We start from the raw sequence: 115343 nt of genomic DNA on the forward strand, positions 1-115343 counted from the left end.
TTGCACTTCGACCGTATGCATCCTATATGTGGCTTATCCATAACAACTAAATTCATAATGTCAGGAGCGAAGAGCTATGGCCCTTGATCGCAAAAACGTGGAGCGCATTGTCGAGGCAGTCGGTGGAAAAGACAATATCGAAGCCGCTACGCATTGCGTAACCCGTTTAAGATTTGCCCTTGTGGACGACAGCAAGGTGGATTCCCAAGCCCTAGATGAGAACGATTTGGTGAAAGGGCAATTCTCGTCCCAGGGACAGTTTCAGGTCGTGATCGGACCGGGTCTTGTCGACCAGGTTTACAATGAAATGATGGACATCACCGGCGGAGCAAGAGTATCGAAGGATGAAGTGAAGAACATTGCGAGTAAGAAGCAAAATCCGCTGCAGCGAGCGATCAAGACGCTTGCGGACATTTTTATTCCCATCCTGCCGGCGATTGTCATGGCAGGTTTGCTGCTTGGCATTAACAATCTGCTTACAGGACCGGGTATTTTCTATGAAGGTCAATCGTTGATACAGGTCCATCCCGAATGGGCGGACGTAGCCTCGATCATCAATCTGATTGCAAGCACCGCCTTTACTTTCCTGCCTGTCCTGATCGGCTGGTCGGCGGTACGTCAGTTCGGGGGCAATCCGCTGCTAGGAATCGTACTGGGTCTGATTCTGGTAAACCCGGATCTGCTCAGCGCCTACCAGTATGCGGATGCCAAGCTTGAAGGCACGGTTCCGGTTTGGAACCTGTTCGGCTTTGAAGTGGAGAAAATCGGATATCAAGGCCAAGTGCTGCCGGTTCTTGTCTCGGCTTATATTTTGGCCAAAATCGAGAAGTTCCTGAACAAACGCGTCCACGATTCCATCAAGCTGCTTGTCGTGGCACCCGTTGCCCTGTTGGTGACCGGGTTCCTCGCGTTCGTTCTGGTGGGGCCGATCACGTTTGCCATCGGCAACGTCCTCACCTCAGGCCTTGTCAGCATTTTTGATTCCTTTGCCGCTCTGGGCGGCCTGATCTATGGCGGACTGTATGCACTCCTTGTTATTACGGGAATGCATCATACCTTCCTTGCGGTGGACATTCAGCTCATCGGCAGCGAAGGCGGAACGTTCTTGTGGCCGATGCTGGCATTGTCTAATATTGCTCAAGGTGCCGCAGCGCTGGCCATGATGTTTATCATGAAGGAACAGAAAGCGAAAGGACTTGCCGTTACATCTTCCATCTCCGCCTTCTTGGGGGTAACGGAGCCCGCCATCTTCGGGGTCAACGTTCGTCATAAATATCCGTTTATTTTCGGTATGATCGGATCCGGGATTGCCGGCGTGCTGCTGGCGGTGAACAACGTTCTGGCTTCATCGATCGGCGTGGGCGGGATTCCGGGATTCCTGTCCATCTTCCCTAACCAGTGGGGCGTCTTTTTCATCGGCATGGCGATTGTACTGGTCATTCCGTTCACGGGGACATTGCTTTTCGGGCGTTACCAGTTGTCCAAGCAGTCTCGATATGCAACGGAAGGGAATGCTGCTGGTATAGATGGAAGAGCCGAAACTGTTAAAACGGAATCGAACGGCAGTCTTCAATCCGAGTCGTTCGCGTCGACGGAAACGGCAAACAGTCTAACCATGGAAGCGGCGCAACAAGGCGCAGTAGAGGTCATGGCACCGATCAAAGGGAAAGTGGTTCCGCTGTCAGAGGTACCGGACCCTGCCTTCGCCGAGAAACAAATGGGCCAGGGCATTGCCATCATCCCGTCCGAAGGTAAAGTGTATGCTCCGTTTGACGGCCAAGTCGCCCATCTCATCAAGAAGAGCAAACATGCGATTATTTTGACGGATACGAACGGAATTCAGATCCTGATTCACGTCGGAATCAACACCGTTTCGTTAAAAGGCGAAGGATTCACGGCACATGTGGAAACGGGTGCGAAGATAAGGAAAGGGCAGTTGCTGCTTGAATTCGATATCGATCGTATTCAACAAGCCGGATTGCCGGTCATTACGCCGGTCATTATTCCGGATGGGCAAGATCACATTCAGAACGTCACGGAGTTTGAAGGCGAGGCGCTTCCTGGCGAAACGCGAGTGCTTCAGGTGACTCTCGGTAATGGAAGCTGATAGGTTCCTATGTAACATGTATTGGCTGCTGGAAAATGGTACAATAACTGATGGTGATAAAGGATGACGAACAACATTTATTGGACGCTGTATAAAGACTATGCCGACCAAATCGAAACCGGCGCTTTGCAGCCTGGCAGCAAGCTGCCCTCGGAGAACGAGCTTGCGGCAACCTATCAGATTACACGGGAAACGGTCCGCAAGGGACTGAATTTACTCGCCCAAAACGGCTATATTCATAAGGTTAAGGGCAAAGGTTCGTTTGTGCTGGATACCGGAAGAATGAATTTCCCGGTTACGGGGCTTGTCAGTTATAAGGAAATGGCGGAGCGGATTGGCCGGAAGAGCCGTACGATTGTGTATGAAACGGAATGCGTTCCGGCCGGGGACGCCATCGCGAAGGAGCTGCAAACCCGTCCGGACCGGCTTGTGTGGAAAGTGATCCGATCCAGGGAAATTGAAGGGGAGCGCATCATCCTCGATGTGGATTATTTGCTTGCCGACATCGTTACGGGTTTAACGAGAGAAATTACGGGCGATTCCATCTATCAATACTTGGAGCAGGAGCTCCATCTAAAGATCAGTTACTCGAAAAAAATCATCTCCGTGGAACGAGCTACGACGATGGACCAGTCCTATATGGATCTTGGAAGCGATACCCATGTCGTCGTGGTCCGAGGTTACGTCCACTTGGAAGATACCACGCTTTTTCAGTACACGGAATCAAGACATCGATTGGATAAATTTCAGTTTGTGGATTTTGCAAGAAGGGAATCCAATCATGATTTTGGAGACAAATAGAAGTGAAGTTAGCCGCGAGCTTATCGCGGCTTTTTTTATTGGCTTCCCATGTCGCTCATTCGCAAAGGGCCGTGCAGATCAGCAGCGTAATAGATGGAACAAAGAGGAAAACTCCCGGTTGATGTTGAAGCTGTAATAGTGGCAAAGATTCAAGCAATCCAGATAAAGGAGCTGATGGATCATGGATTTGGGACTCCATGGAAAGGTCGCGTTAATTACCGGGGGGAGCAGGGGGATTGGCCTTGAAACCGCCGTTACGTTTGCGTTGGAAGGGGCTAAAGTTGCCATATGTGCAAGAGATGAGGAGCAGTTAAGGGCTGCTGCGGATCATATCAGGCATCTATCGAAATCCGAAGCGTTAACCATCGCAGCGGATGTTACGAAACCTGAGGATTGCATACGAGCCATAACCGAAACCGTCAGTCGCTACGGACGGCTCGATATCCTGGTGAACAATGCCGGAACCGCCGCAGCGAAGCCGTTTGAGCAGATCGACGACGAGTCATGGGCATCCGATCTGGATCTCAAGCTGTTTGGCGCGATTCGGTTTTCGCGTGCGGCCGTCCCTCATCTGCGGAATTCCGGTGGCGGTGCGATTGTTAATGTCACGACATCCTGGGCCAAAACGCCGCCGGCTTCATCCATGCCCAGCAGCGTCAGCCGCGCGGCAGGACAAGCCATGACTAAAGCGATGAGTCACGATTTGGCGAAAGACCATATCCGGGTAAACACCGTATGTATCGGAATGATCCGCAGCGCACAGCTTGAAGAGCGATGGAAACGGGAAGAACCTGGACTCACATGGGAACAGTACGCACAGGACACGCGCCACAGGATTCCGCTCGGACGTATTGGAAACACGGAAGAAGCGGCAAAAGTTATCGTATTTATGGCATCCGATGCTGCCTCCTATATAACTGGAACTTCTATTAATATTGATGGGGGTTCAGCTCCGGCCTTGTAAGCCGTTAGCAATTAAAAACACGGGAGGTCTTGGATATGAAGCATGAAGTTGTGATTGGAATTGATGGAGGCGGCTCGCAGACGCGCGTCATGGTCAGCGATTTGAATGGAAATGTTCTCTCCTATGCCGTTGGCGGAGCCTCCTCGATCCATAAAGACAGCCATGCGCACGAGAATGTTCAGCAAACCATACGATCGTCACTTGCCATGGCGAGCTGCGGCGTAGATCAAGTCAAGTGTCTATATGCGGGAATAGCGGGTTATGAGTCGGATCAAGACATGGAGTGGGTAACTCGTTTAACCGCTATAGAAGGACTCGATTGTCCGAAATGGTACGTGAACGATTCTCTTGTCGCACATGCAGGTGCATTCATGGGGAATCCAGGAATCGTTGTTGTGTCGGGAACGGGGTCCATGATTCTGGGAATAACCGAACAAGAGATTCCTATCAGAAATGTGGATTTCCATCATTATGCCGCCAGCGCTGCGAGATTTCTGTCTTATGATGCTGTGTATCAAATGTTGGCCGGGAATATCCATCCCTCCGATGAATCGTTGGTCCGCGAAATCCAATCCTTTTGGGGAGTCGAAAATATGGATCAACTTCGAATGTTGGCATCTTCGGGCTTTATAAAAGATCGACAAGAGCGAGACAAGAAGTTCGGGGAGATGGCTCCTCTTATCACAACTGCAGCTGAAGTCGGAAGCCGATTAGCTCGGAGCGTGTGTGATGAAGCCATGAAGCAAATCATGGTAGGCGTTGAGATTCTAGGTTCATTCTTTGAGTCGGATCATGTATCGGTAACCGGGATCGGGAGTGTCGTAAACTGCGCTTATATGAAATCAAAACTAATGAGCAGCTTGCAATCGGGCATAAACAAACATTATGAATACCGGAGCCCCCAATTATCGGCCGCTGCCGGCGCTGTGCTTATGGCACTTCGGAGTTTGGGGTTGCAGGTTGATTCCCATAGGGTTGAATCCATGCGCAGGCACCCCAATGCTACATGGTAGAGTATCTTTGAATTACTAAAAGTATTTGATCTCTGATCAAATACTTTTTTTATTTCTCACTTGAATACAGGGTGTGATCTAAATTGATTAATTAAACCCATGTTCACCAAATGAATTCACTAGAATCATGATGCTTGGTTGTTAGTTTTTAGTTCATTGGTTGTTATATATTATGGAATTAATCTAAAAAAACCCTAAACATAACATAGTAAAAATAGAAAATATTTCTTGTCTAACCTAAAAAAATGATGTAAAGTAACATATCAAACAAGCTATATTTGGTTTTGTGTCAGAAATTTTGACATATTAATTGACCGCAGATCAATTAATATGTTGATTTCAGTCGAAAGGTTAGAGGCTGTGGTTAGATAAGTCGAATCGACTGGAACAACTCACTCAAAGTTTCATAGGATTGTCTTCTGTATTAGGTGCTTCCGCGCATGTCTTATCTATCGGAGGGCTGCAAAATCTATCTTTTTACAGAAAAGAGGCTGTGATATGAGTCAACCCATTTTGCAGATTCAAGATTTGCACACACACTTTTTTACAGACCGAGGTGAAATTCCCGCTGTCGATGGTGTGAGCCTTTATGTTAGAACTGGAGAAGTGCTTGGCGTCGTTGGTGAATCTGGCTGTGGCAAAAGCGTGACATCGCTTTCGGTTTTGAAACTGATTCCACAGCCTCCAGGCAAAATTACCGGTGGTTCGATCTTATTCAAGGGACAGGATATCGTCCCGTTAAAAGAACGCGAGTTGCGTCAGATTCGGGGAAATGCGATCTCCATGATTTTTCAGGAGCCGATGACGTCGCTAAATCCGCTATTTACCGTGGGCCAGCAAATCGGGGAAACGGTCCGCCTGCACCGGGGGGTTAGTAAGAAAAACGCGAGGGTACATACCGTGGAAATGCTGAGAAAGGTTGGCATCGCTAGTCCAGAGTCCATCATTGATGAGTACCCCCATCAGTTGTCGGGAGGAATGCGTCAGCGGGTCATGATCGCGATGGCGATTTCCTGTAATCCGGAACTGCTTATCGCCGATGAACCGACGACCGCATTGGATGTAACGATCCAGGCTCAGATCCTCGATCTGATCCGATGCTTGAATGAGGAGTATAAAACAGCGGTCATGTTGATCACGCATGATCTTGGCGTCGTCGCAGAAATGTGTCATCGCGTTACAGTCATGTACGCTGGGAAGGTTGTAGAGGAAGGCAGTGTGCACGATATATTCAAAAAACCGCTTCATCCCTATACCCGGGGCCTTATCAAGTCGGTTCCGCGAATGAAAGAGCAGCGCAGACGGCTGTTCTCCATACCAGGCAATGTGCCGATATTGAATACCCGGATGAATGGCTGCCGCTTTGCCGAGCGATGCTCGGATGTCATGCCGCTGTGTCTCGAACAGCTTCCTGAACTGAAAGAATACGAAGCGGCACACAGCTGCCGATGTTGGCTGCATGAAACTCCGAAGGAGGAAGTCATATGAGTGAAACATTGCTGCAGGTGGAGCATCTGAAAAAGTACTATTCCTTGGGAAAGCGGTGGTTCGGAAAATCCGAGCAGCAAGTGATCAAAGCAGTCGATGACGTTTCCTTTTCCGTGCTGAAAGGAGAGACGTTTGGTTTGGTGGGGGAGAGCGGATGCGGTAAATCGACAGCAGGCCGTTCGATCCTGCGGCTGATCGAACCGACGGCCGGCAGGGTCCAGTTTAATGGACAGGATCTTACTTCATTATCTCCCAAAGAGCTTCGCTTACAGCGCAAAGATATGCAAATCGTCTTTCAGGACCCATTTTCTTCCCTGAACCCACGGCATACCGTCCAGCGGATATTGGAGGAACCGCTCATCGTGCATGGAGTAGGGAACGCAAAAGAACGGAGTAACCTTATCAGTCGCTTGATCGAAGTCGTCGGTTTGTCGCACAGCCATCTCCAGCGTTACCCGCACCAATTCTCGGGCGGTCAGCGGCAGCGGATCGGCATCGCCAGGGCCTTGTCGCTGCAGCCGAAGCTGATCGTTGCGGATGAACCCGTGTCGGCACTCGATGTGTCCATTCAGTCGCAGGTTATCAATTTGCTGCAGGATCTGCAGGAGGAGTTTGGACTTACCTATATTTTTATCGCACATGATCTAAGCGTGGTGAAGCATATTTGCGATCGTATCGCCGTTATGTATCTTGGCCGAATCGTGGAGATTTCCGAGAAGAACAGGCTTTACGAAACACCGCAGCACCCATATACGAAAGCGCTTTTTTCTGCAGTCCCTGAGCCTGACCCCGATATCAAAACCGAGAGGATTATTTTGCAGGGTGAAGTGCCGAGTCCGGCAAACGCGCCGGTCGGCTGCGCTTTTCACACCCGTTGTCCGATGGTGATGGATATTTGCCAAACGTTGCGCCCCGAGCTTACGGAAACGGAGCCTGGCCATCTGACGGCCTGCCATTTGTTCACAGGATCGGATGCTACCGGAAGAACCGTATAATTCGACCGACTGGTACCCATTAACTTACAATTGTTGCAGCACTTTTCTTCTTTCTGGTTTATAGCCGGGACAAGTCGTCCGGGTCTTATATAAACAAAGATACTTTTGTAATAAGAAGGGAGCCACAATATGAGAGTGAAAAGTTGGAGCAGTGTCGTTTTGGCATTGATGTTGTGCGGAGTTGTTATCCTTGCCGGATGCAGCGGAAGTAAGGGCAGCAGCAATAACGGTGCAACAGGAACGGATACGGGGGGAAAAACAGAAACGGCAAACCCGCCACAGTCCACACAGGATACATTAATTGTCGGGCGGGGTGGCGATTCCGCATCCCTGGATCCCGCAATCGTTACAGACGGCGAATCTCTTAAAATCACGCATCAGGTGTTTGACTCTTTGCTGGAATATAAGGAAGGAACGACCGAAGTTCAAGGTTCACTAGCCGAGAGCTGGACGGTTTCCGAAGACGGCCTGAAGTACACCTTCAAGCTTCGTCAAGGCGTGAAATTCCATGACGGAACCGATTTTAACGCCGATGCCGTCGTCTTTAACTTTACCCGCTGGTCGGATCCAAAAAGCGAGTATAAATTTGAGGGTGACTCTTTCGACTACTACGACTCCATGTTCGGCCCCGACGGAAAACGCATCATCAAAGAAGCGAAAGCAGTCGATACGAATACCGTTGAATTTACGCTGACTCAACCGCAAGCACCGTTTCTGCAAAATCTGGCGATGACCTCCTTTGGCATAGCCAGCCCTGCGGCCATTCAAGAGAAGAAGGAGAACTTCAAAAACGAACCGGTTGGCACCGGACCTTTTGTCTTTAAGGAATGGAAGCGCAACGATTCAATTACTCTGGAGAAAAATCCAAGCTATTGGAGAGAAGGGCTTCCAAAATTAAACAGAGTGATTGTACGCTCTATTCCCGACAACTCTGCACGCTTCAATGCGCTGCAAAGCGGGGAAATCGATCTGATGGAAGATTTGAGCCCGGATGACTTGGCTACGCTCGAAGGTAATCCGAATCTGCAAAAAATCGAACGCCCTTCTAATAATGTAGGTTATATCGGCTTCAATCTTAAGCAAAAACCCTTTGATGACGTGAAAGTAAGGCAGGCATTAAGCCATGCCGTCAACAAACAGGCGATTATTGAGGCCTTCTTCGCTGGTCAAGCCATCCCGGCTGTAAATCCATTGCCGCCTTCCCTGTGGGGGTATAACGACAGCATTCAGGATTATGAATACGATTTAGAAAAGGCGAAGCAGTTACTGGCCGAAGCGGGGTACCCGAACGGTTTGCCCGATGAGTACACGTTCTATGCCATGCCGGTTCCCCGTCCGTACATGCCGGATGGCAAAAAGGTAGCCGAGGTCATTCAAGCCGATTTCGAGAAAATTGGGGTAAAGGTCAAGATCGAATCTCCAGAATGGGCTACTTATCTGGACGATGCAAAAGCCGGGGAGAAAGACGACATCTTTATGCTCGGCTGGACGGGCGATAACGGCGACCCGGATAACTTTCTGTACACGCTGCTTGATAAAGACGCCATTCCGTCTAACAACTACAGCTATTATGCCAATGATAAGCTGCACGAGATTTTGATTGCCGCTCAAAAAGAAACCGAACAGTCCAAACGAGAAGAGCTGTATAAACAAGCACAAGACATCATAAAAGTCGATGCTCCGTGGGTTCCGCTTGTGCATACGACACCTCTCCTGGCGGCCAAAGCAAATGTGAAGGGATACGTACCGGCACCAACCGGCACAGAGTATTACTATAACGTCTACTTTGAATAACGGGTTGTACCACATTGTCTTTGGCAGGTGAATTATTTTGAAATCCTATATTTTTAAGCGATTATTCATCATGGTTCCTGTTTTGATCGGTATGACGATGATTGTATTTTCCATTATTCATGCAATCCCTGGTGACCCGGCGGAAACCATTCTGGGACAAAAGGCGACGGAACAGTCCAAGGAAGCTCTCCGTGAACAATTGGGACTTCATAATCCGTGGTACCAGCAATATTTCACGTACATCGGAGATTTGCTCCAAGGTGATCTTGGACAATCCATCCGTACCAAAGTGCCGATTGCCGAGGAAATCACCCCTTACTTGGCAGCGACTGCCGAGTTGACGTTTGCCGCTATGGCGTTTGCCATCATTTTCGGCGTTAATGCTGGAATTATAAGCGCCTGGAAACAAAACTCATGGTTTGATTACATTAGTATGCTGGTTGCGCTCATCGGAGTATCTATGCCCATCTTTTGGCTTGGGTTAATGGAACAGTGGATTTTCTCACTCGAGCTGCAATGGTTGCCTTCGATCGGTCGGATGAATCAACGGGATCCGGTTGAAGCCGTTACGAATTTATATTTGCTTGATAGCATTCTCGCCGGACGATTCGATCAATTGTGGACGGTGATCAAACACCTGATCCTGCCAAGCGTGGCGTTGGGTACGATTCCAATGGCGGTCATCGCCAGAATGACGCGTTCGAGCATGCTGGAGGTCATGAATTCCGATTATGTCCGCACGGCAAAAGCCAAAGGGCTGTCCCAATTTTTTGTCGTCTACAAGCATGCACTTAAAAATGCGTTTATTCCGGTGCTTACCGTCATCGGTTTACAAACCGGGGCGCTGTTGGGAGGAGCTGTATTGACGGAGACGATTTTTGCCTGGCCAGGCGTAGGACGGTACATTTATGAAGCGATCAGTTCACGCGATTACCCGGTGATTCAATCCGGCATTCTGATCATCGCTTTTATATTCGTTTTCATTAATTTGATTGTGGATTTGCTGTATGCAGCAGTGGATCCGCGCATTCGCTACCGGTAAGGAGGGGTGACCATGCCACAGATTACGGCGCACACTAGCGACAGCCCTGCCGTCTCCATCGAGAAGGTTTCCGAACCTTGGAAGGATGCGTGGGGAGCTTTCCGCAAGAATAAAATGGCGATGCTCGGACTGTTCATGATTGTAGCCTTCATTGTTATTGCACTGGTTGCGCCGCTTATTGCACCCTATGATTATAAAGCCCAAGAGCTGACCGATCGGTTAAAGCCCCCATCTGTGGAGCATTGGTTCGGGACAGATGATCTGGGGCGTGACATACTCAGCCGGGTGCTGCACGGAGCTCGTATTTCATTGTGGGTCGGTACTTTTTCCGTGATTGGCTCCATCATCCTGGGAACGTTTTTTGGGTTGCTCGCGGGTTTTTACGGGAAATGGATGGATATGTTGATCTCGCGTATTTTCGATATTTTGTTGGCGTTTCCGAGTATCCTGCTGGCAATTGCTATTGTAGCCTTACTGGGGCCCTCGCTGCAAAATGCGCTATTCGCGATCGCGATAGTCAACATACCGACCTATGGCCGATTGGTTCGGGCCAAGGTGCTTAGCTTGAAGAACGAGGAATACATCACTGCTGCGCAGGCGATTGGGATGAAGAACCGTGGTATATTATTGCATCACATACTGCCAAACAGTCTGACTCCGATTATCGTGCAAGGCACGCTGGGCATCGCAACAGCCATCATCGAAGCCGCAGCACTCGGGTTTCTGGGGATGGGCGCCCAGCCCCCCGCTCCGGAATGGGGGAAGATGCTATCCGATTCGCGGCAGTTTATAGCGACGGCCCCGTGGACGGTCGTATTTCCCGGTGTCTCGATCATGCTGACGGTACTCGCCTTTAACCTGATGGGAGACGGACTGCGCGATGCATTGGATCCGCGAATGAAAAGTTAATATACTATAAGTGGGCTGCTGGGAGACCCCCGGCAGCTTACTATGTCAATACATCTATACAGGAACGTTAAACATTCCGGCTTGTCGCATAGACCAGTACATGTTCGGGAAGTGACGGCTGGTTTCTCCAGCATGGAAATTCCAGTCGCTTGATACTACTTCTTTATTAAACTGCAGAGTAAATTCTCTGCGGTTCTTTGCAATTCAGATTAATGTCGTAATTTTATATATGATTTGTCGCATAGTTGGACTAAAAAAAAGAGTAAGATGTGATACCTTATATGTGGATGTCATGGCAGCTAAGTTCATATCCAGAGACCCAAGAGATGTTGTGGCAGAATTACATACATATAAGCCCGCCTGCTCTTTATGGCGTTATGGATAGGCAGGACTTTATATTTGAAGTTATAAAAAATTAATGAAAAGTGATGGTGATGATTTATGTCTAAAGTGTATCGTATTGGAATTATCGGCTGTGGCGGAATCGCAAACGGGAAGCATCTGCCGAGCTTAAGCAGATTAAACAACGTGGAGCTCGTGGCATTCTGCGATATCGTCCTAGAAAAGGCAGAAGCCGCGGCTAGCAAGTACGGTATTGAGGAAGCTAAAGTGTACGGCGACTATAAGGAGTTGCTGCAGGATCAAAGCATCGATATCATTCATGTTCTGACGCCTAATGACTCACATGCCGAGATTTCCATTGCTTCGCTTGAAGCAGGTAAACATGTTATGTGTGAAAAACCGATGGCAAAAACGGCTGCGGATGCCAAGCGGATGATGGAAACCGCGAAACGCACCGGCAAGAAATTGACAATCGGATACAATAACCGTTTCCGCGAAGACAGTCTTTACCTGAAACAAGTATGCGAAGCCGGTGAACTCGGAAATATTTATTTTGCCAAAGCTCATGCCGTACGAAGAAGAGCTGTTCCGACTTGGGGCGTATTTTTGGATGAGGAAAAACAAGGCGGTGGTCCGCTTATTGATATTGGTACGCATGCTCTCGATTTGACCCTCTGGATGATGGATAATTACAAACCGAAGATTGTTCTCGGTACCACATACCATGAGTTGTCCCGCAAGGAGAACGCGGCAAACGCTTGGGGACCATGGGATCCGGAAAAATTCACTGTCGAAGATTCCGCTTTCGGCATGATTGTGATGGAGAATGGCGCGACCATTATGCTGGAATCCAGCTGGGCGCTCAATACGCTGGATATCGATGAAGCCAAATGTACGCTGAGTGGTTCGGAAGGTGGAGCCGATATGAAGAACGGTCTTCGCATCAACGGCGAGAAGTTCAGTCGTCTGTACACCAACGAAATCGAATTGAATTCCGGCGGAGTGGCGTTCTATGACGGGAAGCAGGAGCAGGCTCCGGATGTTGAGATGAGAAGATGGATCGAAGCGATTGATCAGGATAAGGATCCTGTCGTAACCCCAGAACAAGCTTATGTTGTGTCTCGGATTTTGGAAGCTCTATACGAATCTGCCAAACTCGGCAAAGCCGTTTACTTGGACTAAGTTTATATCCATATGATAATTCATAATGCAAAAAAGCCCTGATGATCAGGGCTTTTTTTTATTTTCGGTACATGCTTAATCTAGCAAAATATGTGATGGGGAGGAATGGATATAGATTAATGGGGAATAATAAGCTCATTACATAATGAAGGCGGGTTGATGAAATGATATTTATTTATAATGATTACGGTGGAACGCACACGACCTCACTGGCAGCAGCGTATCATCTCAATAAATTACCTACGAATCGGCAGCTTACAACCGAGGAAATTCTGGCCGTTGACTATTTCAATAAACTAAATAGGTCCGACATGGGCAAACTCGTTCTCCACGGACTGGATGAGAATGGAAATCCGGTGTACACCATTGGACGGGGCTCATCCAAGATAGTCATTCCAGCTTTAAAAAATTTAAGCCTCATTCTTCAAGACAAATATCAGAACACGGAGCCTATTGTGTTTTCCAACACTTCGCCTACCGTTCCATTGGTCATGACGATCGGGGGATTTTTGTCCAGAGGATTAAAATTGGGTTTTCTCGGCGATCCGTTATTAGTCGCAGGTGCAAAGAAATGCTGCGGTATTATCCGTGAACTTGTTCTGCATACCAAACAAACCGCAGCCGCGAGGTCCGGTACGGAGTCCGTAATCGTGATTGAGAACAAAAATTATTCCTCATAGTTATTCGAAGTCTAAAATCCATATGAGAAGATAATCCCAAATTTCACAGGTTTATCTTCTTTTTTTGATGAGCCAAATAGGCCTCAGCGTTTTCTGGTATAAAGAGATGAAGTGTATGATGAAATAGCGCGACGAAGAAAAGGATGATATCCAGTCCAGTCTGTTAGTTTACAGCTGGTTTTCTTCGGTAATAATGTGGGAATAGCATCTGTGAGAGGAAGGATATTCCCATGCGGTATCGAAGAAGAAGCGGCCATTCCATCAAAAATAGAACCAAAGATACCCTACCAGCTAATACTTCGACAACAGATCCCGATGCTTTAAGTCCGGATATAAAAAGTAGTCTAATCCATATCAGAGCAGCCCTCGGAAACAGTACTGATATCGTGATCAGGGAAATTCCGCTGGATGAAGAGGAGAAACACTATATCGCTATCCTCTATACGGACGGCTTGGCCGACCAAAAGATCATTTCGGAATCCATCATGATGGTCGTAGCTGACACTGCTAAATCCCTGGTGAGGGAAGATACGGAACATCCGAAGCCTTTCGATGGGCAAAAGATATTAGAAAACATTTCCTTTATCAATAATGAGATTCAGTCCATTTATGATTATAAAAAGTTGTTCCATTCCTTATTGTCGGGGGACACCATTTTTCTGGTAGATGGATTGGACCGAGGCATCGCAGCAGGTACACGTGGATGGAAGGACCGCGGGGTCATGGAAACGTCGGCGGAAAATGTCGTCCGCGGTCCGCGCGAATCCTTTACGGAGTCGCTTCGAACGAACACGGCTTTGATTCGTCGAAAGATCAAGGATCCTCATCTGTGGATGGAAACGAAGCAGATCGGCCGAATTACGCAAACAGACGTCGCCATGATGTACATCGATGGCATTGCCAACGAGAAGATCGTCGGGGAAGTCCGAACCCGGCTTGAACGAATCGATGTGGACAGCATTTTGGAGAGCGGATATATCGAGGAATTGGTGCAGGATAAGACCTTGACTCCATTTCCAACGATTTATAATACCGAACGTCCCGATGTGGTCGCGGCCGAGCTGCTTGAAGGCAAAATCGCTATTATCGTAGATGGCACCCCATTTGTTCTGATCGTTCCGGCCCTATTTGTGTCTTTCTTGCATGCTGCGGAAGATTACTATCAGCGCGCGGATATCAGTTCATTCCTGCGGATGCTGCGCTACCTGAGCATATTCATTTCGTTGCTTGGGCCTTCCCTCTATGTAGCCATAACCACGTTTCATCACGAAATGCTGCCGACCCAGCTCCTGTTCGGACTGGCTGGACAACGTGAGCAAATTCCGTTTCCCGCCTTCGTCGAGGCCGTCCTCATGGAGGTCACCTTCGAGATTCTGCGGGAAGCAGGCGTGCGGCTTCCCAAAAATATCGGATCCGCTATTTCCATCGTAGGAACGTTGGTCATAGGGCAAGCCGCCGTCGAAGCAGGGATCATCTCTCCCGCCATGGTCATCGTGGTTGCGATAACGGCCATTTCCAGCTTTGTCGTTCCATCTTTCAATATGTCCATTGCTTTTCGGATGCTTCGATTTCCGTTAATGGCGCTTGCCGGATCATTCGGCCTGTTCGGCATCCTTGTCGGGATTATCGCTCTTATTCTGCATTTGTGCAGCCTCCGCTCGTTCGGAATCCCGTATATGTCGCCTTTCGCGCCGTTAATTCCGGAAGGGCAAAAAGATACGATATTGCGGCTGCCACAATGGATGCTGATGAACCGCCCCCGACTGATCAATCAGAAAAACGAAAAGCGCAGAACAAGCACACCTCCCCAAAAATCGCGGGAATAGATGAATGCAGACCAGCGGGAAAGCGAGTGAACATTGGATGAAACGGATATTGGCGTTGCTTCTCTTACATATCGTCATCACTCTTCTTCTGAGCGGTTGCTGGAACCGCAGAGAATTGAACGAATTGGCCATAGCGGTAGCCGCAGGGGTTGATTGGGTGGACGGCCGCTACCGTTTATCGGTCCAAGTCGCTATTCCCGGGCAGATAACCGCCAAAAGAAGCGGGAGTCCCCAAGCGCCTGCTACACTGTTTACGGCTGAAGGCGATACCATATTTGAGGCGGCCAGGAGAATAACTCAGATTAGCCCGAGAAAAATTTATTTTTCCCACTTACGGATGTTTCTGGTGGATGAGGCGATGGCAAGGGAAGGGATAGCCAAAGTTCTGGACCTTCTGTCCAGGGATCACGAATTCAGACCCGATTTCTATCTGGTTATTACCAAAGGAGCAACGGCGGAGGAAACCTTGAAAATCATGACGCCCATGGAAACAATTCCTGCCAATAAACTTTACGATTCCCTGCAAATCTCGGAGAAGGTTTGGTCACCCAGTATGGCTGTGACACTGGATCAATTGATAAGTGATATTACCAGCAGCGGAAAACACCCCGTGCTTACAGGACTGGTGATAACAGGGAATCGGGATCTTGGGAAAATGAAGAAAAACGTAGAAAATATTGATACACCGAGTCAATTGAAATATTCGGGACTTGCCGTTTTCAAATTTGACAAACTGATTGGCTGGTTAAACGAGAAGGATAGCAGAGGTTATCGACTCATAAGGGGGCAAGTGAAAAGCTCTGTAGCTTTTGTTCCCTGCCGGAATGACGGAAAGGTTATCTTGGAGACGCTGAGGACCGATGCCAAGATGAAGGGGAAAATCATCGAATCCCGTCCTTCAATGGATATCCGGATTAATTTGGAGGGAAATATTGGTGCAGTGGAGTGCAGCGGTTTGGATCTGTCTCAACCTGCGACCGTGAGGGATCTCGAAGTCGAAATGGAAGAAAAAATAACCCAAAGCTTGGAGTCCGTTATCCATAAAGTGCAGACTGAGTTTAAAGTCGACATATTCGGCTTCGGGGAGGCTTTTCACCGTTCGCATCCGAAGGCATGGAAAGAAATGAAGGACGCGTGGAACGACCGATATTTTCCGAACCTCAAGACCCATATTCAAGTGGATTACAAAATCCGGAGAACCGGAACAACCAGTGATTCTTTTCTAAATGATCTAAAGGAATGAGGCGAATTGATGCTGAATATCGCGATTATTGCAATATCAGCCACCATCTTAACCTGGCTGGAGCTGCCGAGGATGCTCCGGGAAAAAGAAATTAGGGAAATCTGGGGGTTTACGGCATTCATGATCATTGGCATTGGAATTAGCGTGGCCCAAACGGTCATGAACGATATTCCAACTCCTCTGGTCATGATAACGATCGTATTCAAGCCGTTCAGTGATTGGCTCTCTGTCATCGGTTTGACCCAATAAGAAAAGGAGCAGGAACGATGCCCGTAGTCAAAATTTCATTGCGCCAGGTTAGCATTTTAACTGCCATGTATACGATAGGAAGCGCGATTCTTATCGTTCCTTCGGGTACGACTAACATTGCTAAGCAAGATGCTTGGATAGCCGCTTTGGTTGGGATCGGTCTCGGATTCATCATCTTGGCGGTGCAGCTGCAATTGTCCAAAAAGTATCCGGAAACAAATTTGATGCAATTGTCCGAGAAACTTTTAGGAAAATGGATAGGCAAAACGGTAAACTTTCTGTTTTTAATTACATTGCTCCTAAGTGGTCCCGCTTCGGTGTTACACGAAATTAGCGACTTCATGACCATCCAAATGCTGCCCGAAACCCCGGTTCAGGCGATCATTTTCCTCTACGGGGCCCTTGTTGTCTTGGGGGTGCGTTTGGGGCTCGAAGTGCTGGCCAGATCAGCGGAGATGCTGTTTCCATGGTTTCTTCTTCTGTTTCTGTCCATGAGCATTTTATTATTGTCGGAGATTAAATGGGAGAATGCACTTCCCGTTTTCGAATCGGGGGCCCACCCTATCCTCCAGGCCGCAATCTCTTTTGTTAGTACTGCTTTTCTGCCGCACATCGTGTTGATGATCATCTATCCGGGGGCTGTTAACCGACCGGCAGAGGCTTACAAGGCCGTATATATCGGAAGCCTATTCGGTGCGGGGGTGCTTTTTACGATTATTGGATTAGCGATATTGGTCTTGGGTCCGGACATTACGGCACGAAATCTGTATCCCAGTTATATGCTGGCCAAAAAAATCAATATCGGCAATTTTCTTCAACGTATTGAAGCAGTCATGGCGGTGATGTGGTTTATCACTTTATTTTTCCGTATCTCCTTGTACTTTTACGCCATTGCGATCGGCGTCAGCCAGATATTTAATATCAAAAATTATCAGCCGCTGGTCGTGCCACTGGGCTGGATACTTGCCGCGGTTTCCGTCTTCATATATCCCAATGTTCCATACAAGTTGGAATGGGACGCAAAGACTTGGATTCCGTATACGATTACCATCGGGTTTATATTGCCATTGGTGTTGTTCGGGATGCACGGACTCCGTAAATTGCGGTCCAAAAAAACAAAAAAGTCCTCGAAATCCGGCTGAACGGTTGGAGGACAAAGTGGGTTGTTTGATAATCCAATGTAACGGCTATTGTCCTTTATGCCAATCTTCAGGCTTATCACCGATCAAGCCCAACAAAAACATTTGAGAATAAGCGTAACCTTTATAGGTCTTGGATAAACACGAGGGAATCGTAAGATTCAGATCCATATAGGTTGTTAAGATTAATTGTGTGAACTCCTTCTGGTTCGTCAAGGAATGCTCCTGCAATTGTTTCGCGAATTCCTTGCTGACATGTTCTCTTCCTCCAAATGCTTGCTGTAATTGGTAACCAGCCAAGTATAACTCAGCAGCTGTATCTTCATCTCTTCCTCGATGCTCAGCTACATAATTGCCGATCCAATCGCGAACAAGAGAAGAAGGGTCTGTGTTATTGTCCTTCGCAATCTCTTGAAAGCTCTCCTTGAGGTCTTTGGATAGACGGACGTGCAGATTTGTATCCATTGGCTTAAAGCCTCCTTAACGTAATGAATTCATTGTACTCAATATGTGTACACAATGTCAACACGATAATGGATCACGCGAAAACAACGCAAAACTCCGGTGATAACCGATTCGCCTGTGCGGTACTACGGCATTAGAACACTTAAACCTAGGGCTTTATGGGTCGCTCGCTCTGACGTTTCAACGTTCTCCACTTGGATGGAGGAACGCCCATCCATTGTTTGAAATGACGGTTGAAGCTGGATAGCGTGGCATAGCCAACCTCTTCCGAGATAGACAGTATGCTGCTGCCAGTATGGCACAGCAATGCAGACGCCATTTGCAATCGCACGTTGTTTAAGTAATCGAGCGGAGCCATTCCCATGCACGCGCGGAACGTACGACGAAAATGTGTGACGCTAAGGCTGCAAGCTGCCGCCAATTCATGAATTTGTATCGGTTCCATGTAATGTTGCGAGATATACTCAAGTGCTTTGGATATTTTGTTCATGGAGGATCGATCGGCAGCTTCAGCAACAGGCTCATGGTCAGCCATCTGGACATCGATCATTCTGGTGATGAGCGTCATTATGGTCCAGACATAGCCCTTGACGGCCGATTCGTACCCTCGCTGTTGCAACCCCAGTTCTTTCATGAGATATTCCGTTATTAACGTGATGTCAGGAGCATCGTTGGGACTGATGATATTGGTGAATCGTGAATATCCCGTTGGGGAAGGGGCATTCCACGATTGGGAAGAAGAAATCTTGCCAAGTAGCGCAATCGGATCCAAAAAGCAGAAATGCCAGCGGCTTACCTGCCCTTTTAGGCTTTGGGCGAGATGAAGCTGCCCCGGAAAAACAATGCTTACATCACCTTTTGAGTAAGGCATTATCTTTTGCTCTACGAAAAACACCCCCGAACCTTCGCAGCAGTATCCGATTTCAAGACAATTGTGGAAATGCAGATACGTAATATCGGCATCGTTCTGGTCGTAGTTCTCTATCCAATCAACAGGAAATGCCGGGGGAAGCAGATACGGCTGAGAGATGACATCGTATGAAGATGGTCGTTTCTGCATAGTTTTCAGTCCTTTTTTAGCAGAATTGTTATGTTTCTTATTATAAACTAGTGCTGAAATCGATTACACCAGGAAGTGGGAGGAGAATGTGAAATGGCGTATCCTGTGGAACCGAAATTGGCAAAGTTAGCCGAAAAGATTATGGAGTATGGGCGATTAGCCCATGAATACGGAGCAGACGGCGTTTCCGATGTCTGGCTGGACATTGAAAGGGCAATGCATGCAGCCGCTCGGAAATTGCAAGATCTGCCTGTAGACGAGAAACTGGCTTCTCAGGAGCCGGATGATCTGCGGGGGATTCAGTCGCTTCGGCCTAACGGGCCTCAAAGAATGTGGAATACGTTCAATAAGTCCGTGTATAAAGATAAGCTGGAGGGTGCCATGCTGGCTCGATTCGCCGGATGTACGCTGGGAGCTCCGGTCGAACTATGGGAAGTGGATGAAATGGAGAGTTGGGCCAAATACATTGGGGATCCATTTCCACCGCGGAACTATTGGACCAAAATTAAGAATCCGAATCATAGGCGATATGGGAAGAGCACTTTCTATGAATATACGCTTGAAGGCATGAATGGCGTTCCGGTCGACGATGATATTACGTATACGATCCTGGGGCTGCTCATTGCTGAGGAGCATGGGATTCATTTTACGACAGAGGACGTAGGGAAGAGCTGGGTGAAATATTTACCGCTTGCATGCACAGCCGAAGAAGTTGCACTTCGTAACTTGAGGGCAGGCAAGACGGCGATGGAAGCAGCGGACTTGGACAATCCGTACTGTCAATGGATTGGTGCAGATATTCGATCCGACGCGTGGGCCTATATAGCACCGGGGTTTCCGTCAAAAGCTGCGGAATACGCGTATCGTGACGCTTACTTGAGCCATCGAAGAAACGGAATCTATGGTGAAATGTTTTTTAGTGCGGCACAAGCCGCCGCTTTCAGTGTCGATCACCCTGTGGACGCCCTTCGCATCGGGTTGACTGAAATTCCTAGAGATTGCAGCCTATCTAAGGATATCGAATGGGCACTCTCCATAGGTGGAGATATCCGAAATTACGCAGAAGCGCGAGAAGCCGTGAACAAGCGTTTTCAAGGCATGTCCAGTGTTCATACGAACAACAACGCATGCTTGACCGTATTCGGATTAATGATCGGAGGGACGGATGTGTCTAAGGTCATTTCCGAGACAGTTGCGATGGGGCTGGACAATGATTGCACGGCCGCTACCGCAGGCAGCATCGTCGGAGCGATCGTTGGCAAGGAGGGCGTGCCTGTCCATTGGCATGCGCCATTTCATGATACGGTAACGACTTATATGATCGGTGCGGAGAAGTTCAAGATCAGCGATCTGGTCGAGCGATTTACCGCCGTAGCGGAGCAGACATATATCGGTTCTAAGCTAGATATATAAACGGGGAGCATGGACCGACCTGAAATTGCAGAGTGGCTCAGATGTATGCCAAGCACTTCGATTCGAAGAAAAGAACATAGGGCGACCAGCGCTTGAACATGTACGCTGGCCGCCTTTATTTCAATGGGGATAAGGTGTTTCGAATTCAACGCCGCACGGACCGCCATTCGGATTGATGTCGAGATTAATCTCCGTACCGTCTTCCTGGAACAGCGGCCGATAGAATGCACCAATCTTGGTAGCCGATGCGTTGGCGTAGTGGCAGATGAAGGCGCGGCGGAACCAGTTGGATTTGTTGCGGTAGGAGCCGTGGATCAGGTTGCCGTTAAAGAACAGCACATCGCCTTTGTCCATGATCGCGGGGAGGACCTGTCTATCCTTGGGCGGCTTCACGAAATGGGTAGTAAACGACTCGTTCGAATCGGCTTCTTCCGGGCACACCAGGGCATAATCACTTGTTTTTGGAACGACGAGCAAACCACCGTTCTGTTCATCAGCCGCGTCGATTGCGGCCCATGCCGCGATACAGTTGCCAGGCTCGACCTGCAGGTAGAAGTTGTCCTGGTGCAGCGCTTGACCACGGGAACCCGGGGGTTTGTAATAGAACATGCTTTGAGCCGCAAGCGCCGGTTCGCCATACAAATCAGCCAGCACCTCCATGACAGGCTTGTGCAGCATGTATTTCTTCGCAATTGCATTAAAGCGGTGCGGATGCATCACACGCGGATAACGCTTCAGCGGTTCGGCAGTTTCATCATCCAACACCGGTTCAAAGTGGCCGGGAACGGTCGTTTGGCTGATCTCCTCAAACGTCGTTTCGATTTCCGACAGCTCTTCTTGGCGGAAGAGCCCTTTTACAATTAAATACCCCTCCGTTTCGAACTTGTGCAGCTGCTCTGCCGTCAATACTTTTAACTTCTCTCGCATAAGAATTCCTCCCGTAAGATTATTGTTTTTTCCTGTTGACAATAGAATAAGGTCTGCTTAACTTGAGAGGAAGTATGATATCTGCTTATAATTACCGGGATTCTGCTAATCGAGGTACAGAGGAGGAGAGGTTTATGCGAACGCCGGACGGACGGCAAGGCATATCCTTAGAAAGTACCGGAACCATATTCGGCGACCATTTCGATCAAGACGATGCTTATCGGCTGCGTCGTCCTCACGGGATGCAGGACTGGCTGCTTGTCTACACGCTGCATGGAGAGGGCTATTTCAGGACGCCTGCCGGGGAGAAACGCTGTGGGCCCGGGCAGCTCGGTCTGCTGCGCGCCAACATCGCTCATGAGTATGGGACAGTCCAAGGGAAGCGCTGGAACTTCCTATGGATTCATTATCCCGGGCTTCCGGAAAACAGGATGCTGCGTCATGAGGAGTTTCTGGTCGAAACGCTGCCCGATGAACGTGTCCGAGGGCGTGTCGAGTTAGCGTTTCGGAATGTGCTGCAAGATTCGCTGGACCGGTTAGACCTATGGGAGGCACTGTGCGAGAACGCGCTGCGCGAGATTTTACTTCTGCTTGCACAGCGCACGAACAAAAGACTTGATCCAAGGGTCGAACAAACCCTCGGCCTGTTGTCCCGTTCGTTAAAAGAAGATATTCGAATTGACGCCATATCGCGAGAGATCGGGATATCGGGGTCAAGGCTTGCCCACTTGTTTAAGCAAGAAACGGGGTACACCATCGTGGAGCATCTGAATCAAATGAGGGTTCGCCATGCCGCCTTATTGATGATCCACTCCGGCCGTACGGCGAACGAAGCCGCGCAGGATGTCGGGTTTAACAGTTACAATCATTTTGCCGATCAGTTTCGCAAACAGTACGGGGTTTCACCGAGGCAGTACCGCCAGGCGTGTAAGCTTACATGAATGCTGCCAGGCTTTAAAGTATAATGCATGAATCATTCTAAGAGAAGAAGCTGCCTGCAAGGGTGCCGTGTAGAATGGCTCTGTACAACTTCCCTAATGAGATGTTAACTTATAAGGATGTCCCTCATATAGAAAGAAGGTATTAAGTTGGCACGATCCTTATATATTGCACTCATCCTCCTAAGTCTCATATGGGGAGGTTCGTTCTTTTTCATTAAAAATCTGCTGCACGATTTCGGCCCTTGTGGGATCGCCTTCCTGCGGTCGACCTTTGGATTTCTCTTCATTACGATTGTCATGCTCATCATGCGAAAGCCGTTTGCCCTGCGTGAAATTCGTTGGCTGCCGACCGTCGTGATTGCGATGATTAATATGGCACTGCCATGGACCTTAATCGGGTTTAGCGAAACCAGGCTGGCCAGCAGCATGGCTTCGGTATTAAATGCAACAACGCCGATATGGACCATGCTCGTTGGTTTAGTGTTCTTCGGCTCCGTGTTTAGGCGGATTCAATGGATGGGCATGGGGGTCGCGCTTGTCGGTCTGATCATTCTGCTCGGCATTCGCCCCGGATCATTTATTACTGTCGATTTCATTGGCTTCGCAGCGATGATAGGTGCTACCTTGTGTTATGCCGTGGGTTCACAGTTATCCAAGCGTTTACTGGGCGGACTGACGATGTATCAGCTAACGTTCGGAACACTGCTTGGGGCGATGGTAGGGAGCGGTATTATTGCTTTTACTACGGAAAAGATTGATCTTTCGAAGATCGTAGAGCCAGCCAATATAGGTTCTCTTGTTGGCCTTGGCATCTTTGGTTCTGGCGTGGCGTATATTCTGTTCAATTATATGGTTTTAAAAGGGAGCCCGGAGTTTGCCACATCCGTCACCTATCTCGTTCCTGCGACGGCGATGATCTGGGGATATACGCTGCTGGATGAACCGATTGGATGGAGCCTAATTATCGGCTTGATTCTCATTTTATCGGGGGTATTTATCACAAATCATGGCGGACGAACATCAAAAGAGAGTTTGGCTGCTGTACCTAAGTAGCATTCATTAGTAACAAGAAGGACTGCTGAGAGGCAGTCTTTTATTTTTTTATCCCCTTGCTGTACTTTATATGAAGCAATCAAGTTATTCAGGAATTTCGCTATGCACGCAAATTGAGGAAATTCATAAAGTGCTTCCAAAAGAGGGAATGATGCCGCGAGTGATACGAATCTTTATTTACGCCGGGCCGCTTAAATTGCGGTTTTTTTGTCGTTAACCCGCTGCGTTTTGTTATTTTCCTATTGGTTTTAAAGCTTGAAAATACGATGAAGACTTTGTGATTATTCTACTTCTTTTGCAAAATCCACTTTGGCCTATAGCAGGACAAATGTAAGGAAGCGTGATAAATATCGATTGACACCATCTTGGTATTTGCCTAATATACGGGCCAGACGACCCCCATCCATGTTATATATTCTACTTACAAGGGGCTTATCAATCCATCGGTAAAGGAGGTTCGTATACAAAGACAGTGACTAAACGCTCGCATGCGATGCGATCTGCCTGCATGTGGAACGATCCTTCGGGAAACAACGATTGAATCTAAGGAGGTTATTTATGAGAATTAGAAAGGGTGGCAAGTACCAAGTCTTGATGCTTGCAATTTGTTTTATATTGGCATGCTCGGGAGGCGGTGGTGTCGCAGCTGCTTCCGGAGAGAGCAGGCTGGCTCAAAAAACGTATGGGACACCGGAAGAAATTCTAGTCCCTAACAACTATACGGTGGCCGTGTTCAACGGTACCACCGGCAAGGAAGAAGGCCGCAACGTGCTTTACGCGACCAGTAAAGGGAAGCCGGGGCATCTTAACGTCATTGATCTGGAGGATTATAAACTGCTGCGAAGCATTCCGATCGGACCTTCCGAAAGCTCGTGGGCACACACCACGGCACCGGACGGAACATTGTTCCTTGCGGCTGACGGCGGCGGAGCAAGGCTGTGGAGTTACTCTCCGGTTACTCATGTCCCTGTGCAGGTTGCACAGTTCGACGGACAGTCGGTCCCGAACAGCATCACCACGGATGAACAGGGCCGTGTGTATGTCGGAACCTATCCCGGCGGCAAAGTGTACCAGTACGACCCGGCTACAAAGCAGACAAAAGATTATGGCCGCGTCATCGGCTTGCTTGATCAGGAATATGTGCGCTCCATTGCTTACCAGGGCGGCAATATATATGCCGGTACCGCACATAAGCAGATCGTACGCGTGAATTTAACGACAGGTGAGAAAACGAATATCGCGGCTTCCTTGCCGGTTAAAGAAGACACCGTGTATGACTTGAGCACGATTGATAACCGTTATTTGTTTGCCAGATATACGGACGGAAGCGGCATTCCTGGAGAGGCGTTTATCTACGATACGCAGACGGAAAGCTGGCTGGATGTCGTGCTGGAGAACGTAACGGGACTGCACGCAACGGACTCGCTTGACGGAAAACTGTATTATATGTCCGACAAGAAGCTGAAAACGTTTGATCTTGCCACGCATGAGGTCGAGTTGACCGGCATGGAGTACAACAGCGGATTTCGGGGAGTAGATTGGGTGGAATTTCCGAACAATCCGGAATACCCGGGCGAAAATCTGGTTACCGTTCGATATGACGGCGGTGTTACGATCATGAACATCGAAACCAAACAGGTACACCTGATGCCGCCGGTCATTCCGGGTCTGCCCGGCGTTGTCAACCGGTTGAAGAGCGTATCCGATACGGAGTTGATCACCACCGGCTCACAGGCCCGTTCTTCGCTCGTTGATCTTACGGATAAAACGGCAACGCCGTTCAGCATCGGTCAGGCCGATAGCGTTCATGCCGTAGGAAATAAGGTCTATATGGGCGTGTATCCGGAGGGCGGACTCTACGAGTTCGATCTATCGACGGAGCCTGGAATGAACAATCCGAAGAGATTGGCCGTGCTGGGCAACGATCAGGAGAGGCTGGTGGATATCTCCAGTTCTAAAGGCAAATTGTACATTTCGACTATATCGGGTTACGGTACTTTGGGCGGCTCACTGACCGTTTATGATACCGCTACCGGGGAAATAAACGTTCATCGCAACGTCGTCCAGAATCAGAGCGTGCTTAGCACGACGGTTCATGACGGCAAGGTATTCGGCTCCACGACGATACGGGGCGGACTGGGCTCCGAGCCGACCGAGGCGGAAGCGAAGATTTTTGTATGGGATGAGGAAAAACAGCAAAAAATCACCGAGTTCCCGCTCAGGGTTCCGGGATTGGATAAACCGGTATTCATCGGTGATCTTTCCGCCGGTCCGGACGGTTTGATCTGGGGGGCATCCTATGAATACATTTTCGCAATTGATCCTGATAACTATGAAGTCGTGAAAAGCAAAAAAGTGTATCCAAGCTTAAACTTCAGCCAATGGGCGCATCACCCGCTGCGCTGGTCGGAGGATGGGCTGCTCTATGTGCTGTTTAACAACAAACTGACGGTCATTGACCCAGAAACGCTGGAGCATCGGACATTGGCCGACACCTCAAGATTTGATTTACATGCGGATGGGAACCTGTATTTCACGGATATGCAGACCAATACGATCCTGTATCGGATGGAAGTTGACGGAGAGGTTGTTGAAGAACCGCCGCATACGGCAGTACCTGTTAACAATCCGGGCTTCGAAGAGGAATTAAAGGGATGGAGTCCGTTATTCGCTCCCGGTAACGGTTACCGCTATGATCTCAGCACAGAACGCAGTTTCACAGGAACGCACAGCCTGAAGATTACGGACACGCTGAGAACGGCATCCGTTGCCGTTCAGAGTGATCCGATTCCCGTTGTCCCGGGAGAGGAATATACGGCGGGCATGAATCTTTATATTGAATCCGGCCAGCCGGGATTTATGTTCCGATTCTTTGATAGCAATAACGCGACCATCTCCACCTTGGAAACCCATTTGGATGAATCGCGATTGGCCCAGTGGCAGAAAGTGACGCTCAGAGGCAAAGCTCCAGCCAATGCTGCATACGCTAAACTGATTGCGGTAACCTCCAGATACAATGTGGCAACCGCATATTATGACGATTTCTTTGTTACGGTAAAAGACAGTGCGCCACCAGTCTCAACGGTAAGTCAATCGCCTTCTCCCAACGAGAACGGCTGGGTGAATTCTGATGTGTCGTTGTCTATCTCTGCGGACCGTGCCTATTCTATCGAATATTACGCGGAAGGGGCACAGCCGATAGAAAAGACCACAGTAAAAGGGAATACGGCTCAGCTTGAAATCACGAAGGAGGGCGTAACGACCGTCACCTATTCCGCTACCAACTTCTCAGGCGTACTTGAGGTTCCCGGGACACTGAAGGTGCAAATCGACAAGACAGCTCCAGTCGTTGAATTCACCGGTGAGCGTACGTACACGGTAACCGACTCCGTATACGTTTCGTGCAGCGCCGACGATAGCTTGTCCGGGTTAGCTGAGAATCCATGCCTTCGTCCACTGATTGAACGTCCTGCCTATTTCTTCGAGCCGGGATCCCATGATATTTCCGTAACGGCAATCGATCTGGCGGGAAATAAAACGGAAGCGGTCTTTAGTTTTGAGGTGTCCGTGACTTATGATAGCCTGTCCGTGCTTGCAGAGCATTTTGCCTCAAGTCATCCGGGACTCGCACAATCTCTGTCAAGTAAACTCCTCAATGCCAAAGAGGCCGAGAATAGAGGTAACGCCTCTGCTAAGGCAGGCATGCTGAACGCCTTTTCCAATGAAGTCAGCGCACAATCCGGCAAAATATTGACGGGTGAACAAGCAGAATTGCTTGTCAAACTGGCAGGTTATCTGTAAGCAGGCGAAAGCGTTAGTCAAAAACACGATACTTTGCTTTTATATCGTCGTCTATATTTTGAAACAGCCGCGTGAATCTCGCGGCTGTTTTTGTTTTTCGCAAAGACAAGATCCTCATCGCGAGTGGAATGACTATTTCATAAAGAAAATGATGTACCGTCGAAATTTGTCATAACAAATGTACCGTTTATACATCTAAAGTAGCAATTTTTCGATGTCATATTGACTGGGAAATAAAACCTAACTAAAATGTGTTATAACAAATAAGTGAATACATTAAAAAATGTTAATACAAGTAGTTGAGAAGGAGGTGGTGCGTTGCCAAAGCAAGCAGATATTAGTCGCCTAACATAGCTAATATTTGCTTACGCAATTTGATCGAGAAAAAGGAGGTCATGACAAAGCATGGACGCCCGGTTAAACTCGGCATCCCCACAGCCCGCTCCAAAGTCCAACAAATGGACGCATATTAAAAGGCAGCTTAAGCGAAATATCGGGCTGTACATCATTATCTCGCCGGCGGTGCTATATTTTTTGATCTGGCATTATTGGCCGATGTACGGCGTTCAGATCGCGTTCAAAGATTTTATGCCTGGCCTTGGCATTTGGAACAGTCCATGGGTCGGATTTGAGCACTTCGAGCGGCTTTTTGACGCTTATTATTTTTGGACGATTCTGAAGAATACCATCGGGATCAGTTTATACGGACTGCTGGTTGGCATTCCCGCTCCAATCTTGCTTGCGCTTTTGTTCAACGAGATTCGAAATCGTAAATTCCGCTCATTCGCCCAAAGCATCTCCTACGCCCCGCACTTCATTTCGGTTGTGGTCGCGGTCGGTATTTTGTTCTTCTTCATCTCGCCAACGAATGGCGTTTTCAACTCCATCCTTGTTTCCCTGGGGAGAGAACCGGTCGATTATCTGGCAGAGCCATCGAAATTCTGGCACCTGTACGTCTGGTCGGGCGTATGGCAAGGAGTTGGCTGGTCTTCACTTATCTATAGCGCTGCCATCTCGGGCATCTCGCCTGACCTGTACGAGGCGGCTTATATGGACGGGGCCAGCAAATTTCGGCGAATTTGGCATATTACGATTCCCGGTATCGTTCCAACCATCGTGATCCTGTCCATTCTGAGTGCTGGCGGCATCATGAGTGTCGGTTTTGAGAAAATACTGTTGATGCAAAACCCGATGAACCTGGAAACATCCGAGGTGATCTCCACTTACATGTACAAGAGCGGGCTGCTTAACACCCAGTACAGCTTTTCCGCGGCCGTGGGCCTATTCAACAATGTGATCAACTTTATTATCCTGATCATCGTCAATGCGGTTGCACGCAAGGCGGGGGAGACCAGCTTATGGTAAAGGCTCGTCCGTGCAGGGTTAAGGAGGGAACGTAAGAAGTGCTGCTGAACATCAAACGAACGCCTAGAGAAAAGCTGGCCGATATCATCCTTTTAGTGCTGTCCGTCCTCGTGATCATCGCCATTTTGTACCCGCTTCTCTTTGTCTTGTTTGCTTCATTTTCCGATCCGCGCCAAATATGGGACAAGCCTCTGCTGCTGTTCCCGGCTGGCTTCAACCTGGACAGTTATGCCAAAGTGTTCGAGAACAGCGAGATCTGGAGAGGGTATGCCAATACGCTCCTGTACGCATTCATCGGGACGGCGATCAATATTATGATGACGGTATTTGGCGCTTATCCGCTCTCCAGAAAGCGCTTTTACGGCAAGGGACTGTTTACGCTGCTGTTTGCCTTTACAATGTTTTTCGGCGGTGGGCTGATCCCTCTTTATTTGGTAAACAAGGAGCTTGGTTTGCTGAATACGATGTGGGCCTTGGTACTGCCTGGTGCGATCAGCGCCTACAACATGATTATTATGCGAACCTACTTCCAGACCCGGATTCCGGTGGAGCTCGAAGAGAGCGCCTACGTTGATGGCTGCAATGATTTTCATATGCTGTACCGAATTGTCCTGCCTTTGTCCATGCCGATCATTGCCGTCATGATCCTGTTTTACGGTGTCGGCCACTGGAACTCTTATTTTGACGCTATGATTTATTTGACGGATCGGAATAAATTTCCGCTGCAGCTGATTTTAAGGGAAATACTGGTTCAGAACGACTTCAAGGAAATGGCCGGAATTTCGGTCGGTGCCGAATATGCGGATCAGATGATGGTCAAGGAAGGCCTGAAATATGCGATCGTCGTATTATCCGCACTGCCGCTGCTCCTGTTGTATCCGCTGCTGTCGCGTTTCTTTGAGAAAGGCATCATGGTGGGAGCTATCAAAGGGTAAAGCCGATATGGGAGCGGACATTACCGCTTGGAACTCATAATCATGGAAAGAGGGGATATGGATATGAGAAAAGGAATGAATCTTCTGCTTGCCTTAACGATGACATTCTCGCTTACGCTTTCCGCCTGCAGCGGTTCGGGGGGAAAGGCGGAGCCGGAACCAGCCGGAACGGACGGAGATCCCGGCAGTATCAAGTTAAGGATCGTCAAGCGCGGGTATACCGATGTGCATCCTCCGGCCGATCAATTATGGATGTGGCAAAAATACGAAGAAATGTCCGGCATTCAAGTCGAATTTGAAGAGTTGGCGGGCTCCGCCGTGACCGAAAGGAAAAATGTCATGCTCGGCTCCAACGACCTGCCAGATGCATTCTATCGCATTGCTTTCGGCACCGACGAGCTGATGAAATACGGCAAACAGGGCTTGTTTGTTCCGCTCGAGGACCTGATTGAACAGCATGCGCCGAATTTGAATAAACTCTTAAAGGACAACCCGGATATTAAGGGAGCTATAACGATGTCGGACGGACATATTTATGCCCTGCCTTACGTCGATTTCTCTAAAGCGTTCAATTCCGTTCGCCTGTATATCCACAAGGGTTGGCTCGATGAAGCGGGGCTTGATGTTCCGAAGACGACCGAAGAGTTTCGCCAGGCGCTGAAAAAGGTGCGGGAGAAGGACAGCTCGCGTTTGGGCTGGGTGCTCGAGTCTTCCTATTGGACCTTCCTGGAGAGCTTCCTGGCTGGCAGCTTCGGTATGGGAGAAGGCGGTGCTAAGGCATTCGGTCAATATCTATATAAAGACGCGGACGGACAGGTCAAGACGACGTTTAATGATCCGAAGTACAGAGAGCTGCTCCGCTACATGAGCGATCTGTATAAGGACGGGTCGCTGGCCCAGCAAAATTTCACGACAGGCTACGATTATGCGAAGTGGTCTACGGACGGTTCCAACAATCTGATCGGTTCGTTTGTATGGGAAGGTCCGGGATATATCGGGAAGGATGCAGCTGAAAACTATGTGGGCATTCATGCCCTGGAAGGGCCGAACGGGGACAAGGTCGCAGGGGTGTTGGGGCCGCCGGCTAAAGGAATCTTCGGTTTCGTGATAACTAACAAAAACAAATACCCGGTTGAAACCATCAAGTGGATCGATTACTTCTATGGGGAGGAAGGGATTAACTTTGCCACCTTTGGACTTGAGGGCGAAACCTACGACTTGGTCGACGGCAAACCGAAATACAAGGACGAGATTTTAAACTACAAGGGCGGTGTACAGCTGGGCGCTTTCCAGTATGTCGATAACGTGTATGGTGCTTATTATCCATATGTTGAGCCTGACGACGATTTGCGGATGGCGGCGCGCGGGACGACGGTGGCTGACGAAATCAAAGCGGATCCTGCAGAGCTTGATGAGCTTGCGCCCAAAGAGCTTTGGCCGGATTTTGTTCCCACGGATGACGAAGCCAATCAAACCAGCGCGATCCTGACCGACATTAATAAGTATATCGAGGAGATGCGGGTGAAATTCGTTACGGGGAAAGCGAACCTGGACACCGACTGGGATAACTACGTAAAGACCCTGGACAAAATGGGCGCCCAGCGCTATCTGGAAATCAAAAAAGCGCAGTATGAACGTTATTCAAATGTAAAGTAATCGAAATGGTGCAAAGAACGGATGAAAGGAGCGGTTTACATGCCAATGATGCAAACGCTATAATTTTAGTACGACAAGATTAACACTGGAAAATAGATAAAGATGGGATGAGAACCAAGTTGACCAAAGACAATAAACCTCCGCTGTACCGCGTGATTATGGACGAGCTGAAATCGCAAATCTCTTCGGGCCACTATCCTCCTGAAGCCCAGCTTCCCACGGAGGCCGAGCTGAGCTCCACCTTCGGCGTGAGCCGTATTACAACAAGAAGAGCACTCGAGGAGCTGGAGCGGGACGGGTTTATCTACCGCATCAAGGGAAGCGGCAGCTTTGTCAAACCCCGGCAACGTGGACAGGAGCAGCGGTCGGTTGGAACGGAAAAAATGATATCGCTTATCCTGCCTTCCGAAGACGACCGCGGTACGATGGGATATATTCGCGGAGCTTCGGACTGGCTCAACGCGAACGGATATTATTTGAGCATTCACCAAAGTGATTATGATTCCCAGAAAGAACGGGATTTGCTGGAAATGCTGACCCGAAAGGGCATCGCGGCCATCATATTGTATCCGCGGAACGATCAGACGAACTACGACATTCTGCATCGACTATGCCTTGAAGATTATCCGATCGTAACCATCGATAAATATTTTGACAGTCTGCCGCTAGGGGCGGTGGTTTCCGACAATTTCAATGGGTCCTATCAAGCCGTATCAAGATTGATTGAGCTCGGTCATCGAAAGATTGCGTTTCTAACAGCGGTCAGCATTGAATCGACCTCTTCGGTGCGTAACCGTTATTTCGGATACTGCCAAGCGCTGAAGGACCATGGGCTTCCCGTCGATAGCCGTTATATCAGGCTGAATATGAAGGATTATCGGGAGAAGGTTGGCTTTGAGCGATTTTATAATGAACTGCTGGACTCTTACCGTGCGGAAGAGGTAACGGCTGTTCAGACGGAGAATGATCTGATCGCGGCCAACTTGCTGAACCGCTGTTTGGAACGAGGGATCCGCATTCCGGAGGATATTTCGATCATAGGCTTTGATAATAACCCTGTCACAGAGCATGTCATGATCCCGCTGACCACCGTTGAGCAGAATTTTTACGAGATTGGACGCCAAGCAGCAGAACATGTTGTAAACAGGTTGGAGAGAGGGAAACAGACACCGGACCGGACACTGATCCCCGTCAAGCTGGTGGAGCGTGATACGACCGCTCCTGCTCCAAAAGGGAAAGTTATTGAGTAGATATGATATGTAGGCATGTTATGAAGGCTGATTGCCATGCAGGACTTCTTACCTGCGGCAATCAGCCTTTTTATAGGTATGTAAAAGTTGAGTATAAAAGTTCTCTACTTACTTAAACACTCCGTAAGGATGGTACATTGTTTAGAGGAAGGATTTCGATAAGCGATGTCCATTAGAAGGTTGAGTCGTTTATCCCTCCGGACACGTAAACATGACACCAAGCGAACCAAGACCTGAAGGGAGGTGAATTACATGTGTACGATTCATATGCTGGTCGGGATACCCGGCAGCGGAAAAAGCTATCATGCCAAACAATTATGTAAAAGCCAGCGGGCCGTCATCGTTGCGACGGACTCGATCCGTGAAAGATTGTTCGGCAGCGAATCCAAACAGAAAAATACGTATCTGGTATTTGACGAAGCTTTCGCCGAGATCGAACAGGCGCTTGCGTTCGGACGAAATGTCGTTTTTGATGCCACCAATGTCAGCCGGGAGCGGAGACAGAAGTTCCTGAAGCGATTTGGCGATAGATCAGTGGAGTGCCATATCTGCACAACCCCATATGAAGTGGCTCTGGAACGAGTCAAGGGACGAAAACGCCGGCTCGATGAGAAGGTCATGACGAAATTTGCCAAAAATCTTGAATTCCCTGTAAGGGGTGAAGGATTCAGTGAACTGCATCTCGTTCATGAGCAGGGCGAAACTCAGCTTACAAGAGAAGAACTGGAAGCGCTGCTAACACGTAAACCGGGTCATGATGAGTTATTTGGCTATTTGTCCCAATCCCCCTATTTCAACGTGATGCTGGGATATGATCAGGAGAATCCGCATCATTCCAAAACGTTGTCGGAGCACACGTTTGCCGTGCTGGAATATATCAATGCTTTCTATGAAGGCGAGTATTTGCTTGCTATGCAATTAGCAGCGCTGCTCCATGACGCAGGTAAGCCGTTTTGCAAAGTATGGAAGCAAGCAAGAGGTTATTATTCCTATTATGGGCATGAGCATGTATCGGCAAGCATAACCTGCCATACATTGAAGGACCTCGGATATGATGATGCATTTATTCAGCACGTCGTTCAACTTGTAAGCTTTCATATGGAAATTTTGCATGGAGGGGATGCCGGGGCATCCAAGATCTATCATTTGTTAGGCGAAGATATGCTGGCCGAGCTATATTTCTTCGCAGAAGCCGACACTTTCGGCAAATAAGGAGGTGAACAACGATGAAAATAAAATATCCCAAAACGATGCATTTGCCCTGGTCCAGAGGTTATACGGATGACGATAAGATTTTACGGAGTACTGATCATTTTACGGGGCAGGAAGTTGTCATTACCGAGAAAATGGACGGGGAAAACACCACGATGTACCCCAATTTCATCCATGCCAGATCTCTGGACAGCAAGGATCATCCTTCGCGTCATTATGTGAAGACGCTGCATGGTGGCATCCAGTTTTTGATTCCGGAAGGATATCGTCTCTGCGGGGAAAACGTATACGCCAAGCATTCACTTTCGTATTCGGCGCTGCCTGCCTATTACATGCTGTTTTCGGTGTGGAATGAGTATAATGTTTGCCTGTCATGGGACGAGACGGAGGCTTGGGCGGAACGTCTGGGACTTATAACGGTTCCTGTCTTGTACCGGGGAATCTGGGACGAGGCTGCTGCCAAAGCTTGTTATACGAAGCAGTCAAACTGCGGAGGGGAGCAGGAAGGTTATGTGGTTCGGCTGGCTTCCTCATTCGCTTATGGCGATTTTAAGCGCAGCGTTGCCAAGTTTGTACGCAAGAATCACGTACAAACCGATGAGCATTGGCTAAGCAAACCGATCGAATCGAATCGTTTGGCTTCTGGGGAATAAACAGTAAGAATGAATAATTTACCGATGATTTCTAGAAAACGAGGTGTTGATCATGTAATTCTAAGTTGCTATTTATATGAGATGATGTGAATACTTAGACACGAGCTGCCGCTGAAATCGGGGCTTTTTTTATTGCTTTTGTACATACTGGTTACCACATTTTGTTAGTTCAAGTATAATGAACCTATACATAAGGATGAAAAACAGAACCATCTTGATTCCAAGATAGGAGATATGAGATGAATAAGAAAAGGATGTTTCGAGTTTCTGCTCCGTCAGGGGGCAGATTGATGATTTCGATGTTGATTTTAATCGCTATTCTTCTTGGCAACATAATAAGAGGCCATGAAGAAAAGGACATCTTTTATTATGTATGGATTGTATGGTTGGTTCTTTGCTCCGCCGTATTCGTCATCACCGTATATAGAACCTACGTGAAGAAGCCAAGTGTGATGGAAATGCATCAAGACGGAATTGTTATAAACGGTACAGAAATAAACGCTGAAGCTGTAGCATGTTTATTGATCAACGATAACAAGAAGCGGGTAATCGGGATCAAGCCAAAAGGGCGTAAATTAGTCCCCTTAAAGTTATGTTTTACGTTCGCTGAGGAGCAGGCGGAAGGGATCAGGCAGCTGGAAACATGGGCACAAGAACGTCATGTGAAGATATCAAAGGGATTTTTTATGAGATGGTTGTAGAGTAACGTAGAATGAGTATTTAGTTTATTGCCCTAAATTGAAGGAGGATGATAATGGAGGGGTTATACTCATTTATTATCCTTGTTATTTGTGTTGGTCAATGGGTCCTAAGCAAGATCATCGATGTTGGGGAGGAAGAAATGCGTGACACCCCAGTGTATAAATGGTATCTTCTGGGCTCATGGGCTTTATTAATTCCGATACTCATCCTTGTATGGACCATGGATAGGAGCAGACCCTATCCCATATGGCCATTCTTATTCACCGTAATCTTCTGCTTTCGCGGGTATATGGAGTGGAAATATATACGCGAAACCAGGCGTCATCAAGTCTCAATCCTATTGGCAGCAGCTTCTCTTTCGTTCACAGGTCTAATGATATTAATTCTTTTTTTTAAATATTAAATCAAGAAAGCAATCAAGAAGAAATGTCCGAAGATGGGTCGTCTATAATGTAATCAGGTGTTTAGACATGGATTTTATTATAGGGAGAGGCAATCAATCATGAATAGTATGTTCAATCAATTGGATATGACCCAAATATTAAACCGAATCGACACATTAAACTCTCAATCACAACCGTTATGGGGAAAAATGGATGTTGCCAAAATGCTGGCTCACTGCTCTGCGTTCCAAGACATAGCCATGGGCATCACAAACCCGCCAAGAGGCTGGTTAGGTAGGTTGGTAGGGAATTTCGCGAAGCCCGTTTTTTATAATGACAAACCGTTACCCCGCAATATGTCTACCATTCCGGATATTATGATTGTGGATGCAAGAGAATTTGAAATGGAAAGAGCACGATTGAAAGAAAAAATCATAGCGTTCCAAAAGAACGGACCTGAGAGATGTACCACGAAGCCCCATTCATTCTTCGGTAAACTGACCCCGGAGCAATGGGGAAAAGGGTTATACAAGCATCTGGACCATCATCTAAAACAGTTTGGCGTTTAAGTCTCAAGAAACCGCAGACTCGCGGTATCTTTAATTCCTTAGGGTTCTATTCATGTCCTACAGCTTTATATGAAGGCATGCGACTTAAGATGGTATATACTATCTAATTGAGGTGAGTGGAGTGTATTCATACAAAGAGATCAGCTTACAGAGAGATGGGAACCGTAATTCCGTAACACATAAAGACGAAACTTATTCGAGCGGACAAGTTGCTGCATTGTTGGGGTCTACTGTAAAAACGGTCCGTTACTATGATAAGATCGGGTTGCTTAAGCCCTCAAATTACACCGAGGGAGGGCACCGGCTGTATGCGAAGGATGATATTTGGCGTTTACAACTCATTACAACGCTGCGCTTTCTAGATTTCGAAATTGATGAGATACGCAGGCTCATAGCTGGCGAAATCGAAATTGCTTCAGCCTTGGATTGGCAGATTGAGTCCTTGGAGGCGCAAGTTAGCACTCTGACGAGTATGATCTCGATTTTGCGTCAAGCGAAGACACACGACGAGGATTCGTTAGATTATATTCAAGACTTGGTCAAGACACGGACAACCAATAGTGAGAAGCGGAATCAATTTATGATGGATAAATTGGAGGATTCCAAATTTCTGGATGGAGTCCCTCAGGAATGGAGAAGATCATTTCTCTATTTCTTTAATAAATGTATTGTTAATCAAGTCAAAATAACGGCTAAACAAGCGTTTGTCTGGGATGAATTACAGGCGTTAATTAACGATCCCCAGTTTATTCCGGACCTGGTCCAAGATGAATTTCTTTTTTTCAACATGGTCAACCAGCCAAGATGGGGTGCCTCCGTATGGCCCAAGAAGATTGAGGATATCCAAAACCGGCTGAATACAGCCTTGGAGCGCAACCTTCCAGCTGGTAGTCCTTTCGTGCAATCCATCGTCGAGAATGCGGCCATGCTGTATGCAAACGCCGAACAGTCGATGAACCAAGAGGATGTTTTCCGTTACTTTGCGGAATATGCGAAGAGCCCTAGAACTGAACGTATTAAACGGTTCAATACATTGTGCGCAATTTTAAGCCCGGAATACCGCTTGTTCTCAAAAGGGAACAACTTACTGCTTCAAGGCATCGAATGGAGGCTCGGACATATGTGACCACGCATTACTGAAAAAATAACCGGGGCGATAACGCCCCGGCTAAGAAGTTAAATGCATCCTTGGAATTCAGTCTGCGCCTTTCTGCAGTGAAAACGAAGAATGCTCTCCAATATTTTGTTCCATTAATTTAAACGGCTGCTGCTTTAAATAATGGTTAAAGAAATCTAGACTGAATTCGTTAATCAGGCGATGTGCATTTCGCACATCAACACCTTCCATCCATGCTAGCACAGGTGAAAGCAAGTACGTATCAGAGAAGCCCATGTGCTTCATATTTTTTATCTTCAGCCAATAGTTCTCACCCGATGCCACGGAATTGTATCGTGATAACACTTCATCAAAGAACTTGTCCAGCTCCTCTCTTGTTGTTCCTTGGGAAGCGATATTCTCATCGCTCATATTGGCAGTTCCTGCTAGTGTGTCGTCAGCGCTCATCATCAGGAACGGTCCATTCACTCCATCCTCTGGAAGCCGTTGTTCTCCGAATAATCCACCGTCCATGTTGATGGCAGCTTTCAGTCTGGGATCCTTCAACAGGGTTTGAACGGCAGTCGCCCCACCATAGGAGTGACCAAACATGCCCATGTTGTCCGTATCCATACGGCCTGTAAACCGATGATCCGGATCATTCACCGCGATCTTCTCAACCTGATCGATTACAAACATCGTATCTTCCACCCAGACCTTATTTAATTGATCTAAGTATTCGTACCCGCTATCCTCCAGAGGAGAAAAATTTACAACACGACCATCAGGGAATACGGAAGTGGTGCTATAGTACGTGTGATCAATGCCGATTACGATATATCCATGACTGGCCAACTCTTCAATCTGAAAGGTGTTTTGGTTCTTAACTCCATTGAATCCATGCGAGAATAGGAGAACCGGGTAGGTAGTTTCCTTATTCGATAGTTCTGCACCTTTGATCGCATGCGTTTTAATCAGTCCAAGGTTTTTAAACAACTGCTTAGGCATATTGAGCGCTTGGCTGTATCCATCTTCGAAAATATCGGGGTGTGAGACATATGGCGCTTGTTTGCCTTTCGCCGAAGGATTGGCCGGGTACCAGATTTGTACCATTAACTCACGTTTATCGTCAGGTGTCGGCGTATTTGCTTCCTCACGCAGCTCATCTTTCCAATCATAAGTCACCGTTCCTATTTTATAGGGCCCCGTCGGCTTTTCAAACTTAAATACTGGGAGCAGGAGAGGCAGTGTCACCGCAATAGTAGAATACAGCACGGCCAGTGCAGCAATCAACGTGGTTTTAAATGGGAAGGCCTTCTTTTTGACTTTCTTTGATTTGGGAATGTACCTTAAGGCCAACACCATGATCGGGATAAACGTCATTGCATAGGCGGGGATCATTTGCCAACGCATTCCTTCGATAAGAATGTGCGCTAGCAGGAGTACGGCAGATATACCGAAACCAAAGATCAGATGTCGCTGCGGCTTGTTCCGAGCAAAGATCAACCAACCTAGCATAATCAGATTAAAGATGACAAACCACATTTCCAAAGTTCTCATAACAATGAAACCTCCTCAATTTCTGTTCTTGCTGTTTTTACAATGTAAGTATAAAACCTCCCCTAAGGGTACATTCAACAACAAAAAAATGAGCGTATGTATACGGTGCATTTAAGGAGTAAGAAGGAGGTAGGTTTTGTTAATACTTTGATATGATTGAACTAGAAAGCAGTGGGGGGTTCGTGTTTTCGGTTTTAGCTAACCGCTGATACTGAAAGAGAAATGAGATATGCAGTTATGATGCGTAAAAAAACCGTAGAGCCAGCACACAACGAAGTGGTTGGCTCTACGGGGGTGGAAGGTGTTGCTGCAGATTATGTATTTTCGTTATAACCAATCCTCGTATTTCTCCATCGTAAATTCGCCTTCCAGCTCCAACCGGGTATCCGGTTTACTGCCGTCATAATAGTCGACGTCCATCGTTGATCCGGTCCAATATACGTAAAATACGCCATTTCCTCTATACTCAATGCGTCCCCGGTTATCATTTACCTCCTGGTGCTCAAAATAATACAGTCTTGCATCCAGGCTTCTGGAGTTCTCGTTATAACCATGGGCTATCGCAAATTGCAGCGGTGCAAACTCATCTAGTTTTAACGTATCTAGATAAATCGTAAGCTCCGCGTCCGGATTGTTCAGTAATTCATCCGAATCCGGTAAACACTGGAGCGGCTCGGGATCCGTCTCCGTCTCAAACCAGAGCATGATTTGCGGCCGTTCATTGACTTGGGTTCGGGTGGCATAGGCTTTGGATTCGACCAAAGCGTGTTTTTCGGTTCCGTTATAACGGATTAAAGTTAAAGTCCCTGTCATGTGAATCTCCTTATCTATTTTTCCTTAAGCACATTGAACCCTTGCACCTACCGGTTTCATGCCTTGTATCGTTACGGTCTAATTGGCCGTCCAGACATCTTTACTGAAGCGATAAATATTCCAGCAGGGCATCCATTTGCTCGCTTCCCAAAAGATCAGTCAGTGATGGCATCACATGGGCGAGAAAATCCGGTTTTGTCTCATAAGTTTCTTCGTCGCTGGTTTCACCCTGGAAAAGCAGAGCTCCTTCAATGAGAATGGACAGCGCGTGAAAGCAATCCGCAAGCGAATTCGCGACCAGTTTAGGCTCGCCACCTTCGAATGCGGCGTATACGGGTGAACCACTGGCTTGGACGTCAACGATCAGGGGATCATCATTCACATTGGCAATCACGACGTGATGAGCTGGCCAAATGCTCGATTCTACGGTTTCACTCTCGTCGCTAATCCAGCGATAGCCCATTTGCTGCCGGACCAGATGCTCAGGAGACACAAAGTAGATGACAGCCGATTCTCCGATCTCAACCGCCGCGTTCTTCATTTTATGGGTTCCTTCGGCCTTAGCGTCAACCATCTCATAATGGCTGTATAGATAACTAAGCTCAGGAGACAGTGTTATGCGCTCATCTACAGTCGGCAGTTGAACTTCGGACCGCTGTCGTATTTCATGATCGGTGAAGAGCCCGAAATCTCGATTATATAAATCCTGTTGTTCTATGAATCTAGTTAAAGCCGCTTCCAGTTCCAGCATTTATTTCATCCCTTCCAGCATATTAACCGAATTATAACATGCCAAGTCACCGTGGTTAAGCATGGGGAATTCAAACTCAGGAATGAGATATGGTAGAGTATCCCTTATGGAGAGAATCTATGAAACGACTGAAGATGATATAACGGATGCTTAGGATGGTGTGTTATGAATTGGAACTATTCGGAAAGCGATGAAGCCTATGAGGCCATAGAGCGATATTGGAATCGTCTGTTTGTTAAAATACTGGGCGTTCATGACGCTGATGATTGGATTACGCCTTACTATTAACACCAGTTTGCGGATGGTACCCCGATGAGGGACGCTAATCCAATATTTTCGGCGTGCGGATGAACGATTTGACAATACAAGGTACACCCGAACTTCAAAGCGGTGATGGATTGGCTTGGCATAACGGTTCCCGTAGGAAATATCTATGAGCGGTAACATTGGTCCGAGAGATCATTCCTTATGATCCGCCTCTAAGGCCCATTTCGCTCGATAAGCGGCAGGGGGAATACCTTTGAACTTGGTGAACAGCCTTGTGAAGTAATGAACGGATGAGAACCCGGTTCGCTCTGCAATCACCTTGATGGGATCACGGGTATGCTGGAGCATTAACTCGGCCGCCCGGATGCGTTCGGTGCGAACCATGGAGGAAAAGGATTCATGAATGCTTTCCGCAAACAATCGGGATAAGTGCCGTTCGGACACATTCAGGTAAGCCGCCAGTTCGGGTAGTGACACAGGCCTGCTGAGGTTGTCTCTTATGTACAATTTGGCCTTTTGAATGAGTTGTAACGCGGATGAAAAGAGAGGCGCGCTTTCGAAGCTGCCGGAAGCCCCGAGCAGGACAGGTAAGGACTGGAGGAGTACATGTGCTAGCTTGGGCAAGAGCGATGCAGGCAGCGATGCCTCGGGTTCTGAGCGCATCAGCATGGATTTCCATATTTGGATGGCAGGCGAATCGCCCGCATGCTCGGTCCAAACGGCACATCGATGAAGAGCCTCTACGTATTTCACTGTTACTTCTTGGGCAAACGGTCTCTCCATCGCTTCAAACGCGACGAATAACAGATTCAGACTGTTTACGTCTTTGATCTGATGTAACCGACCTGGGCGCGTACAGAAGGCGACCCCATCATATAAGGGATAAGTCTGATCTCCGTCCATATATACACCGGTTCCACCGTCCACATAACAAATCTCATAGAATGAATGGCGGTGTAAGGAATTGGCCGTCAAATGCCGGACACTCCCCCAGTAATAGACGAGGAATGAGAGGCTTTCACCTTCAAGCCGTCCAGCATAACGATTAAGACGTTCCTCGCTTTTGCTCCATTGATACAAGGCATTAGCAGCTCCTTTGGCGTGATATTGCAAAACGTCGTCATCTTCGTGCAAATACGATTTCGCTTGCCCTTACTATAATGAACTCAGATAAACCATAACATATCGAGAGGGTGCATGGTGATGATGGACGAGAAGGAAATGCAATTTTACAAAGACAATGGGTACCTGCTGGTTCGAGGCGTTTATAATCAACAGGAAGTAGAGGATATGAGAGCGGCGGTTGATGGGATCATCCAAAGGGCGGCACGAGCCAAATCGGATCAAAACCATGCCTGGCAAGGTGACTTCCTGCCGCCTGAGCAGCTTAAGAAGCTGGTTCTGAAAGGCTTTCACGATGTGCACTACCATGATGCCGCGTTCATGAGAGCCGCAATCCATCCCCGAATGACAGAAGTGTTGAACGGAATCATCGGTCCGAACGTGCAACTGCATCACTCGAAAATGCTGGTGAAGCCTCCTGCTAACGGGGCCGCTTTTCCCATGCATCAAGATTATCCATATTTCCCTCATCGCGATCACACCATGTTAGCCGCCAGCGTTCATCTGGACGATGCCGATATGGAGAACGGCTGCCTATGCGTTGTGCCAGGATCCCATAAACAGGGCGTTTTGCCGCATATCGGCGCTTATTATTTGAACCACAAGGAGTATCCCTTATCCTCGGGAACCCCGTGCCCGGCGAAGGCGGGCGATGTGCTTTTCTTTAATTACCTGACCATTCATGGCTCGGACGTGAACCGGAGCGACCGTACGCGGAGAAACATCCTGTTCCAATATCGTGACGCTGCGGATGTGCCTACCGCGGATGTTCATTTCGATTGGGGAATGGGCTTAATGGTAAGCGGAACGAATCCGGATTTCAACAACGTGAAACCAAAATATGAAATTATCCGTTCGAAATGATCACGCAGTCGGATCCCTATGCTGAATTATAAGCCTGACTAAGCCCCTCAGCGGGGCTTTTTTCTATGCCTGGAACTTGTGCCTTGTCATGTTCACACCTAGCAATGTAAAAATAATTCGTTGTAATGTCGGCTGGCCCCCCTATACTAGATGATAATAGATCGGTTGATACCATATGGGGGGAAAGCATGAAACTTCAAGCTCCGGGCAAAGCATCGAAATGGTTTGTGTACCAGAAAATCGTCATTGTTTTTATTCTATTATTACTTCCTCTCATCTCGATGAATATTTGGTTGAATTATAAGGGGATGTCCGTTACGAAGGAGTCCCTCTTGAACTCCGCTACGGCTGGCGCATCCTTCTATTCCAAGCAGCTCGATAAAGAGATGTATTTTATTCGGAACTTGCAGCTGCAGCTGCTGAATGACAAGGATCTGCAGAAGCTGAGCTTTCGGGGCAGTATGCTTGAGGACTATGGCGAGGTGGAGCTGATTGATCAGGTCAGGGATCGGCTAGCAACCCTCATGGTTTCCAGCGAGTACATCGTGAACGCCGGGGTTTACGTGAAGGATGTCGGGAAAACGATCTCGACCACAACGGGCGTGACCAATACGCCGAATAAGGAAATGGCACTGATCTCCTCCATGATGACGGTTATGCCCAAGCCTTCTTTTTATAGAAGCGGCGACCGGATTTTTCTGATTGAAACTGAAAACAACGGCGGCATTTGGTCCTACATCGAAATTTCCCGATCCAAGCTGCTGGGGGCTTTAAGCGAAATCGCCAAGCTGTATCCGGAATCCGAAGTATTACTCGGGAGTAAAGAAGTGGGGACCATATTAACGACAGCTCTGCGGGCCGATGAGTCATCCGAGATTTTGAGCCATATTCTGGACAATCCCAGCCCGGAGCAAAGTGTGCCGGGGACGGGGGAGCTGAATGGTGTAGACTATTTTATCATCGAGAATGAAGTTAGCGCGCTGGATCTGTCCTTGGTCATGTATGTGAACCAGAATGAAATCACGCGGCCTTTAAGCCAATTCATTACATGGTTTTATACGTTGTTTATTCTGGCGGTGATCGTCATGGTGCTTTATTCGTTCTCGGTCAATCTGATGATCCACAGGCCACTGTCCAAGCTTGTTAAAGCCTTTCATATGATCGAAACCGATAATTTGAACATCATGATCGAGTCCAGAAGCAAAGATGAGTTTCATTATGTATTTAACGGGTTCAACAGGATGACGCATAAGCTCAAACATTCGATTGAGGAAAACTATGAGCAAAAAATAGCACTCCAGCACTCGCAGCTGAAGCAGCTGCAGTCTCAGATCAATCCGCATTTTCTATATAACAGCTTTTTCAATATTTATATGATGTGCAAGGTTGGAGACTCGGATAGCGCGGCGGAGCTCTCGCAAAAGCTGGGAAGCTACTATCAATACATCACGAGAAGCGGCTCCGACGAGGTGCCTTTCTATAAGGAATACAAGCATGCACTGGATTACTGCGACATTCAAGGTATCCGCTTCTCGAACCGGATTGCATATGAGCATAAGGAAATTTCGGACATCCCGCCGTCCATAACCGTTCCGAGACTCATCATACAGCCTATCGTGGAGAATGCGTTTGAGCACGCGTTCGAAGACGGTATGGAGGAGGGGAAATTATATATCAGCAGCGATTACCGGGAAGGCAAATTGCGTGTCACGGTGGAGGATAACGGGAAGCTGCTAACGAATGAGAGGCTGCAGTGTTTGCAGGACAGGCTGGCTATGGATTCGAAGCATATTGAAAAAACAGGATTGATCAACGTGAACAACCGGCTTCAGCTTAAATATGGGCTTGGAAGCGGATTATTCATCTCACGCAGCGCCTATGGCGGCTTAAAGGTGGATCTGATCATTATCATCGATGGGATAGAGGAGGCATCATCATGTACAGACTGTTGATCGTGGACGACGAACCTGTCATCGTTAACGGCTTGGTTCAGCTTTTTCAGGAGCAAACGCAATTGGAACTGGATGTATGCAAAGCTTATTCCGCCAAGGAAGCGCTGGAGATTGCCAGGAGAGTGAAGCTGGACATCCTGGTCAGCGATATACGAATGCCCCAAAAGAACGGGCTACAGCTTATTGATGAAATTACATACTATTGGCCGCATTGCCGAATCATTTTCCTGACCGGTTATAGTGAATTTGATTATGTGCATGAAGCACTGCGCAAAAACGTGGATAACTACATCCTGAAGACCGAAGGAATCGATCCGATTTTCCAAGCTGTCCAAGTGGCTTCTTCTAAACTTGATGAGGAAAACCGTCGCAGAATCCAGGCGGAAAAGGCAAAGGTGCATTTTCAAATCGCCGAACCTCTGCTGAAACGGGAGCTGATACGAAAGGTATTGAATGGAGAAGCCGCCCGTTCTCTGCTGTCCGAGTCCCGTTATGAAGAAGTGGAGTTCTGCATCGATGTAGACCAGCCGGCATTCTTTATCTTGGGAAGAATCGACGGTGCGTCGGAGACGAAAACAAAGGATGTGGCGCAAGCTGTTCAGATGACGTTTATCAACGATTTGCCCAATTCATTTGCATGTGAGCATGCTATTCTGGATGATGCCTTACAGGTATGGCTGCTGCAGCCGGACGTGGAGCTTCGGGATCGTTTTCGTGGTGATGCGCAGGAAAATGAGCTTCATTGGCATGGGGTTATGTCTTATATGAGAGGCATCCTGGAGCTGGTTCAGAATGAATGCGAAGAACTGCTCGGCGTTTATGTTTCTTTCGGGATCTCGGGCAATCTGCATGATAAGTGGTATACCTCGGGGCAGCAGCTTGATATTTTACGATCCATGCTGCAGAGCAGGGCTGCGCTTGGTCAAAATATGGTTATTGTGAACATCGAAAAGGCTAAAGAGTTTGAGGAAACGAACCAAGATTATGACCGCTTCAAGCAGGATGACATGAAATTCGACGTGATCGACCGGATCCATAAATATATCATGGAGCATTTATCCGGGGATGTCTCCTTGACCGCCATTGCGGAGGAGGTCCATTTTAACCCCTCCTATCTTTCGCGCTACTACAAGCAGCTGACAGGACACAACCTGCTGGAGTATATCCAGGCGAAGAAGCTGGAGGGGGCGCTCCATCTGATGTTGCATACGAATATGAAATTGCAGGAGATTGCCACTCGGCTCGGATTCGAATCTCCTTCGTATTTCACTACATTTTTCAAGAAAAAGATGGGGGTATCCCCTCAGGAATACCGAAATACCCAATAAGTAAAAAAAGTAAAAGCGATGTAAAAAACTTAAAATTGATAGCGCTTTCGGGCGGAATCTATAATGAGACGTAAGCAGCACAGATATGAAGATTACGCCAGATAAAGGGGGACGCAATCATGAGATGGATCAAGCTAGCGAAGATGATGTTGATTAGCACGATGACGCTTTCGGTAATGGCTGCATGCTCGAATCAGGTAAAAGAATCTGAAGGGACGCCGGCCAATTCCTCTACGGAGGATGCAAAAACCAATACCGCACCACCCGAACCTCTCGGCAAATATCCTGAAACGGTGACGGTCACGCAAGTGCTCGGCTACAATCCGCCGGAGGACCCGCGGACGCCTCAAGGGATTACACCTGAACAGAATGCTTACTTTAAAGATCTCAAAGACATGCTGAACATTGAGATTCAGTACAAATGGACGGTGCCTTCGAGCCAGTTCGAACAGAAGTTTTCGTTAGCCATGGCTTCGGCGGATCTGCCGGATATTATGGAACTGGACCAGAAGAACTTCGAGAAGTTGAAGAAACAGGGGATGCTAGCCGATCTTACCCAGGCTTACAACGACTATGCTTCACCGGCACTGAAAAAATACATGGAGTCTGACGGCGGCTTTGCGATGAAGACGTTTACGTCGGAAGGAAAACTGCTCGCGATTCCCGGATTTGAGGATCCTTTCCTGTCTACCCAGCTGCTCTGGATCCGCAAAGACTGGCTCGACAACCTGAATTTGCAGCCGCCGCAAACCATGGATGAGCTGGAACAGGTTGCAAGGGCCTTCGTGCAGCAGGATCCGGACCAAAACGGTAAAAATGACACATACGGTATCGCGATGCAGAAGAATCTGTTCTTCTGGGGATTTGACCTTAGAGGTTTCTTCAATGGATTTGGCGCATATCCGTCCATCGGAGACAACCAGTCGGCCTGGATTAAGGATGACAGCGGCAAGCTTGTACCTGGACTCATTCAGCCGGAAGTAAAGACCGCGCTGGGCAAGCTGCAGTCCTGGTACAAGGAGGGGATTCTGGATAAGGAATTTGCCTTGAAGGACGAGAACAAGTCCGTTGAAGATATTACCGCGGGCAAGGTCGGCATTTCCTACGGCGAATGGTGGTATCCGAACTGGCCATTGAATCTCAATGTCGATAAAGATCCAAAGGCAGAATGGATTGCCCTTCAAATTCCTGGGCTGGATGGACCCGGGAAATCCATGGTACCTAAGATTCGCAGCAACAAACTCGTGGTCGTGAACAAAAAAATGAAGAATCCGGAAGCCGCGATTAAGATGATCAACTTCTACATCGAGGTGGGCAACAAAAAGTACATGGATCAGAATAAAGCGGAAAAAGGATATGTATACAATTGGTTCAACCCACGGATTTATAATCCGGCCCAAATTGACACGATCTATACGGAAGTTAACAAAGCGCTTGACGCGAACCAACCGGAAATTACGCTGGATGACGAGAACTACAAAAATGTGGCGGATGTCTTCAAAGCAACGAAGGATTACCTTGCAGGCAATACCGCAGATGCCTCGAAAGGCGTAAATTGGGGCCAATATTTCAGTCGGGCTGCAAAAGACGGCGGCTGGGGAACGACGCGGCAAATTAAAGAGAGTCAGGCTTATGTGAATAATGAATACTATGGCCTTCCCACGGCAACTCAAGTGGAGAAGGGATCCCAGCTCGATAAACTGATGCAGGAAACCTTCACCAAGATCGTCATGGGGGCTTCGCTGGATGAATTCGATAAATTCGTTCAGAGCTGGAAGTCGCTTGGCGGCGATCAGATTACGCAAGAGGTCAACGATTGGTACGACCAGCAGAGTGCCAAATAATCTTTGAATGATAGAACGGGAGGATGAGCCTTGATGAAGTCGGCAGAATCCTCCCGTTTTAAATGGACGGGGAGGTTCATCTGTGAGAACGCTAAAAAAAGAATATCTGCTGCATTTGATGTTGCTGCCTGGTGTTATCGTCACGTTGATTTATGCTTATGGGCCTATGGCTGGCCTAGTGATGGCTTTTCAACAGTTTGAGCCGCTGGCCGGGTTCTTCCACTCGGATTTCGTTGGCTTTGATAATTTCCGGTATGTATTTGAACTACCTGATTTCAAGCAAGTACTGTGGAACACCATTGTCATTTCCGTATTTAAAATGATTTTGTTTTTAATTGTCCCTCTGATTCTGGCACTGCTTCTCAACGAAGTCACCCGAAGATGGTTCTCGCGTTTTATCCAATCCGCTATCTTCCTGCCATTCTTTCTGTCCTGGACGGTGCTTGGCGGCGTCATCATCGAATTATTCTCTTTGAATGGTCCGGTGAACGGCTTGCTGGGCGCATTGGATATGGAACCGATCATGTTTATGCTGGATAACCACTGGTTCCGTGGGATCATCATCGGTTCAGATGTATGGAAAGGGATGGGCTATAACATGATTGTTATGCTCGCAGCCATAACAGGAATCCATGCAACGCTGTATGAAGCTGCAGAAGTAGACGGAGCGGGAAGATGGAAACAGATGATTCACATTACGCTCCCGGGCATGGCACCGATTCTCATCCTGCTGGGTGTATTAAGTCTTGGCGGCATTCTCAACGCCGGTTTCGAACAGATTCTGATTATGTACAACCCGACGGTTTATGAGGGGGCGGATATTATCGATACCTTCGTCTATAGGCTCGGAATGTTCAGTCAGCAATTCGGACCTGCCGCCGCGGTCGGCTTCTTTAAATCCGTCATCTCTCTGGCTCTCGTGGCTGTGACGTACTATGCGGCTTATAAATATAACAATTATCGGATCTTTTAGGCTGGAGTGGAGGTAGGAAAATGCACAAACCAACGATCAGCAGAAGGCTGTTTGTAATCGTGAATACGCTGGTTCTATCCGCAATCACCTTGCTCGGTATCATTCCGTTCATTCATTTGCTCTCGATTTCGTTAAGCTCGAATACAGCAGCGATGGCGGGGGAAGTAAGGCTCTGGCCGGTCGGCTTTAACCTGGATGCTTACCGATACTTGGGCGAAAAGGTCGAGTTTTTTCGATCGTTCCGGGTTTCGCTAACGCGGGTGGTGTTAGGAACGGCAGTGAATATGTTTTTGGTATTTATCACTGCGTATCCCTTATCGAAATCAAATCATCAATTTAAGTTCCGAACACCGTATGTGTGGTTTTTTGCCATTACGATGTTTTTCGGCGGGGGCTTGATTCCCACTTACATGATCGTGAAGAATACCGGCTTGATTGACTCCGTATGGGCTCTGATTCTGCCTGGAGCACTCAATGTATGGAACATGGTCCTGATGTTGAACTTCTTCAGAACGATTCCGAAGGAGCTGGAGGAGGCGGCAACGATTGACGGCGCCGGACACTGGCGAATATTATGGCGTATCTACCTGCCGGTTTCGCTGCCGTCCATTGCAACGATCGGCCTGTTTACCATCGTGGGACACTGGAATGCTTGGTTCGACGGCATTCTATACTTGAATTCGCCGGATAAATATCCGCTGCAAACCTATTTGTCTACACTCATCATGTCAATCAACTCCCAAATGACTTCGATATCGATCGAGCAGATCAAGGCGATGGAGAATTTGAGTGAGAAAACGCTCCGGACTGCCCAAATATTCATGGGCGCGCTGCCGATCATGGTCGTGTATCCGTTCCTGCAGAAGTACTTTGTCAAAGGGATGACGGTCGGAAGCGTCAAAGAATAAGTGCTTACAAAAAAAGGAGAAGAGTCGGATGAATAAGGTTAAGGTTGCCCTTATCGGAGCAGGACTGCGAGGCATCAATTATATGGAATATGCCCTGATGCACCCTCATGAGCTTGAGGTGGTTGCCGTCGCGGAACCGAATCAGCAGAGGAGGGAACAGTTTAAAGCTAGGCATGGTCTTGAAGATGCAGCGTGTTTCGAGCATTGGAATGATTTCTTTGCAGGGCCCAAACTCGCGGACGCGGTACTGATATGCACCCAGGATAAGCAGCACTTCGAGCCGACGATGCGGGCGCTTGAAGCCGGTTACCATGTGCTGCTGGAGAAGCCGATGTCACCGGATCCCGAAGAGTGCATCAAGATGGGTGAGATGGCTTCGCAGGCCGGACTGGTGTTTTCGATCTGTCACGTGCTGCGGTATACGTCGTTTTTCACAACTTTAAAGGAACTGCTGGAGCGTGAGACCATTGGCCAATTGATGTCCATCCAGCATAACGAGAACGTGGGCTATTGGCATCAGGCACACAGCTTTGTGCGGGGGAATTGGCGTCGTAAGGAAGATTCCAGTCCGATGATTCTCGCCAAGTCCTGTCATGATCTCGACATTTTGCTTTGGCTTGCCGATTCCGATTGCCTTCGGGTATCCTCTTTCGGCTCGTTAAGCCATTTTACGGCTGAACAAGCACCGGAAGGCGCACCTAAACGCTGTTTGGACGGATGCCCGGTCTCGGATCAGTGCCTCTATTATGCGCCTGATCTATATTTGACAGAGGATATGAATTGGCCAACGTCGGCGATCAGTGATGATATGAGTTATGAAGCCCGTTATAAGGCATTGCTGGAGGGGCCATATGGCCGCTGCGTATATCATTGCGATAATGATGTTGTGGACCACCAGGTCGTCAATTTGGAATTTGCCAATAACGTAACGGTTGCGTTTACGATGAGTGCGTTTACGCGAGATGTCAGCCGCACGATCAAGCTGATGGGAACCCGCGGGGAAATCCGCGGAGCCATGGAGAAGAATGAAATTGAGATCATTCACTTTGGCAGCGGCAAGATCGAGCGAATATCTTTTGCGGATAGGGGCGGGCATGTCGGGCACGGAGGCGGTGATATGGGCCTGATCAAGGATTTTCTGAGGCTGGTGCAGACAGGGGGAAACCATCAAGGACTTACTTCGGCTAGTCGTTCCGTTCAAAGTCATCTCATGGCGTTTGCCGCTGAGCAGTCGAGAGTGGATGGAAAGGTCATCTCGATAAAGGAATTTGAGCAGCAGTTCAGCGCGCAAGTAAAAACGATGCCCGGAAAATAATGTGTAGATCGCAAGCCTGATTGCTGTTGCAATCGGGCTTGTTTTGTATTCTAAGGCACAACGCCAAGTGGCTGTCTATGGTAAAATAAACCTAGCGCTTGATAATGGAACAAATAGATCGGCAGGAATTTGAATCATGAAGGAGCACTCCGTAAAGGACACAACGCGAGCCGCTTCCGAAATGTAGCTGAATTTCTTGAAAGCTTGCTTTAACCGATAGGAGTTGACGATTATAAAATATCTAAAAGATGTTCAGGAGCCGGGGATGGGAACCTGGTACTTTGAAATTGATAACAATGGCACGGCTTATAGGCAGATCGTGGTTAATGAGAACGGCAGCTGCATTACATCCAACCGGAAGCACGATTCCTATCATTTCATGCTGGCAGAGCACCCTCTTGATCCGGAGGAACCCTATTATACAGAAATCAGTCAAGCGGAATTCGAGGAGCTTTGGATGGAACAACTGGAGGCTGATATGGAGGTATGGCATCGGACTCAACGTTTATTTCCAGTCGGCGCTAAAGTGGAAGGATTCATCGAGGCCTTTTTTCCGCAAGGCACATTAATTAACTTGTTGGAACCGGGGGCCGTAGGCTTGACGGACACGTCCGCTCTGAAATCGCGCGCCCCTGCTGAATGGATGTACCCTCGTTATTGGGTCATTGCCGAGGTATCCGGTTACGATGAAGTAAACCAATGGGTCCTTCTTGCCGATGCAGAAATTCCGGGAAGTCAGTTTAATGAAGGTGAACTTGGCGAGTAGGAAGGAGTATAGGATGATCGAAAGGAGTGTTTGAATGATGTGCAGCAGCGCTTGGACTGCAGGTGAGCTTGTTGTTAATGGAGAACGGGCCATTCACCCCGGTTTAACCGAAGATCTATTATGTGCATCCAAACTTTATACCCTGTATTTTCACTCTGCCCGCTCCATGGGGAATGGCTGGGGAATATCACATCCTATCAGGATCCGCGTTCAGGATCAACGGCCATCGCGTTTTCTTTTATGTGATGTGATAATAATAGTTAGCCCAGGAAACCACGTTCGTCGTGGTTTTTTTTGCGACTACGGACATGCGGATTAAGCCTTCGGTGTGAATTGGATATAATTTGCTAAGTTCGGGTTATCCTAATCTCAAAAGTAAGTCTTAGGACGAATTCAAAATACCCAGGAAAGGGTAATCATGTATAATTCCAAGACGATACAGGAGGTTAGCATGAAACATACAAACGGTATGTCCGATGTTGCGATTCTCGGGATGGGGACGGCATTGCCGGAACATTCGGTGGCACAGTCGGATATCGCGGAATTAATTGCCTCTACGCTGCAGGATAAACCTGATCTGGCCCGCTTTGCTCGAAGAGTATTTAGATCCTGCGGTGTCGAAACTCGTTATACCTGCGAACCCAACTACCTTGGTCCATTGGAAGAGTGCCGCTATTTGCCTTCTCATGACGAGTCAGACATCCCTACAACCGAGGAACGAATGGATACATACAAACGGGAGGGCCTCCCGCTTGGCATAGAAGCAGCCGAGCAGGCCTTGAAGGATGCAGGTATGTCGCCGGATCGAATCACGCATCTCATTACGGTCAGCTGCACGGGTCAATACCAGCCCGGTATGGATGTACTGTTGATCCGTCATTTGGGGCTTTCTCGACGGGTTAATCGCCTGCCATTGATATTCCAGGGATGTGCTGCCGGCCTTAAAGCGATTCAAATGGCGCGGGATGTTGTCATAGGGGCGCCGGGGTCGCAAGTATTGATAGTGTGCGTGGAGCTTTGCACTCTTCATTTTCAACCGGTAAAGGAGAGGGAGGCACTGTTTGCAGCCTCGTTTTTCGGTGATGGAGCCTCATCTTGTGTCATCGGTCATCCGGCAACGGATCATCGGCATTATTTGGAGCTTGGCTCGGGTTATTCGGTCCTGCTGCCGGATTCCACGGAGGATATGACATGGGAGGTAGGCAACACAGGCTTTGATCTTTTTTTATCCCCGCGTATTCCCAAGCTTCTCGGTATTCACCTGGAGGAAGAACTGCGTGTTCTGCTGAAGGGCGATAAGCTGCCGGAATTGTGGGCCATCCATCCTGGCGGACGGGGCATCGTGGATTCGGTGCAGGAAGTCATGGGCCTGACCGATGAACAAACCAAATACAGCCGGGACATCTTAAGAACGGCAGGGAATCTCTCCTCCGTGACCATTTTGTTTGTGCTGAGTGCGATGCGCAAGAAGATGCAAGAGATGAATAAAGCTTCCACGGAAGGGGTAGCCATGGCCTTCGGGCCGGGCCTGACAGCGGAGCTTATGCGCTTTACCTATGTGAAGGCTTATGCGTCATCGGTTAAGGAGCAGGACCATGTCCTTCTTTAGAACCCTGTCCATCCGGGCGGAGGAAGATGAGCTTATGGATGACTTCTCCATGGGAGGAGAAGAGCTGAGCGAAGCGCTAAAGCATTTAAGGCGGCTGAATCGGATCTTTGCTGCACCGGGACCTACCCTGGACGGCGTGGAGAAGCTTTGGAAATCGATTGGCAGCCCGAGGACCCTTAGCATCATGGACGTAGGGGCCGGTTCAGGCGATGTAAACCAGAAGCTGCTGCAATGGTCGAATCAAAGAGGCATCCAGCTGAATATTACCTTGGTCGATATGACGGAAGAAGCATGCGATGAGGCTAGACGACTGTTTCGAAACGAGCCGAGGGTTCAAGTTCGACGTGCCGATGTTAAAGAGTTACCCGATGCATCGGCAGATATTGTGACTGGTTCCCAGTTCATCCATCATTTCCAGGGCGATCAGCTGGTGGACATGGTGACGCATATGCTGCGAACCTCTATTCACGGGGTCGTCATCAATGATATCCATCGGCATCCGGTCCCCTACACGGCAGTTTGGATTACAACGCGCATCATTTCCCGCAATCGTTATATTCGCCATGATGGTCCGTTATCGGTTGCTAAGGGATTTAAAGGGAAGGATTGGAGGGAGTTGAAACAGCAGCTCAATCACGACACCATGACCTATAAATGGAAGTCGTTATTCCGTTATTCCGTTGTTATCCCGAAACATGGGACTCCCTAGTCCTCTACTTGTTAACAAGCCAATGTTCTTCAGGCAAGCTATAAGGCAGGTGGTCATATATGTCAAAGCAAGCGGATGTTATTGTTATCGGAGCGGGTGTAGCCGGTACCAGCTGTGCACTACAGCTTGCAAAGCAAGGGTATCGTACGATATTGTTGGATCGGCAATCATTTCCGCGCCACAAAACCTGCGGTGAATTCATGTCTCCGGAGACCAAAGAGATGCTGGATTATTTGGGGGTCCATCTATTGGGCGAAGAGATTGAGCCTAGTTCCATGGATCATGCCAAAATCGTGATGTCACACGGCGGTGAAATTACCGCTCCGTTACCGGGACAGGCCACAGGCATCAGCCGCTATGAGCTGGATCGCCTCCTACATGAGAATGCACTGGCCGCGGGAGCGGAAGTTGTCACGGGAACAACCGTGACCGATATTCAGAAGCTCGGTGATCATCGGTATGAAGTCGATGTAAGGCAAGGGAAAGAGCGCGTTCGATATGAGGCAAGGGCCGTCATTGGTGCATACGGTACGAAAAGCCCGCGCGGCGTTTCCCCTGCCGAGGAGTATCGGGATGATACCGTATATGTTGGTGTGAAATCGCATTTTAGCGGCATTACGATACCTTCCCGGGTTGAGCTGTACTTTTGCGAGGGGGGGTATGTCGGAATCTCGCCGATTGAAAATGGGACGGTTAATGTGGCTGCGTTGCTGACCTTGAATTCAGTGCAGGGCAGCGGCAAATCGGTGCCTGAAATTCTCCGAGCCGCTTCACGCACGAACAAAAGGTTGGCCGAACGAATGGCTGAAGGGGAGCCTGTTTTGGGAACCCAGGTATCGATTGCCCCTCTTCGTTTATCCCATACACCGCATCCATGGTCGGAATATCCTCACATCGGCGATGCCATGCTGATGCTCCCACCGCTGTGCGGTGACGGGATGTCGGTTGCTCTTCGGTCCTCGCTGATATGCGCTCGTTGGACCGACTCCTATTTAAAGGGAGAAATAAACTTCGAACATTGGCGAAATCAGTATACACTTGAAGCCAATCGTACGTTTACGGAGCTTCTCAGAAGAGCGAGGAGAATTCAGAACCTGGCTTTCGCCAAAACCAATCGCTTCTATCCAGGCATCGCCCGGATGATTCCAGGATTGGCTTCCTATATCGTAAAAGCTACCCGGTTATCCGTTTCGGGTATAGGTTCTAGATAAAAGCCGCAGGATTGCGGCTTTTTTGTATTTGTTATTTTACGGATTTGCGTTGACTTTGTATAGATTATAATTTATTGTGTTTGTTAATGAATAGACATATTTAAATAACGTTTATTATTTCGATGAATGGAGGGGCGTAATGCAGGATCGACAGTATTCACCTGATCCGACCGGAGTCATTCGAAGTACTCTTGATTTCCAGTTCCAAATCGCTTGGCAGTTGCTCGACTTGCATCTCACGGGGCTTCAAGATGAGGAGTTTCATTGGCGACCTGCTTCGAAGGGACTCCACGTTTACCGTGAATCTGGAATCTGGCTAGCGGAATGGCCGGAATCCGAGGATTACGAGATTGGCCCGCCGAATATATCTTGGCTGACATGGCATATCACATACTGGTGGTCTATGGTACTGAATCATTCGTTCGGCAGCGGGGCATTGGCCCGTGAAGACATCCATTCTATGGGTAACATCCAAGAGACTAGACATAGAATAAATGAATTGAGCAGCGAGTGGAAACGTGAAATGTCGGCTTTGACGGACGAAGCGTTCCTTTCTACGGAACGAACGTTATGGCCTTTCGCGGATAAGCCTTTTCATGAATTGGCAGCCTGGCTAAATCTGGAACTGATGAAAAATGCGGCTGAGATCGGTTACTGCCGTTTCCTTTATGCCGTTCACAAGAAATAATACATTTATCCATGGACAATACGTCGCTTAATGATATCCGGATGAGTGCCTTTCATAACGATGAAAAATGAAGGGCTGCTAAGTTGCTTGGTGCAACGTGGCAGCCCTTATATGTAGATTAATTAAGAATGAGCCACTTCGTTCTCAATGACGATGCGATTTAGCTTCACATTTACTGGCGCCGCTATCGTATCGCCCACAGGGCATTTACTCTCCAGAAATTCAACAAACTGCTCAACCTTCTCGGGGGACGAAGGGGTCTTGATGTAGAACGTGTACCGAATATCGGAGTATCCAGGGCGTACGTCAGAGCGATTAAAGAATCCATCCAGGTCAAGGTCGCCTTCTACATCAACTCTGAAATCTTCAAGGATCACATCGAATTTTGGAGCATAAACACGGGCCACTATCGATTGGCATGCCCCCAGGGAGGCCAGCAGAGCTTCAACGGGGTTCATTCCGGTATCCGTACCTCCAAGGCTTTTCGGCTCATCGATGACTAACTCGAACTGCCTTACATTAGTAACAACTTTTACCCCTTCTTGCAAATGGGCCGTTGCTTTGAACGTTTGAACACTTGGCATATAGCACATCTCCCTTTTTCTGGACAGCCCATACGGCGTGGGTGCTCTGTCTCTATATTATAAACTATACTATTTTACTAGGTTTAGTGTGAATTATAATTCTATTTAGCATGATCTGTCAATAGAACATGAATAGAACGATATGACGGGCGTTTGTTATTCCCATGCGAGGACCTGGAGGAAGGCAAAAAAAGAGAGTATGTTCTCATATCGAAAACACACTCTCTAGATCGGTAGCCTATTATTATTCGGAAGCCTTATTTTGTTGTTTCAGCAAATCGCGAATTTCAGTCAACAACAGTTCTTCCTTCGATGGAGCCGGTGGTTCTTCAGCTTTAGTATCTTCTTTGCGTTTGAAGCGGTTCAGTGTACGGATGAACATGAAGATCGAGAAGGAGACGATCAGGAAGTCCACGACCGTTTGAAGAAATACTCCATACGTCAGGGTTGCATCCCCGATCGTCGCCTTTAGCCCTGATAGATCCACTCCACCAAGCATCAATCCAATCACCGGCATAATGATATCGCTCACCAAGGAGGATACGATTTTGCCGAAAGCAGCACCAATGATAACCCCAATGGCTAAATCGAGCACATTACCCTTAAGCGCAAAGGTTTTAAACTCTTTTAATAAATTCATAATAAGTCACCTGCTTTTCAATCCAAAATGTAGGTGGCATTTCATCTACCACTCGAAATATCCTATCAGCAACTAGTGAATTGCGCAAGATCGTTAAGTTGTATCTTTTTTACGGAAACGTAGGCGAGCCGCCGCTTGCCCTATACAGGTTGACCAATAGGTGGCATTCATGTTAAGTTTATAATATTCGCACAATAACGGGATCGAATGAAGGAGGGATAAAGCGATGACTGAATTAGATGTTGTAGATGTTCATGTGAACCTGTCGATACTAGGAAGCATTAGACAAGGTTCACACCATAACCAGTCAGATACCGGAACTTTATCCTTCTATACTTATATGCAGGCAAGTTTAGCGATAGCTTGATCGTCGCTTGTTTCTTTATGGTATAGTTGGCAAAGATAAGCGTAGAAAGCACCGGGTTCTGGTGTTTTTGCGCTTTTTTTCGTTCTGAAATTTTACCGTAGAGGAATGATGAGAATGTCATTAATCCAAGTTTCAAACCTTTCGTTTGCTTATGAGAGCAGTTTTGATCCGATATTCGAACAAGTGAGCTTTCAAATCGATACCGATTGGAAATTGGGATTTACCGGAAGAAACGGCAGGGGGAAAACCACGTTTCTCAATCTGCTGCTAGGCAAGTATGAATACAGCGGGAATATCTCGGCCTCCGTGAGCTTCGAATATTTCCCTTACCATGTCGAGAACAAGGAGTATCTCACTCTGGACATCATCGAGGAGATCTATCCGGAGTATGTTCATTGGCAAATCGTGCGCGAACTTAACTTGTTAAAGGTTTCGGAAGATGTCCTGTACCGGCCTTTTGTCTCATTATCAAGCGGAGAACAGACCAAAGTGATGCTGGCTGCGTTGTTTATCAAGGAAAATCGCTTCCTCTTGATTGACGAACCGACCAATCACCTGGATATGCATGCGAGAAAATTAGTCAGCGACTACCTCAGCAAGAAAAGCGGATTTATTCTGGTGTCGCACGATCGATCATTCTTGGATCATTGCGTAGACCACATCCTGTCCATCAATAAAACCAATATCGAGATCCAAAAAGGCAATTTTTCCGCATGGTGGGAAAATAAAAAGAGACAGGATCAATTTGAGCTTGCGAGTGACGAGAAGCTGAGGAAAGATATTAAACGTTTAACCGATTCTGCAAGAAGGACGGGGAATTGGTCGGATCAGGTGGAGAAATCGAAGAACGGCACCAGAAATTCAGGCTCCAAAGTAGATAAAGGCTATATTGGCCACAAGGCAGCTAAGATGATGAAGCGCTCCAAAAACCTAGAGCAGCGACAGCAGTCCGCCATAGAGGAAAAATCGAAGCTCCTTAAAAATATCGAGAGCTCCGAGAATTTGCAGATGTTCCAACTGGATTATCACAAAAAACAACTGGTCCAGCTGGAGGATGTCTCCATTTCATACGACTCCAAGACGGTGTGTGAAAACTTGAGTTTTACGATTGAAAAAGGGGACCGAGTTGCCCTCTCGGGCAAAAACGGTTCTGGAAAATCCAGTATCCTTAAGCTGATATGCGGAGAAGAGATGCAATACACAGGCCAGTTCAACAGGGATAGCCAGCTTAAGATATCCTATGTATCTCAGGACACGTCCTACCTGCAAGGCAGCTTGACGGATTATGCCATAAGCAGCGGGATTGATGAAAGCCTGTTTAAATCCATATTGCGAAAGCTCGATTTCTCCAGACTTCAGTTTGAAAAGGATATTTCGACTTATAGCGGGGGACAGAAGAAGAAGGTGCTGATCGCTAAAAGCCTTAGTGAGCATGCTCATTTGTATGTGTGGGATGAACCGCTTAATTTTATCGATGTGATCTCTCGCATGCAGATCGAAGAGTTATTGCTCGAGTATGCACCGACGCTTCTGTTCGTGGAGCATGATCGTGCATTTTGCGAGAATGTGGCAACGAAGTTCGTTGAACTTGATGGCCATCAAGAAACATAAGAAACAATAAGATCATTATCCCAAAGAAGGAATGGGAGTATCAATTAGCTAGAATATGTTCCTTAATAGGAAATTACAAAAAAAGCTGTCCGCTAATTAGTTAGCGGCAGCTTTTTTACATTTCGTTGTGATATCAACTAAGACGTTTATACAGTAAACCTAACCCTTCCAGCAGCCGGTCAAAACGGCGTGGCGATTCCATCCTCCAAAAGAGCTGAAGTGCCTTCAACCTTCCGCATATGCTCAAGTTCCATAAATCCGATGAAGCGGTTGCTCAATAATCGGGTTACATCCGAAATCGAGCTCGATATCATCCAATCAAGCGGAAAAGAAAAGCGTCTCAGCTGACGCTCCCGCAAATTGATCGATGGCCCGCACCAGCTGCCCAAGCTAATGATAAGTGGCGTATAGTAAAAAAATAAACCGTAATTTAATATAAATTCGCAATTGATAAGAAATATAAGTGCATCTGGCATGTTAAGATCTGAAGAGAAAAGACAATCATAGAAACAAGCTGGTTTTAACAGTTAATTAGGCGAAGGAGTGTAACAATCGATGATTAGTAAAGTTGGTCAAATTATGGTGTATGTGAATAATCAGGATCAAGCCGTGAAGTTTTGGACTGAAATGGTAGGATTTCAAGTCATAGCTGAAGAGAATAACGGTGAAATGAGATGGATTGAAATTGCTCCAACGCAGGAAGCCGAAACAAGCATCATTCTGCATGACAAGGAGCTCGTAGCCAAAATGTCGCCTGGGATGAATTTGGGCACACCTTCTTTAATGTTTTTCACGGAAAATTTCGATGCGTTGCACAGCCATTTAACAAGCCATAATATCACCGTCGGCGAAGTGGTGAATTTGCCTTCCGGCAGAGTGTTCAACTTTGCGGATTATGAAGAAAACTATTTTGCTGTCATGGAAAAATAATAATTGGTCCATCAGATTAACCATAGCTCGGATGGATGTGAAGTCGCCTATTTGGCGGCTTTTTTGTATATTCTTTGGTATAACGCTTAGATGGTGGGCGTTATACTTTTTTCCTGCATTAGCTATAATGGATACAGTGATTGAAGGAAAGGGATGTCATGCATGAAGAAAGTGATCGTCATTGGATCGGGAATACTGGGGGCATCGACTGCTTATCAGTTAGCAAAAATGGGAGCGGAAGTTCTTATTATAGACCGCAAAGATAAAGGACAGGCTACGGATGCCGCGGCAGGCATTATCTGCCCCTGGCTATCGCAAAGGCGGAATCAAGCGTGGTACCAATTAGCCAAGGCGGGCGCGCGTTTTTATCCTGAGTTAGTGAAAGAACTCATCAGCGAAGGCGAGACAGAAACAGGCTACGCCCAAGTCGGCGCTCTTAGCATTCATGAGGATTTGGATAAAATCCGCAAGATGGAGGAACGGGCTCATATTCGGAAAACAGATGCTCCGGAAATCGGTGAGATTACCCGGCTGAATGAGGAAGAAACCCATGAGCATTTTCCTTTGCTCGGTGAAGGCTATCATTCCGTTCATATTAGCGGTGCCGCACGTATTGACGGTCGTGCGCTGCGCGATGCGCTGATCCGGTCTGCACAGAGGAACGGGGCCCGGCTTATAAACGGGGATGCCGCATTGGTATATCAAACAAATCGTGTAACCGGAGCAGCTGTCGGAGCTGATAGCTTCGAGGCTGATGAAGTCATTGTTTGTGCCGGTGCATGGGCTAATCAACTGCTCCAGCCATTAGGCATTGACTTTCAGGTTCGTTTTCAAAAAGCGCAAATCATGCATGTGCAGGCGGCTGACCAGCAAGATACAGGTGCCTGGCCGGTCGTCATGCCGCCTTCGGATCAATATTTGCTCTCTTTTGATAACCAGAAGATTGTGATCGGAGCGACTCACGAAAATGAAGTCAAGGGCTACGATACGAGAGTAACACCCGGCGGTATGCAGGAAATCCTGAATAAAGGATTGGCCTTAGCGCCTGGTTTGGCTGACAGCACATTTGAGGAAGTACGAGTCGGGTTTCGTCCGTTCACACCCGGATTTCTCCCGGTTATAGGTGCTGTCCCTGGCTGGGAAGGCCTTATTACGGCAAACGGGCTGGGCGCGTCCGGACTAACGATGGGGCCATTTATCGGAAGCCAACTTGCAAAGATGGCGCTTGGAATGCCGCTGGATATCGACATTTATCAATATGATGTTCGTACAGCGATCGAAGAGAGTTGAGGCAAGGCGGTTAATCTGATCGGAGCACGCATTTCGCGGGGGGGGGGGGATCTCCTGTTAAGTGGATCATGTGAACATATGTGGACGGAGTGAAAAGCCCAATTGAATATTGGATATATTGAAAGCCGCGAAATTCGCGGCTTTTTGTTGTTGAGGAGATTGTAGTCAAAGCCTGTTATACGGTAGATAATTCTGTGAACATTTACTGAAAATTTTCCTCGGCAAAGAAAATCAATGACTCAATACATTGCTTTTGTCGGAGGGTGATATTTTATTTGGTTTTATAGTCCTAAAGGACCTACGGCTGATATGCTGGAGATACATATCGTGATAGGGTATAGGCTAGGATAAGACAGCCATGTTAAGTAGAAACTAACGATACAGCCGTCAATCCTCCTTTTTTATGTTGAAATGACCGTATTACGATATTGGTCAGTGAGTACTGCATAGGGATTCACCAGTCCCAACAAAGGGACGCATTCTAAAGAAACAATGGATCATGGAGGGAGATCGAATGTCAGATACGAAGCAAGTACCTCAACCTAAAACTTACGGACCGCTGGGCAATCTGCCTCTGCTGGATTCCGCAGCTCCGGTCCAATCGCTTGTGAAGGTCGCCTCGGAACTCGGGCCGATATTTCAATTTCAGTATCCGGGCGGACGCAGGGAGCTGTATGTCTCCGGCCACGAATATGTCAAGGACGCGTGTGACGAGAAGCGTTTTGACAAACGTATCTGGGCGCCGCTTCAGAATGTCCGTACTTTTGCAGGTGACGGATTGTTTACGAGCGCTACACATGAGCCCAACTGGAAAAAAGCACATAACATCCTGCTCTCCAGCTTTAGCCAGCGTGCGATGCAAGGCTACCATACGAAAATGGTCGATATCGCTATGCAGCTTATCCAGAAATGGGCTCGGCTCAACCCCGACGAAACCGTGGACGTTCCTGCCGACATGACGCGCCTGACGCTGGATACCATCGGCCTGTGCGGATTTAATTACCGGTTTAACAGCTTCTACCGGGAAGACAATCATCCGTTTATCGACAGCATGGTGCGGGCTCTCGATGAAGGCATGAACCAGCTGCACCGTCTGGGCATACAAGACATGTTTATGATTAAAAAGAAGCGGCAGTTTCAGGAAGATGTTCAGGACATGTTCTCGCTCGTTGATGAGCTTATTCAAGATCGCAAAAAGTATGGCGGCGAAGAAGGGGACTTGCTTGCGCATATGCTGGAAGGTGTCGATCCGGATACAGGCGAGCGCCTGGATTCGGAGAATATCCGATATCAGATGATTACGTTTCTTATCGCGGGGCATGAGACGACAAGCGGATTGCTATCCTTTGCCATTTATTTTTTGCTGAAAAATCCGGATACATTGCAAAAAGCGGTAAGCGAGGTAGACCGCGTTCTGAAAGATCCCGTGCCGACTTACAATCAGGTTCGGGAGCTCAAATACGTCCGCATGGTTCTCAGCGAGTCGCTGCGCTTATGGCCAACGGCACCTGCTTTTTCGTTATATGCCAAGGAAGATACGGAGATCGGAGGAACCTATCCGATCAAGAAGGGGGATAGCGTAACGGTCCTGATTCCGGGACTGCATCGAGACTCCCGCGTGTGGGGAGACGACGTGGAGACGTTCAGACCGGAGCGTTTCGAAGATCCCAGCAAGGTGCCGCATGACGCTTACAAACCGTTTGGCAACGGACAACGCGCATGTATCGGGCAGCAGTTTGCGCTGCAGGAGGCAACCTTGGTGCTTGGTTTGGTGCTCAAATATTTTAAATTGATCGAAAACCAGTCGTATGAGTTGAAGGTTAAGGAAACCCTCACTTTGAAGCCAGAAGGGTTTCATATTCAAGTTCGAAGCCGTCAAGAGGGGGCCGCACTCTTGGTTCCGGGAGCAGGTAAGGCGGTGTCACCCGAGTTGGAGAAGCGGGAATTCGCCAAGTCGCCAGATAAAACGGCGACCAATGCCCATCATACACCGCTGCTCGCTTTATACGGGTCTAACTTGGGCACGGCAGAGGGAATTGCCCGAGAGGTGGCGGATGCTGCGAAGCACCAAGGGTTCGACAGCCAGGTAGGTACGTTGGACGATTATGCCGGAAGGCTTCCGAAGGAAGGTGCCGTCATCATTGTAACCGCCTCGTACAACGGTCAGCCGCCTTCCAATGCAAAAGTATTTACGGAATGGCTGGAGAATGCCGATGAATCAGAAATCCAGGGTGTGCGATATGCCGTATTCGGCTGCGGGGATCACAACTGGGCAAGCACCTATCAGCGGATTCCTCGTTTGATAGACGAACAGCTTGCTGTCAAAGGGGCTCAGCGATTGCTCACGCGCGGCGAGAGTGATGCCAGCGGCGACTTTGAGCGTGAAGTTGATGAATGGACAGAGCATTTATGGCCGGATCTGATGCAATCGCTAGGTCTACCTCTGATGTCCGTCAATGAGCTGAAGCGCAGTACCTTGTCTGTCCAGTTCGTGCAGGGAGCGGCCGCCGTGCCTCTGGCAGAAACCTACCAGGCTGTAACCGGGCGCGTTGCTCACACCCGCAATCTGCAGCATGCGGACAGCGGAAGGATCACGCAGCATATCGAAATCTCGCTGCCGGCCGGAACGAATTATCGTGAAGGAGATCATCTGGGAGTGCTTCCGGTCAATCCGAAGATGCTGGTTCAGCGAGTTCTCCGAAGATTCAAACTGGACGCGGGGGCACACCTTATCTTGTCTGCTGAAGGAAGAAGCGGTGCGCATTTGCCGACAGGCATTCCTGTCCGTCTGGACGACCTGCTGTCCCGCAGCGTGGAGCTGCAGGAGCCGGCCACAAGAGCGCAGATTCGGGAGATGGCCGCTAGTACGGTATGTCCGCCGCATGTGAAAGAGCTTCAAGAGCTGCTTTCGGAAGATACCTATCAGGCTGAAGTGCGGGCCAAACGGATCACCATGCTCGATCTGCTGGAGCGGTATGAAGCCTGCGAGCTGTCGTTTGAACGGTTTCTTGAGCTCCTGCCTCCATTGAAGCCGAGATATTATTCGATTTCCAGCTCTCCGAAGGTTAGCCGGAATACGGCAAGCATTACGGTCAGTGTCGTTCGGGGGCAAGCGTGGAGCGGCCAAGGGGAATACAGGGGCGTGGCTTCCAACTATTTGGAACAATTGGAGACGGGGGCGGAGGTTCTGATGTTCATTCGTTCGCCAGAGTCGGGCTTTGCGCTGCCGGAGGATCCGGCAACGCCAATCATCATGATCGGACCGGGCACGGGTGTGGCTCCGTTCAGGGGATTCATCCAGGCAAGACAAGCGCTTCGAGAGGCGGGGCAGAAGCTGGGTGCTGCGCATCTGTACTTCGGCTGTCGGAATCCGGAGCAAGACTATCTTTACCGCGAGGAGTTTGAGCAGGCAGAGAGAGAAGGTCTGGTCACCCTGCATACGGCTTTTTCGAGGGTAGACGGTGTGGAGAAATGCTATGTCCAGCATTTAATGACACAAGACGGAGCGTTATTGCTGTCACTGCTAGAGGCAGGAGCGCAAATGTACATTTGCGGCGACGGCTCACGGATGGCGCCGGAGGTGGAACAAACGCTGACCCGTTCCTATCAGGACCGACATGGCGTGAATGCAGAAGAAGCTGCCGCCTGGCTATCCGGGCTGGAAGCGTCGGGACAATACGTAAAAGACGTTTGGGCCGGATAATCACCATGACAGCGGGATTCGTCGTTCTATACATCTCCTTGCGATCCAGTACTGTTTTTATGTTAAGATGATCAGTACATGATAAATGGAACAGATTAGAAGGAGAGTGTGACTTATGCGCGAAACTGATACCTGTGTTCCGACTGGCGTGAAACCCCAAGACACCGGCTTTGGTTATACGTTATCCTTGATCGGCGGTAAATATAAAATGATCATCTTGTATTGGCTGTCTGAAAATAAGGTTATGCGGCATAATGAGCTGAAGCGAAGCATTGGTTCCATATCCTTTAAGACGCTAAGCGTCATGTTAAAGGAGCTGGAGGCAGATGAGCTAATCGTTCGCACGGAATATCCCCAGGTCCCTCCCAAAGTCGAATACACCTTGTCGGAACGCGGACTCTCACTCATTCCTGTGTTACATATGATGTGCGAGTGGGGAGAGCAAAACAGTCCGCCGGCGCTGGAAGCTGTGCAGCTGGAAGCATGAGGTTTTGTTATATTCAAAGGGGGTGTCCCAAAAGATCTTAGATCTTGCGGGAGGCCCCCTTCTTGCTGTTAGAAGACGCTCCATGTACGAATCATTCCTACCATCGCTGTTGCCCCCACATTTCTTGGAATGGTTCTGAGCAAGGACGAAATGTGGGGGCAAAGGCGAGCGCTGACGCTTGTCCAGAATCGATTCGTCCTCTCCGCTACGCCGTGCAGATTGCTTACTTTTAGACGCAAAGAACCCGTTCTTTGGTAAAATGGAGGTGCTACCCAAACCATTTACAAAAGGAACGGTTTCTTACGGAAGCGGCTCTATCGAGCGAAAGCTGCGAAGGTTGTCCGCTTAAAAAAACATGTGCGAAAGCCCAGGGAGACCGGGAAATCACCGTAAGCCTCAAGTATCTTCGTTACAAGCAGCAAGCAAGGGAGAAACTTCGAAGCGAGGAGGGTCATGCGTTGTCGGTTCAGCGAATGGTCGAACCGGAAAGTGTGTTTGGGCAGATCAAAAACAACCGAGGATTCCGGCGATTTCTGCTTCGGGGCTTGCATAAAGTGAGCCTGGAGGTCGGGTGGCTTTCGCTTGCCTGTAATTTGCTCAAGAAGGCGGCCAATGATCATAACAGAAGCCATAGCGGTGTGGGAATAACATCCTGAGCACTACCATGGCTTTATTTGACACACTTTCTGTTTATGAGAGCCGTACGTCAAGCAACTAAATCTACTTTTGGGACGGCGCCTTTTTTTAACGGCTTAATTCAGTTAACATATCACAGGTTATCTATGAACTTTAAGTAATCCTGTGCACTTGTTTCCAATGCGCTATGAGGAAGCGATGGGTCCATGTCAGGCGCGTTCTCGCCAGGAGCAGCTTCTTGTCCGTAAAACGCAAAGAATGAACGATAATCTGCATCGCAATAGAGGAAGGTCGTTTCAAAAGGAGTTAGTATCTGTGCAAGCGTGTAGCGATACCTTCCGTCTTCCCGATAATCTTCTTTTTTAATTCCGGCGGATACAGCTAAAGCCACTTTGCGATTCTTTAATTTATCGCCTCCTTTTGATCCATAAGCCCAACCATAAGCCAAAACATCGTCAAGCCATTTCTTGAGGAGAGGGGGACAATTAAACCAATAGATAGGAAACTGCAAAACAAGATGGCTATGCGATTCAATGAGCTGTTGTTCTTTTTGCACATCAATTTTTCCGTCTGGGTAAACTTTATGCAATTCGTGTACGGTATACTTTTCCGGGTATTGTCGGAGTTCTTCTACCCACCGCTTATTTATGACGGATGTTTCCAGGTTTGGGTGTGTAACGATAACAAGTGTTTTCAATGATGTGTCCTCCTTGAGAATGATTGATTTCCTTGAGTATAAAGCGCGGACTGAAATTATGTAAGTATGCACTTTTAGTACAGGTACTTACCAAAAGGTGAGTGTTAAATCACTGAAAATTATATGAATCGGACATTACATGCCCAAAAGTACATCCTGCGAATGCCCATATGTACGATTTCAAACCACTGCACGGACGTTATAATGACAGTTATTCTTGCTAATAGAGGAAGGTGATTACGTTTGGCAGCATTTTTGTATAAACTTGGAATTTTAGCTGCTCGAAACAGAAAGAAGGTCTTGTTCGGAAGTTTAGCGGTTCTCATCATCGCCGTTTCAGTTGGTCTCGGTATGGGAGTTCATTTAAACGGTGAAATGACCATTCCTGGCACAAAATCCGAGGAAGCGATGAAAGTATTGAAAGAAGAATTTTCACAAGGAGAAGGTACTGAAGGCGGGACGATTCAAGTGATTTTCAAGGCTCCTGACGGTCAAACGCTGGAATCGGAATCAACGCAAAAAATGATCGCCAAGACGCTTAAGTCCATATCTAAAGACTCTGAGATTGCATCGATCGTCAGCCCATACGAGGCAGGTACAATCAGTTATAAAAAAGAGATTGGATATGCGGTAATCACGTACAAATCAGAGGCCTTGCAAGTCACGGATGCATCTAAAGAGCTCGTGTTGGAAAGTGTAGAGAACGCGCGTAAAGAGGGCTTACAGGCTGAAATCGGAGGAAGTGTCGAACTCTCCGAACTTGAAATAGGAGGAATCTCCGAGATCATTGGCATTATTGCCGCTTTTATGATCCTGGCCATTACATTCACATCTTTGCTCGCAGCCGGGTTGCCTATACTAACAGCCGTAATCGGACTTGGAATAGGCGTCATGTCCGTCATTATTGCTTCTAACTTTATCGAAATGGCGTCGTTCTCATTAATACTTGCCATCATGCTTGGATTAGCCGTCGGAATTGATTATGGCTTATTCATTATTTCGAGATACAGACAAAATCTTGTGGAAGGTAAAGGTGTTGAGGAGTCCATTGCGCATGCAAATGCTACCGCCGGCAGCGCTGTTATTTTTGCCGGATTGACAGTGATTATAGCACTTGCCGGATTATCCGTAACGGGAATTCCGTTCATCACGGTAATGGGCGTAGCGGGAGCATTCACGGTACTTGTGGCCGTAGTTATTTCCGTCCTCGTCGTTCCTGCGCTTCTTGGATTTGCGGGTGAACGGATTCGTCCGAAGTCGAAAACGGCTTCCTTTCAGGATCCCCCTAAAGTCATTGAACAATCGAATCGCTGGGGACGAATGATAACGAAGTATCCATTACCTATAGCACTTGCAGGCATTTTGCTGTTAGCAGCCATAAGTCTGCCTGCACTGCATTTGCAAACGGGCCTTCCGGATAAAGGCTCTAAATCGATCGAAACAACGGAACGGCGCGGTTATGATTTGATGGCGGAAGGGTTTGGGCCTGGTATGAACGGACCGCTCGCTATTATTCTTAAAGCAGAGTCAACAGACGATGCGCAAGCGACATTTGCTAAGGTAGGTAAGGAACTAAGCGAGCTGCCGAATGTGACAATGGCAGTTCCGCCGGTCACGAACACAACGGGCAATGTTGCTATGGTAACGATCATCCCTGGAACCGATCCGAAAAGTGACAAAACAACCGAATTGGTTCATTCGATCCGTGAAAAGGCGGCCGAAATTAAGCAACAGGATCAAGTTGAGGTTATGGTTACGGGTACAACGGCTGTGAATATCGATATATCTGAGAAATTAAATGAGGCTTTGCCCAGATTTGCAGCTCTGATTGTGGGACTGGCTTTGATTCTACTTATGATGGTATTCCGGTCCGTCTTAGTTCCGATCAAAGCCGTGCTAGGTTATCTTCTTACGCTTACGGCAACACTCGGATTCGTCGTTTTTGTCGTTCAGGACGGTAACCTGGCCAAGTTTTTTGATATTCCTGCAGCCGGTCCTGTATTAAACTTCTTGCCCATTCTGACTGCAGGCATACTATTCGGCTTGGCCATGGATTATGAAGTGTTTCTGGTCAGTCGCATGCGCGAAGAATTTAACCATTCGGGAAATGCGAAAAATGCCGTACTGTCCGGCCTTAAAAATAGTGGCGGCGTTGTAACGGCCGCTGGTCTCATCATGATTGCCGTGTTCGCAAGTTTTATCTTCGTCGAAGATGTCATGATTAAATCAATGGGTTTGGCATTAGCTTTCGGCATATTGTTCGATGCATTTATCGTAAGGCTGACAATCGTGCCAGCGGTCATGACCCTAATGGGCCGCTCGGCATGGTATCTGCCGAAATGGCTTGGACGCATATTACCAAATATCGATGTTGAAGGCGAGTCCATGGAGAAAGAAACGAAGAGCAAAAAAGAAATTGCCTAGTGAGCTCAAAATTAAAATCTGTATTACATTATTGCCCGATCGTACATAAGGGTCTCTGCCCTTAAGTACGATTTTTTCATGTTTACTAAGAGGTATAATAGAAAATACAATTGAAAATTGTAATTGTTGTTATAATAGGGGGAACGAAAGGGGAGAACTCATGGAAACGGGAAACGAGTTCAAGCGGTGGTCGCAAAAAAATCGAGATAACGACTTACCCGATGCCATGTTTAATGCCAGAGTCCCGAGCATGACATGGATTTTTTTCGTTTATTTCATATCCATGATTGTACAGGTTCTGCACGAGCCGTCGATTATTTCTTTGACCTTCTTTTCGGGATTGATGCTGCTACACGCCTCATTAATTTGGCACTTCTCATCTCTAACTGAAAAATATCCTTGGATCTATTTCATGATTCAAGGTCTCATAATTCTGGGATGTTCGCTTATCATGGATCAGGCAACTTTTATGCTATTGCTCGGGATGTATCCCGTGTTGACTGGCCAAAGCGTCGGGGTCTACTTTCAAAGAATCAAAATGCTCATGCTGTCCGTTTTCTACTATGTGTTATTCCTATCGACTTTCTTCATTATGGGACAATTTGAATTGTTGATTTTAATGTCGATTTTGTACGTAATGATGACCGTCATTTTCGTTTCTTTTGCTGATTTATTTTTAAAGCAAGCTCATGCTCGGAAACGCACCCAAACTTTTCTTGAAGATCTAGAGCGTGCACATCGCAAGGTTGAGGAATTGACATTGGCTAACGAACGTCAAAGAATGGCCAGGGATTTGCATGATACGCTGGCACAAGGTCTGGCTGGTATCATCATGCAGCTGGATGCGGTTGACGCACATTTGACGAAAGGCAATTCTAAAAGGGCTCAAGAAATCGTCCAGCATTCCATGATTCATGCAAAGAAAACGTTATCGGGAGCAAGATTGGCCATTGATAATCTTCGTTCAAAAACGTTCGCGACGGTCGATTTCTCAGATGCTATTCGCGACGAAATAGAGAGGTTCCAGAATGCGACCGGCATTCAAGTATTTCTTGATATGAGCATAAATGGGAGCATCCCCAAGTTGATGATGGAGCATGGACTTTATATTATAGGCGAATGTTTAACCAACGTAGCCCGTCATGCTGAAGCCAGTCGTGTCTGGGTGTACATCCGCATAGAGGCCGAGATTATGAATCTTGAAATAAAAGATGATGGGAAAGGCATGACTTCGAATCAAAAGGGCTCCATGTCTGGGCATTACGGACTAATCGGTATAAAGGAGCGAGTTCGCATCTTGGGAGGATCGTTTATTATAACCAACAACATCCCTCGGGGAACATTAATTAAAATTGATACATCTGATGAGAAGGGAGAGAGCCCTGATGGCATATAACGTGCTTATCGCCGATGATCATCTTGTGGTAAGGGAAGGGCTAAAATTCATAATTGAGACGAATGATGATTTTCATGTCCTCGGAGAAGCGGAAAACGGTGAGGATGTCCTGAGATTATTGGAGTCGCTAACCCCGGACATCATTCTTATGGACTTAAATATGCCTAAAATGAGCGGATTAGAGACCATGGAGGAATTAAATAAAAGGAACATCAACATCCCTGTCGTTATATTGACAACATATAATGAAGATGAACTGATGATAAGCGGACTGGAATTGGGGGCCAAAGGATATCTCTTGAAAGATACCGGCAGAGATCATTTATTCCGCACGATAGAATCGGCGGTTCGCGGCGACACGCTGCTGCAGCCTGAAATTATGGCAAGAGTATTCGCTGCAAGGAACAAACGAGAAGAGGCACTTGATTCGTCTTCAGATCAAACGGTGCTCTCCGAGAAAGAGCGAATCGTTCTACGGGCCATTGCGCTCGGTTATCGAAGCAAAGAAATAGCCGGCGATATGGGAATATCCGAGCGTACAGTCAAAGCTCATTTGACGAACATTTATAACAAACTTGGAGTGAATTCCAGATCCCAAGCAGTCGCTGTCGCGGTCGAACGGGGTATCGTCCAGTTATAGGATTATGGCGGACCTCATGAAAATAAATAAGGCACAATGCATTTGATTGTTATTGTGCCTTATTTATTTTCATACGAGCCGTCCTTGTTCAAACCCCGTTGTTTTGCATTTTCTGTACGTAAGCCAAAAAACATCATGGATAAACGAAAGGCAAAGCCTCCACCGATTCCAAGAGTGATGATCCACAAAACAATAAGGTTCGAACTTCCGCAAAGCAATCCAAGAGTTCTCATGATTGTAAGCCCATAAACAAGGTTACTTGCTACACTAATGCAGATTGCCATAAATTCACCTTACGGTTGATAGAGGGTTGAAATATATGCTATGGGAGGTGTTAGGGGACTTATGATTAGCCCCCGTATTTCGATACTAACATAATTGCATATTATGATATATAATAATTTGCACTGACTGCATTAGAACGATCTCCCGCGGGTACATAAACTCTAGATCACTCTCTGGATAATAGCTAAATGTATGTAAGGTCTATATTAGGAGATATTATCTGTATCATATGATTTTCATAAAAGGAGTCCTTGTTTAATGGTAGATTTTTTTATGAATTTTAATCCCATTATCCAAGCATTACTAGCCACCCTGTTTACTTGGGGAATGACGGCGTTAGGGGCGGCTGTTGTTTTTTTTACAAAAACATTGAACCAGCGCCTGCTGGATAGTATGTTGGGTTTTGCTGGGGGTGTCATGATTGCGGCCAGTTACTGGTCCTTATTGGCTCCAGCCATCGAGATGTCGGAAGGCAATCCGATCGGGAACTGGTTTCCGGCTGCCTTCGGATTTTTATTAGGCGGAATCTTTATATGGGGAATCGATAAGGTATTACCCCATCTACATCCCAATTCTCCGATTGGAGGAGCGGAAGGATATAATCCAAAAGTCAGAAAACGGAGTACTCTACTGGTACTCGCAATTACCCTTCACAACATTCCGGAAGGGTTAGCGGTCGGGATCGCATTTGGCGCACTTGCTAATGGAGGGACTGAAGCATCACTGGTAGGCGCTCTGACGCTGGCTCTGGGAATCGGCATTCAAAACTTCCCGGAGGGCGTTGCAGTTTCCATGCCCCTACGAGGCGACGGAATGTCTCAGCGAAAGAGCTTTTTCTATGGACAGTTCTCGGGTATGGTGGAACCGGTTGCCGCGGTAATCGGCGCAGTAGCCGTCGCCTTTATAGAACCCATGCTGCCTTATGCATTGAGTTTTGCGGCCGGTGCTATGATTTTCGTTGTAGCCGAAGAGGTCATTCCAAGCTCGCAAGAAAAAGGTAACAAGGATTTAGCGTCCATGAGTTTAATGTTCGGTTTCGTATTGATGATGATTCTTGATGTGGCGTTGGGGTAGAGACGAGAACAGCCAGCCGGGTACGGACTGGCTGTTTTTGCGTTCCAATCCGCAGGTGAGCGATACTGGACTTAGGTCGAGGTTCCCATCTCATTCGCGGGACCAATCCTCAAGTCTCTAAATGGATGCTATACTGAATAAGACTTCAGGATTCGGCAGAAGAGAGACAAAAAGGGACGACGGAAGGAATGGGAACACGTTATGCAAAAGAAAACAGGTATATTGATCGTAGTGGCCGGCGTACTGCTGCTGCTTTTTACGATGAACCCGATGAACATTTTTTCGGATGTTCAATTCGGATTTTCCTTTGACACCAAGAAAATTAATGAAGAGAAAATAGTGGCCGCTGATGATTTTCGGGATTTGACCCTACAGACTGGGAGCACTGACATTGAAGTCACTAAGGGAAATTCAGACGAGATTAAGGTTCGACTGAACGGAAAGGTAAGCTCGAAAAATGCAGACCAAGTGAAATTGAAGGTCGAGCCAAACGGCGATACGCTGGTGATCGGGGTCGATGTTCCTGACGGTATTCAGTTTGGCATACGTATACTGGATATCGATTTATCGGTGGAGCTTCCGGAAAAGCAATGGGCAGCTGCAAACATTGAAAGTGGAAGCGGCAATCTCGAGATCGGTAGTATGCATGGAGATGAGGTCACGATCAAGGCAAGCAGCGGAAATGTTAATGTTCAGGATGTGAAGGCAGGCTCGCTGACGGTGCATACGGGCAGTGGTAATCTCAAGGCTAAAGAGATTGAAGCCGAGTCGTTAGCGTTAGAGTCAGGATCTGGAAATATATCGGCGGAACGCTATCATGCCACAACGCTGAACTTCAAAAATGGAAGCGGCTACGTTGAACTGAAGGACGGGGAGTCGGCCGTCCAAGGAAAGGCGGGCTCAGGAAACATACGCCTGGAGTCGGAGAGGTTAATCTATGATACCGACCTGCAAGCTGGAAGCGGGAACGTGACCATCGATCTGGTTCAAGAACCTTCCTCTCTGGAAGTTGATTATCAAGGAAAGTCCGGTAATGGGAAAATACAGTGGGACGGAATACGATATGAGGTAAAAGACGAAGGCAGGCTGATGGGAACGTTCGGCAGCGGCGACGCAGTGCTGAAGGTTCGCACAGGCTCTGGAAACTTCAAGCTGGAATAAATCAGATCACAATAGATTTAATGAAATGACGAGAAGGGGCCGTCCCAAAAGATCTTAGATCTTGCGGGAGGCCCCCTTCTTGCTGTTAGAAGACGCTCCATGTACGAATCGTTCCTCCCATCGCTGTTGCCCCCGCATTTCTTTGGAATGGTTCTGAGCAAGAAACCGTTCCTTGGTAAATCATGTTCATGTTCATGTGGATTGCCGGGAGACAATGTCCGGATTTCCAAACCATCAATCGCTTTCGTTCCGAGGGTATGAAAGACGTACTGGAGAAAAAGAAGGCGGCCAATGGTCAATACAGAAGCCATAGCGGTGTGGGAATAACATCCTGAGAACCGCCATGGCTTTATTTGACACATTTTTGTTTATGAGAGCTGTACGTCAAGCAACTAAATCTACTTTGGGGACGGCCCCTTCTTCATTAAAAACCAAAAGCCTGTTGAATCAGTCTGGCATAAGTGGCGGCAGCTTCCTTACGCAGAAGTTTATCGGACGGCCGGTAATCCACGGCCCCGTTTGCGTCTTTTGTCACCTCGGGTCCATGCATCCCGGTTCCGACCATGAACTGTACGGCTTCATCTGCCCAGGCAGCCGGTTTTGAGCTGAGTTTAGCCGGAACCGCCTTGGCGCCAAGCGCGTTGTGTGCCACACGCCATATTATAGCAGCAGCCTCTTGGCGCGTGATTGGCTGATCGGGTTCAAAGTTCTGGGTCGGCGTGCCGGTGACGCCCCCCATGTCCGCGACATTCTGCACATAACCAGCGAGTGGGTGCCCTTGCATATCCTTAAATGAATTCGTGCCTTCGCTAGGCTTCATCCCGGCCAGTCGGCTGATCGCACTGACAAACTCTGCCCGCGTGATCGGTTCATTCGGTCGGAAGCTGGATTGCTCATTCTCGTCAAAAGCCTTGAGGGACTGAACAAAGTAGATATCCTTGGCATAAGGACTCCCTTCCGGGACGTCGTTGTAAGCAGCAGGCTCCTCGAGCTTCTCGGACATGCTGTCTATCGCCGTGTAATACATATACGCCACATTGCCGTTATCATCTTCCTTGAAGGCGGCCGGCGTACCGTTCTCATCCACGAATCGCAGCGGACCCACCGGCGTGAGTTTATGTTCGCCCAATGCATCCAAGACCAATAACTCACCTTGGCCAGCCTTCACCTGTGTGGCGATAATCGGTGTTCTTAAGCTCCTGAATATGCCCTCGAATTTCTTGAGCTGCTCCTGATTGAGCAGGAAGTCATTCTCCTGAACCTGTTTCTTCGGATAAAAATGATCCATGAATGCGGTGAAAAATTCGGCTCGGATCGATGTGCTCGCGTCACTGTTAACAACAATCATGGCTCCGACATTCTGGTCGGGAAGGAGCCAAAGCCAGGAATGATAGCCATCCAAATCGCCACCTTTGCCAATCAGGGTTTGGCCGTTGTGGCTGCTGTGCATAAACGACTCGAAACCGTATGACATCAACGGAAGGCCGGCTGCATCATAATGCGTCTGATGCATCAAGCGCATCGTTTCTTCCTTCAGGATGCGGGAAGATCCAAACTGGCCTTTGTTTAGGTGGGCGGTAATGAAATTGGCCATATCGGTACCGCTGGCAAACATGCCGCCTTCCGGCGCGATAGTAGGTATGTTCGGATATGGCTTATACGGATGACGTTCGGCATTGTAGCCTGTGGCAAGGTTCGCGATGATTTCATCATCCATCCGAAATGCAGTGTGTTCCATTTTTAGCGGGGTGAAAATATGCTTTTTTACATAATCCTCAAACGGTTCCCCTGATACCCGCTCGACAATGTAGCCCTGCATGGAGGAGGCCAGATTATCATACCGGTAAACCTCCCCGGGCGTTCGAACCACAGCTGGCGCATTGAACCGGATAAAGTCGGCGAGCGGAACCTCGCCCTTCTGAACGATATGCGGCGGAACCGAGGAGCTGTCCGTATAGTCAAAGCCTGTCGTATGGGTCAATAAATGCTCAACGGTGACGGGCGTCCCGGTGTTGTTGGTGATTTTAACATCTGGCATATAATCGGTTATGTCTTGCTTCAGGTCGATTTTTCCCTCCTCTACCAGTTGCATGATCGCCGTCGCGGTTATCGATTTGGATATCGAGGCCATGCGGAACAAGGTTCGATCAGGATCAATCTTTTTCTTGGATTCAAGGTCGGCATAGCCGTAGCCCGTATTCAGCAGCACCTTGTCGTCTTTTACAATCACAACAAGCGCACCAGCCAGCATGTCCGAAACATGAGGCTTGGCAAAATAGGCATCGGTGAACGCCTTGACTTCTTTGGAGCTCAGTATCGGTGTTCCCGCATGCTGTGTTGCGATTGTACCTGAGGCGGGTTTTGCCGTATCGGCAAAGATATCGGCAGGGAAAGCCAGCAGGCTAGCGGACAGCACGGAGGCTGCCAGTACACGAATGGTTCTAGATTTGCTTTGTTTATTTGGCTTCATGGGTTCCTCTCCTTGTCAATCATATTATATTTCCACTTAATGGTAGTCGATGGAGGTAGAAGGAAGAACGGTCCGCAGAATGAGTTTCAGCTGGCTCTTTGGAAGGAGCCGGGCCTCGACTTTGGTCTAGGGAGATTGAATATCTGAGAAGAAATCACATTGTTTTATACTTTTAATTAAATTTAAGTATAATTATTGTAGTTATATCAGACATAAAGCTATCATTATATATACTTCTTATTTCATAATGGTATAGACATATATATGACAGGGGATGAGGAGACTGAATCTATACATCAAGGAGAGCGGAAACAAGCAAGCAGCAAGGATGATCGTATTTTTACATGGCGGTGGTGTGAGCGGCTGGATGTGGAACAAGCAGCTTACCTATTTTGAAGACAGCTTCTGCCTGATTCCTGACTTGCCCGGACATGGGCGCAGCCCCGGCAAACCGCCTTTTTCCATAAGCCGCACCGCGGAGCAGCTTAACGAGATGATTTCAACTAAAGCTGACGGACGAGAGATTGTTGTTTTCGGCTTTTCACTAGGGGCGCAAATTCTCGTGGAGATGATATGTCAACGACCCCACCTTATTGATTATGCCATTGTAAACAGCGCATTGCTTAGGCCGATGCCGGCAGCGCTTAAGCTGATTGAACCTTCTGTTCGATTAAGCTTCCCGTTAACAAGATACAGATGGTTTTCCAGATGGCAGGCAAGCGCGCTGTACGTGAATGAGGTTGATTTTGAACAGTATTACACGGAAACTCTGCGTATGAAGCGGGAGCTATTGGTTTCGGTGCTGAAGGAGAATATGTCCTATTCAATCTCTCCAAGGATTCAAGAATCAACAACGAAGCTATTGGTGACGGTTGGGGAGAAGGAGAGAGGCAGTGTTAAGAAATCGGCTGAGGATCTCGTGCAGCTGAGCGAAAGCTCTGAAGGGATCATCTTTCCCGGTGTTGGGCACGGCATACCGCTTGCCGATCCGGCGCTGTTTAATCGGGTAGTGGAACATTGGCTTAACACCGGTACAATTCCGGAAGTTACTCCTCATTTATAGTGGGACTGGCAGACCCAACCCCTCCTCATAATTTGCTGTAGACTTTGCCCTTAGGGCAAGGTGTATAGTGATCTTGAACCAAGATCCGAAACCAGAAAAGAGGTGCACCTTTGCTGTCGATCGGAGAATTCTCCAAAATATGCGAAGTATCTACAAAGACGCTTCGATATTACGATGAAATTGGGTTAATTCATCCGGATCAGATCAATCCGGAAAACGGTTATCGCTATTATTCCATCAGTCAATTAAAGACAATGCTCTATATCAACCGTTTGAAGTCCTATCATTTTTCGCTTGAAGAAATCAAAGAGATTCTGGAAGGTGAAGCGGATCAATCCGAAGAGAAGCTTCGCCTCGCCCTTAATCGCAAACGTCGGGAAATTCATGAGAAGTTAAACGCATATGAATATACCCTAAAGCAAATGAACCAGGATATCTTGAATTTGGAGCAGGGTATACACCTGATGTCATACCTGGATGATATTGAAGTACAGCTTGTTGAAACGGAGTCTATGAATATCCTTTACATGCGTCAGATGATGAGCAGTAATGACTATGCTGTAGGATACGGCAGGTATTACAGCAGGTTATATGAAAAGATTGCTAGGGAGAAACTCACCTTGGTTGGAACGCCCATGACGATATATCACAGCCCGGAATTTAATCCTGCAGGCAATGACACAGAGTTTGCCCTCCCGATCAAGGAGGCTGTAAAGGGAACGAGAGATTTGTGCGGGGGCCTTTGTGCGAGGTCTGTTTTAAAGGGGGCTTATTCTAATTTGACATCGGTATATGCCAAGCTAAGGGAATGGGTAGAGAATGAAGGATATGCATTGACTCAATCTCCCTATGAAGTATATGTAACCGACCCGTATCAAGCCTTGACTGCCGAGGAAATGGTTACCGAGGTGTATTTTCCCGTGGCGAAGAAATAAGGATGTACATATACCATATGGCTTGAATAACGAATTCTGCGAGGTATTTATAATGAAAAGAAACTACTGGCCGACAACAGCATGGCATACCCTAGCCCCGGCGACCATGGGAATGGACGCTGACAAGCTATCTGGGCTGGATTCATTGATCAAAACCGAATATCCCGAAATGAATGGTATTGTCATGGTTAGAAATGGAGCTATCGTGTATGAAAAATATGATCATGGATATGGTCCGGAGGATAGGCACCACGTTGCATCGGTTACGAAAAGTATCATTTCCGCACTTATAGGCATTGCTATAGATGCAGGTTATATTCAACATGTAGATCAGAAGGTGCTGGATTTTTTTCCTGAATATGAACAAGAGACTGCCCATCGACCAAAACAAGAAATTACGATACGCCATCTTCTCACGATGACCGCTCCTTATCCATTTGAGGACTGGCACGAACCCTTGGACAAACTATGCATGCAATCAGATTGGGTACATTATACGCTGGATATGCTGGGCATCGGTGGAAGCCTGGGAGCATTTAAGTATTCTACTGCAGGGGTGCATCTCCTTTCAGCGATCATAACTCGGAGCACGGGAACAAGCGCCCGCGCGTTTGCTAACGAACACTTGTTTAAGCCAATCGGCATGAACGAAATTCCGGATTATGACATGTGCTCATTCGGATTTGATGATTTATTCGGAAAAGACGTCAGGGGATGGGTCAAAGACCCGGCCGGTAACTCTACTGGAGGGTGGGGGCTTACGTTAAGTCCTCGAGATATGGCTCGTTTTGGCTTTCTTTATCTGAACTGCGGCACATGGGACAATCAACCGATTATATCGGGGGCATGGATTGACCAATCAACGGCAATGAATTCTAACCATTATGGATATCTGTGGTGGCTGCGGGACGAGGATGGGGTATCTGCATTCTCGGCAGTAGGCGATGGCGGCAATATCATTTGCTGCATTCCCCAAAAAGACTTGGTTGTCGCCATTGCATCGGCATTTACCTTCAATCCTCGGGATCGATGGACACTAATTAAAGAACACATCATCCCTGCGATCATCGACTAAATATAATCTTACAAATTGATGATGTTAAAAGAACAAGAATATCTACGCGTATGAAGGGGCTGTCCTAAAAGATCTTAGATCTTGCGGAAGGCCCCCTTCTTGCTGTTAGAAGACGCTCCATGTACGAATCGTTCCTACCATCGCTGTCGCTTGTCCGGAATCGATTCGTCCTCTCCGCTACGGGGCTTTTATGATTACTGCACATTGCTTTCAGGCAAAAACCGCGATAGATGACTCTTCTTAACCATTCTGATGTTACGTGTATTTTCATACAATGTATGGACAAGCGAAAGCAGAAATAAGCAGAGAGTGGGGAGGAACCGTTGTGAAGCTGCATCAAATCCATGTGACGGGCATGACTTGCACAGCTTGTGCAGCCCGGATCGAAAAAGTTCTTCGGAAAGTGGAAGGCGTTCAATCTGCCCGTGTCAGCCTCGCCTTATCTCAAGCCACGATTCATTATGAACCGACGCAGATTGGATTAGACACGATCTTGGAGAAAATCGAAAAGCTTGGCTATGGAGCGATCGACAGGCTGTCGCATCCGCAGGCAGGGATCGAGGCGGAGACGGGGGCTTATCGCATTCGGTTCATCATCGCCGCTTGTTTATCGGTCCCACTCCTATGGGCGATGATGGCCCATGTTGCCGATTGGCCTGCACAATGGACGCCGGATTTGCTGATGGAACCTGTATTTCAATGGGCGCTCGCTACGTTGCTTCAGTTTGGCGTCGGATTTCCTTTCTATTACGGAGCTTACCAGGCTATGATCCATCGTACAGCAAACATGGATACCCTTGTTGCGTTAAGCACCTCGGTGGCTTATTTCTACAGCCACTATGTCATGTTTGAATCCAGGCACAGTCTAGCGCATCCAACGCTTTATTTTGATACGATTGCGATGGTGATGACAGCGGTACTCCTGGGCAAGTGGCTTGAGACCATGGCCAAGGGTAGAGCGTTGAAACAACTTAGTGCATTATATGAGCTTCAGGTTAAACGGGTTCGAGTCGTCCGCAGTCATGGGGAAGAATGGATTTCTGCGGATCAAGTGCAGATCGGGGACCGGATCCGAGTGAACCATGGAGAATGGATTTCCATTGACGGCTTTGTTCAGTCGGGATCGGCGGATGCCGATGAATCTATGCTGACAGGTGAAAGCACAGCGGTGGCCAAGGGCATGAGGGATCGAGTTTACGCCGGAACGCGTTGTCTGGTCGGACGTTTGGACATCGTGGTTGATAAGAATCATGGCGAAACCCGTCTATCTCAAATGATTGGGCTTATCGAGTCTGCACAACAGGGGAAACCGGCCATTCAGTTAGCCGTTGACCGTATAGCAGGGATATTTGTTCCCGTGATGATCGGTTGTGCTGCACTTACTTATGCGGGATGGCTCTGGATTTCCCAGGCTCCCGATGCATCCGAAACGGCGATGCGCCACGCGCTGTCTGTTTTACTGATCGCCTGTCCCTGTGCGCTTGGTTTGGCTACGCCGGTATCCATCCTGATCGCAACCGGATCGTCTGCCCAAAGAGGCGTTCTATTCAAAGACGGCCGGTCTCTAGAGGGTTTGCGTAGAACCGATGTTGTATTGTTGGATAAGACAGGCACGTTGACGGAAGGAAGACCTCAACTCACAGCGATTCACACTGCGAACGGCAGCAACGCTGCCTACGCGCTATCCATGTCGGCAGCGCTGGCTTCTCGGTCCGCTCACCCTTTAGCACAAGCCATCGTACGAGCCGCCCAAGACAAACATTCTCCACTTTTGGAAGCACAAAAATTCCAAGAGCGGGTTGGGAAAGGGATGGAAGGCTATGTCAAAGGAGAGCACATATGCGTGGGAAATCGGAAATGGCTGCTGGAGCAGGGCATACAACTGGAAATTCCACCAGATCAACCTGGCTATACAAGGCTTTATGTCGCCGTGAACGGGAAGTGCATCGGATCGCTTGTATTGATTGACAAGCTAAGAAAAGATGCCCGGAAGATTGTACAGGAGTTAAAGCGAAGAGCCGATGTGTGGATGGTAACCGGAGATGAGGAACAGGCCGCCGTGGCGGTGGCGGCCGCGGCAGGGATCGATCAGATGCGTGCAGGCATGCTTCCTGAAGACAAGCTGGCATTCATTCGCGAGCTTCAACATCAAGGACGTTCCGTTGCCATGATTGGCGATGGGATAAACGATGCAGCTGCGCTGGCTGTGGCAGATGTCGGCATGGCGATGGGCGGGGGAGCGGATGCGGCTAAACAGGCCGGCGACATCGTGCTGATCGGAAACAAGCTTTTCAACATAATCGATGCGTATACATGGAGCCGCCAAACGATGCGGAATGTTCATCAGAATTTGCTATTTGCTCTGCTGTATAACGCCATTACCGTGCCATTGGCTGCATGTGGTTATTTGGATCCACGCATCGCTTGCATCGGCATGGCGGCAAGCTCCGTGCTTGTTGTTGCGAATGCGCTTAGATTGCAGCTTAAGGTGCAGAGATTAGATAAGAACCGCATAACCGTGAATGGTTGAATGAATAAGCCGTGACGCTATGGTCACATTCATGGCGAAACCTTATGATTCTCACAGCCTTCCCGTTCTGCTAGAATATCTCATGTAAGGGAAATGAGAGCGGTTGCGAGAAAGGATAGCCAAACCATGCTTACGGGAGGTCAGTATTAATGAATAATCCGATTAATGCGAGGTTACTGCCTGCGCCAGTGAACGGCGGGTATTGTGATGAAGATTATTTTATCTGGTGCGGGTCATGTGTTAAAGGGGAGGACGGTCGTTATCATCTGTTCGCTTCTCGGTGGAGGAAGGAGCTTGGATTCGGTGTCCACTGGCTATTCAATTGTGAGATCGTAAGGGCAGCCAGCCCGGTGCCGGAAGGTCCTTACCGATTTGAGGAAGTTGTGCTCGGTCGTCGAGATCGCGGCTATTTTGATGGGATGAACCAGCACAATCCTCATATTCAATACTGGAACGGTACGTATTACCTCTATTATATGGGAACAACGTACGGGGGGCCGATACCTGGGCCGGGAGACGTCGTTTCCTCTGAGCGAGGCACGGAGGTCTGGAATAACAAGAGAATTGGGCTGGCGACATCCCGATCGGTATTCGGCCCTTGGGAAAGGTCGGACGAACCCCTTCTGCTTCCCCGCCTGGGACAGTGGGACGGCACCGTCACAACCAATCCAGCCGTTGCAATTCTGGCAGATGGCCGTACCTATATGATCTATAAATCGCGGGAATATAGCGGGTCCACACTTCAGTTGGGCGTAGCGGTAGCGGAATGTCCATCCGGTCCTTTCAAGCGGTTATCCGATCATCCGATATTGAATTTCTCGGATCCGGATAAACATGTGGAGGATCCGTTTCTCTGGCATGACGGCGAACGATTCCACCTCCTGATCAAGGATGATTCCAAGAACGGGTCTGAGGGCTTGACGGGAGAATGGGGAGCTGGCGTATATGCTACGAGTACGGATTGTCTGGACTGGAAGATTCATCCCGAGCCCAAGGCGTATTCCCGGACAGTAGCATGGGATGACGGCACGGTTAAAGAAATGTGCAACCTCGAGCGTCCCTACCTTTTATTTGAAGACGGAGTCCCAACCCATTTATTTGCAGCAACCGGTACGGGTACACGTGCTTGGGATTTCACGCACACCTGGAATATGGTCATTCCATTGGCTAGATAAAACGTGAGAGGGTTTGGATTCATTGGCAGGGAGGGAATGATCCTATGAATGAAGCATTAATGGAAAGATTACAGAAATTCCTGTTAAGGCAGGATCGGGCCTCACTTGTAGGAAGTCCGGCAACCCAAGAGGAAATCGCACATCAGACAAGAAAAGTGTTCATCTGCTGTCACGATACAGGCGAGGCCAAATTATTGGCAGATTCCTTTGAGGCGCTGATCGAGGATAATTTTTATGAATGGTAAGTCATTCTTAAGTTGATGACTGCTGAAAGCGGTCAACGATGGATCAGCAGGTTCGATCGGAAAGAATACGAGGGGAAAAATCTCCCTATATTAGAATAGAAATCATTACCTTATGGCTAGGACGAAGGGAGTTCTCGTTATGTATGAACGATTGGCACAGAAACTGGAAAGCACGACTGCCTTGAAATGGTATCCCGGACGCGGCGTGAAAGAGGAATGGATCGTTGAGGCCGAAGCGGAGCTGGGATTCAGTCTGCCGCCCTCCTATCGCTGGTGGCTCAAGAACTACGGCAGTGCCACGCTGAGCGGTACGGGGATTCTCATGCTTGCTCCCCCGGACGTGAGGGAGTACGCCGATACAGATATTCTATACATACATCGCCTGAATCAGGCTGATGAGGAGTGGCGGGAGCAGTATCCGAACAGGCTGGATCTGTTCGTCCCTGACGAGGATGAGCTGTATTATTTCGATACCTCCACCAAGGATGAGCAGGGGGAGTTCGCTGTCATGCGCTATGATCTCATGAACGATCTGATCGAGGAGTACGCTCCGACATTTGCAGAATTTCTGGAACAATTGATCGACAAACGCAGTGCAGTATATTGATGGGTGACATAAAAACTTGAGTTTTAGTTGTTCAGCTATGATACATTATGAGTCGGGAAGACATCCCCGGGATGTCTTCTTTATTTTTCTTCCTGCTTTTTCACACTACGAATGGAACCGTCAAAATGAGACCAGCCGCAGTCCAGGGACTGCGGCTATTTCCATAGGCAGAGTTGTTTGCCATCGCCCCTATGCAGCAAGCAGGATATCTACGCCAACTCCAGCACAACCATTTGGTGATTATCCAAATAAGGAACCGTATAGCTGATTTCGCCTTGGTTACGAATCTGATACGGAAGATCCTCCATCGAAGGGGCCAGATAGACCCGCTTGATCGAAGCGGCAGATGGGAGACGCAAGTCGACGGATATATTCTGAAACGGAACGATGTCCTCGATGACCTCCACGCGACCCTTCAGGACAGGAGAAGCATACAGGAGGTGATTAATATAGCGCTTCTCTACCTGCTGATACTGCAGCGTCGCGATGCCCCGTGCAGGCAAATCGCAGCGCAGGGAAGGCTGTGGCAGGAGCCGGGCGAGCGCGTGCAATACCATCTCTTTCAGAATGAGGTGGCCGTTATCTGCATAGTCGCCGAACACATTCCAAGCGATGTAGATTCCGCCTGTGCTTTCAATCATACCCGGGCCGACGTCTTCTCCGGCGCTTGGCGTGTGCTGATGCGAGCAGAACGTGAACACGTCCCGGTTAAAGTATGGATTCTCCCGGCTGCCAAGCGCTCGGCCGCCGTTCAATTCCACCTGCTGTCCCTCGCCATACATGACAAACGAAGCAGGCTGAAGGGAGCCTGGAGTAAAGTCCGGACGGAAATACGACGGACGGTAAGGGCTGGCGCCTCTCCAGTTCAGTCCAAGATCAAGCGCAAATGCGCTGCCGGCTGGATCCAAACCCGAGCGACCCGTGGCCAGAACCTTGCCGCCGCTTGCGGTAAATGTGCGGATTGCTTCTCCCAATGCCTGCCATACCGGCACATCGTCCGGCAATATCAGCACCTTGTAACGACCGAAATCCGCATCGGCATCCACGATGTCGTATAAGTAATGTCCTTCGGTCAGGATGCGTACCGCTCCGGCATCCGCCAGATTGTTCCGGTCTTCCGATTGCCGTGCTTCCGGGCAAGCCGACCAAGCGGCTTCCAGTGACAGGACTGCAATGTCCGCCACGGACGTCGTTTGGCCGCACCATGGCTCCTTTGCTTGCACCTCCGCGTAGGCGGTGCCGATCAAGGCGTAGGTCGCTTCATCCATCAGGCCTGATGGGTGAAGCTGGTCGCCGATCGAGCACTTGGCGCCGTGCGCGAGGCTGAGCGCCGTTTCGAACCGCAGCGCGTTCGGATGCTTATACCCGCCGAATTCGCCCCAAGAGGTGTGGAATTTGCCCGTCATACCAAGAAAATCCATGCCCAGCGTCTGCGCGTAGCGCGCCGACAGCGGAAAGTGATCGTAACCCCAGCCCCCGGTTGGCAGGGACTCCAGTTCCAAATGGCTGTTGACATGGGCGAGGTCGCGGCGGCCGCGACGTTGATGCCCGCTGTTATGAAAGACCGGCAGACCGGGCTTGATCTCGTCCACCGTTTCCCGTACGCGGCGGGCATAGTTCAGGTAGGTCGCCTCGCCCAAGGCGGCAATGGCCGCTGCATCCCGAGGATCTTGGCCGGCTGATCGCAGCGCTGCCACGCAATGCTGGCAATGACATTTTCGGATTCCGACGATATCAAGGAAAATGCCGTCCGTATCATAGCGGGAAACAACCTCGCGGATTTGAGCCAGCAAGAGGTCCAGGTAAGGCGTGTTGAAGCAAAACTCATGGTACCCGGGCGTCATGAAATCTTTGGCCCATCGCGTACGATCTTCCGCATCTCGGATCAGCCATTCGGGATGGCGACGCGCCAGCTTTTCGTCAAGGCCGGCGGACAGGTACACAGGCGTTTTGACGCCGATTTCGTGGGCGGCTGCAATCATTTCACCTAGCAGATCGAACGAAAGATGCGGGTGCGTTTCATTGGCTTTGCTCGGGTGGTAAGCCCAGCCGTGATGACATTTAGAGAAAACGGTAATGGAATCGACATGCCCGGCTCGCAGCATGTTCTGAAACTGGTTTTTTGAAAACTGGCTTCCGATGCCCGGGATGGCCTCGGATGTATGAAAGTCGAGATGAACCTGACGAAATCGCATGTGTGAACAGCCTCCTTTGCCGCCTGATGAGAACGGTTTCTTTTGTTGAATGTACCTCTTTTATACGCGGGTAACCAGTGATATTATAGACTTTGATTAGCACAAAATGGACTTACGAAAAGGAGAGAACCGCCGTGCTGTGCTTAGAATTTGCCATTCCGCCGCTACCGCAATTCGTAACGGCCGGACATGCCGTCTGGAAGCCGGGAGACCGGCATTTCGCCCGCACCTTCGGCGTCTACGACCTGCTGCTGGTAACTAGGGGAACCCTTTATATGACGGAAGAACAGACCGAATATGAGGTCTGTGCCGGAAAGCTGCTCGTGCTGGAAGCGGGACTTCGGCATTTCGGGCATCGTGCCTGCTTGGAGCATACGGAGATTTATTGGGTGCATTTCGTCCATGGGCATCCTGCAGTGCACATTCGGCGGGAGGATATTCCCTGGTCGAACCTGCTGTCCAAGGGCACGGTCGAAGACGTTGAGCCATCCTCGCAGCAGCGCATGTACTTGCCGAAGTTCGCATCCGTCGAGGTGCAAACCGTGGAGCCGATGCTGCGCGGATTGAACGATACCCACAACATACTGAACGGGGAGAATGCGCTCCAGCTTCATCTTTTGCTGACCGAGCTGTTTGCCGCGCTGCAGGCAGACTGCGCACGGATGACCGAACCGGAGCCTTCCATCCGACTGGCACAAGCCGCCGCCGCTTATTTGAACGAACACTGGAGGGAGCCGTTTGAACGGGCAGCATTGGAGGAAAAGCTGCATTTCCAGGCGAGTTATATCGCCAGATGTATGAAGAAGCATATCGGCAAAACGCCGCTGCAGTACGTACTTCATCTGCGCCTGGAGGAAGCCAAAAAACTCCTCGGCGGTACGGTGCTTGGCATTTCCGAGATCGCTGAAAGGGTGGGAATCCGCGATTCGAACTACATGACACGCTTGTTTGCCGCCAAGCTTGGCATGACGCCCGGCGCGTATCGGCAGATGCTGCGGCAGAAGAAGGAAGGCGAAGGGGGCGAGTCCCCTGGGCAGCCCTGACAAGCAACACCGTCGCCCAGACATACGGCGACTGCGTATCGAGTGCAACGGTAACATTTCGAAAATGCTGATTGACAATGAAAAACCCGCCGGATTATAGTAAAGCCACCTAACCTTGCAGGAGAGTGGTCCCATGAAGTTGCTGCAAACCCTCCGCTCTCGCAAATATTTGCAGCGGATAATCCTTAGCTTCATGCTTGTTGTCGCAATGCTGGCCTTCGCCTCTCTCTTTCTGAACGCCGCCGCCCGTGACAAAGTATTGAGCCTCCAACACGAAGCCGATCGCAAGCTGCTCACCCAAATCAATTACAATATCGAGAACATGAACGGGATCGTGAAGGATTTGGCGGTATCGTTGTACAATGACGAAGAGCTGATCGCGTTGAAGTCAGGGGCGGATTATAAGCAGAGCATTCTGAAAATCGAACGTCTGAACCGGACGGTTGCCGCTTCGCCGTACCTGCACGCCGCCGTTTTTTACAACGGCAAACAGGACCGTTTTTTCTCGTCGCTGAGCCATGATATGGATACGCGCGTCCTTTACGGCGCACTGGAAGATTACATGGACGCTCGTGCCGACCTGCCGAAGCTGCAGCTCATTCCGCTCGATCTTGACGGTGAGAATGAAGGCATCGACGTGTTCGCATTTTTCGTATATGATGGGCCGAGTCTCGGTTCCGTCAATCGAAACGCGCTCATCTTAACAGTGAAGCCGGGGTGGATGCTGGATAATGTGAAAGCGCTTAATCGAGTCGCCGAACGGGAAAACGACGTCTTGTTCGTTACGGACGGCGACGGTCAAGTGCTGATGGCAGGCGATCGCAAGCTGCCGCCCGGGCTGGACATCAAGAGAGATTTACTCGGAAGGATGGGCTCAGCAAACCATGCACCGGACTCCTTCATCCATCAACAAGGCGATAAGAAATATAAGGTCACTTACTTGAGCAAAGGCTTAAACGACTGGCAGATCATCAGCCTTCAAGACTATGACGACGTACTGGGCAGTGTCCGCCAGATGCGATGGACGGAAATGGCCGTGACACTATCCGTTGCGACGCTGGCTTTGCTGTTGTCCGTACTGATCTCGCTCCGGCTGTATAAACCGGTAGGCCGCCTGCTTACGCTGGTGCCCTACGATGGAGGCAGGGATGCCAAAGCCAAGGATGAGCTGTCCCTGATCACGGAGAATGTAACGGAAATGATCGGCAAGCTCCGAGGATTGGAACAGGAGCGTGCCACGCAATGGAATATCGCCAAGTTGTATCATCTGCGGAGCCTGATCAGCACAAGCGACAGCATGGACGAAGATGCGTTTAAGCGGATGAAGGAGCAGTACGGGATCGATATCACGCATCCATCGCCGCTGCGACTTACGCTTGTGCAGCTCGACGACTTGCAAAGCCAGGTCCTGCAGCCGGTTTCCCGGGCGGGAGAGCTTTATTCCTTCGCCATCGCGAATATCGGCCAGGAACTGCTGCGGCATGGCGGCTCCTGCGAAGCAGCAGATATGAAGAGCGGTCATCTCGTTTTTGTTGCTGCAGGCGATTCCGGATACCTTGAATCCTTGGACGAACGCTTCGGCGAACTTCAGCAAACCATTTTTCGCTTTTATCGAATCACCTTTACCGTAACGCTAAGCGAGACGTTCGAGGATTATCGCCAGCTTACGAAACATTACAATCTGGCGCTTCGGCATTCCAACTATCGCATGATATTCGGTAAGGGCGCCGTGATCCGGCCGGAGATGATCCGTAGGAATGAGCGGAACGAATCGCTTACCATTCCGAAGGAACTGGAACGCCGGCTGACGGAGGGATTAAAGGGCGGCAATCCGGAAGAGACGGAGCAAGCTATTCGGAGCTGGAGGGAGCTGCTTGGCGAGTTTAGCTTTGACGGCATGTTCTCGGCACTGCTGCATCTGACCATGACACTGAGCCATACGCTCGGTGAAATGAATAATAACAACTTGAACATGGTGTCGGTCAATCTGCAGGCGATCAACCGCCGCATTCTCGAAAAAGAGACGCTGGACGAGATCGAGTGCGTGCTCCTGGATGTCGTGCGGGAGGTGTTCGAGCAGCGCAGGAGCGGACGCGAGGATAAAAACCGGCTGCTTGCGGACACCGTCAAGGAAATGATCGACAAGCATTATGCGGATCCGGACCTCAACGTACAGAAGATCGCCGATATGCTGAAGATGAGCTCCGTCTATTTGGGGCAAGTGTTCAAAGCGCAGGAAGGAACGACGGTAGTCGACCAGATCAACGCGACTCGGCTTGCCCGTGCCCAGCAGTATCTTGAGCAGCAGCAATTGACCGTGGCTGAAATCATGGAGAAGGTGGGCTTCGGCAATGAAAGCTACTTCTATCGGCTGTTCAAGCGCAGGTACGGAACAACCCCGAAAGAGTACCGCCTGAAGTGTGCCATCGAGCGCAGTACTTAAATCGCACAGGTTCCATCAGTCCCGCAGGCGAGTTTTGCCGTTTGCGGGTCTTTGTCATGCCGTGCTTCGGCAATGATATCCATTCGGATACGAGCGAACCGGCAGATTCGATACAAGTGTTTATGCTAACGAGCCCCTATCGATTTTTGGGATTCACGCGTAGCTGAAGAGTATCCGTCTCCTGCACTTTGGGTATCGCATTTGTGGCGGGAGAACGGTATTCCCTTAACGCAGGCAAAGCCCTGAAATTCTCCCAGTGCAGCAATATTGCTTCTATACAGCCGGCTGTACAGCATTCCGAAATCCTTACAGCCCGCCCGTACAGCAATCCTGAAATTGTACAGTAACGCAGAGCCCCGAGTTTGAGCTATCGTTAATCATGCAAAGCCTGGGATGCAGGCGAGGAGTGCATAAGAAAAGGAAGGGGCTTTCGCTATGTTGAAGAAGGTAACACTATCGGGTTCTATTGACGCAGACCCGGCTAACCTTTCGGGACCCGAATTGGGACCGAATCCTGGACCTGCCGGCGCACGCCAAAAAAAATCGGCGCTTCGCAGAGAGCTTCGCCATTTTCGTAACAACCGGGAGCTGTTTCTGCTATCGCTGCCCGGAATTCTGTACAAGCTGATTTTTGCCTATATCCCGTTAGTGGGATTGATCATTGCCTTCAAGCATTACCGCTACGATCTTGGTATATTCGGCAGCGAATGGGTTGGACTGGAAAACTTCCGTTACTTGTTCTCGACCGATACGGCTTGGCGGATCACGCGCAATACGGTGCTGTACAATGCCGCTTACATTGTAGTTACCACCGCTGCAGCGCTGCTGCTGGCCATTCTGATGAACGAACTCAGGGCGAAATGGAGCAAATTTTATCAGACTGCGCTGTTCTTGCCCCATTTTTTATCCTGGGTGCTGGTCGGATACGTCGCCTATGCCTTCCTGAACCATTCCGACGGGTTCATCAACCGCACCTTACAGATGTTCGGGATGGAGCCGGTCAGTTGGTACCAGACGGCCGAGGCATGGCCAGCCATCCTCATTCTTGTTCATTTATGGAAGGCGGTCGGATTCAATACGCTCATCTATTTTGCTGGCATTTTCGGCATTAACAGCGAGTATTACGAGGCAGCGCGGATCGACGGAGCGACAAAATGGCAGATGGCGATGAAAATTACGGTTCCGCTACTGGCTCCGCTGGTCATCATTCTGCTGATTTTGTCCATCGGCAACATGTTCCGCGGCGATTTCGGACTGCATTATTTCATTCCGAACAACTCCGGCTTCCTGTACGGATCCACGGATATTATCGATACGTACGTGTATCGCGCACTCCGCGAGATCGGCAATGTCAGCATGTCGGCCGCTACAGGCTTCTATCAGTCGGTTGTCGGTTTCGTGCTGGTGCTGGCGGCGAACGGGGTCGTTCGCAAAATCAATCCAGAGCATTCCCTGTGGTAAGAAGGAGGATATCCGATGCCGAAGAAGTTCGAACTATCCAAAATGTTAATCCATCTGCTGTTCATCCTGCTATCGCTCGCTATCGTCCTGCCTTTTCTGCTCGTTGTCGCGGTCTCGCTGACGGACGAAGCGTCGCTTACCGACAAAGGCTATCAGTTTTTTCCCGAAACGTTCAGCCTAGAAGCTTATCGCTATCTTCTCGACGCACCCGACATTTTGCTGCGGGCATACGGGGTCACGATCACGGTGACCGTCATTGGAGCACTGGCAGGACTTCTGCTCACCGCGATGACCGCATACGTCATTTCGAGGCCGGATTACCGCTACAACAGGGTAACGACGTTTTACGTATTTTTCACGATGCTGTTCAGCGGCGGGCTCGTCCCTTCCTATATCCTCATCACCCAATACCTGCATTTAAAGGACAGCTTGCTTGCCCTAATCCTGCCGGTTCTGCTCTCGCCGTTCAACATTATGGTCATGAAGGGATTCATGTCCAAAATTCCGCTTGAAATCGTGGAATCCGCCAAAATCGACGGGGCAAGGGAGCTGCGCATCTTTTTCCGGATTATATTGCCGCTATCCACGCCTGCCTTGGCCACGTTGGGTTTGCTTATCTCGTTCACGTACTGGAACGAATGGTTCAACGCCATGCTGTATATCGACGATCCCAACAAGGTGCCGCTGCAGCTGCTGCTGGTGCGGACGCTTGGCAGCATCGAGTTCATTACCTCCAATTCGGAATTTTCACAGCAGCTGGGCATCGATTTATCCAGTTTTCCGAACAACTCGGCAAGAATGGCGATCGCGGTGCTGGCCGGCGGGCCGATGCTGATCATCTTCCCGTTCTTCCAGCGGTTTTTCGTGAAAGGGCTTACGGTTGGCTCCCTTAAGGGTTAACATACAACAACCAATAAACATTCAGGAGGTCATGTTATGAAAAAAAGACTGCTAGGACTTTTGGCGATCGTCTTGATCGCGATGTCCACTCTTGCCGGCTGCGGGGGCAGCGGCGGGAACGCCGAAACGGGAAGCGGTACGACCGGCACGCAAGGGTCGACGCCGGAGGCGGGCGGCGCAAGCGGGCTTGAGCCCGCTGAGCTGACTTGGTATTATCCGCTGCTGCAGCTACAGCCGGACCAGAAGAAGGTCGAAGAGGAGATCAACAAAATCGTGAAGGAGAAGCTGAACGCCACCGTCAAGCTGATGCCGGTCGCAATCGGGGATTACGTGCAGAAGATGAACACCGTACTGGCGGCAGGCGAGAAATTCGACATTCTCTGGACCGGTTACATGCTGAAACCGGAAGAGCTTGTACGGAAAGGGGCCATTCAACCGCTGAACGGGCTCTTGGATGAGTACGCCCCGCAGCTGAAGGCGGACGTCCCTCAGGTGATGTGGGATGGTCTCTCGGTGGACGGGGAAATTTACGGCATTCCGAACCAGCAAATCAACGGGTCGAGATATGGCTTTATCGTGCAGAAGCGGTTTGCCGACAAATACGGCCTGGATCCTTCCACGATCAAAACGATAGCGGATATCGAGCCTTTCCTTGAGCAAATCAAGCAGAACGAGCCGGGCATCATCCCGATCGGGCTGTTCGGCGGCTCGTTTGTCAACCCGCAGGCGCATGACGATCAATATTGGGTCGTTCCGGGACTTGACGATCATTTCTACATCAAGACCGATGACCCGTCCTATACGCTCCATCGCTATCCCGAAGAGGAACTGGACAATTTCCGCCTGGCCAGCAAATGGTATAAGGCAGGGTACATCCATAAGGACGCAGCTACGGAAAAAATGACCGACTATCAATCCAAAGGCCAGATTGCGGTCGAGTTCGACGTCACGCTGAAGCCGGGTGTGGAAGCGGAAGTGAAGCCGAAGAACGGTGGCAACGATGTAGTTATCATTCCGCTCAGCGATTGGTTCTCCAACGGCTATTCGGCAACAACCAACCAGTCGATCAGCCGAACTTCCTCGAATCCGGAACGGGCCCTGATGCTGCTCAATCTGATCAACACCGACAAGGAGCTCTACAATTTGTTAATCAACGGTTTAGAGGGAGTGCATTACGAGAAACTGAGCGGCGATTATATCAAAGCGATGCCGGATTCCAGGTATCGTCCGAACATGGATTGGGTGTTCGGCAGCGTATTCAATTCCAACCTAAAGGAAGGGCAACCGGAAAATATCTGGGAGGAAACGAAAAAAATCAACACGAGCTCCGAAATCAATCCGGTCGGCGCATTCAAGTTCAATTCCGAGCCAGTCAGCACGGAAATCGCCAACCTGAACGCCGTATGGGGCGAGTACAAACGCGGACTCGTGACCGGAACGCTTGATTTTGAGGAAACCTGGCCGGTTCTTTACGGCAAGCTGAAGGAGGCGGGCGAAGATAAATACGTCGAGGAGGTGACGCGTCAGTTCGAGCAATTTCTAAAAGAGAAGGGCTTAAAATAATCGGCCCGTAGGCTTGTAGACGGATGGAGACGAAACGGGAGAAACCTGCTGCCTTGGTGGGCTTTGACGATACTGTGCACTGCGTAGGCAAAGCTGACCGGATTCCACGCTGGAGGAAGGGGAGCGATTTATGAAGAAGCTTGTGCTTGCGGCGCTGGCGGCAAGCCTGTTGTTCGCGCTGTATCCATTTCTGCCGGCCGCCGAGACGGCGTCGGCTTATGGAAATCCGCACGGGACGGCTTATTACGTGGCCTTAGACGGAAATGACTCGAACAAAGGGACGATCAACAAACCGTTTCGAACGTTGGAAAAAGCGCGTGACGCCATTCGGGCGTTGAAAGCGAAGAAGGGACTGCCTCGGGGCGGCGTCACGGTCTATCTTCGGGAAGGCCGGTATGAGCGGGCAACCAGCTTCGAGTTGGGTTTGCAGGATTCGGGGGAAGCGGGTAAGCCGGTCACCTATACGGCCTATCCAGGTGAAACGGTTATCTTGTCCGGTTCTAAGAAGTTGGAGAAATCCGCATTCGTTCCGGTAACCGATTCTGCCGTACTGAACCGCATTATCAGCGAAGAGGCACGAAACGAAGTGCTGGTAGCCGATCTGGCTGCCCTCGGCATTACCGATTACGGCGAGATGAGCCGGCATGGTTATTATCTGGCCAACGATTTGAGCAAGGTACCGCCGATGGAGTTGTACGTGGGCGGGGAAGGCATGACGCTGGCCCGCTGGCCGAACGAGGGAACCGTTCAAATGGACGAAATCCTCGATCCGGGACCGACGCGGAAAGATCCGAACGGGGAGGTTCATACGAGAGGCGGGACCTTTACCTACACGTATGACAGACCGCAATACTGGACGCAGGCGGACGACATCTGGCTGGATGGCATTTTCGGCTACAGCTGGGAATGGTCCTACAACAAGATCGCTTCCATCGACACCCAGGCCAAGAGCATTACGCTCCGGTATGGAGAAATGAGCGGCATTTTCAAGAACTGGTACCCAGATTTCCATTTCGCTCAAAACCTGCTGGAGGAGATCGATATGCCCGGCGAGTATTACATCGACCGCCAGGCCGGAAAGCTCTATTTTCTGCCGAATGCCGAATTCATGACCGCGAATCCATCCATCGAAGTGACGATGCTGAAGACGCCGATGATCAATGCACTGGACGCATCTTATAACGAATTCTCGGAGCTGATCCTGGAGAACGGGCGCGATTCGGCGGTCGTCTTTATGGGCGGCAGCCATATGCGTGTCCTAAATAGCGAAATCCGCAATTTCACCAATAGCGGCGTGCTGGTCAACACTCAGAGCCGCTTCCATTACAACGATTTTACCGGAGTTCTGGGAACGGACCATAAGATCGAATTTACCCACATCCACCATATCGGGGGTACCGCCGTCACGCTTACCGGAGGCGACAAGACGACGCTCGCGCCGGGCAACAATGCGGTGGAGAACTCGCACATTCATGATTTTGCTTATTATCATAAGGCCTACAATCCCGGCGTTCTCTTGTCCGGGGTGGGTAACCGCATGTCGCATAACGAACTGCACGATGCTCCCCATCCCGGCGTGCTGATCTTCGGCAATGATCATCTTGTAGAGTACAACGACATTTATGACGTTTGCAAAACCTTCTCGGATCTCGGCGCCATCTATATGAATGCAGGCGAAACGCCCCAGCAGCGCGGCACCGTCATCCGCCGCAATTACTTCCACAACATCGGAGAAAGCAAACCCGGCGTTGAAGGGGTCTATCCTGATAATTTCACGATGGGGCTTCAGATCGATGAGAATATCTTCTATCGTATGGGGAATTCAGCAATCAAAAACAACGGGGGCGCGCATATTGTGGCCCGCAACAATATCTACGTGGACAGCAAGATTCCATATGACTACGCGGATTTGTTTCTAGGCGATGAGCCGGACGATCAAGTTCCGCTGAATTACATGCCGAAGTGGGAGGCGCTGTTCGAGGCCAACAACGACTTCGTCGGCACGCCGTACCTGGCCAAATATCCGGAGCTGGCGAACTTTTTCACGGAAAATCGTTATTATCCGGATACGAATACGTTTCACGGCAACGTTGTCTACAATCCGACGCTTCCACGCAGCACGACAACGAACGAGCAGGGGGCGTACGACAAATTCAATCTTGTCCAATACGCCGATAACTGGGTAACCGACGAGGATCCCGGGTTCGTCGATTTGGCAGGAGGCGATCTGTCGCTGCGTCCGGATGCTGAAGTATTTCAGGCCATCCCCGGCTTCCCTGATATCCCATTTCACGAGATCGGCATTAACGGGAAAGCAGGTACCACGAGCAGCCCGGACAGCTACCCGGTGCAAAGCGTTGTGGTCTACGACAACGAAATCACGGTGGATCGGTGGAAAACGGTAAAGCTGCGCACGGCGGTCCTCCCATGGAACGCGGATAATCCGAAGCTGGTCTTCACGTCGGCCGATCCCGGCATCGCCACGGTTGACAATTACGGTATCGTCACGGGTCAGGAGGTGGGCAAGACGGTCATCACGGTGGTGTCAGCGGAGAATCCTCAGCTCACGGCAATGGTGGACGTCACAGTCGAAGCCGGAGACGGGGTCATGGATTTCACCGATTTCGAGTCAGGTGCAAACGGCTGGCCGCAGGATGCGAACCGCAGCATCGCAAAAGAAGGCGACAACCGCTGGTATAAAATACTGAACGGCGCTACCGCCCTCAGCGAGAAATCCTTCACCGAATATGAACTGAGCTTCAAACTGAAGACGCCCGAGACGATCGGTGAAAACGCTACGCTGTATGTGTTCGATCGCCAGGCGGGAAGCGGCTCGACCCGCGTCGGTTACAGAACCCGTCCGGACGGGTCCTCCTCCTGGCTGCTGTATAACGCAGCCTGGACCGTGCTGCATGAAGAGAAGCTCCCCGGCCACGACCTGCAGCCAAACACGGAATACGAGATCAAGGTGCTGGTCAAAGGCGGCGATATCAGTGTATACGTGGACGGCCAATTCCGTCTCAAGGCATCCGATCCGGGCCATAACGCGTCAGGCAAGGTCGGATTCTACGTCAACAACGTCAGCCATATGCTGTTTGACGACATCCGGTTCAAGGCACTGAGCACGGAGCTGGCCGGCATCATACCGTCCGAGCGCGAAATACGGCTTGCCGCCGGCGAGCAGCATCAGCTGCAGGTGACGTTCGATCCCACGGATACCCCGGATACCGGCGTTACTTGGCAATCCGCCGATCCGGCCGTAGCGGAGGTGAGCGACAAGGGGGTCGTCAGTGCCGTTTATGAAGGAGAGACGACCGTCACAGCCGTGTCCGTGGTCAACCCGCTCATCAAAGCGGATGTCGCCGTGACCGTTTCGAACATCATGCACGAGACCGACTTCGAATCGGGCAGCAACGGCTGGCCGGTAGACCCGAACCGCAGCATCGCGGCCGATCCGGACGGTAATCGCCGCTACAAAATTTTGAACGGGGCAACAGGCCTGCTGGACCGGGTCTTCGAATCGTATGAGCTGGAGTTCACGCTGAAGACCCCGGCCGTCATGCCGGACGACGGTACAATGTACGTCTTTGATCGTCAGGATGCAAGCGGCTCTACCCGAATCGGCTATCGGACCCGCGTGGATGGGACATCCGCCTGGATACTCTACGACACGGCCTGGCAGAAGATCGCCGAGTCCGTCTTGCCGAATCGAGACCTGCAGCCGGAAACGGAATATGCAGTCAAGATTAGCGTAAAGGACGGGGACGTCTCCATTTATGTGGACGGCGAGCCGAAGCTTGCCGGCACCGATCCGAATCACCGGCCATCCGGCAAAGTCGGCTTTTACGTGAGTGGATTCGACTACATGCTGTTTGACAACATCCGTTTCACGGTGGTGCCTTAAGGAAATGAGGCGCTTCCTCCCGGTAATGGAGGGAGCGTCTTTTACGATCGGCAAATAAAACGGATACGGATTTTGATCTCCAGGAGCATCAAAATTCATGATGGGAGGTTCATCATGCAGCGATGTCTATTTAGGGGCGAAGGAATCGAGGAAGATGCCCTTACACTGTTACGGGGCGAAAGTGTTTCACAAGAGATCCACGCGGCGATGGAACGGGAACGCGTGGCCCGATTAAGCTTGTTTACAGACGGAAGCCGGTTGTTTCTTTATTATGAATGTCTCGGGGAGAAGGTGCTTCCGAAAAGTTTGCTGCCCCGAGCTGAGGCATGGCTGGCCGTTTGGCCGGGAGGAGATCCGGGACGCAGATGGGCGTCGATGGCCGACGTTTTTCATTATCAAGCGCCCGTTTCGGAGCAGCATTGGGTACGGACGAATGATCACAGTGTGCCGTATGGAAGGATTGCCCGGCTAAAGCCCGAAGAGGTCTCAAGCTACGTGTACTATCATTACCAGTACCAGGAAGAACGGCCGGGCGATGGAGATAAATTCGGCATCATCGGCATGCATGAGAATCTGCTCTTTTTTTACTCAGAGCTCCCTGCCACACTTGAGCCAGCCCCTTATGAAGGAAAGTTGAAAACAACGCTCCGTCCGGACGATTGGGCAGCGGTGATGGAGCCGCATTTCATGAAGTGGGAGGGTGCGCCAGACAGTCAGGAGATTTGGCGAGAGCTGAAGCTTGTCCTGGAGGCACGTTCTTTCATCGAAAGGCAGGGAACAAACCATGCGTAATCGATTATGCCTGAACGGGGACTGGGATTTCATGCCGCTGTATGGTCAGCCTCAGTGCCGCCGGCTTCCGGATGAAATCGTCTACGAGCCGCAGCAAATCCAAGTCCCTTCCAGCTGGAGATCGTCCTACGAGCAGGCCAACGGCAAATCGTTCGGCGAAATTCGCGAGCATGGGTATGCCCCGATGGATCTCTACGGCTATCCGAAAGAATGGGACGGCGCGGAAGCGGGCGTGTTGCATAGAAGTTTTCATATTCCCGAAACCATGTCCGGGGAGCGGATTGTGCTGCGGATGGACGGCATCATGCAAAAGGCCGTCATTTTTCTTGATGGGGAAGAAGTCGCCGTATGGGAAGACGGCTACCTGCCGCTGCGTCTCGATATCACGCCTTGGGCCGAGCATGGGCATGAGCATCATCTCCATGTCGTATGCGGCAGCTTCGACAAAGTAACGTTGGCAAACGGCATGGAGAAGGTGACCGGGCTGATGGGCTCCTGGTTCGGAAATGTTGCCCGGGGAATATGGCAGGACGTTTACCTGGAAAGCTATCCGGTCCTGTCTATAGAGGATGTAACCATCCGCACATCCGTTCGGAGAGGGCGGCTTGAACTGGACGTCACCGCTGGGGCGGCGGAAATAGGAGGGGATCACGGTCCCCTTCACGTCAGGTTGAGCGTGCGAGAGATTGGCGTGCTAAGGCAAGGGGAAGAAAAGTCAGATACGAGGGAAAATGCAGATTCGATAAGCAGTAGCAACAACCGGTATGCGGCTAATGAAAAGAAGTCATTGCGAAGCCAAAGGCTTGGAATCGAAACGGAGGGATTTTCTGCGGAGAAAGGGGAAGGCGGCGGGCTGCGATTCGGAGATGGAGGGCGGTCCGTGCCTGTCCTACAGGCAGAGCAGACGGCACAGCGCATCGATCCGGTGGATGCGATGAAGATTAGACTGTGCGAAAACATACCCGGCGAGACGGTCTACCGTGCTTCCTTTAATTTAGAGTGGAGCGATGCCATCCTATGGGATCCCGATACGCCGTATTTGTATATGGCGGAGCTTGAGCTTGTAGAAGGTGAGCAGGTGCTAGACCGTCACGAGGAAGTGTTTGGTTTCCGTGAATTTTGGTGCGAAGGTCCGCAATTCATGCTGAATGGCATCCCGATCCGTTTGCGCGGCGATTCGTGGCATTTTCAAGGCGGACTGCAGCAGACGGAAGCGTACATCCGGAACTGGTACCGGATGTGCCGCTCCGTCGGAATCAACAGCATCCGGCTGCATGCTGAGCCTTACCCGGAGGATTATGTCCGAATCGCCAACGAACAGGGCATGCTGATCATCGACGAAACAGCGATATACGGATCGGGCAAATCCATGCTCGCCGACCATCCCGATTACTTGGACAACTGCCGCAAGCATGTACAGCGGCTTGTTAAGCGTGACAAGAATCATCCTTCCGTCATCATGTGGAGCCTGCAGAACGAAATGCGCTGGGTGGACGGCCGGAACGGCTATAAGGTGCATATTCCCGGCCTTATGGAGGCGATCCGGGAACTGGACGCCACTCGTCCGATCGTCGCCGAAGGAGACAACCGACTGGTGTCCAAAGCCCATACGGAGGTGGAAAGCCGCCATTACAATATTGACGGCACCATCGGTCAATGGGACCGTTCGGTCCCATTGACCTTCGGTGAACACGGTGGCTGGTGGTACATATGCCCTCAAAACGCCAGCATGTATGCGGGGCTGCAGGCATATCGCAGTACGGACGAAAGCACGGCCGGGCTGGCGCAGAAGGAACGCCTATTCGTAGAGTATGCGCGGCGGCAAGGCGTCTCGGGCATAGCTACGTTCAATTTCGCTCATTATTTCATGAGGTCGATGCCGGAGAACGACGTCGCTGTCCCACCGTCCGAACCAGGCCTGCCCGGGGTGAAGCCCAAGGTGATACCGGCCTATTCGCTTACGATCAATAACGGCCTGCTGCCGGAACATCCGATGTACGTCCCTAATCCGGCATTTGCCATCATGGCGGAGGCGTTTAAGCCGGTCACGATGTTTGCGGCCGAATACAACCGCTGTTTCTACGACGACGCAACCATCACCCGCAGCTTTGACGTCTTCAACGACACGTTGTCCGCACAGGATGTTCGGATTGAGTGCGTGATTAGGCAAGGGGAAACGATCGTTCATGAACGCAGTTTCATATTCCGGCAGGAGCCGGCCGAGCAGAAAACCATTGCGATGTCGTGGACTCCGATCCACGTTGAGACTGAAGGAATGATAGTGCTGACGGCAGTGCTGTTCCATGGCGATCGGATTATGCATGAGCTTCGGAAGGAATACCGGCTTGTGTCGGGAAGCCTCCTTCGCCATCCGGTTGAAGTTGGGCGCCCGACAGCTTACTGGGGATCTGAAACAGATTACTTCAAGATCCGAAATCTTGTTCCCGACTGCAAGCGGGTAGCCCGGGATGGGCTTGCTCTGCTGTCATGCGATCATTTGCTTATCATCGGCAGTAAGGCAGAGGACCCGGATGGCGGGTTGGAGGCGGAGTTAAAAGGCTTCGTCGCACGCGGCGGTCGCCTGCTGATGCTGGAGCAGCGCGGGTTGTCGCTAGGCGGCCGGCTGAGGCTGTCGCGGAGACCGTTTCTTCGGGCCCATGCCGGCGATTACCAACATCCGGTGCTTAAGGGTTTAAGCGACTCGGATCTAATGTTCTGGCACGAGGAGCTTCCCGAAGAGGGCCCGCTGCCTATCATTTACGCCGCATTCGAAAAGCCGCTCCAAGGCGATTTCACCCTGCTGCTGGAGTGCAGCGCCGGCGATTTCGGCGACGGTGGGGATTTATGGTCGCCGCTCTTGGAGTACCGGAGCGGGAGCGGCATGTTTGTGGCCAATCAGTTGGAGCTGATGGCTAATCTTGGGCGCGTTCCGCAAGCCTGCCTGCTGCTGCGCAACCTGCTGGCTTACACCGGTCGCAACGAAATCGCTGATGGTGCGACTGTGCGGCCGGTGGGGGCGCTGGTCCGTCCCGGCGGGGAAGCGGCTGCGTTCCTCGACCGGCTGTGCCTGCGCTACACGGTGCTGGATGCAGCTGCGCTGATAAATGAGGCTGCGACCCATGACGAAAATGGACGGGGCGATCTTCCCGCATTCTTCGCGCAATCATTCGGCCTGCTCGTAGCAGAAGCAAGCCTGCTTGCGGCTCATGGCTCAGCCGAGGCCGTCCGGCGCTATGCCGAAGCAGGCGGACATGTGCTTGTCCTGCCGGCGGACAGCAGTCAGCATGGCAATCTTGCCCGCCTGTTGGACCGTCCTGTGCGAGTGGATGCTCATGAGGCGTACCATCTAACGGCGGATTACAGCAACGAGGTTGTACGCGGCTTCAGCCCGGTCGAGCTGTTCGGCTATGACAAAGTATTTCTGTCCCCCCGGGACACCTCAAACCGTTTGCTTGCCGCCTTCCGACTTGAGGTTGCGGGAACGGACGCCTTGTGCGTTAGCGTGGAGGGAACCGCTTGGAAAGATTATTTCGTCAATGGTTACACATCCGAATACAGCCGTCTCGCACTGGTCGAACTGAACCGCAGGAAAGCCCGCTCTTCCGGAGCGTTTCTGGTCCAAGCGAGGACGGGGGCAGGCTTCATCCTGTGCTCCCAGCTTCTGCTAGACCCCAACAATGAGAAAGCACTGAGACTCTATACCCGTTTGCTCGCCAATCTGGGTGCCGTCTTTGATGACGGCTTGCTGAAGAGCGAGAAAGACGACGGGGCGTGGGCCGTGAAAGCGGTTATGGTACTGCCTTGCCCGTCTCATGTCGATTACGAGGCGATGAAGACATACTATACCGATCCCGAATTTTCGTTGAACAATTTGGGTGAAGGCCTATACGGCTGGATGCAGAAAAAAGAGCAGCAACCCAAGGATGGAATGATGCGGATTGCCTGCACCGGATATGATCCATGGTTTATGAGCTGTTTTGTGCAGGTACCTGGAGGAGGAGCTAAGCCAGTCCGCAAGGGACGTTTGCGAGTTCATGCTAATGTGCCGTATGCCATTTACCTGAACGGTGAGCATGTGCGTGAACCGGAGCGCGAGCTTGTCTTGAAGGGCGGACTCAACCGGCTGATCGCGATCGTTCGCGGAACCGGCGGGGATATTGCCTTCGGCATGACCTTTCTGCACGAGGACGGGACGTACATGAAGGATCTGGAATACCGCATGACCCTGGATGAAGTCGAACCGAAATAGTCGAACGTATAGACGGTAGCGATATCGGTATGGAGCCAGATCAGATGAAACAAAATGGATATGGGGAGGACATTATGGACTGGAACGCTGTCATCGAACGAACCTTACACACAACGAAAGCGAATATCGCCCGGTTTGAACATCGGTTTCCGCATGTCGGAAACGGGGACGGCAAGTATCAGCTGGTGAATCATACGGATTGGACGGAGGGATTTTGGCCTGGCATTCTGTGGCTGAGTTACGAGTACGGCAAGGATCCCTGCTTTCGTGAGGCAGCTATCCGATCTGTGCGTTCGTTTCAAGAGAGATTAGCGCAAAACCAAAAGCTGGAGCATCATGATATCGGCTTTTTGTATTCATTATCCGCTTTGGCGGAATGGTTCGTGGAACGTGACGAGACTGCCAAGAACATGGCGCTGCAAGCCGCAGATGCGCTCATGAGAAGATGGAGGCCCTCGCTTCAGCTTATCCAGGCATGGGGTCCTGAACGTGATCCCCAAAACGGCGGCAGGATCATCATCGACTGCCTGATGAATCTGCCCTTGTTATGCTGGGCCACCGAACAGACCGGAAATGCTGCATATGCCGATGCCGCGCGTATACACGCTGACAAGAGCTTAAAATTCCTGGTGCGTGGAGACGGCTCTTCCTACCATACTTTTTATTTTGACCCGAAATCAGGCGATTCCGTGCGAGGCGGGACGCACCAAGGATACAGGGATGGGTCTACGTGGTCGCGGGGGCAGGCTTGGGGCATTTACGGATTCGCGCTGGCTTACCGTTATTTCCAAGAGCCGCAATATTTGGACGCTGCCATTCGAATGGCGCGTTATTACATCGACCACCTTCCGAACGATCATGTCGCCTATTGGGATTTTGACGTCCTGCCATCAGCGCTTACACCGAGGGACAGCTCCGCCTCTGCCATTGCGGTATGCGGGATGCTGGAAATCACGGATTTGCTGCCAGATGATGATCCCCGTACGGAACTTTTCCTAAATGCCGTTCGGCGTTCGATGGTTTCGATGGTTAATGGTTATTTTACGGACGGTAATCCGGATGAAGAAGGTTTTCTGCGGCATGGTTCGTATTTTGTCAGGGGAGGGATCGCGCCGGACGATTTTGTTATATGGGGGGATTATTTCTTTCTCGAAGCGCTCATCCGATTAAACAACGGGCGTCCCGGTTATTGGTATGTAAGCGAAAGATAGCTGGACTTAAAAAAATGAGAACCCCTGTGCTTTTAGGTAAAGCACAGGGGTTCTCGATACGGCTTGGGCCCTTGCGTGTGAAGGGCTTTTTTGCTTGTAGAATATGAACTTTAGTAGGCTATTATGATCGATGAACGCGGATTGGAAGCTGCGTCAACATTTGTCCTGCTGCAGACGGACTCAGGTTATCCTCCAGTTTAAAATCGGCCATCGGCTCAATTCGCGGGAAGTAATCCATAAATCTACTTATCGCAATGTTTGCTTCAAGTCGTGCCAGTGGGGCTCCCAGGCAGAAGTGTGCGCCGTTACCAAAAGTTAAATGCTTTTTGTTATTGGCTCGGTGGATGTTCAAAGTGAAGGGATCCTCGAATACCTCCTCATCCATATTGGCAGCGCTCATCCATGCGACGACGACGTCGCCCTGCTTCAAATCCACGCCGAGTATATTGTTATCCTGTTTTACGGTCCGGTCCATTTTGGCAATGTTAAACCGATAGCGGAGCATTTCCTCTATGGCATTGGGAAGAAGCTCGCGATCGTCCCGAATTTCGCCATAAATTTGGTTGTTATCATATAAGAAGGAATAGAACGTATTGGCTAGCAGATGCGTCGTCGTTTCAATACCCGCACCGAGGATGAACATCGTCGTTCTGACAATCTCGTCATCCGATAATCGATCTCCATCCACCTCGGCTTGAATGAGGTCGGAGATGATATCGTCAGATAGATTTGCTCTTTTTTGCACGATATGAGGGTAGAGATAGTTGTAATATTCCTTGGCTGCATGACGTTTCAGTTCCTGTATATCTTCCGAATGGTCTTTGGGCAAGGGGAGGAATAAATGGTTGACCCATTCCTTAAACAACAAGCGGTCTTCCGAAGGGACGCCGAGCAGATCGGCTATGACGATGGTAGGCAGCGCACTCGCGTAATTTTGAACGATATCAATGACATCGGCGTCTCCCAATTCGTTCAAAAGCTGGTCCGCAATCTCCTGAATGCGCGGTTCCCAGAGTTTTAAACTGCGAGGGGTAAAAGCGGCGGAAATCAATGCTCGACTTTTTTGGTGCTCCGGCGGGTCGGATTGAAGGTTGATTTTACTCATCTTCTGCCCTTCGGCATTGTCGGCACCAACGCTAATTGTCGTTCGGGTTCTTGCACTAGAGAAATATTCATGATCCTTGAGAACCCTCTTTACGTCATTGTAACGGAAGACGTTCCATGTATGGGTTGCCTGGTTATAAACGATGGGCTCATGCTGCAATTTGTGCTTGTACCAATCATAAGGATTGAATTCTTCAGTCGGTGAATGGAATTGCGTGATTTCCTCTAAAGAGATAATATCATGATTCATTACATTCCCTCCAATGCTAGTGTAATATACCATATGTTAATTTAACATAATGCCACAGCTGGTCATAGTTTCCAATGACCCATGTCCAAAGTTCCGTTTATATTCTGCCTTGTCGGATTTTAGTAGAACATATACTCTAGAGGTGTGCTGCTTCGATGCAGCGATTTTGCCAAATCCGTTAACGAAAGGCCTGAGCCATCATGTATCTTGAACTTCTCATTCTGATCCAAATCGAAAAATCCCCGAAACACGGTTATGAAATAAAAAAAGAAATACAAAAGGATCTCGGTTATTTAATGGACGTCAATCACAATATGTTATACCCGACATTGCGAAAGTTTACGGATGAGGGGTTTGTACGCAAACATCGAAATGAGCAGGAAGGCAGACCGAATCAGTATATATATGAAATTACAGAAGCAGGCAGGGGGAAAATCGCAAAACTCATTAATGAATTCACCGAAAAAGATGCAAAACATCAAATCGAATTCATGGTAAGAGTGTCCCTGTTCGAGCGTATTTCTCAGGAGGACCGGATTCGAATATTACATAGGAGAAAGAAGGACTTGGAAGAGCTGCTGTCCGATATCGAGAGAAGACTGGATGAAAGTGGAGACGAGTTATTCCGGGACGAGGTTCTGCAGTATTCGATCTCCCAGGTTAATGGAGAATTGACGTGGATTGATAAATTGATGCATAGCGTAACCTGATGGTGAATACAGCATCCACCAGTTCTTTGATGAACTTGGCATCAAGCATGACGATTGCTATAGCGCAAGTAAAGAAGCCGTGATCTTGCGGCTTCTTTACTTTTTTGTACCTTGCGGAATATAGATGAGGGGATGAGTGTTCGGCTCACAGGTTCGAAAATTAAGCAAAAGATTCTCCGTTAATCTTGACGTACTCCATTATCGTATTATCTCGGTTTTTTTATTGGTTTTGGGATTGAAGTCATAACCACCCGCTTTTTTATTTAGCTTTGACGGTTTCATGCTTATTCAAAATAAAATGCGATCTCCAAATCGTCCGTATAATCTGGACAAAAGAATCCACAATATGAAGGGCGTATAATAACTTTAGGAGGTACATGAATGCAATTCGAACAATCACAAAATCATCAAAACATGGAAACAGGCATGATTCCACCGCAATTGAACCATGGCGGTCATGAAATGTTTGATGTCCACGAAGTATTGGCAGGGGCAATCAACACCATGAACACGTATACCATACTGAGCGGGCATGTACAGGATCCGGAACTTCGGGATATCCTGCAGCGTCAGAAGCAATTTATGGCTGATGAGTATAACATCACCTTAGAATGCTTTAAATCAGGACAAGATCCGTCAAAGCCGACGCAAAGCTATAAAATGAAGCAGGGCAATGACTTTATTTACGGAATGAAACCAGGCCAACCGAAAAAACCGATGCAGTCCACAGCCGAGATCAACGATGAAACCATCGCACTCAGCATGTTGAACGCAGTGAAATCGGGTGCTACGATGAAAACCAATGCTGCCATGGAATCTACAAATCCGGTCGTGCGCCGCGTGCTTGCCGATTCCCTTCCCAACTGTATTGAAATGGCTTATGAGATTTCGCTATATCAAAATAAGCATGGCTACTACCAAGTACCGCAGCTGCCTCAGCAAGATATGCAGTACATGCAGAATAGTTACGGCACTGCCCCGATGCAGTCGCAAATGCCTGGCAAAATGGCCCCTCACTAATAACCAAAGCGCTTTGTCCGTATGGGCATGGCGCTTTTTTTAATTCTTCCTTAAGGGAAGAGTAATACATAAACCTCTACACACTGGATATCAATGCATAAGAAGTCGCGATTCTTGCGGCTTTTTTTTGTGGAGGATCTTCTCACTATGTTAACAACTTTAAATAGTTTATAATGATTAGATAATAGTAGATATTTTAATCTATCAATATTTATAATAGACTATAATAATATGGTGATAATTGACACAGAAAAGGTGTGTTTTCAGGGGACGCCTTGCTTTTTAATGACCTTTTTAGCAGGGACGCCTACTCTTTTTTCAAATATATGGGATAAGGAAGGTTTATAATGAGCAACATGGAGAAAAAAACAGATGTAATCTTAATTGGTGCCGGCGTCATGAGCGCAACATTGGGAGCCTTACTGAAAGAGTTAGTACCTGAATGGGAGATCAAAGTGTTTGAGAAACTCGCAAGCGCGGGGGAAGAAAGCTCCAATGAATGGAATAACGCGGGGACCGGCCACTCCGCATTGTGCGAGCTTAACTATACATCCGAAAAACCTGACGGATCTATCGACATCAGCAAAGCGATCAATATTAACGAACAGTTTCAGGTTTCAAGACAGTTCTGGTCTTATCTGGTAAACAGCAATCTGATTCGCAATCCGCAGGACTTTATCATGCCTATTCCTCATATGAGTTTAGTGCAAGGCGAAAAAGACGTGGCTTTTTTGAAAAAACGTTTTGAAGCGCTGTCAAACAACCCGCTTTTTCAAGGGATGGAATATTCCGAGGATCCGGATCAGCTGAAGGGATGGATTCCGCTTATTATGGAAGGGCGTACAGCGAATGAGCCGTTTGCGGCAACCAAAATCGACTCCGGGACGGACATAAACTTTGGCGCTTTAACGCGCATGCTGTTTGACTACTTGAAGAGCAAAGGCACCGAGATTAACTACAAGCATAGCGTCAAGGGTATTAAACGTACACAAGATGGTTCGTGGAAAGTGAAAGTGCATGATATCCAGCACGGTAAAACCGAATATCATACGGCCAAGTTCGTCTTTATCGGCGGAGGAGGCGGAAGTCTGCATTTGTTGCAAAAAACCGGTATTCCTGAGTCAAAACATATCGGAGGATTCCCGGTAAGCGGACTATTCATGGTGTGTAAGAATCCGGAAGTGGTAGCGCAGCATCATGCCAAAGTATATGGAAAAGCTAAGGTTGGCGCCCCACCGATGTCGGTTCCCCACTTGGACACAAGATATATTGACAACCAAAAAGCATTGCTCTTTGGTCCGTTTGCCGGCTTCTCGCCTAAGTTCTTAAAAACAGGATCGAATTTTGATTTGATAAGTTCCGTCAAACCGAATAATCTTGTTACCATGCTTGCCGCTGGAGTAAAAGAGATGGCATTGACCAAATACTTGATCCAGCAAGTGATGCTTTCGAATGAAAAACGCATGGAAGAATTACGCGAGTTTATTCCTAACGCCAAAAGCGAGGATTGGGAAATCGTCGTGGCGGGCCAACGCGTACAGGTGATTAAGGATACGCCTAAAGGGAAGGGAACGCTTCAATTTGGTACGGAAGTGGTTAGTGCCGCAGATGGCTCGGTCGCTGCCCTGCTCGGTGCTTCCCCAGGCGCTTCGACAGCCGTTCACGTTATGCTTGAAGTATTAGAGAAATGCTTCCCGCAACAGATGAAAGAGTGGGAGCCGAAAATAAAAGAAATGATTCCTTCTTACGGCATATCCCTTGCGAACAACCCAGCCCTATTCGAGGAAATTCAAGAATCAACTGCGCAAGCGCTAGGTTTAAGCTTAAAAGAACTCGTGTATAGCTAATACTAGACAGGTAAAAGCGGCAATTAAAAGACACATCGCGCTGTTACTGGATAATGCACTAATAAGGATAATTCCATATACGTATCGGCCAAATGGCCAAAGATCTAAGCGGTTCATTCATTGAACCGCTTTTTTATGTTATTTAACTGCCAGGACATCACAGATAACAATATTTCGGATAATATTGAAAGTTTGCAGGATATTATGAATTGGCTAAGCCTCTTATAATAAAGTAAAGAAATTGATAACACTTACATAACGATCATAGGAGGCTTATCCATGAAAATTACCCGGCATCCGGAAAATCCGATCGTAGTGCCTGGACTCTACGACTGGAGAAAGGTGACGGTATTCAATCCGGCGGTCATTATCGATAACGGAAAATTCTATATGATTGAACGGACGGCAGGCTCCCTGACTCCCTGTAAAAACTACCTGGGTCTCCTGGAGAGCACGGACGGTGTGCATTTCGCCCATGTGTTGGACGAGCCCGTCGTAACGCCGGACCAGCTGGGATTCCCCTACGGCAGCATTCAGGACCCGCGGATCGTCAAGATCGACGACACCTTTTATTTGAACTATGCTTTGCGCCCATGCGCCATGAACTATTACCCGACGGGAGCCGGCATCCCTGAACGCTCGATTCCCGAGTATCCGGACGGCTGGGGAGATGAGGAAGGCCACTGGCTGACGCGCTCCGGGATATTGACCTCCAAGGATCTCATTCACTGGGAATACCTATGCGATACGACACCGCTTGATATCAATGACCGCGACAACATTCTGTTTCCGGAGAAAATCAACGGCAAGTATGTGCTGCTTCGCAGACCGGAAGAATATGTAGGGGAGGAATATGGAACCGAAAAAGCAGCCATGTGGATCAGCTACTCCGACGACTTGGTGCATTGGGACGAGCCCAAGCTGCTGGCAAAAGCCGAGAACAACGACTGGGAGTACAAAAAAATCGGCGGCTCGACGCCTCCGGTACGAACAGACAAGGGATGGCTGGTGCTTTACCACGGCGTAGACCAAGATACGGTGTATCGCGTAGGGGCCTTGCTGCTGGATCTGGAAAATCCGGAAAAAATCATCGCCAGAACCCGCCGGTTCATTATGGAGCCGGAGACGTACTATGAGAAGTTCGGCTATCAGATTCCGAACGTCGTTTTCCCGACAGGGAATGTAGTCAAGGACGGGTTTCTCTATATTTATTATGGCGTGACGGATACGGCGATCGCGCTCGCAACGGTTCCTTTGGATGAGTTGTTAGATTATATTTTGAACGAACCGTAATAACTCATGCGTCAAGGCGTGGCAGATTTCTTGGTTTCTCTGTCACGCTTTCTATAGAACCTAACATGTAAGCGATACCATTAATTCGGAAATTTGTAAAGTTTATGTCAACAATATTGACGCTTATCAACAGGATTGTGCATTATATAAATTCCACCTATTCAAAATGACTTGAAAAAATTAGATGAAATCGTTTTTTTAATGGATATTGGGATCTGCAGCCCGATTGTATAATCATTATATCTTATATTGTCAAATATAAGAACATTATATGTAACATATAAAGAGAGGGGTATAACAAATGAAAACGTCTAAGAAGCTTAGAACGATGCTGCTGACCGGAACAGCTGCGCTGCTGCTCATGTCAACCGTCGCCTGCGGCTCCGGAGAGAAAGATGCTGCAGAACCGGAAAAGGTTACCTTGAACATCATGCATCCATGGACATCACCGAACGTGGATAACGAGGTGTACAAAGAGCGGATCGCTGAGTTCGAAAAACAGCATCCCGACATCATCATCAAACAGGACGGGGTAGCGGCAACCGAATATAAAACGAAGCTGCGCACGCTGGCTGCTGCCAACAACCTGTCGGATATCAATGTAGTATGGCCTGGTGCCGATCTGGCTCCTCTGGTTGCCGGGGATTTGCTGATGCCGCTGGATGACCTGATGGACAACTGGAAGGATATTTTGCCGGAGGACGCATTGGCCGGGTTTAACCAGAACGACAGTCAATTCGCCGTGCCGACCAAACAAACCTTCGTGGACATTATTTATTACAATAAAGAGATGTTCGCTGGGGTCGGTTATGACCAATTTCCGGCTACCTACGACGAATTCATTGATGCGGTGAAAAAGCTGAAGGAAGCCGGCATTACGCCGATCTCCTTGGGCAACAAAGAGAAATGGCCGCTTCAATCTTCCTTCTTGTCGATTATCGGGGACCGTTACGCAGGCAGTGACTTCTTGCAGAAAATTCTGAACAAGGAAGCCAAGTTTACCGACCCCGAATACGTGAAAGCGATTGCGGTCATCGATGAACTCGCCAAGCTGGGAGCATTCAATACGGATGCGAACAACATGGATTCCGTGCAAGGGCAGGACTACTTCATTCAAGGCAAGGCAGCCATGCATATCTCTTCTTCTACCGTTGACGGAAGAATCCGCATCAACAACGAGGAAGGGGACAAATTCGGCATTGCGCTCTTTCCGAGCGTCCCTGGAGGCTCAGGCGATCCGGTGAAAAGCGCGGGCGTCGTTCAGTACGGCATCGCCATTAAAAAAGGATTGAGCGATGAAAAGAAAGCGGCTGCCGAGGAATTCATTAAGTTTTTTGTCAATGAGGACCTGTATAAAGATCTGATCAGTAAAGGCGTTGTCGTACCGGCCAACGTTGAAATTCCTGAAGATGCGAGTCCGTATCTCAAGGAAATGCTGGAATTGACCAATAAAGGTACGGCACCGGTGTTCGACAGTGTCATTCCGACGCAAGTTACCGACGTCATGCAGAACGGATTGCAGGCTCTGACGATTGGCAGAGGTACGCCGGAGGAGCTCGCCCAAGAGGTGCAGGAAGCTTTCGACAGCATGAAGTAAGTGCGACGGATTTCCCTAAGTCAAGATCATGATGGCACAAAGAAAAACCCGGCAGCGGGTTTTTCTTATTAAAGGCAGAAAGAAAGGAGTTACGCCAATGCATACGCTTAAGCATACGAAATGGGCTATTTTCTTGGGCTTGGCGCCAGCACTCATTATATATATATGCATTGCCATATTTCCCATCGGCTTATCGGTCTATTATTCCTTGATGAACTGGGATGGGATCACCCCTATGCGTTTTATCGGGCTGGACAATTTTGTGGATATATTCAAGGACGATATATTTTGGCTGTCCGTTAAAAACAACATCATTATCATGTTTACGGGGATAGCGGGTCAGATTCCGCTTGGCCTGCTGCTGGCCTTGCTGCTGAATCGGGGACTCAAGGGCTCCAGTTTCTTCCGGACCATCGGATTCCTGCCCGTGGTCATCTCATCGGTAATGGTATCCCTCATCTGGGGCATGGTGTACAACACGGAATACGGGATGCTGAATAACCTGCTCGGCGTTTTGGGTCTTGAAAGCTGGCAGCAAAATTGGCTGGGCGATCCGTTCTGGTCCATGATTTCCATCAGCATCGCTTATATATGGCAAAACTGCGGATTATATATGATCATTCTATTAGCTGCACTTCAGAATATCCCCGATGAAGTCAATGAGGCGGCTGCCCTGGACGGGGCAACCGGACTAAGCCGGATCATGCGGATTACCATCCCGATGATCCGAGGAACATTGCTCGTCTCCGTTGTCTACAGCATCAGCAATTCGTTCCGCGTGTTCGATCTGATCCAGATCATGACGGGCGGAGGACCGGCACATGCGACGGAGGTTATGACCGTTTATATGTATAACAACTCATTTATGAATATGAGATTCGGCTACGGCAGTGCGGTATCCGTATTGATTCTGCTGTTTAGCCTTATCGTCATCACGATCGTAAATCGATTGGCGAGAGAAAAGGAATAGAAGGGAGAGGGAGGAGATGTACAGACAAACGAAATGGTTCCATTTATCGGCATACACTTTTTTGGGCATATTCGCTATTATTAATATAATCCCTTTCTTTTGGATGATCGTAGATTCGTTCAAAACCGAGCAGGAATATGCGGCGAACCCGTTCTCCATACCGACCGAGCTGCAATTCTCCAACTACGCGAAAGCGTGGGAAGTGGCGAATATGGATACCTACTTCCTTAACAGCATCATCGTAACGGTTGTATCGTTGGTCGTGACGGTCCTTCTCGGATCGCTTGCGGCATACTTTTTAGCCCGGTTCAATTTTAAGCTGCGCGGTGCGACTTACGCGATATTTCTGCTGGGCATGGTCGTTCCGATCCATGCGACCTTGATTCCGATCTTCTTGATCATGCGGAATCTGCATTTGCTGGATACCCATTTATCGCTGATTCTTCCTTACACGGCCTTCCATTTGTCGTTGACGATCTTTATTCTGGAAGGCTTCATGAGAGGATTCCCGAAGGATCTTGAAGAGTCGGGCGTTATGGACGGCGCGGGCGTATTTAAAATTTTCTGGTCGATCATTTTGCCGATCACGCGTCCAGCCATTTCAACCGTCGTGATTTTGAACTTTATCTATAATTGGAACGAGTATTTGTTTGCACTCGTCTTGATCAGTTCATCGTCGCTAAAAACATTGCCGCTTGGGCTCGCCAACTTTGTCGGCATCGAGACGGCTAGTCTGACGCTGCAAATGGCGGCACTGACGATCGCGCTTATTCCGATCATTATTTTTTACTTGCTGCTGCAAAAGCAATTGGTTAACGGCATGACGGCAGGCGCAGTAAAAGGTTAATCCGGTTTCTGTTCAACATCATGAAGACATCGAAAGAGGGAATGGACATGCGCAGCAGCTTTGGCTGGATCGGGAATTATGGTCTGAAACAGAAGGCTCTGGTCATTTTCCTCTTTTTTGTCATTCTGCCTACGCTTGGGGTCGGCGTCCTGGCCCAAGACAAGCTGAACGAAGTGCTGCGCAGCCAATTTATTCAATCAAGCCAGCGCAGCCTGGAGATCGTAACGAACCAGTTGGAAGAGCAAACGACCATGATTGAGGACATTGCCGATTATTTGATCCTGAGCAATGACATGCGCCAATACCTGCGCCTTGATCCACCGCCAGAGAGCGGGAGGGCTGAGCAGTTGAAGCAAAATCTCGAAGGATTTCTGACGTTTCAGTTAATGTCCAAAAACTATATCAAATCGATGTCGATCACCGGATTTAACGGCAATTCCATTGAGATGGGCGAGCCGATTCACGGCAACGAAGAGTCATGGAACCGGCTTGCGGACGAGCATAAAGGCGGGATCGTGTGGAGCAGCGGCTATCCTTCAACCAGCGGCTGGTATGGAGAAGTAAACCTCGTCTCATTGTTCCGGGTGCTGAATTCCTATGACGAGATCACGCAGCCGCTTGCCCGGCTCGTCATCCGTATGGATGAAGCCAGTATACTTAAACAGCTGCAGCGGGGGTTGACGCGGGACGAAGGCATGGTGTTTATTGTGGATTCGGAAGGTCAAATCGTACTGCCTTCCAAAGAAATGTTTCCCTTGAATATCGGCGATTGGGAAGCATTTACGGATATCGTAACCGCAGGGACGATGGGGATTTCCACTTACCGTCACGACGGGGAAGCGTATTTGACCTTTCATCAACGAATGGAAAATACCGATTGGAATATCGTTTCCATGGTGCCCAAGGCTGCTCTTGATCAGGATATACGCGGCGTAAGAATCTTGATGCAGGTCATTCTTGTGGGGATCCTCCTATTGGGTTTATTGGCCTTGATCGGCTTCCACTATACGATTATCAGACCGATTCTGCGCTTGAAGATTGAGACCAATCGCGTAAAGCTCGGCGATTTCTCCGCGAGGGTACCTATTCGTTCCAAGGATGAGATTTCCGAGCTGAACCGCAGGTTTAACGATATGGTATCCACGATTCAGGAATTGATCGAGCATAAATACAAGCTGGAACTGCGGGAGCGCGAATCCGAGCTGCGTTTGTTGCAGGAGCAGATGGACCCGCATTTTCTCTATAATACGCTCGATATGATCCGCTGGACTGCCAGGCTGGAGAAGGCGAGCGAATCCAGCCAGCTCATCGAAATTTTGTCTCGATTCCTGCGGTCCAGTCTGAACAATGGTCATTACGAGACCAGTCTCGCTAAAGAAATGGAGTTCGTACGCTCCTATTTGTATTTGCAGCAGAAGCGGCTGGGACAAAAACTGAAATACGCACTTTATTTGGAATATGATCTGGCGAATTCGCTTACTTTGAAGGCTACCATTCAGCCTTTGGTTGAGAATTTTCTTAAACATGGCATAGATCGGCGCGAGCCGGCAGCCAGAATATCGGTCATAGCGTATAAGCGGGAGGATGAGATTTGGATCGACGTGCAGGATAACGGCCGCGGAATGGACGATCTTACTTTAGAGGAAGTCCGGGAATCCCTTCGAAACGGGGTTCAAGCCGGTCGCAAACGAGGTGCGCTCAGCAACATTCATGAACGTCTATACCTATATTTCGGAGAACGCTACGGACTGGAAGTGATCGAGGCTTCACCTCAAGGAACCTTAATTCGCCTCAAGCTCCCATATTCTGAAACCTACGGTGGTGAATCGTACGATGCAACACGTGAAGACAGTAAAAATGCTGATCGTTGACGATGAACCCGTGATCTGTCAAGGCTTGCACTATACCATTGACTGGGCGGATTATGGAGTCGAAGTCGTCGCGGAGGCTTATGACGGCAATGAAGCTTTGCAGGTGGTGCAGG

At 49.0% G+C, this 115343-nt stretch carries 94 protein-coding genes and 1 pseudogene (2 of these 95 running past the window's edge); 80 read left to right on the forward strand and 15 right to left on the reverse strand.

Features of this window, described 5'->3' with window-relative positions:
• From treC to MHH48_RS15970, 16 genes are all read left to right on the forward strand, one after another.
• Nucleotides 1-50 carry the 3' portion of an alpha,alpha-phosphotrehalase gene (gene treC, locus MHH48_RS15895; protein ID WP_076323253.1) on the forward strand. It extends 1666 nt beyond the left edge of the window, so the window shows 50 of its 1716 coding nt (coding positions 1667-1716); its start codon lies off the left edge, out of view; it ends in the stop codon at nucleotides 48-50.
• A gap of 26 nt (nucleotides 51-76) precedes the next feature.
• Nucleotides 77-2107: a PTS system trehalose-specific EIIBC component gene (gene treP, locus MHH48_RS15900; RefSeq protein WP_076323254.1), complete on the forward strand. Its 2031-nt coding sequence runs from the start codon at nucleotides 77-79 to the stop codon at nucleotides 2105-2107.
• Between the two features lie 63 nt (nucleotides 2108-2170).
• A complete protein-coding gene (treR, locus tag MHH48_RS15905) occupies nucleotides 2171-2908 on the forward strand; it encodes a trehalose operon repressor (RefSeq protein WP_009592969.1) in 738 nt (245 codons plus the stop codon).
• A 181-nt stretch (nucleotides 2909-3089) separates the two neighbouring features.
• The gene (locus MHH48_RS15910) at nucleotides 3090-3872 is read left to right on the forward strand and encodes an SDR family oxidoreductase (protein ID WP_076323255.1); all 783 of its coding nucleotides are present in this window, start codon (nucleotides 3090-3092) and stop codon (nucleotides 3870-3872) included.
• Nucleotides 3873-3907: 35 nt separating this feature from the next.
• The gene (locus MHH48_RS15915; RefSeq protein ID WP_076323256.1) at nucleotides 3908-4885 is read left to right on the forward strand and encodes a BadF/BadG/BcrA/BcrD ATPase family protein; all 978 of its coding nucleotides are present in this window, start codon (nucleotides 3908-3910) and stop codon (nucleotides 4883-4885) included.
• 498 nt (nucleotides 4886-5383) lie between these two features.
• Nucleotides 5384-6373, forward strand: coding sequence for an ABC transporter ATP-binding protein (locus tag MHH48_RS15920; protein ID WP_076323257.1), 990 nt, complete (start codon nucleotides 5384-5386; stop codon nucleotides 6371-6373).
• Nucleotides 6370-7368, forward strand: coding sequence for a dipeptide ABC transporter ATP-binding protein (locus MHH48_RS15925; RefSeq protein ID WP_076323258.1), 999 nt, complete (start codon nucleotides 6370-6372; stop codon nucleotides 7366-7368). The genes MHH48_RS15920 and MHH48_RS15925 overlap by 4 nt, the downstream gene beginning before the upstream one ends.
• 129 nt (nucleotides 7369-7497) lie before the next feature.
• Complete coding sequence (locus tag MHH48_RS15930) at nucleotides 7498-9162, forward strand: ABC transporter substrate-binding protein (RefSeq protein WP_076323259.1); 1665 nt, start codon at nucleotides 7498-7500, stop codon at nucleotides 9160-9162.
• 37 nt (nucleotides 9163-9199) lie between these two features.
• Nucleotides 9200-10204 (forward strand): ABC transporter permease, encoded by a 1005-nt coding sequence (locus MHH48_RS15935; RefSeq protein WP_076323260.1) that lies wholly within the window; start codon nucleotides 9200-9202, stop codon nucleotides 10202-10204.
• Nucleotides 10205-10216: 12 nt separating this feature from the next.
• Nucleotides 10217-11113: a nickel transporter permease gene (gene nikC / locus MHH48_RS15940; RefSeq protein ID WP_076323261.1), complete on the forward strand. Its 897-nt coding sequence runs from the start codon at nucleotides 10217-10219 to the stop codon at nucleotides 11111-11113.
• A 441-nt stretch (nucleotides 11114-11554) separates the two neighbouring features.
• On the forward strand, nucleotides 11555-12637 hold the full coding sequence (locus MHH48_RS15945) for a Gfo/Idh/MocA family oxidoreductase (RefSeq protein ID WP_076323262.1): 1083 nt from the start codon (nucleotides 11555-11557) through the stop codon (nucleotides 12635-12637).
• Between the two features lie 164 nt (nucleotides 12638-12801).
• A complete protein-coding gene (locus MHH48_RS15950) occupies nucleotides 12802-13317 on the forward strand; it encodes a DUF3189 family protein (RefSeq protein WP_076323263.1) in 516 nt (171 codons plus the stop codon).
• Between the two features lie 230 nt (nucleotides 13318-13547).
• Nucleotides 13548-15143 (forward strand): spore germination protein, encoded by a 1596-nt coding sequence (locus MHH48_RS15955; RefSeq protein WP_076323264.1) that lies wholly within the window; start codon nucleotides 13548-13550, stop codon nucleotides 15141-15143.
• A 4-nt stretch (nucleotides 15144-15147) separates the two neighbouring features.
• Nucleotides 15148-16386, forward strand: a complete 1239-nt coding sequence (locus MHH48_RS15960; RefSeq protein ID WP_306024465.1) for a Ger(x)C family spore germination protein — start codon at nucleotides 15148-15150, stop codon at nucleotides 16384-16386.
• Nucleotides 16387-16395: 9 nt separating this feature from the next.
• The gene (locus MHH48_RS15965; RefSeq protein WP_076323265.1) at nucleotides 16396-16635 is read left to right on the forward strand and encodes a hypothetical protein; all 240 of its coding nucleotides are present in this window, start codon (nucleotides 16396-16398) and stop codon (nucleotides 16633-16635) included.
• A gap of 17 nt (nucleotides 16636-16652) precedes the next feature.
• The gene (locus MHH48_RS15970) at nucleotides 16653-17777 is read left to right on the forward strand and encodes an endospore germination permease (RefSeq protein WP_076323266.1); all 1125 of its coding nucleotides are present in this window, start codon (nucleotides 16653-16655) and stop codon (nucleotides 17775-17777) included.
• 45 nt (nucleotides 17778-17822) lie between these two features.
• On the opposite strand, the gene MHH48_RS15975 is transcribed toward MHH48_RS15970, so the two are convergent.
• Nucleotides 17823-18239 (reverse strand): hypothetical protein, encoded by a 417-nt coding sequence (locus tag MHH48_RS15975; protein WP_076323267.1) that lies wholly within the window; start codon nucleotides 18237-18239, stop codon nucleotides 17823-17825.
• A 148-nt stretch (nucleotides 18240-18387) separates the two neighbouring features.
• A complete protein-coding gene (locus MHH48_RS15980; RefSeq protein WP_076323268.1) occupies nucleotides 18388-19299 on the reverse strand; it encodes an AraC family transcriptional regulator in 912 nt (303 codons plus the stop codon).
• A 93-nt stretch (nucleotides 19300-19392) separates the two neighbouring features.
• Between MHH48_RS15980 and MHH48_RS15985 the strand changes: the two genes are divergently transcribed.
• Complete coding sequence (locus MHH48_RS15985) at nucleotides 19393-20712, forward strand: ADP-ribosylglycohydrolase family protein (RefSeq protein WP_076323269.1); 1320 nt, start codon at nucleotides 19393-19395, stop codon at nucleotides 20710-20712.
• 120 nt (nucleotides 20713-20832) lie between these two features.
• Here MHH48_RS15985 and MHH48_RS15990 read toward each other — a convergent pair whose 3' ends face one another.
• Nucleotides 20833-21639 carry a phytanoyl-CoA dioxygenase family protein gene (locus tag MHH48_RS15990; RefSeq protein ID WP_076323270.1) on the reverse strand — a complete coding sequence of 269 codons (807 nt, stop codon included), beginning with the start codon at nucleotides 21637-21639 and terminating at the stop codon, nucleotides 20833-20835.
• Nucleotides 21640-21773: 134 nt separating this feature from the next.
• Here MHH48_RS15990 and MHH48_RS15995 point away from each other — a divergent pair, with 134 nt between their 5' ends.
• The 13 genes from MHH48_RS15995 (at nucleotide 21774) to MHH48_RS16055 (ending at nucleotide 37285) form a co-directional block, all read left to right on the forward strand.
• Entirely contained in the window at nucleotides 21774-22580 is an 807-nt protein-coding gene (locus tag MHH48_RS15995; RefSeq protein WP_076323271.1) for a helix-turn-helix domain-containing protein, read from the forward strand.
• Nucleotides 22581-22727: 147 nt separating this feature from the next.
• Nucleotides 22728-23633 (forward strand): DMT family transporter, encoded by a 906-nt coding sequence (locus MHH48_RS16000; protein ID WP_076323272.1) that lies wholly within the window; start codon nucleotides 22728-22730, stop codon nucleotides 23631-23633.
• A gap of 558 nt (nucleotides 23634-24191) precedes the next feature.
• Nucleotides 24192-27434, forward strand: a complete 3243-nt coding sequence (locus tag MHH48_RS16005) for a PQQ-binding-like beta-propeller repeat protein (RefSeq protein WP_076323273.1) — start codon at nucleotides 24192-24194, stop codon at nucleotides 27432-27434.
• A gap of 405 nt (nucleotides 27435-27839) precedes the next feature.
• Entirely contained in the window at nucleotides 27840-28799 is a 960-nt protein-coding gene (locus MHH48_RS16010; protein WP_076323274.1) for an ABC transporter permease subunit, read from the forward strand.
• A 38-nt stretch (nucleotides 28800-28837) separates the two neighbouring features.
• Nucleotides 28838-29734 carry a carbohydrate ABC transporter permease gene (locus MHH48_RS16015; protein WP_083659695.1) on the forward strand — a complete coding sequence of 299 codons (897 nt, stop codon included), beginning with the start codon at nucleotides 28838-28840 and terminating at the stop codon, nucleotides 29732-29734.
• A gap of 63 nt (nucleotides 29735-29797) precedes the next feature.
• Nucleotides 29798-31390, forward strand: coding sequence for an ABC transporter substrate-binding protein (locus MHH48_RS16020; RefSeq protein ID WP_076323275.1), 1593 nt, complete (start codon nucleotides 29798-29800; stop codon nucleotides 31388-31390).
• Between the two features lie 119 nt (nucleotides 31391-31509).
• The gene (locus tag MHH48_RS16025; RefSeq protein WP_076323276.1) at nucleotides 31510-32640 is read left to right on the forward strand and encodes a GntR family transcriptional regulator; all 1131 of its coding nucleotides are present in this window, start codon (nucleotides 31510-31512) and stop codon (nucleotides 32638-32640) included.
• 252 nt (nucleotides 32641-32892) lie between these two features.
• The gene (locus MHH48_RS16030) at nucleotides 32893-33852 is read left to right on the forward strand and encodes an ATP-binding protein (RefSeq protein WP_076323277.1); all 960 of its coding nucleotides are present in this window, start codon (nucleotides 32893-32895) and stop codon (nucleotides 33850-33852) included.
• Between the two features lie 14 nt (nucleotides 33853-33866).
• Entirely contained in the window at nucleotides 33867-34505 is a 639-nt protein-coding gene (locus MHH48_RS16035; protein WP_076323278.1) for an RNA ligase family protein, read from the forward strand.
• Between the two features lie 290 nt (nucleotides 34506-34795).
• Entirely contained in the window at nucleotides 34796-35206 is a 411-nt protein-coding gene (locus MHH48_RS16040; RefSeq protein WP_256720621.1) for a hypothetical protein, read from the forward strand.
• A 140-nt stretch (nucleotides 35207-35346) separates the two neighbouring features.
• Nucleotides 35347-35610, forward strand: coding sequence for a DUF4181 domain-containing protein (locus MHH48_RS16045; RefSeq protein ID WP_340390703.1), 264 nt, complete (start codon nucleotides 35347-35349; stop codon nucleotides 35608-35610).
• A gap of 99 nt (nucleotides 35611-35709) precedes the next feature.
• Nucleotides 35710-36159, forward strand: a complete 450-nt coding sequence (locus MHH48_RS16050) for a DUF1569 domain-containing protein (protein ID WP_076323281.1) — start codon at nucleotides 35710-35712, stop codon at nucleotides 36157-36159.
• A 121-nt stretch (nucleotides 36160-36280) separates the two neighbouring features.
• On the forward strand, nucleotides 36281-37285 hold the full coding sequence (locus MHH48_RS16055; protein WP_076323282.1) for a MerR family transcriptional regulator: 1005 nt from the start codon (nucleotides 36281-36283) through the stop codon (nucleotides 37283-37285).
• Between the two features lie 69 nt (nucleotides 37286-37354).
• On the opposite strand, the gene MHH48_RS16060 is transcribed toward MHH48_RS16055, so the two are convergent.
• The 3 genes from MHH48_RS16060 to MHH48_RS16070 form a co-directional block, all read right to left on the reverse strand.
• Nucleotides 37355-38815 carry an alpha/beta fold hydrolase gene (locus MHH48_RS16060; protein WP_076323283.1) on the reverse strand — a complete coding sequence of 487 codons (1461 nt, stop codon included), beginning with the start codon at nucleotides 38813-38815 and terminating at the stop codon, nucleotides 37355-37357.
• A 327-nt stretch (nucleotides 38816-39142) separates the two neighbouring features.
• Nucleotides 39143-39628, reverse strand: coding sequence for a hypothetical protein (locus MHH48_RS16065; RefSeq protein WP_076323284.1), 486 nt, complete (start codon nucleotides 39626-39628; stop codon nucleotides 39143-39145).
• Between the two features lie 100 nt (nucleotides 39629-39728).
• Nucleotides 39729-40379, reverse strand: a complete 651-nt coding sequence (locus MHH48_RS16070) for a hypothetical protein (protein WP_076323285.1) — start codon at nucleotides 40377-40379, stop codon at nucleotides 39729-39731.
• 165 nt (nucleotides 40380-40544) lie between these two features.
• Between MHH48_RS16070 and MHH48_RS16075 the strand changes: the two genes are divergently transcribed.
• Nucleotides 40545-40667, forward strand: coding sequence for a hypothetical protein (locus MHH48_RS16075; protein ID WP_256720576.1), 123 nt, complete (start codon nucleotides 40545-40547; stop codon nucleotides 40665-40667).
• Between the two features lie 171 nt (nucleotides 40668-40838).
• Here MHH48_RS16075 and MHH48_RS16080 read toward each other — a convergent pair whose 3' ends face one another.
• Nucleotides 40839-41726 (reverse strand): AraC family transcriptional regulator, encoded by an 888-nt coding sequence (locus MHH48_RS16080; protein ID WP_076323286.1) that lies wholly within the window; start codon nucleotides 41724-41726, stop codon nucleotides 40839-40841.
• Between the two features lie 123 nt (nucleotides 41727-41849).
• Here MHH48_RS16080 and MHH48_RS16085 point away from each other — a divergent pair, with 123 nt between their 5' ends.
• From MHH48_RS16085 to MHH48_RS16140, 12 genes are all read left to right on the forward strand, one after another.
• Nucleotides 41850-42632 (forward strand): phytanoyl-CoA dioxygenase family protein, encoded by a 783-nt coding sequence (locus MHH48_RS16085; protein ID WP_076323287.1) that lies wholly within the window; start codon nucleotides 41850-41852, stop codon nucleotides 42630-42632.
• Nucleotides 42633-42820: 188 nt separating this feature from the next.
• Nucleotides 42821-44584: a histidine kinase gene (locus MHH48_RS16090; protein ID WP_076323288.1), complete on the forward strand. Its 1764-nt coding sequence runs from the start codon at nucleotides 42821-42823 to the stop codon at nucleotides 44582-44584.
• Nucleotides 44569-45912 (forward strand): response regulator, encoded by a 1344-nt coding sequence (locus MHH48_RS16095; protein WP_076323289.1) that lies wholly within the window; start codon nucleotides 44569-44571, stop codon nucleotides 45910-45912. Before MHH48_RS16090 ends, MHH48_RS16095 begins: the two co-directional genes overlap by 16 nt.
• A gap of 119 nt (nucleotides 45913-46031) precedes the next feature.
• On the forward strand, nucleotides 46032-47756 hold the full coding sequence (locus tag MHH48_RS16100; RefSeq protein ID WP_076323290.1) for an extracellular solute-binding protein: 1725 nt from the start codon (nucleotides 46032-46034) through the stop codon (nucleotides 47754-47756).
• Between the two features lie 82 nt (nucleotides 47757-47838).
• The gene (locus MHH48_RS16105) at nucleotides 47839-48729 is read left to right on the forward strand and encodes an ABC transporter permease subunit (RefSeq protein ID WP_076323291.1); all 891 of its coding nucleotides are present in this window, start codon (nucleotides 47839-47841) and stop codon (nucleotides 48727-48729) included.
• A 20-nt stretch (nucleotides 48730-48749) separates the two neighbouring features.
• Nucleotides 48750-49637, forward strand: coding sequence for a carbohydrate ABC transporter permease (locus MHH48_RS16110; protein ID WP_076323292.1), 888 nt, complete (start codon nucleotides 48750-48752; stop codon nucleotides 49635-49637).
• A gap of 28 nt (nucleotides 49638-49665) precedes the next feature.
• A complete protein-coding gene (locus tag MHH48_RS16115) occupies nucleotides 49666-50952 on the forward strand; it encodes a Gfo/Idh/MocA family oxidoreductase (RefSeq protein ID WP_076323293.1) in 1287 nt (428 codons plus the stop codon).
• Between the two features lie 265 nt (nucleotides 50953-51217).
• Nucleotides 51218-51718 (forward strand): hypothetical protein, encoded by a 501-nt coding sequence (locus MHH48_RS16120; RefSeq protein ID WP_256720577.1) that lies wholly within the window; start codon nucleotides 51218-51220, stop codon nucleotides 51716-51718.
• A 451-nt stretch (nucleotides 51719-52169) separates the two neighbouring features.
• Nucleotides 52170-53327, forward strand: a complete 1158-nt coding sequence (locus tag MHH48_RS16125; RefSeq protein WP_076323294.1) for a type III polyketide synthase — start codon at nucleotides 52170-52172, stop codon at nucleotides 53325-53327.
• Nucleotides 53314-54036: a methyltransferase domain-containing protein gene (locus MHH48_RS16130; RefSeq protein ID WP_076323295.1), complete on the forward strand. Its 723-nt coding sequence runs from the start codon at nucleotides 53314-53316 to the stop codon at nucleotides 54034-54036. The genes MHH48_RS16125 and MHH48_RS16130 overlap by 14 nt, the downstream gene beginning before the upstream one ends.
• Nucleotides 54037-54095: 59 nt before the next feature.
• Complete coding sequence (locus MHH48_RS16135) at nucleotides 54096-55247, forward strand: FAD-dependent oxidoreductase (RefSeq protein ID WP_076323296.1); 1152 nt, start codon at nucleotides 54096-54098, stop codon at nucleotides 55245-55247.
• 139 nt (nucleotides 55248-55386) lie between these two features.
• Nucleotides 55387-55935, forward strand: coding sequence for a DinB family protein (locus tag MHH48_RS16140; protein WP_076323297.1), 549 nt, complete (start codon nucleotides 55387-55389; stop codon nucleotides 55933-55935).
• 122 nt (nucleotides 55936-56057) lie between these two features.
• Here the strand turns inward: MHH48_RS16140 and MHH48_RS16145 are convergent, their stop codons facing one another.
• A complete protein-coding gene (locus MHH48_RS16145; protein WP_076323298.1) occupies nucleotides 56058-56519 on the reverse strand; it encodes an OsmC family protein in 462 nt (153 codons plus the stop codon).
• Between the two features lie 244 nt (nucleotides 56520-56763).
• Nucleotides 56764-57159 carry a large conductance mechanosensitive channel protein MscL gene (gene mscL / locus MHH48_RS16150; protein ID WP_076323299.1) on the reverse strand — a complete coding sequence of 132 codons (396 nt, stop codon included), beginning with the start codon at nucleotides 57157-57159 and terminating at the stop codon, nucleotides 56764-56766.
• A 226-nt stretch (nucleotides 57160-57385) separates the two neighbouring features.
• Between mscL and MHH48_RS16155 the strand changes: the two genes are divergently transcribed.
• Both MHH48_RS16155 and MHH48_RS16160 read left to right on the forward strand, forming a co-directional pair.
• Nucleotides 57386-57526: a hypothetical protein gene (locus tag MHH48_RS16155; protein ID WP_179090642.1), complete on the forward strand. Its 141-nt coding sequence runs from the start codon at nucleotides 57386-57388 to the stop codon at nucleotides 57524-57526.
• Between the two features lie 114 nt (nucleotides 57527-57640).
• A complete protein-coding gene (locus MHH48_RS16160) occupies nucleotides 57641-59137 on the forward strand; it encodes an Lsa family ABC-F type ribosomal protection protein (RefSeq protein WP_076323300.1) in 1497 nt (498 codons plus the stop codon).
• Nucleotides 59138-59316: 179 nt separating this feature from the next.
• Here the strand turns inward: MHH48_RS16160 and MHH48_RS16165 are convergent, their stop codons facing one another.
• Nucleotides 59317-59613 (reverse strand): DUF1796 family putative cysteine peptidase, encoded by a 297-nt coding sequence (locus MHH48_RS16165; RefSeq protein ID WP_083659696.1) that lies wholly within the window; start codon nucleotides 59611-59613, stop codon nucleotides 59317-59319.
• Between the two features lie 79 nt (nucleotides 59614-59692).
• Here MHH48_RS16165 and MHH48_RS16170 point away from each other — a divergent pair, with 79 nt between their 5' ends.
• The 5 genes from MHH48_RS16170 (at nucleotide 59693) to MHH48_RS16190 (ending at nucleotide 66203) form a co-directional block, all read left to right on the forward strand.
• Nucleotides 59693-60067, forward strand: coding sequence for a VOC family protein (locus MHH48_RS16170; RefSeq protein ID WP_076323301.1), 375 nt, complete (start codon nucleotides 59693-59695; stop codon nucleotides 60065-60067).
• A 162-nt stretch (nucleotides 60068-60229) separates the two neighbouring features.
• Nucleotides 60230-61357: an FAD-dependent oxidoreductase gene (locus MHH48_RS16175; protein WP_076323302.1), complete on the forward strand. Its 1128-nt coding sequence runs from the start codon at nucleotides 60230-60232 to the stop codon at nucleotides 61355-61357.
• Between the two features lie 514 nt (nucleotides 61358-61871).
• The gene (locus MHH48_RS16180) at nucleotides 61872-65060 is read left to right on the forward strand and encodes a cytochrome P450 (RefSeq protein WP_076323303.1); all 3189 of its coding nucleotides are present in this window, start codon (nucleotides 61872-61874) and stop codon (nucleotides 65058-65060) included.
• 115 nt (nucleotides 65061-65175) lie between these two features.
• A complete protein-coding gene (locus MHH48_RS16185) occupies nucleotides 65176-65547 on the forward strand; it encodes a helix-turn-helix domain-containing protein (protein ID WP_076323304.1) in 372 nt (123 codons plus the stop codon).
• A 251-nt stretch (nucleotides 65548-65798) separates the two neighbouring features.
• Nucleotides 65799-66203 carry a transposase gene (locus MHH48_RS16190; RefSeq protein WP_076323305.1) on the forward strand — a complete coding sequence of 135 codons (405 nt, stop codon included), beginning with the start codon at nucleotides 65799-65801 and terminating at the stop codon, nucleotides 66201-66203.
• Nucleotides 66204-66316: 113 nt separating this feature from the next.
• On the opposite strand, the gene MHH48_RS16195 is transcribed toward MHH48_RS16190, so the two are convergent.
• Nucleotides 66317-66880 carry an NAD(P)H-dependent oxidoreductase gene (locus tag MHH48_RS16195; protein ID WP_076323306.1) on the reverse strand — a complete coding sequence of 188 codons (564 nt, stop codon included), beginning with the start codon at nucleotides 66878-66880 and terminating at the stop codon, nucleotides 66317-66319.
• A 243-nt stretch (nucleotides 66881-67123) separates the two neighbouring features.
• On the opposite strand from MHH48_RS16195, the gene MHH48_RS16200 reads away from it, so the two are divergent.
• The 3 genes from MHH48_RS16200 to MHH48_RS16210 all read left to right on the forward strand — a co-directional run bounded on the left by MHH48_RS16200 (nucleotide 67124) and on the right by MHH48_RS16210 (nucleotide 71340).
• Nucleotides 67124-69304 (forward strand): MMPL family transporter, encoded by a 2181-nt coding sequence (locus MHH48_RS16200; RefSeq protein WP_076323307.1) that lies wholly within the window; start codon nucleotides 67124-67126, stop codon nucleotides 69302-69304.
• A gap of 160 nt (nucleotides 69305-69464) precedes the next feature.
• On the forward strand, nucleotides 69465-70700 hold the full coding sequence (locus tag MHH48_RS16205; protein ID WP_076323308.1) for a sensor histidine kinase: 1236 nt from the start codon (nucleotides 69465-69467) through the stop codon (nucleotides 70698-70700).
• The gene (locus MHH48_RS16210) at nucleotides 70690-71340 is read left to right on the forward strand and encodes a response regulator transcription factor (RefSeq protein ID WP_076323309.1); all 651 of its coding nucleotides are present in this window, start codon (nucleotides 70690-70692) and stop codon (nucleotides 71338-71340) included. Before MHH48_RS16205 ends, MHH48_RS16210 begins: the two co-directional genes overlap by 11 nt.
• A gap of 98 nt (nucleotides 71341-71438) precedes the next feature.
• Here the strand turns inward: MHH48_RS16210 and MHH48_RS16215 are convergent.
• Nucleotides 71439-71582 (reverse strand): annotated as a pseudogene (locus tag MHH48_RS16215) (MFS transporter); the annotation flags it as partial.
• 301 nt (nucleotides 71583-71883) lie between these two features.
• Here MHH48_RS16215 and MHH48_RS16220 point away from each other — a divergent pair.
• Nucleotides 71884-72699 carry a ZIP family metal transporter gene (locus tag MHH48_RS16220; protein ID WP_076323311.1) on the forward strand — a complete coding sequence of 272 codons (816 nt, stop codon included), beginning with the start codon at nucleotides 71884-71886 and terminating at the stop codon, nucleotides 72697-72699.
• 201 nt (nucleotides 72700-72900) lie between these two features.
• Nucleotides 72901-73860, forward strand: coding sequence for a DUF4097 family beta strand repeat-containing protein (locus MHH48_RS16225; protein WP_076323312.1), 960 nt, complete (start codon nucleotides 72901-72903; stop codon nucleotides 73858-73860).
• A 424-nt stretch (nucleotides 73861-74284) separates the two neighbouring features.
• On the opposite strand, the gene MHH48_RS16230 is transcribed toward MHH48_RS16225, so the two are convergent.
• Nucleotides 74285-76330 (reverse strand): serine hydrolase, encoded by a 2046-nt coding sequence (locus MHH48_RS16230; protein WP_076323313.1) that lies wholly within the window; start codon nucleotides 76328-76330, stop codon nucleotides 74285-74287.
• A 328-nt stretch (nucleotides 76331-76658) separates the two neighbouring features.
• Here MHH48_RS16230 and MHH48_RS16235 point away from each other — a divergent pair, with 328 nt between their 5' ends.
• The 7 genes from MHH48_RS16235 (at nucleotide 76659) to MHH48_RS16265 (ending at nucleotide 83960) form a co-directional block, all read left to right on the forward strand.
• On the forward strand, nucleotides 76659-77393 hold the full coding sequence (locus tag MHH48_RS16235) for an alpha/beta hydrolase (RefSeq protein ID WP_256720579.1): 735 nt from the start codon (nucleotides 76659-76661) through the stop codon (nucleotides 77391-77393).
• Nucleotides 77394-77503: 110 nt separating this feature from the next.
• Nucleotides 77504-78328, forward strand: coding sequence for a MerR family transcriptional regulator (locus tag MHH48_RS16240; RefSeq protein WP_076323314.1), 825 nt, complete (start codon nucleotides 77504-77506; stop codon nucleotides 78326-78328).
• Between the two features lie 52 nt (nucleotides 78329-78380).
• Nucleotides 78381-79403, forward strand: a complete 1023-nt coding sequence (locus MHH48_RS16245; RefSeq protein WP_076323315.1) for a serine hydrolase — start codon at nucleotides 78381-78383, stop codon at nucleotides 79401-79403.
• A gap of 325 nt (nucleotides 79404-79728) precedes the next feature.
• Nucleotides 79729-81933: a cation-translocating P-type ATPase gene (locus MHH48_RS16250; RefSeq protein WP_076323316.1), complete on the forward strand. Its 2205-nt coding sequence runs from the start codon at nucleotides 79729-79731 to the stop codon at nucleotides 81931-81933.
• A gap of 149 nt (nucleotides 81934-82082) precedes the next feature.
• Nucleotides 82083-83108 (forward strand): glycoside hydrolase family protein, encoded by a 1026-nt coding sequence (locus tag MHH48_RS16255; protein WP_076323317.1) that lies wholly within the window; start codon nucleotides 82083-82085, stop codon nucleotides 83106-83108.
• Nucleotides 83109-83152: 44 nt separating this feature from the next.
• Complete coding sequence (locus tag MHH48_RS16260) at nucleotides 83153-83353, forward strand: hypothetical protein (protein ID WP_076323318.1); 201 nt, start codon at nucleotides 83153-83155, stop codon at nucleotides 83351-83353.
• Nucleotides 83354-83492: 139 nt separating this feature from the next.
• Nucleotides 83493-83960, forward strand: a complete 468-nt coding sequence (locus tag MHH48_RS16265) for an SMI1/KNR4 family protein (protein ID WP_076323319.1) — start codon at nucleotides 83493-83495, stop codon at nucleotides 83958-83960.
• A 209-nt stretch (nucleotides 83961-84169) separates the two neighbouring features.
• On the opposite strand, the gene MHH48_RS16270 is transcribed toward MHH48_RS16265, so the two are convergent.
• Nucleotides 84170-86155 (reverse strand): alpha-amylase family protein, encoded by a 1986-nt coding sequence (locus MHH48_RS16270; RefSeq protein WP_076323320.1) that lies wholly within the window; start codon nucleotides 86153-86155, stop codon nucleotides 84170-84172.
• 134 nt (nucleotides 86156-86289) lie between these two features.
• Here MHH48_RS16270 and MHH48_RS16275 point away from each other — a divergent pair, with 134 nt between their 5' ends.
• The 9 genes from MHH48_RS16275 (at nucleotide 86290) to MHH48_RS16315 (ending at nucleotide 103721) form a co-directional block, all read left to right on the forward strand.
• Nucleotides 86290-87198, forward strand: a complete 909-nt coding sequence (locus tag MHH48_RS16275; RefSeq protein ID WP_076323321.1) for an AraC family transcriptional regulator — start codon at nucleotides 86290-86292, stop codon at nucleotides 87196-87198.
• A gap of 133 nt (nucleotides 87199-87331) precedes the next feature.
• Nucleotides 87332-89641, forward strand: a complete 2310-nt coding sequence (locus tag MHH48_RS16280; RefSeq protein WP_076323322.1) for a helix-turn-helix domain-containing protein — start codon at nucleotides 87332-87334, stop codon at nucleotides 89639-89641.
• A gap of 435 nt (nucleotides 89642-90076) precedes the next feature.
• Nucleotides 90077-91102, forward strand: coding sequence for an ABC transporter permease subunit (locus MHH48_RS16285; RefSeq protein WP_083659697.1), 1026 nt, complete (start codon nucleotides 90077-90079; stop codon nucleotides 91100-91102).
• 15 nt (nucleotides 91103-91117) lie between these two features.
• On the forward strand, nucleotides 91118-92002 hold the full coding sequence (locus MHH48_RS16290; RefSeq protein ID WP_076323323.1) for a carbohydrate ABC transporter permease: 885 nt from the start codon (nucleotides 91118-91120) through the stop codon (nucleotides 92000-92002).
• A 36-nt stretch (nucleotides 92003-92038) separates the two neighbouring features.
• Nucleotides 92039-93565, forward strand: coding sequence for an ABC transporter substrate-binding protein (locus tag MHH48_RS16295; RefSeq protein ID WP_076323324.1), 1527 nt, complete (start codon nucleotides 92039-92041; stop codon nucleotides 93563-93565).
• 130 nt (nucleotides 93566-93695) lie between these two features.
• Nucleotides 93696-97469, forward strand: coding sequence for an Ig-like domain-containing protein (locus MHH48_RS16300; protein ID WP_076323325.1), 3774 nt, complete (start codon nucleotides 93696-93698; stop codon nucleotides 97467-97469).
• A 114-nt stretch (nucleotides 97470-97583) separates the two neighbouring features.
• On the forward strand, nucleotides 97584-98261 hold the full coding sequence (locus tag MHH48_RS16305) for a hypothetical protein (protein ID WP_076323326.1): 678 nt from the start codon (nucleotides 97584-97586) through the stop codon (nucleotides 98259-98261).
• On the forward strand, nucleotides 98254-102510 hold the full coding sequence (locus tag MHH48_RS16310) for a glycoside hydrolase family 2 (protein WP_076323327.1): 4257 nt from the start codon (nucleotides 98254-98256) through the stop codon (nucleotides 102508-102510). Before MHH48_RS16305 ends, MHH48_RS16310 begins: the two co-directional genes overlap by 8 nt.
• Before the next feature lie 74 nt (nucleotides 102511-102584).
• Nucleotides 102585-103721, forward strand: a complete 1137-nt coding sequence (locus MHH48_RS16315; protein WP_076323614.1) for a glycoside hydrolase family 88 protein — start codon at nucleotides 102585-102587, stop codon at nucleotides 103719-103721.
• Nucleotides 103722-103842: 121 nt separating this feature from the next.
• On the opposite strand, the gene MHH48_RS16320 is transcribed toward MHH48_RS16315, so the two are convergent.
• Nucleotides 103843-105075: a cytochrome P450 gene (locus MHH48_RS16320; RefSeq protein ID WP_076323328.1), complete on the reverse strand. Its 1233-nt coding sequence runs from the start codon at nucleotides 105073-105075 to the stop codon at nucleotides 103843-103845.
• Between the two features lie 200 nt (nucleotides 105076-105275).
• Here MHH48_RS16320 and MHH48_RS16325 point away from each other — a divergent pair, with 200 nt between their 5' ends.
• The 9 genes from MHH48_RS16325 to MHH48_RS16365 form a co-directional block, all read left to right on the forward strand.
• Nucleotides 105276-105785 (forward strand): PadR family transcriptional regulator, encoded by a 510-nt coding sequence (locus MHH48_RS16325; RefSeq protein WP_076323329.1) that lies wholly within the window; start codon nucleotides 105276-105278, stop codon nucleotides 105783-105785.
• A gap of 381 nt (nucleotides 105786-106166) precedes the next feature.
• Entirely contained in the window at nucleotides 106167-106805 is a 639-nt protein-coding gene (locus tag MHH48_RS16330; protein ID WP_076323330.1) for a spore coat protein, read from the forward strand.
• Nucleotides 106806-107152: 347 nt separating this feature from the next.
• The gene (locus tag MHH48_RS16335; protein WP_076323331.1) at nucleotides 107153-108652 is read left to right on the forward strand and encodes a malate:quinone oxidoreductase; all 1500 of its coding nucleotides are present in this window, start codon (nucleotides 107153-107155) and stop codon (nucleotides 108650-108652) included.
• A gap of 279 nt (nucleotides 108653-108931) precedes the next feature.
• A complete protein-coding gene (locus MHH48_RS16340) occupies nucleotides 108932-109945 on the forward strand; it encodes a glycosidase (RefSeq protein ID WP_076323332.1) in 1014 nt (337 codons plus the stop codon).
• A 301-nt stretch (nucleotides 109946-110246) separates the two neighbouring features.
• Nucleotides 110247-111542 (forward strand): extracellular solute-binding protein, encoded by a 1296-nt coding sequence (locus MHH48_RS16345; protein WP_076323333.1) that lies wholly within the window; start codon nucleotides 110247-110249, stop codon nucleotides 111540-111542.
• 97 nt (nucleotides 111543-111639) lie between these two features.
• Entirely contained in the window at nucleotides 111640-112512 is an 873-nt protein-coding gene (locus tag MHH48_RS16350) for a sugar ABC transporter permease (RefSeq protein ID WP_015735068.1), read from the forward strand.
• 16 nt (nucleotides 112513-112528) lie between these two features.
• Nucleotides 112529-113359 (forward strand): carbohydrate ABC transporter permease, encoded by an 831-nt coding sequence (locus MHH48_RS16355; RefSeq protein ID WP_009592052.1) that lies wholly within the window; start codon nucleotides 112529-112531, stop codon nucleotides 113357-113359.
• 47 nt (nucleotides 113360-113406) lie between these two features.
• Complete coding sequence (locus tag MHH48_RS16360; RefSeq protein WP_076323334.1) at nucleotides 113407-115230, forward strand: sensor histidine kinase; 1824 nt, start codon at nucleotides 113407-113409, stop codon at nucleotides 115228-115230.
• On the forward strand, nucleotides 115193-115343 hold the 5' portion of the coding sequence (locus MHH48_RS16365; protein WP_076323335.1) for a response regulator. It continues 1424 nt past the right edge of the window; the window shows 151 of its 1575 coding nt (coding positions 1-151); the start codon lies at nucleotides 115193-115195; its stop codon lies beyond the right edge, outside the window. Before MHH48_RS16360 ends, MHH48_RS16365 begins: the two co-directional genes overlap by 38 nt.

Origin of the sequence: Paenibacillus sp. FSL F4-0100, from assembly GCF_037993005.1 — a bacterium.
Classification (GTDB): Bacteria; Bacillota; Bacilli; order Paenibacillales; family Paenibacillaceae; genus Paenibacillus_AQ.

Coding starts and splice junctions, on each gene's coding strand:
- MHH48_RS15920 (WP_076323257.1), top strand. CDS start 5,384: ATGAGTCAACCCATTTTGCAGATTCAAGATTTGCACACACACTTTTTT.
- MHH48_RS16175 (WP_076323302.1), top strand. CDS start 60,230: ATGAAGAAAGTGATCGTCATTGGATCGGGAATACTGGGGGCATCGACT.
- MHH48_RS16320 (WP_076323328.1), bottom strand. CDS start 105,075: ATGAATCATGATATTATCTCTTTAGAGGAAATCACGCAATTCCATTCA.
- MHH48_RS15915 (WP_076323256.1), top strand. CDS start 3,908: ATGAAGCATGAAGTTGTGATTGGAATTGATGGAGGCGGCTCGCAGACG.
- MHH48_RS16315 (WP_076323614.1), top strand. CDS start 102,585: ATGGACTGGAACGCTGTCATCGAACGAACCTTACACACAACGAAAGCG.
- MHH48_RS16340 (WP_076323332.1), top strand. CDS start 108,932: ATGAAAATTACCCGGCATCCGGAAAATCCGATCGTAGTGCCTGGACTC.
- MHH48_RS15985 (WP_076323269.1), top strand. CDS start 19,393: ATGGCGTATCCTGTGGAACCGAAATTGGCAAAGTTAGCCGAAAAGATT.
- MHH48_RS16270 (WP_076323320.1), bottom strand. CDS start 86,155: ATGCGATTTCGTCAGGTTCATCTCGACTTTCATACATCCGAGGCCATC.
- MHH48_RS16060 (WP_076323283.1), bottom strand. CDS start 38,815: ATGAGAACTTTGGAAATGTGGTTTGTCATCTTTAATCTGATTATGCTA.
- MHH48_RS16130 (WP_076323295.1), top strand. CDS start 53,314: ATGTCCTTCTTTAGAACCCTGTCCATCCGGGCGGAGGAAGATGAGCTT.
- MHH48_RS16360 (WP_076323334.1), top strand. CDS start 113,407: ATGCGCAGCAGCTTTGGCTGGATCGGGAATTATGGTCTGAAACAGAAG.
- MHH48_RS15930 (WP_076323259.1), top strand. CDS start 7,498: ATGAGAGTGAAAAGTTGGAGCAGTGTCGTTTTGGCATTGATGTTGTGC.
- MHH48_RS15955 (WP_076323264.1), top strand. CDS start 13,548: ATGCGGTATCGAAGAAGAAGCGGCCATTCCATCAAAAATAGAACCAAA.
- MHH48_RS16185 (WP_076323304.1), top strand. CDS start 65,176: ATGCGCGAAACTGATACCTGTGTTCCGACTGGCGTGAAACCCCAAGAC.
- MHH48_RS16070 (WP_076323285.1), bottom strand. CDS start 40,379: ATGCTGGAACTGGAAGCGGCTTTAACTAGATTCATAGAACAACAGGAT.
- MHH48_RS16030 (WP_076323277.1), top strand. CDS start 32,893: ATGTGTACGATTCATATGCTGGTCGGGATACCCGGCAGCGGAAAAAGC.
- MHH48_RS16085 (WP_076323287.1), top strand. CDS start 41,850: ATGATGGACGAGAAGGAAATGCAATTTTACAAAGACAATGGGTACCTG.
- MHH48_RS16110 (WP_076323292.1), top strand. CDS start 48,750: ATGCACAAACCAACGATCAGCAGAAGGCTGTTTGTAATCGTGAATACG.
- MHH48_RS16300 (WP_076323325.1), top strand. CDS start 93,696: ATGAAGAAGCTTGTGCTTGCGGCGCTGGCGGCAAGCCTGTTGTTCGCG.
- MHH48_RS15910 (WP_076323255.1), top strand. CDS start 3,090: ATGGATTTGGGACTCCATGGAAAGGTCGCGTTAATTACCGGGGGGAGC.
- nikC (WP_076323261.1), top strand. CDS start 10,217: ATGCCACAGATTACGGCGCACACTAGCGACAGCCCTGCCGTCTCCATC.
- MHH48_RS16265 (WP_076323319.1), top strand. CDS start 83,493: ATGTATGAACGATTGGCACAGAAACTGGAAAGCACGACTGCCTTGAAA.
- MHH48_RS15925 (WP_076323258.1), top strand. CDS start 6,370: ATGAGTGAAACATTGCTGCAGGTGGAGCATCTGAAAAAGTACTATTCC.
- MHH48_RS15990 (WP_076323270.1), bottom strand. CDS start 21,639: ATGCGAGAGAAGTTAAAAGTATTGACGGCAGAGCAGCTGCACAAGTTC.
- MHH48_RS15980 (WP_076323268.1), bottom strand. CDS start 19,299: ATGCAGAAACGACCATCTTCATACGATGTCATCTCTCAGCCGTATCTG.
- MHH48_RS16005 (WP_076323273.1), top strand. CDS start 24,192: ATGAGAATTAGAAAGGGTGGCAAGTACCAAGTCTTGATGCTTGCAATT.
- MHH48_RS16090 (WP_076323288.1), top strand. CDS start 42,821: ATGAAACTTCAAGCTCCGGGCAAAGCATCGAAATGGTTTGTGTACCAG.
- MHH48_RS15950 (WP_076323263.1), top strand. CDS start 12,802: ATGATATTTATTTATAATGATTACGGTGGAACGCACACGACCTCACTG.
- MHH48_RS16115 (WP_076323293.1), top strand. CDS start 49,666: ATGAATAAGGTTAAGGTTGCCCTTATCGGAGCAGGACTGCGAGGCATC.
- MHH48_RS16040 (WP_256720621.1), top strand. CDS start 34,796: ATGATTTCGATGTTGATTTTAATCGCTATTCTTCTTGGCAACATAATA.
- MHH48_RS15995 (WP_076323271.1), top strand. CDS start 21,774: ATGCGAACGCCGGACGGACGGCAAGGCATATCCTTAGAAAGTACCGGA.
- MHH48_RS15960 (WP_306024465.1), top strand. CDS start 15,148: ATGCAGACCAGCGGGAAAGCGAGTGAACATTGGATGAAACGGATATTG.
- MHH48_RS16045 (WP_340390703.1), top strand. CDS start 35,347: ATGCGTGACACCCCAGTGTATAAATGGTATCTTCTGGGCTCATGGGCT.
- MHH48_RS16065 (WP_076323284.1), bottom strand. CDS start 39,628: ATGACAGGGACTTTAACTTTAATCCGTTATAACGGAACCGAAAAACAC.
- MHH48_RS15970 (WP_076323266.1), top strand. CDS start 16,653: ATGCCCGTAGTCAAAATTTCATTGCGCCAGGTTAGCATTTTAACTGCC.
- MHH48_RS16245 (WP_076323315.1), top strand. CDS start 78,381: ATGAAAAGAAACTACTGGCCGACAACAGCATGGCATACCCTAGCCCCG.
- MHH48_RS16155 (WP_179090642.1), top strand. CDS start 57,386: ATGACTGAATTAGATGTTGTAGATGTTCATGTGAACCTGTCGATACTA.
- treR (WP_009592969.1), top strand. CDS start 2,171: ATGACGAACAACATTTATTGGACGCTGTATAAAGACTATGCCGACCAA.
- MHH48_RS16280 (WP_076323322.1), top strand. CDS start 87,332: ATGAAGTTGCTGCAAACCCTCCGCTCTCGCAAATATTTGCAGCGGATA.
- MHH48_RS16120 (WP_256720577.1), top strand. CDS start 51,218: ATGGGAACCTGGTACTTTGAAATTGATAACAATGGCACGGCTTATAGG.
- MHH48_RS16210 (WP_076323309.1), top strand. CDS start 70,690: ATGGCATATAACGTGCTTATCGCCGATGATCATCTTGTGGTAAGGGAA.
- MHH48_RS16295 (WP_076323324.1), top strand. CDS start 92,039: ATGAAAAAAAGACTGCTAGGACTTTTGGCGATCGTCTTGATCGCGATG.
- MHH48_RS16345 (WP_076323333.1), top strand. CDS start 110,247: ATGAAAACGTCTAAGAAGCTTAGAACGATGCTGCTGACCGGAACAGCT.
- MHH48_RS16180 (WP_076323303.1), top strand. CDS start 61,872: ATGTCAGATACGAAGCAAGTACCTCAACCTAAAACTTACGGACCGCTG.
- MHH48_RS15975 (WP_076323267.1), bottom strand. CDS start 18,239: ATGGATACAAATCTGCACGTCCGTCTATCCAAAGACCTCAAGGAGAGC.
- MHH48_RS16095 (WP_076323289.1), top strand. CDS start 44,569: ATGTACAGACTGTTGATCGTGGACGACGAACCTGTCATCGTTAACGGC.
- MHH48_RS16010 (WP_076323274.1), top strand. CDS start 27,840: ATGGACGCCCGGTTAAACTCGGCATCCCCACAGCCCGCTCCAAAGTCC.
- MHH48_RS16235 (WP_256720579.1), top strand. CDS start 76,659: ATGATCGTATTTTTACATGGCGGTGGTGTGAGCGGCTGGATGTGGAAC.
- MHH48_RS16335 (WP_076323331.1), top strand. CDS start 107,153: ATGAGCAACATGGAGAAAAAAACAGATGTAATCTTAATTGGTGCCGGC.
- MHH48_RS16285 (WP_083659697.1), top strand. CDS start 90,077: ATGTTGAAGAAGGTAACACTATCGGGTTCTATTGACGCAGACCCGGCT.
- MHH48_RS16260 (WP_076323318.1), top strand. CDS start 83,153: ATGAATGAAGCATTAATGGAAAGATTACAGAAATTCCTGTTAAGGCAG.
- MHH48_RS16135 (WP_076323296.1), top strand. CDS start 54,096: ATGTCAAAGCAAGCGGATGTTATTGTTATCGGAGCGGGTGTAGCCGGT.
- MHH48_RS16075 (WP_256720576.1), top strand. CDS start 40,545: ATGAATTGGAACTATTCGGAAAGCGATGAAGCCTATGAGGCCATAGAG.
- mscL (WP_076323299.1), bottom strand. CDS start 57,159: ATGAATTTATTAAAAGAGTTTAAAACCTTTGCGCTTAAGGGTAATGTG.
- MHH48_RS16145 (WP_076323298.1), bottom strand. CDS start 56,519: ATGCCAAGTGTTCAAACGTTCAAAGCAACGGCCCATTTGCAAGAAGGG.
- MHH48_RS16160 (WP_076323300.1), top strand. CDS start 57,641: ATGTCATTAATCCAAGTTTCAAACCTTTCGTTTGCTTATGAGAGCAGT.
- MHH48_RS16165 (WP_083659696.1), bottom strand. CDS start 59,613: ATGCCAGATGCACTTATATTTCTTATCAATTGCGAATTTATATTAAAT.
- MHH48_RS15965 (WP_076323265.1), top strand. CDS start 16,396: ATGCTGAATATCGCGATTATTGCAATATCAGCCACCATCTTAACCTGG.
- MHH48_RS16290 (WP_076323323.1), top strand. CDS start 91,118: ATGCCGAAGAAGTTCGAACTATCCAAAATGTTAATCCATCTGCTGTTC.
- MHH48_RS16225 (WP_076323312.1), top strand. CDS start 72,901: ATGCAAAAGAAAACAGGTATATTGATCGTAGTGGCCGGCGTACTGCTG.
- MHH48_RS16125 (WP_076323294.1), top strand. CDS start 52,170: ATGAAACATACAAACGGTATGTCCGATGTTGCGATTCTCGGGATGGGG.
- MHH48_RS16325 (WP_076323329.1), top strand. CDS start 105,276: ATGTATCTTGAACTTCTCATTCTGATCCAAATCGAAAAATCCCCGAAA.
- MHH48_RS16020 (WP_076323275.1), top strand. CDS start 29,798: ATGAGAAAAGGAATGAATCTTCTGCTTGCCTTAACGATGACATTCTCG.
- MHH48_RS16305 (WP_076323326.1), top strand. CDS start 97,584: ATGCAGCGATGTCTATTTAGGGGCGAAGGAATCGAGGAAGATGCCCTT.
- MHH48_RS16230 (WP_076323313.1), bottom strand. CDS start 76,330: ATGAAGCCAAATAAACAAAGCAAATCTAGAACCATTCGTGTACTGGCA.
- MHH48_RS16140 (WP_076323297.1), top strand. CDS start 55,387: ATGCAGGATCGACAGTATTCACCTGATCCGACCGGAGTCATTCGAAGT.
- MHH48_RS16355 (WP_009592052.1), top strand. CDS start 112,529: ATGTACAGACAAACGAAATGGTTCCATTTATCGGCATACACTTTTTTG.
- MHH48_RS16255 (WP_076323317.1), top strand. CDS start 82,083: ATGAATAATCCGATTAATGCGAGGTTACTGCCTGCGCCAGTGAACGGC.
- MHH48_RS15945 (WP_076323262.1), top strand. CDS start 11,555: ATGTCTAAAGTGTATCGTATTGGAATTATCGGCTGTGGCGGAATCGCA.
- MHH48_RS16100 (WP_076323290.1), top strand. CDS start 46,032: ATGAGATGGATCAAGCTAGCGAAGATGATGTTGATTAGCACGATGACG.
- MHH48_RS16205 (WP_076323308.1), top strand. CDS start 69,465: ATGGAAACGGGAAACGAGTTCAAGCGGTGGTCGCAAAAAAATCGAGAT.
- MHH48_RS16310 (WP_076323327.1), top strand. CDS start 98,254: ATGCGTAATCGATTATGCCTGAACGGGGACTGGGATTTCATGCCGCTG.
- MHH48_RS16220 (WP_076323311.1), top strand. CDS start 71,884: ATGGTAGATTTTTTTATGAATTTTAATCCCATTATCCAAGCATTACTA.
- MHH48_RS16350 (WP_015735068.1), top strand. CDS start 111,640: ATGCATACGCTTAAGCATACGAAATGGGCTATTTTCTTGGGCTTGGCG.
- MHH48_RS16170 (WP_076323301.1), top strand. CDS start 59,693: ATGATTAGTAAAGTTGGTCAAATTATGGTGTATGTGAATAATCAGGAT.
- MHH48_RS16035 (WP_076323278.1), top strand. CDS start 33,867: ATGAAAATAAAATATCCCAAAACGATGCATTTGCCCTGGTCCAGAGGT.
- MHH48_RS16050 (WP_076323281.1), top strand. CDS start 35,710: ATGAATAGTATGTTCAATCAATTGGATATGACCCAAATATTAAACCGA.
- treP (WP_076323254.1), top strand. CDS start 77: ATGGCCCTTGATCGCAAAAACGTGGAGCGCATTGTCGAGGCAGTCGGT.
- MHH48_RS16330 (WP_076323330.1), top strand. CDS start 106,167: ATGCAATTCGAACAATCACAAAATCATCAAAACATGGAAACAGGCATG.